The 87297-nt window shown below is 53.2% G+C and carries 70 protein-coding genes, 2 tRNA genes and 14 pseudogenes (1 of these 86 cut by a window edge); 40 read left to right on the forward strand and 46 right to left on the reverse strand.

Annotation, left to right across the window (positions count from 1 at the left end):
* From JCM25146_RS03485 to JCM25146_RS16905, 5 genes and pseudogenes are all read left to right on the forward strand, one after another.
* Positions 1 to 598 carry the 3' portion of a sll0787 family AIR synthase-like protein gene (locus JCM25146_RS03485; RefSeq protein WP_025825929.1) on the forward strand. It extends 377 nt beyond the left edge of the window, so the window shows 598 of its 975 coding nt (coding positions 378–975); the start codon falls outside the window, past its left edge; its stop codon occupies positions 596 to 598.
* Positions 595 to 1776: an MSMEG_0565 family glycosyltransferase gene (locus JCM25146_RS03490; RefSeq protein WP_025825931.1), complete on the forward strand. Its 1182-nt coding sequence runs from the start codon at positions 595 to 597 to the stop codon at positions 1774 to 1776. Before JCM25146_RS03485 ends, JCM25146_RS03490 begins: the two co-directional genes overlap by 4 nt.
* On the forward strand, positions 1764 to 2051 hold the full coding sequence (locus JCM25146_RS03495; protein ID WP_025825933.1) for an MSMEG_0570 family nitrogen starvation response protein: 288 nt from the start codon (positions 1764 to 1766) through the stop codon (positions 2049 to 2051). Before JCM25146_RS03490 ends, JCM25146_RS03495 begins: the two co-directional genes overlap by 13 nt.
* Positions 2052 to 2066: 15 nt before the next feature.
* Positions 2067 to 3312: pseudogene (locus tag JCM25146_RS16900) on the forward strand (MSMEG_0569 family flavin-dependent oxidoreductase).
* 15 nt (positions 3313 to 3327) lie between these two features.
* Positions 3328 to 5096 (forward strand): annotated as a pseudogene (locus tag JCM25146_RS16905) (AMP-binding protein).
* A gap of 15 nt (positions 5097 to 5111) precedes the next feature.
* On the opposite strand, the gene JCM25146_RS16910 reads toward JCM25146_RS16905, so the two are convergent.
* From JCM25146_RS16910 to JCM25146_RS16925, 10 genes are all read right to left on the reverse strand, one after another.
* Positions 5112 to 5639 (reverse strand): c-type cytochrome, encoded by a 528-nt coding sequence (locus tag JCM25146_RS16910; protein ID WP_081774746.1) that lies wholly within the window; start codon positions 5637 to 5639, stop codon positions 5112 to 5114.
* Positions 5640 to 5649: 10 nt separating this feature from the next.
* Positions 5650 to 6597, reverse strand: a complete 948-nt coding sequence (locus JCM25146_RS16915) for an FAD-dependent oxidoreductase (RefSeq protein WP_369347399.1) — start codon at positions 6595 to 6597, stop codon at positions 5650 to 5652.
* Positions 6525 to 6914 (reverse strand): hypothetical protein, encoded by a 390-nt coding sequence (locus tag JCM25146_RS23365; protein ID WP_242400892.1) that lies wholly within the window; start codon positions 6912 to 6914, stop codon positions 6525 to 6527. Before JCM25146_RS23365 ends, JCM25146_RS16915 begins: the two co-directional genes overlap by 73 nt.
* A 132-nt stretch (positions 6915 to 7046) precedes the next feature.
* Positions 7047 to 7784 carry a class II aldolase/adducin family protein gene (locus JCM25146_RS03520; protein WP_025825936.1) on the reverse strand — a complete coding sequence of 246 codons (738 nt, stop codon included), beginning with the start codon at positions 7782 to 7784 and terminating at the stop codon, positions 7047 to 7049.
* Between the two features lie 33 nt (positions 7785 to 7817).
* Positions 7818 to 8864, reverse strand: coding sequence for an isopenicillin N synthase family dioxygenase (locus JCM25146_RS03525; RefSeq protein ID WP_025825938.1), 1047 nt, complete (start codon positions 8862 to 8864; stop codon positions 7818 to 7820).
* 12 nt (positions 8865 to 8876) lie between these two features.
* Positions 8877 to 9731 (reverse strand): sugar phosphate isomerase/epimerase family protein, encoded by an 855-nt coding sequence (locus JCM25146_RS03530; RefSeq protein ID WP_025825940.1) that lies wholly within the window; start codon positions 9729 to 9731, stop codon positions 8877 to 8879.
* 28 nt (positions 9732 to 9759) lie between these two features.
* Entirely contained in the window at positions 9760 to 12045 is a 2286-nt protein-coding gene (locus JCM25146_RS03535; protein ID WP_025825942.1) for a TonB-dependent receptor, read from the reverse strand.
* Positions 12046 to 12200: 155 nt separating this feature from the next.
* The gene (locus JCM25146_RS03545) at positions 12201 to 12926 is read right to left on the reverse strand and encodes an amino acid ABC transporter ATP-binding protein (protein ID WP_148298964.1); all 726 of its coding nucleotides are present in this window, start codon (positions 12924 to 12926) and stop codon (positions 12201 to 12203) included.
* Between the two features lie 140 nt (positions 12927 to 13066).
* Positions 13067 to 14521: an ABC transporter substrate-binding protein/permease gene (locus JCM25146_RS16920; protein ID WP_369347397.1), complete on the reverse strand. Its 1455-nt coding sequence runs from the start codon at positions 14519 to 14521 to the stop codon at positions 13067 to 13069.
* Between the two features lie 88 nt (positions 14522 to 14609).
* Entirely contained in the window at positions 14610 to 15473 is an 864-nt protein-coding gene (locus tag JCM25146_RS16925; RefSeq protein WP_369347398.1) for a LysR family transcriptional regulator, read from the reverse strand.
* Between the two features lie 309 nt (positions 15474 to 15782).
* Between JCM25146_RS16925 and JCM25146_RS16930 the strand changes: the two are divergent.
* The 3 genes and pseudogenes from JCM25146_RS16930 to JCM25146_RS16940 all read left to right on the forward strand — a co-directional run bounded on the left by JCM25146_RS16930 (position 15783) and on the right by JCM25146_RS16940 (position 18903).
* Positions 15783 to 16654 (forward strand): annotated as a pseudogene (locus tag JCM25146_RS16930) (dimethylarginine dimethylaminohydrolase family protein).
* 383 nt (positions 16655 to 17037) lie between these two features.
* Positions 17038 to 17624, forward strand: a pseudogene (locus JCM25146_RS24800) (NAD(P)-dependent oxidoreductase).
* A 34-nt stretch (positions 17625 to 17658) separates the two neighbouring features.
* Positions 17659 to 18903, forward strand: coding sequence for a M20 family metallo-hydrolase (locus tag JCM25146_RS16940; RefSeq protein WP_035371931.1), 1245 nt, complete (start codon positions 17659 to 17661; stop codon positions 18901 to 18903).
* A gap of 79 nt (positions 18904 to 18982) precedes the next feature.
* Here JCM25146_RS16940 and JCM25146_RS03575 read toward each other — a convergent pair whose 3' ends face one another.
* The 5 genes and pseudogenes from JCM25146_RS03575 to JCM25146_RS03595 all read right to left on the reverse strand — a co-directional run bounded on the left by JCM25146_RS03575 (position 18983) and on the right by JCM25146_RS03595 (position 24687).
* Entirely contained in the window at positions 18983 to 20164 is a 1182-nt protein-coding gene (locus JCM25146_RS03575; RefSeq protein ID WP_025825946.1) for an aminotransferase class I/II-fold pyridoxal phosphate-dependent enzyme, read from the reverse strand.
* Between the two features lie 188 nt (positions 20165 to 20352).
* A complete protein-coding gene (locus tag JCM25146_RS03580; RefSeq protein ID WP_025825948.1) occupies positions 20353 to 20832 on the reverse strand; it encodes a YaiI/YqxD family protein in 480 nt (159 codons plus the stop codon).
* Positions 20833 to 21006: 174 nt separating this feature from the next.
* A pseudogene (locus JCM25146_RS16945) lies at positions 21007 to 22628 on the reverse strand (ABC-F family ATP-binding cassette domain-containing protein).
* A gap of 213 nt (positions 22629 to 22841) precedes the next feature.
* Positions 22842 to 23648, reverse strand: coding sequence for a family 1 encapsulin nanocompartment shell protein (locus JCM25146_RS03590; protein WP_025825951.1), 807 nt, complete (start codon positions 23646 to 23648; stop codon positions 22842 to 22844).
* A gap of 1 nt (position 23649) precedes the next feature.
* Positions 23650 to 24687 carry a Dyp-type peroxidase gene (locus JCM25146_RS03595; protein ID WP_035371949.1) on the reverse strand — a complete coding sequence of 346 codons (1038 nt, stop codon included), beginning with the start codon at positions 24685 to 24687 and terminating at the stop codon, positions 23650 to 23652.
* 335 nt (positions 24688 to 25022) lie between these two features.
* Here JCM25146_RS03595 and JCM25146_RS03600 point away from each other — a divergent pair, with 335 nt between their 5' ends.
* The gene (locus tag JCM25146_RS03600) at positions 25023 to 27434 is read left to right on the forward strand and encodes a recombinase (RefSeq protein WP_025825955.1); all 2412 of its coding nucleotides are present in this window, start codon (positions 25023 to 25025) and stop codon (positions 27432 to 27434) included.
* Positions 27435 to 27535: 101 nt separating this feature from the next.
* On the opposite strand, the gene JCM25146_RS23370 is transcribed toward JCM25146_RS03600, so the two are convergent.
* Both JCM25146_RS23370 and JCM25146_RS23375 read right to left on the reverse strand, forming a co-directional pair.
* Positions 27536 to 27835, reverse strand: coding sequence for a lipocalin-like domain-containing protein (locus JCM25146_RS23370; protein ID WP_242400894.1), 300 nt, complete (start codon positions 27833 to 27835; stop codon positions 27536 to 27538).
* Positions 27819 to 28034 (reverse strand): lipocalin-like domain-containing protein, encoded by a 216-nt coding sequence (locus JCM25146_RS23375; protein ID WP_242400895.1) that lies wholly within the window; start codon positions 28032 to 28034, stop codon positions 27819 to 27821. The genes JCM25146_RS23370 and JCM25146_RS23375 overlap by 17 nt, the downstream gene beginning before the upstream one ends.
* 196 nt (positions 28035 to 28230) lie before the next feature.
* Between JCM25146_RS23375 and JCM25146_RS03610 the strand changes: the two genes are divergently transcribed.
* Positions 28231 to 29142 carry a LysR family transcriptional regulator gene (locus tag JCM25146_RS03610; protein WP_025825957.1) on the forward strand — a complete coding sequence of 304 codons (912 nt, stop codon included), beginning with the start codon at positions 28231 to 28233 and terminating at the stop codon, positions 29140 to 29142.
* Between the two features lie 9 nt (positions 29143 to 29151).
* Here JCM25146_RS03610 and JCM25146_RS03615 read toward each other — a convergent pair whose 3' ends face one another.
* The gene (locus JCM25146_RS03615) at positions 29152 to 30075 is read right to left on the reverse strand and encodes a LysR family transcriptional regulator (protein ID WP_025825959.1); all 924 of its coding nucleotides are present in this window, start codon (positions 30073 to 30075) and stop codon (positions 29152 to 29154) included.
* Positions 30076 to 30194: 119 nt separating this feature from the next.
* Between JCM25146_RS03615 and JCM25146_RS03620 the strand changes: the two genes are divergently transcribed.
* The 4 genes from JCM25146_RS03620 to JCM25146_RS03635 are packed head-to-tail and all read left to right on the forward strand — an operon-like array spanning position 30195 to position 35196.
* On the forward strand, positions 30195 to 31832 hold the full coding sequence (locus tag JCM25146_RS03620) for an MFS transporter (RefSeq protein ID WP_025825960.1): 1638 nt from the start codon (positions 30195 to 30197) through the stop codon (positions 31830 to 31832).
* A gap of 17 nt (positions 31833 to 31849) precedes the next feature.
* Entirely contained in the window at positions 31850 to 32926 is a 1077-nt protein-coding gene (locus JCM25146_RS03625; protein WP_025825963.1) for an HlyD family secretion protein, read from the forward strand.
* A gap of 4 nt (positions 32927 to 32930) precedes the next feature.
* Positions 32931 to 34454, forward strand: coding sequence for an efflux transporter outer membrane subunit (locus JCM25146_RS03630; RefSeq protein ID WP_025825966.1), 1524 nt, complete (start codon positions 32931 to 32933; stop codon positions 34452 to 34454).
* Positions 34447 to 35196 carry a pirin family protein gene (locus JCM25146_RS03635; RefSeq protein WP_242400896.1) on the forward strand — a complete coding sequence of 250 codons (750 nt, stop codon included), beginning with the start codon at positions 34447 to 34449 and terminating at the stop codon, positions 35194 to 35196. The genes JCM25146_RS03630 and JCM25146_RS03635 overlap by 8 nt, the downstream gene beginning before the upstream one ends.
* A 10-nt stretch (positions 35197 to 35206) precedes the next feature.
* On the opposite strand, the gene JCM25146_RS20595 is transcribed toward JCM25146_RS03635, so the two are convergent.
* The 4 genes from JCM25146_RS20595 to JCM25146_RS22795 are packed head-to-tail and all read right to left on the reverse strand — an operon-like array spanning position 35207 to position 37215.
* The gene (locus JCM25146_RS20595; protein WP_051543986.1) at positions 35207 to 35800 is read right to left on the reverse strand and encodes a cation:proton antiporter; all 594 of its coding nucleotides are present in this window, start codon (positions 35798 to 35800) and stop codon (positions 35207 to 35209) included.
* A complete protein-coding gene (locus JCM25146_RS20600; RefSeq protein ID WP_369347400.1) occupies positions 35797 to 36531 on the reverse strand; it encodes a cation:proton antiporter domain-containing protein in 735 nt (244 codons plus the stop codon). The genes JCM25146_RS20595 and JCM25146_RS20600 overlap by 4 nt, the downstream gene beginning before the upstream one ends.
* Positions 36456 to 36887, reverse strand: coding sequence for a cation:proton antiporter domain-containing protein (locus JCM25146_RS24435; protein ID WP_277909545.1), 432 nt, complete (start codon positions 36885 to 36887; stop codon positions 36456 to 36458). The genes JCM25146_RS20600 and JCM25146_RS24435 overlap by 76 nt, the downstream gene beginning before the upstream one ends.
* Positions 36805 to 37215, reverse strand: a complete 411-nt coding sequence (locus JCM25146_RS22795; protein ID WP_199897699.1) for a hypothetical protein — start codon at positions 37213 to 37215, stop codon at positions 36805 to 36807. Before JCM25146_RS22795 ends, JCM25146_RS24435 begins: the two co-directional genes overlap by 83 nt.
* Positions 37216 to 37415: 200 nt before the next feature.
* On the opposite strand from JCM25146_RS22795, the pseudogene sodC reads away from it, so the two are divergent.
* The 6 genes and pseudogenes from sodC (at position 37416) to JCM25146_RS03675 (ending at position 43609) form a co-directional block, all read left to right on the forward strand.
* Positions 37416 to 37900: pseudogene (gene sodC / locus JCM25146_RS16960) on the forward strand (superoxide dismutase[Cu-Zn]).
* A 190-nt stretch (positions 37901 to 38090) separates the two neighbouring features.
* A complete protein-coding gene (locus tag JCM25146_RS03655; protein ID WP_025825969.1) occupies positions 38091 to 39116 on the forward strand; it encodes an MYG1 family protein in 1026 nt (341 codons plus the stop codon).
* Positions 39117 to 39215: 99 nt separating this feature from the next.
* Positions 39216 to 40196: an MBL fold metallo-hydrolase gene (locus JCM25146_RS03660; protein WP_025825971.1), complete on the forward strand. Its 981-nt coding sequence runs from the start codon at positions 39216 to 39218 to the stop codon at positions 40194 to 40196.
* 264 nt (positions 40197 to 40460) lie between these two features.
* Positions 40461 to 40670, forward strand: a complete 210-nt coding sequence (locus JCM25146_RS03665) for a hypothetical protein (RefSeq protein ID WP_025825973.1) — start codon at positions 40461 to 40463, stop codon at positions 40668 to 40670.
* Positions 40671 to 40866: 196 nt separating this feature from the next.
* Positions 40867 to 42546: an OprO/OprP family phosphate-selective porin gene (locus JCM25146_RS03670; RefSeq protein ID WP_025825975.1), complete on the forward strand. Its 1680-nt coding sequence runs from the start codon at positions 40867 to 40869 to the stop codon at positions 42544 to 42546.
* Between the two features lie 28 nt (positions 42547 to 42574).
* A complete protein-coding gene (locus JCM25146_RS03675) occupies positions 42575 to 43609 on the forward strand; it encodes a sulfate ABC transporter substrate-binding protein (RefSeq protein WP_025825977.1) in 1035 nt (344 codons plus the stop codon).
* A 48-nt stretch (positions 43610 to 43657) separates the two neighbouring features.
* Here the strand turns inward: JCM25146_RS03675 and JCM25146_RS16965 are convergent.
* The 4 genes and pseudogenes from JCM25146_RS16965 to JCM25146_RS16970 all read right to left on the reverse strand — a co-directional run bounded on the left by JCM25146_RS16965 (position 43658) and on the right by JCM25146_RS16970 (position 48181).
* A pseudogene (locus tag JCM25146_RS16965) lies at positions 43658 to 44943 on the reverse strand (lactonase family protein).
* Between the two features lie 116 nt (positions 44944 to 45059).
* A complete protein-coding gene (locus tag JCM25146_RS03685; protein WP_051543996.1) occupies positions 45060 to 45644 on the reverse strand; it encodes a peroxiredoxin in 585 nt (194 codons plus the stop codon).
* A gap of 53 nt (positions 45645 to 45697) precedes the next feature.
* The gene (locus tag JCM25146_RS03690; protein WP_081774743.1) at positions 45698 to 46729 is read right to left on the reverse strand and encodes an alpha-E domain-containing protein; all 1032 of its coding nucleotides are present in this window, start codon (positions 46727 to 46729) and stop codon (positions 45698 to 45700) included.
* Positions 46711 to 48181, reverse strand: a pseudogene (locus JCM25146_RS16970) (circularly permuted type 2 ATP-grasp protein). Before JCM25146_RS16970 ends, JCM25146_RS03690 begins: the two are co-directional and overlap by 19 nt.
* A 267-nt stretch (positions 48182 to 48448) precedes the next feature.
* Here JCM25146_RS16970 and JCM25146_RS03700 point away from each other — a divergent pair.
* Together JCM25146_RS03700 and JCM25146_RS03705 are read left to right on the forward strand one after the other, a co-directional pair.
* Complete coding sequence (locus JCM25146_RS03700; protein WP_025825982.1) at positions 48449 to 49288, forward strand: transglutaminase family protein; 840 nt, start codon at positions 48449 to 48451, stop codon at positions 49286 to 49288.
* 39 nt (positions 49289 to 49327) lie between these two features.
* On the forward strand, positions 49328 to 50404 hold the full coding sequence (locus tag JCM25146_RS03705; protein WP_025825984.1) for a zinc-binding metallopeptidase family protein: 1077 nt from the start codon (positions 49328 to 49330) through the stop codon (positions 50402 to 50404).
* 10 nt (positions 50405 to 50414) lie between these two features.
* Here JCM25146_RS03705 and JCM25146_RS24440 read toward each other — a convergent pair whose 3' ends face one another.
* Both JCM25146_RS24440 and JCM25146_RS24445 read right to left on the reverse strand, forming a co-directional pair.
* The gene (locus tag JCM25146_RS24440; RefSeq protein ID WP_277909541.1) at positions 50415 to 50963 is read right to left on the reverse strand and encodes an ABC transporter substrate-binding protein; all 549 of its coding nucleotides are present in this window, start codon (positions 50961 to 50963) and stop codon (positions 50415 to 50417) included.
* Positions 50909 to 52105 carry an ABC transporter substrate-binding protein gene (locus JCM25146_RS24445; RefSeq protein ID WP_277909542.1) on the reverse strand — a complete coding sequence of 399 codons (1197 nt, stop codon included), beginning with the start codon at positions 52103 to 52105 and terminating at the stop codon, positions 50909 to 50911. Before JCM25146_RS24445 ends, JCM25146_RS24440 begins: the two co-directional genes overlap by 55 nt.
* Positions 52106 to 52295: 190 nt before the next feature.
* On the opposite strand from JCM25146_RS24445, the gene JCM25146_RS03715 reads away from it, so the two are divergent.
* From JCM25146_RS03715 to JCM25146_RS03735, 4 genes and pseudogenes are all read left to right on the forward strand, one after another.
* Entirely contained in the window at positions 52296 to 52505 is a 210-nt protein-coding gene (locus JCM25146_RS03715) for a hypothetical protein (RefSeq protein WP_025825986.1), read from the forward strand.
* 199 nt (positions 52506 to 52704) lie between these two features.
* A pseudogene (guaB, locus tag JCM25146_RS16980) lies at positions 52705 to 54182 on the forward strand (IMP dehydrogenase).
* Positions 54183 to 54191: 9 nt separating this feature from the next.
* Positions 54192 to 55489 (forward strand): annotated as a pseudogene (locus JCM25146_RS16985) (RsmB/NOP family class I SAM-dependent RNA methyltransferase).
* Positions 55490 to 55621: 132 nt separating this feature from the next.
* The gene (locus JCM25146_RS03735; RefSeq protein ID WP_025825988.1) at positions 55622 to 57439 is read left to right on the forward strand and encodes a cation:proton antiporter; all 1818 of its coding nucleotides are present in this window, start codon (positions 55622 to 55624) and stop codon (positions 57437 to 57439) included.
* Here JCM25146_RS03735 and JCM25146_RS03740 read toward each other — a convergent pair.
* Positions 57436 to 57963 (reverse strand): L,D-transpeptidase family protein, encoded by a 528-nt coding sequence (locus tag JCM25146_RS03740; RefSeq protein WP_025825990.1) that lies wholly within the window; start codon positions 57961 to 57963, stop codon positions 57436 to 57438. The two genes, JCM25146_RS03735 and JCM25146_RS03740, sit on opposite strands and share 4 nt — an antisense overlap.
* A 147-nt stretch (positions 57964 to 58110) precedes the next feature.
* Here JCM25146_RS03740 and JCM25146_RS03745 point away from each other — a divergent pair, with 147 nt between their 5' ends.
* The 4 genes from JCM25146_RS03745 to JCM25146_RS03760 all read left to right on the forward strand — a co-directional run bounded on the left by JCM25146_RS03745 (position 58111) and on the right by JCM25146_RS03760 (position 60917).
* Positions 58111 to 58818 (forward strand): response regulator transcription factor, encoded by a 708-nt coding sequence (locus tag JCM25146_RS03745; protein ID WP_025825992.1) that lies wholly within the window; start codon positions 58111 to 58113, stop codon positions 58816 to 58818.
* 185 nt (positions 58819 to 59003) lie between these two features.
* Positions 59004 to 59078: transfer RNA gene (locus JCM25146_RS03750), tRNA-Val, on the forward strand.
* Positions 59079 to 59271: 193 nt separating this feature from the next.
* Complete coding sequence (locus JCM25146_RS03755; RefSeq protein WP_025825994.1) at positions 59272 to 59655, forward strand: LexA family protein; 384 nt, start codon at positions 59272 to 59274, stop codon at positions 59653 to 59655.
* Positions 59655 to 60917, forward strand: coding sequence for a Y-family DNA polymerase (locus JCM25146_RS03760; protein ID WP_035371932.1), 1263 nt, complete (start codon positions 59655 to 59657; stop codon positions 60915 to 60917). The genes JCM25146_RS03755 and JCM25146_RS03760 overlap by 1 nt, the downstream gene beginning before the upstream one ends.
* 19 nt (positions 60918 to 60936) lie before the next feature.
* On the opposite strand, the gene JCM25146_RS21205 is transcribed toward JCM25146_RS03760, so the two are convergent.
* The 6 genes from JCM25146_RS21205 to JCM25146_RS16990 form a co-directional block, all read right to left on the reverse strand.
* On the reverse strand, positions 60937 to 62139 hold the full coding sequence (locus tag JCM25146_RS21205) for an OprO/OprP family phosphate-selective porin (protein WP_081774744.1): 1203 nt from the start codon (positions 62137 to 62139) through the stop codon (positions 60937 to 60939).
* On the reverse strand, positions 62126 to 62425 hold the full coding sequence (locus JCM25146_RS21915; RefSeq protein ID WP_148298962.1) for a hypothetical protein: 300 nt from the start codon (positions 62423 to 62425) through the stop codon (positions 62126 to 62128). The genes JCM25146_RS21205 and JCM25146_RS21915 overlap by 14 nt, the downstream gene beginning before the upstream one ends.
* 160 nt (positions 62426 to 62585) lie before the next feature.
* Complete coding sequence (locus tag JCM25146_RS03765) at positions 62586 to 62984, reverse strand: hypothetical protein (protein ID WP_025825997.1); 399 nt, start codon at positions 62982 to 62984, stop codon at positions 62586 to 62588.
* Complete coding sequence (locus JCM25146_RS24450; protein WP_255375219.1) at positions 62981 to 63103, reverse strand: hypothetical protein; 123 nt, start codon at positions 63101 to 63103, stop codon at positions 62981 to 62983. Before JCM25146_RS24450 ends, JCM25146_RS03765 begins: the two co-directional genes overlap by 4 nt.
* Entirely contained in the window at positions 63100 to 63324 is a 225-nt protein-coding gene (locus JCM25146_RS03775) for a hypothetical protein (RefSeq protein WP_025825998.1), read from the reverse strand. The genes JCM25146_RS24450 and JCM25146_RS03775 overlap by 4 nt, the downstream gene beginning before the upstream one ends.
* Positions 63302 to 63697 carry a hypothetical protein gene (locus JCM25146_RS16990; RefSeq protein WP_242400899.1) on the reverse strand — a complete coding sequence of 132 codons (396 nt, stop codon included), beginning with the start codon at positions 63695 to 63697 and terminating at the stop codon, positions 63302 to 63304. The genes JCM25146_RS03775 and JCM25146_RS16990 overlap by 23 nt, the downstream gene beginning before the upstream one ends.
* A gap of 352 nt (positions 63698 to 64049) precedes the next feature.
* Here JCM25146_RS16990 and JCM25146_RS16995 point away from each other — a divergent pair, with 352 nt between their 5' ends.
* The 8 genes and pseudogenes from JCM25146_RS16995 to JCM25146_RS03820 all read left to right on the forward strand — a co-directional run bounded on the left by JCM25146_RS16995 (position 64050) and on the right by JCM25146_RS03820 (position 72434).
* The gene (locus tag JCM25146_RS16995) at positions 64050 to 64328 is read left to right on the forward strand and encodes a S24 family peptidase (RefSeq protein WP_051543992.1); all 279 of its coding nucleotides are present in this window, start codon (positions 64050 to 64052) and stop codon (positions 64326 to 64328) included.
* Between the two features lie 6 nt (positions 64329 to 64334).
* The gene (locus JCM25146_RS21920; RefSeq protein ID WP_242400900.1) at positions 64335 to 64592 is read left to right on the forward strand and encodes a hypothetical protein; all 258 of its coding nucleotides are present in this window, start codon (positions 64335 to 64337) and stop codon (positions 64590 to 64592) included.
* Between the two features lie 309 nt (positions 64593 to 64901).
* A complete protein-coding gene (locus JCM25146_RS03790; RefSeq protein WP_025826000.1) occupies positions 64902 to 65459 on the forward strand; it encodes a cytochrome b in 558 nt (185 codons plus the stop codon).
* A 271-nt stretch (positions 65460 to 65730) separates the two neighbouring features.
* The gene (locus JCM25146_RS17000) at positions 65731 to 66525 is read left to right on the forward strand and encodes a delta(1)-pyrroline-2-carboxylate reductase family protein (RefSeq protein WP_242400901.1); all 795 of its coding nucleotides are present in this window, start codon (positions 65731 to 65733) and stop codon (positions 66523 to 66525) included.
* 1053 nt (positions 66526 to 67578) lie between these two features.
* Positions 67579 to 67655, forward strand: a tRNA-Ile gene (locus tag JCM25146_RS03805).
* Between the two features lie 243 nt (positions 67656 to 67898).
* A complete protein-coding gene (locus JCM25146_RS03810) occupies positions 67899 to 70355 on the forward strand; it encodes a membrane-bound PQQ-dependent dehydrogenase, glucose/quinate/shikimate family (RefSeq protein ID WP_025826002.1) in 2457 nt (818 codons plus the stop codon).
* 68 nt (positions 70356 to 70423) lie between these two features.
* Positions 70424 to 71313 (forward strand): annotated as a pseudogene (locus JCM25146_RS17005) (transporter).
* A 128-nt stretch (positions 71314 to 71441) separates the two neighbouring features.
* A complete protein-coding gene (locus JCM25146_RS03820; RefSeq protein ID WP_242400902.1) occupies positions 71442 to 72434 on the forward strand; it encodes a helix-turn-helix domain-containing protein in 993 nt (330 codons plus the stop codon).
* A gap of 6 nt (positions 72435 to 72440) precedes the next feature.
* Here JCM25146_RS03820 and JCM25146_RS03825 read toward each other — a convergent pair whose 3' ends face one another.
* On the reverse strand, positions 72441 to 72980 hold the full coding sequence (locus JCM25146_RS03825) for a Dabb family protein (RefSeq protein WP_025826007.1): 540 nt from the start codon (positions 72978 to 72980) through the stop codon (positions 72441 to 72443).
* Positions 72981 to 73009: 29 nt separating this feature from the next.
* Positions 73010 to 74056 carry an aldo/keto reductase gene (locus JCM25146_RS03830; protein ID WP_025826008.1) on the reverse strand — a complete coding sequence of 349 codons (1047 nt, stop codon included), beginning with the start codon at positions 74054 to 74056 and terminating at the stop codon, positions 73010 to 73012.
* 208 nt (positions 74057 to 74264) lie between these two features.
* Here JCM25146_RS03830 and JCM25146_RS17010 point away from each other — a divergent pair.
* Both JCM25146_RS17010 and fumC read left to right on the forward strand, forming a co-directional pair.
* Positions 74265 to 75729 (forward strand): annotated as a pseudogene (locus tag JCM25146_RS17010) (mannitol dehydrogenase family protein).
* A 239-nt stretch (positions 75730 to 75968) separates the two neighbouring features.
* Positions 75969 to 77414: a class II fumarate hydratase gene (gene fumC / locus JCM25146_RS03840; RefSeq protein ID WP_025826010.1), complete on the forward strand. Its 1446-nt coding sequence runs from the start codon at positions 75969 to 75971 to the stop codon at positions 77412 to 77414.
* A gap of 176 nt (positions 77415 to 77590) precedes the next feature.
* On the opposite strand, the gene JCM25146_RS03845 is transcribed toward fumC, so the two are convergent.
* The 9 genes and pseudogenes from JCM25146_RS03845 to JCM25146_RS17025 form a co-directional block, all read right to left on the reverse strand.
* On the reverse strand, positions 77591 to 78934 hold the full coding sequence (locus JCM25146_RS03845) for an MFS transporter (RefSeq protein ID WP_025826012.1): 1344 nt from the start codon (positions 78932 to 78934) through the stop codon (positions 77591 to 77593).
* A 465-nt stretch (positions 78935 to 79399) separates the two neighbouring features.
* Positions 79400 to 80830, reverse strand: a complete 1431-nt coding sequence (locus JCM25146_RS03850) for a tetratricopeptide repeat protein (protein ID WP_025826014.1) — start codon at positions 80828 to 80830, stop codon at positions 79400 to 79402.
* 60 nt (positions 80831 to 80890) lie between these two features.
* Positions 80891 to 81892: a tryptophan--tRNA ligase gene (gene trpS, locus JCM25146_RS03855; protein WP_025826016.1), complete on the reverse strand. Its 1002-nt coding sequence runs from the start codon at positions 81890 to 81892 to the stop codon at positions 80891 to 80893.
* A gap of 335 nt (positions 81893 to 82227) precedes the next feature.
* A pseudogene (locus JCM25146_RS17015) lies at positions 82228 to 82727 on the reverse strand (FKBP-type peptidyl-prolyl cis-trans isomerase).
* A 42-nt stretch (positions 82728 to 82769) separates the two neighbouring features.
* Positions 82770 to 84011, reverse strand: a complete 1242-nt coding sequence (locus JCM25146_RS03865) for an argininosuccinate synthase (protein WP_025826018.1) — start codon at positions 84009 to 84011, stop codon at positions 82770 to 82772.
* Positions 84012 to 84130: 119 nt separating this feature from the next.
* Positions 84131 to 85344 (reverse strand): annotated as a pseudogene (gene rlmN, locus JCM25146_RS17020) (23S rRNA (adenine(2503)-C(2))-methyltransferase RlmN).
* Positions 85345 to 85467: 123 nt separating this feature from the next.
* Positions 85468 to 86049: a hypothetical protein gene (locus JCM25146_RS03875; RefSeq protein WP_025826021.1), complete on the reverse strand. Its 582-nt coding sequence runs from the start codon at positions 86047 to 86049 to the stop codon at positions 85468 to 85470.
* Between the two features lie 142 nt (positions 86050 to 86191).
* Positions 86192 to 86932, reverse strand: a complete 741-nt coding sequence (locus JCM25146_RS03880; RefSeq protein ID WP_025826023.1) for a TlyA family RNA methyltransferase — start codon at positions 86930 to 86932, stop codon at positions 86192 to 86194.
* Positions 86933 to 86936: 4 nt separating this feature from the next.
* Positions 86937 to 87297, reverse strand: a 361-nt coding sequence (locus JCM25146_RS17025) for a transketolase C-terminal domain-containing protein (RefSeq protein WP_277909543.1), incomplete at its 5' end; no start/stop codon positions are given.

Raw genomic sequence — 87297 nt, forward strand, 5'->3', positions numbered from 1 at the left:
AGTTGTGGGCGGGCATACCAACATGCGCAGTACCCACAACTCGCTTTCGGTAGCCATTCTCGGTCGTGCGCGGCGTCTGCTCACCAGCTTTGATGCCCGTCCGGGTGAAGTGCTGATTGCGGCAATCGACCTGCGTGGTCGCTGGCATGATCCGCACCCGTTCTGGGACGCCAGCTCCGCATTGTGCGGCCCCGAAGGGGGAACCAGACTGCAGGAGGATCTGGGGCTTCTGCCACGCATTGCTGAAGACGGTCTGAGCCGGGCGGCCAAAGACATCAGCATGGCCGGGGTGCTGGGAACAGCCCTTATGCTGGCAGAATGTTCTGGTGTGGGTATGACCATCACACTTGAGAACATTCCGCGCCCTGAGTGTGCCCCTATGGAGCGCTGGTTGTCTGCGTTCCCCAGCTATGGCTATCTGCTGACAACCCACCCAGAGGATGCAGCAGCCGTTATGGCCCGCTTTCACGGACGGGGCATTGCAGCGGCTGTTATCGGTCAGTGCAATGGCTCCCAGCGGCTTGATGTAACATGGAATGACAGGACGGAAACGTTCTGGGACCTTGCACAAACCCCGCTCATGGGGTTTGCGCGATGAGCCTTTCCATTGGCATTCTCACCCATTCGACCAACCCGCGGGGTGGGGTCGTGCATGGTATGGCACTGGCGGAAGCGTTGTGTGCTGCCGGGCATGACGCAACCCTGATTGCCCCGGATGTAACGGGGGCGGGGTTTTTCCGTAAGCCCCTCTGTGCAACTCACTGCATTCCGGCAGCACAGGTACCTGATCTGCCAGCATTGGTGGAATGTCGTATCGGTGAAATTGCAAATGCCCTGCGGCATAAGGCGTCCTTTGATGTGCTGCATGCTCAGGACCCGATTAGCGCCAACGCTCTTGCGCAACTGGTGCGCGAAGGCTGGCTTGGAGGCTTTGCGCGCACAGTTCATCATCTGGACAGCTTTGCACACCCCGGCGTTGCAGCGCGGCAGATACAGGGGCTGACAACTGCAACCGAGCTTTTTACGGTCAGCCAACTCTGGCAGAGCAGAATTCTGAACGACTATGGGCGGTCCGCACCTGTTGTGGGCAATGGCGTTGATCTGGCCAGATTTTCCCCAGAACTGGAGCCGCACGATCATACATTGCGTGCCCGTTACGGGATCGCGCAGAACGTACGCCTTGTTCTGGCAGTCGGCGGGATCGAGCGCCGCAAGAACACATGGGTTCTGCTTGAAGCGTTTGAAGCACTGCACCGGGAGCATCCGGACCTGCATCTTGTTATTGCCGGGGGTGCATCCTTGCTGGACCACTCCACTTATCGTCATCTGTGTGACGAGCGGATAAGGCACGGCGGTCTGGCGGAGGCCATAACCATAACGGGGACTGTTGCGGATGAGGACATGCCCGCACTCTATCGGCAGTCGTCCGTGCTGGCCTATCCGTCACAAACGGAAGGCTTTGGTCTGTGTCCGCTTGAGGCACTGGCCTGCGGGTTACCCGTAGTCGTTCCTTCCGTGCCGCCGTTTACGGAACATCTTCAGTCTTTTGAGGCACTCTGGTGTCAGCCAGACCGCCCCGAGACACTTGTTTGCGCGTTGCGTCATGCCCTGAGTGCTCAAAGCCAGACCTGTTTTGAGATCAGCGGCCCAGCAACGGCCCGCCGTTTCGACTGGCATAGCGTTGCCAGTCGGCACCTTCCCGCATACCGGCGTCTGGCGGCTCTGCCGCACGCTGGTGTCCCTGCTTCAGGAGCTTTGTCATCATGCCCGAAATGACCTTTCGCGTGCGTTGGCCCGATGGAAAGGAGAGTGAGTGCTACTCCCCATCGCTTGTTATTCAAGACCACTTCACGCCCGGTCAGGATTACCCGGTCCGGGACTTTTTGCAAAAGGCAGAAACAGCCCTGACACAGGCCAGTGACCGGGTTCTCGCGCGCTATGGCTTTGCGTGCAGCCGCGCGCTTGGGCAGCTTCAGGCTATCCGTCAGACCTGCACGCCCTTTCTTAATCAACCCAATGCGCAGGTGCGCGTCCTGTCATTCAACTCCTGAGACGAAAGAACGACCATGACACAGAACGAAAAAAGCATTCCCGTCATTATCGTAGGTGGCGGACAGGCTGGTTTGTCCATGAGTTGGTATCTTTGCCGCGAGAAGGTGGAACATATCGTCTTTGAGGCAAAAACAGCCTGCCACTCGTGGGATGATGAACGTTGGGATAATTTCTGCCTGGTAACCCCAAACTGGCAGTGCGAGCTCCCCGGCCACCCGTACAAGGGGAATGACCCGCACGGTTTTATGGTTAAACAGGAAATTATTGATTACGTAAAAGGATTTGTGGACTCTTTTACACCACCCTTGCGTGAGCACACCGCTGTTACTTCCATCACACGGCATCAATCTGGTGGCTACCGCGTGGTGGCTGGTCAGGAGGTATGGCACGCACAGCACGTCGTCATTGCATCAGGCGCGTATCAGGATGCAGTTATTCCCGGCTATGCCAGTGCAATCGACCCCGCCATCTATCAGGTTCATTCGCAGGATTATCGCAATGCAGCCGAACTGCCCGAAGGGGCTGTGCTGGTGGTAGGGAGTGGCCAGTCCGGTGCGCAGATCGTTGAAGATCTGTTCCTTGAAAAACGCAAGCTCCACCTGTGCGTTGGTTCTGCACCGCGTGTTTCGCGCTTCTATCGTGGACGCGATGTTGTGGACTGGCTCGCAGATATGCACTTTTATGACCTGACGGTGGATAACCACCCTTTGCGTGACGGCGCACGGGACAAGACGAACCATTATGTCACGGGCCGGAACGGCGGCCATGATCTTGATCTGCGTCTTTTCGCCCAAAAAGGTGTTGGTTTGCATGGCTCGTTGGAAAACATTCGTGATGAAGTGGCCCATTTTGCGCCAGACCTGAAAGATAATCTTGACGACGCAGACAAGACCAATGCCGACATCAAGAAATCCATCGACGCCTACATTGCCCGCGAAGATCAGTGCTCCGACCGAAGCACCTTACGTGCCGGTATGGGAACCCAATGACAAAAACATTCCGCTTGATCTCAAGGCCGCCGGTATTACCTCGATCATCTGGTGTATTGGTTTTCGTCCCGACTATCGCTGGATTGATGTGCCCGTTTTCAACGGAGCCAACAAACCGGTCTGGAACCGTGGGGTGACCAATGCGCCGGGCTTTTACTTCCTTGGTCTCCCATGGCTACACACATGGGGTTCGGGGCGTTTCTCCGGTATCTCGCGTGATGCGGCGTGGCTTGCCGGCCAGATTACCGGCAAAACTGTGCACGTAGCCTGAGCGGAGTTCAAAACCATGCTTCCATGGACTACGTATGAAGCCATGTATGACGCAGCCATAAACCAGCCAGAGCAATTCTGGCTGGATGCAGCCCGGCGCGTAACATGGGAGCAGCCACCCGTCACTACGTACCACACACGAACAGATGGATGGCATGACTGGTTTGCCGGTGCCACGCTCAACACATGCCATAACGCGGTGGACCGACATGTAGAGAGCGGACGGGGCATGCAGGCAGCCCTGATCTGGCACTCATGTGCAACAAACGAGCGCCAGATCATCACCTATCAGGAGTTGCTGGGCAGGGTCTCCGGGTTTGCCGGTGGCCTGCGGTCGCTCGGGGTAGGGCAGGGGGATCATGTTCTGATCGTTATGCCTACGATGGTCGAAACGGTCATTGCCATGCTGGCCTGTGCCCGGATTGGGGCAGTGCATGTGGTGGTTTTTGCAGGTTACGCGGGGGCAGAGCTTGCCCAACGGATTGATGATGTGGCACCAAAAGTCATCATTATCGCCAGTTGCAGCTTTCAGGGGCAAAAGGCTGTTCCATCCACACCTGTTCTGAATGAGGCCCTTGCAACAGCAAGGCACAGACCGCAGGCCTGTGTGGTTGCGCAGCGCACAGCCTGCCCGGCAGCCCTTATGCCCGCACGGGATCATGATTTCCATACTCTGGAGCACTCGGCAGCAGTCGATCCGGTCATGCTGCGTTCTGAAGACCCGTTATATATCCTGCATACATCCGGGACAACAGGCAAAGCAAAGGGGATTGTGCGCGACAATGGCGGCCATGCTGTAGCGATGGCCTTGTCCATGGACCTGATCTATGGCTGCAAACCCGGTGATACGTTTTTGACTACATCGGATCTGGGGTGGGTTGTTGGTCACTCGTATGGCGTTTATGCGCCGCTGATCAGCGGTTGCACGAGTGTGATCGTGGAAGGTGGTGCATCGGCTTCTGCCATTCGTGCTCTCTGTTCGGATTACAAGATCAGGTGCCTGTTTACGACGCCCACACAAATGCGACTTATGCGACAGGAAAGTCGACATCTGTCAGGGGTTATCCTGCCCGCACTTGCCCATATTTTTGTAGCCGGGGAATATGCGGACCCCACACTACTGGACTGGGCGCGTTCCTATTTCCGCAAACCTGTGGTCAATCACTGGTGGCAGACGGAAACCGGGTGGAGCATTACTGCGCATTTTTTGGTCTGGCTGAGCAGGAACCCGCCTCACTCAAAAACGACATAGGACGACCCGCACCCGGGTTTGACCCGGTTATTGTGCCATGTCACCCGGACGAACCCTGCGGCGAAATTGTCCTGTCCCTGCCGCTGCCCCCCGGCTGCCTGGCAGGGATATGGAAGGATGGAGACATCCATGCACCTGCCGTATATCTTGATGAAACCGGTAGGTACTATCGCACCTTTGATGAAGGAATGATCGATGCCACCCGCGCTGTTCATATGCTCGGGCGCTCTGATGATGTGATCAAAGTTGCCGGGCGCCGGATTTCGGGCGTACAGATTGAGAAGATCATTGCCTCCCATCCTGCAGTCCACTCCTGTGCTGTAGTTGCCGTTCCTGATGATCTGCGAGGGCAGCGACCTGTTGCTTATGTAGTCCCCCTTGACGCTGCCAGTCCTCCATCTTGCGAGGAAATTATTGGAGCGGTGAGCCTCGCACTTGGCAGATGGGTAGGGTTGCGGGAGGTACGCTTTGTGGAGCACCTGCCAACCACAGTATCGGGGAAAATCAAACGGCGGCATCTGAGTACCTGCTAAGCAGGCAAAGGCAGGTTACTGATCTGTTTTTGAATTTTTTCTGGCATGCAACTCCGGCCAAGAAGAAGTCGCAATGCCCATTGCCGGAAAATAAAGTTTGGCTAACTGCCGCTCATCCACCGGCATGGGAGTATTGCTGGAAGGACGAACACCATTCTGGCGCAACAGAAATGCAACAAGAGCCACTGTATCTTGTGAAGATAGAGTGCCGGGGGCCATGAGGGGCATGGCGCGGGATATGTATCCGGTCAGTTGGGCTAATGGCGCATTGGCCCAGCGAGCAGTAAAATAACTCCCCAGATCAGGCACATCATGGCCGCCCTCAAGGCTCGTACCATGGCACATGGCGCATGTTCCGGCGTAAACTTGGGCACCGTGCGATACCTGCTCGGCAGAAAAGGTAAGAGCCGCTCCATTGCTGCTTCGGTTGCTTGTGGCTGCTCGCTGTTGCGTATCGGCCCGTGCTGCTCCAGCAAAGTGCAGGCAGGCCACTGCCCATGCCATGAGGAGCGAACGCTGGAAGAAAAGAGGGCGGGAAAACATGGTACCGTCCTTATCCATTACGTGGCTGAAAACGGGTAAAAAGATCACCAATAATGGTAACGGCTTTTTCCGCCTCCGCACGGTCGGCATGTTCAAAACTGTTACCAACCCCATCCATGTCTCCAAGGCCATACATGTCGTATCCTTGGATCATCACCCCATCGGATTTGGAGATCATGGCGACCCCTTTGTATTCCAGAGCATAAGGGGCATCAGGCTGAGGGGGGAGCCAGCTTGTCTGGCCGCGAACGGGAATGAGGGATTTATCATTCCACCATTCCCGCGCAGCATAGCCGGGGCAGTTGATAACCACACGCTCGGGCAGGTCCGCCAGATCGGCCGGGCTATGGAACTCGCGGATAACAATCCGCCCCCCGGCCTGATGGAACTCCGAGAGCAGCAGATGGGAGTAAGCACCAAAATTATAGATCATGAGCGGTGTGCGCCGCGCATAGGCTACGGGAAAGGGGTTGTCCGCCCCGGCCAGCAGTTCGGGTGCGGGCGTTACGTCTGCAATCAGGCCCGCATATGAGGCAAACTCAGCACTGCTCTGGGGGGCACCTGTGGTGGCAAAGGTGCCTTTGCCCGCATCGGTCGGGGCAGGGGCGTGGTCGGCGGCATCGAGCGGCGTGTCAGACAGGGTAAAGTTATCACGAAAATCAATCGGGTTGCCGGGCAGGCCCAAATAGTCGCGATAGGTCTGCAGGGAGTAACGGGCCATCTGCTCCCATGTTCGGGCAAAATTTGGGCTGGCCTGCGCACTCAGGGCAATGCGGGAGTCCGGGGTCCAGCTCCCGTTGGCCCGCACAGAACGCGTATGGGGCAAAAGATCGCGGGTATAGATGGTCACATCCAGCCCCGCGCGCAGTGCGGTCAGGGCCGATGTCAGGCCGATAATACCACAGCCAATAACCGCAACTCTGCGCTCCAGTGTTGCCGCCGCATGCCCGACCGCCAGATATGCTGCCCCCCAGGAGAGTGACCAGCACTGCCGCCGTGGCCGTAATTATGCACAACGGTTTTGCCTGCCACATGTTCCACGTCCATGCGTGGCCCCGCCGGGCGGAAGGGGCGGAGGCAGACCTTGATGTCCATGATCTGGTCGGCATGGGCGCGAATAGGCACCAGCCGGGGGATGGTGCCATGCAAGGCCGTGCGGCCAAGGGCCGCGGCTGCCTGGGGGGCGGTTCCGTCTGGTGTGGCACTCCAGCCACGGCGTGCAACCCCCATCATCCCGGCAGCCAGAGAGGCCGCAAACAGGTCTCTACGTTTCAAGCTGTATGTTCCTGACGTGTGTTTCATCACGCGCGGTCCTGTCTGTCTGGGCGGCTGGGCACGCCAAATCTGGCGATAAACAAGGGGAAGAGCTGGTCTTCCCCTCAGGTAACATACTGGTAGATATGGTTTTTAGTTTTTGTAGTCGGGCTGCTCCCTGTCCAGTTTACGGCGCAGGGCTTTCCAGATCATCTGCCCCTGATCGGGGTCTGTTTCAAACTGATTTTTTGCACGCAGAAGTTTTTCTTCTGAGGGAACGTGCAATGGCACGCCGGTAGCTTGGGCCGCAATCTGAATTTTGCAGGCCTGCTCCATATAATATATGCGGTAAAAAGCCTGTGCCACGGTGCTGCCAACAGTCAGCAAACCATGGTTTTGCAAAATAATGGCGTTGTGGTTGCCAAGGTCACGTACAAGACGCTCACGCTCACTCAGGTTATCATCAGCCGCAATACCTTCATAGGCATGGAAGGCCACCGAACCATAAAATTCGATATTGATCTGATTCAAAGGGAGAATACCCTTATCCTGCGCTGCAACCACCATGCCGGGTACAGTGTGAGTGTGGATGACGCAGGCGGCATCTGGCCTGTTGGCGTGGATGGCCGAGTGAATAACAAAGCCGGCAGGGTTAATGGCCCAGCTTGTTTCTTGTTGCGGAATACCATCGGCATCTACAATGACCAGAGAACTGGCTGTAATTTCTTCAAACAGAAGGCCGTAAGGGTTCACCAGATAGCGGTGCCCACCACCGGGTAGGCGCAGGGAGAGATGGGTGTACACCATATCGGTCATCCCAAAATGGGCAATAAGCCGGTATGCTGCGGCAAGGTCTTCGCGCAGTTCCTGTTCGGACTGTTGGATGGTCATGGCTTTATGATCCTTGAATATAAAATAACTATCTCAGGCAGAGGCAACGCGCTTGAAATGGCCGAATGTGGCAGTTTTGCGTGCTCCTTCGGGGAGTTTGAGATCGCCTTTTTCAACCTTGCGCACAAGATACTGGTACGTTTGCAGGGCTTGCGACCACATATGCTCCCCAATTGTAATGGTTTCGTATGATGCCTCATCGCCTTTTGCAAAGGCGGGCAGGGGGCGGATCTGGGTATGGTAATCGCAGGCATAAAAAAGTGGGAAAGAGTAGCGTTCCTCCGCCACCTTGCGAACCCTGTGCGCTGTTGCCACAAATTCCCCCGCGGTCATGACTTCGAGCATATCGCCGATATTCACGACAAACGCACCGGGAATAGGGGGGGCGTCAATCCACTCCCCATGGCCGTTCATAACTTCCAGCCCCGGTTTATCAGCCAGAAGGATTGTAAAGCATTCGTAATCGGTATGGGCGCCAATTCCGGGTGCGTCCTGCACATCGGCATCATACGGATAGTGAATCATGCGGAGTTTGGACGGCGGGAAGTTGGCAACGGTATCAAAATATTTTTCGTCCAGCCCCAGAGCCAGGGCGAACCCACGAAAAAGGGTGCGCCCCAGATCAAACACTGCACGGTAGTAGGCTTCCGCCTTTGTCCGAAAACCGGGAATATCCGGCCAGTTGTTTGGTCCCAGCAAAGGCGTGCCTGCTTGCACCAGAGGATGATTGGCGGGCACCTCGTAGCCAATATCAAAGGCTTCCTTATGGTCCGGGCGACCGGCGGAATAGACTTCTTCTCCTTCGGGCACAAAGCCTTTGTGGGTGGCGGACGCGCCGATGTAGTACTCCATTTTTCTGTCAAAAGGCTGGGCAAAAAAATCCCGCGCAGCCTTGCGAACACCTTCAATCAACTCCGCACTAACCTGATGGCCGGAAATATAGAGGAAACCGACATTGCGTGCGGCCTCACCCAACTGTTCAGCAACAGCCTGACGCTGAGCAATGTCGTCGCTGTACAGGCCCTTGATGTCAATGACCGGGATGCGGGTAAAGGTGTCAGTGGTTTTGGAAACAGACATCAACCCAGTTCCTTATTTGCTGCCAGTATCTGACAGAACATGTTGAAAGTGCGCGCGCTCGGTCTGGCCTGTCCAGATATTGAGTGACCACAGGTCGGCTACGGGCATGTTGGTAAACGGCAGGGTGTGCAGATAACCATCCGGCCCACATTCGGGCGTCATGGTGGTAGTGGTGTATCCACGTGCACGCTGGCTCAGCCATATCTGCTGCCAGATACTCTGGTGAAAGCGCAGTGCCGCTGCATATTCCGGTGCGCCGGGATGGGGCGCCTGTGGCCCCTGATCATAGCCAACCCGTGCCTGAATATGGTGCACACGTTCCACAAAAGTGGACAGGTCATCTGCCGGGTCATTCAGCAGGCGCTCACAGCACACAACCCAGTGGCTTATGTCGGCCGTAAACAACACGTCTGGCAGTTGCGCAATAACGTCCAGTGTTACCCATGGTGTTGCCAGAATGCGGGAGCGATGTGTCTCAAAACAGCAGAGCAGGCCAGCCGAATGGCAGATCGTCTGTGCCTGAGCCATAAATTCCACCTGCTGACTGGCTGGCCAGCGGTCGTTCCCCCCAAGAATGGTTACAAACTGGGGTTCCATGAGCAGAACGCGATCCACCGCATCTCGCAGGTCATTCAAGTGGTCCTGCACTGTGGCACTCTGGGCGGGAATAACGCCGCCGCCCGTCATGGCGATGGCAATATAGGGCGCACTCGCGTCTTGCAAAATTGTGGCGCACGCACGGGCTTGATCAGCAGTGGCTGGAATACGGGCTTCCAGCCCTTTAAAGCCTGCCGCGCGGGCTTCCGCCAGTGGATAGTCCCACCGGCGGTTGTCTCCCCATAAAGTCCGGAAAAGTTCAAGCTGCATTTACGCGTTCCTGATACAGGCCAGTCGTTCAGAAGTTGTAGTGCAAGTCACAACCAATCCAGCGGGGTGTCTGGATGTACTGTACGCGGTTGCCGTCATTCCCGGTAAAGGAATAGTTGCTGCGGGCATTGTTCTGCAGGTTGTCTACATAAACTGCAGCGTTCCACTTGCCGGTTTTGGGGCCAAATTCCATACGCAGACCAAGGGAGCTGATTTTCCCGTTCTGTGCATTGGGGTCACCCAGAGCGGCCCACATGTTATCCTTCCATGTAAAGCTAGCTTGCAGGGTGGTGCGATAGCGGCTGATGTCTATGCCGTAACGCGCCACAGCACTCCATGAAAAACGCGGAGAGAACGGGAGAGAAGAGTTCTTGGTAACAAGAGCGTTGCCCCCATCATCAAGCACGGTGCTTTTGGATTGTGCATCCAAATATGCAAAGGATCCGTGCAGATCAAGATTGGGAATAACATCATGGAACGTGCCGGAAATTTCGCCCCCACGTGTGCGTGCACGCGGAATGGTACCCAATGTGAGTGAGTTCAGGCTATTCACCGGGTCAAAAACTTCAAAGAACAGTGTCTGCCGGTTATGGTATTCATAATCAAACAAAGAGCCTTCAAGCTGCACTTTATTATGCAGCAAGGAGGATTTAATACCAATTTCGTAGGCGATCAGGTTTTCAGGTTTAACGTAATCAAGTGCCTGCGGCAGCAGTACAGGGGCCACAAAATAGGATCCTGCTTTGTAGCCATTGGAGATTGTGCCATACGCATAGGTGTTCGGCACAATCTCGTAACGCAGCCCAACACGCCCGGTAAAGCGATGGTAACTATGGGTTGTGTTCAGGTAGCTAAGCTGGGAGCTACTGGCAGAACCAACAGGATAGCTTCTGGTGCCACCATTAAAGCCTCGTTCATCATAGGACAGGCGGCCACCAGCAAGGAAATCGAGCTTTTTGGTAATGTTGGTGACTGTATTGATGTACAGCCCGGTGGACACGTTCTGCTGGGAGAAATGGTTTGTAAAGTTTGCATGGGGGTCTCTGGTAGCCCCACGGTAGCTGGTGTATTCCCCATCGATCTTGTCGTAAGATTCGTAAACACCTACGGTCAGATGAAAGATTTTTGCCAGATTCATACGCAGGTGCATGTCATGCGACTGCGCGATCGCCGTGTCATTCCAGCGATAGTCGGCAACCTGCGTGTCAAGCCCGTCGTAGTTATCCAGATCATTGCGACGGTAAAAATCGATCCCTGTCGTGGAAGAAAAAGTGCCAAAGTCAAACGCCTTGGTGTAATTAACAGACACGCCACCGCCATTCTCGTTCCGGTGTGGAGGAGAGTTCCCCACATTAACGGAGTTGGCGTTGGGATGAAGACCAGCCCCGCCGTCGCTGGGGGATGAAATATCCTGCGGGGAGGTCGAACGGCCTTTGTCGCGCGTGTAGTGGATGTTAAGCAACACGGAAGATGTGTCATCCACCACAAATTTGGTCAGGTTGCGCAACGCCAGCAGGTCCTGCGAGCCGTAGCGATCTCCTGTATTGATGTCTTTTTGCCAGCCATCACCTTTGACGTAGTTGAAGGCAAAGCGGTTGAAGATTTTATTTGTAATGGGCGTATTAATAGCAAAGCGGCCATGGTTGGTATTATAGCTGCTGTAACCCCACTCTGCATAACCACCAAACTTGTCGGACGGCTTTACCGACTGGATGTTGATGCTGCCACCCGTCGTGCTGCGCCCCATGTCAAAGCCCTGAGGGCCTTTTTCTGTGGAGACACTCTCAATATCAAGCATTTGTCCGGTGTAGAAAACCGGGAACGGGGCCAGCAGCCCATCCAGATAAATGCCAATGCCCCCCATGTTGGTGCCCACGTAGTCATCCAGCCCAACGCCACGGATTGAAAAAATAGGAGCAGAGCCGGACACAGCATTAGAAGCAGTAACACCGGGAGTGAAGGAGGCAATATCCTTTGGGCTCTCAAGATGAAGAGCGCGCAGCTCCTGCCCGCTGATCACGTTAACTGTGGCAGGTTGAGACAGGTAGCGATGCGTGTGGGTCTGACTGACCTCGACTTCTTCAGTAGAACCATTGCGTGGTGCTGTGTTTTTACGTCTGGAAGGGGCAGAGGCATGTTTGCCGTTTGCGCTTACGTGGCTTTTTGCAACAGGCTGGCTACTGGCAACAGGTGTTGCGGCGGTTGCCAGTGTTGAGGTCGATGCCAGAAGCAGGCAGGGCAAAGCTGGCAGGCTTACATATCTTGGCACCGAAGCCAGAAGGCGGAAGGACCGACGTAAAAAATATGATTTCATGCCCGTTTTCCTGTTTCATTCCCGTTGGAACCGGCTCCTGGGGCGCAAAGATGACCGGTCTTTTCGTTTTTATTTCATAACGAAATATCCCCTACATTCGTTTGAAAATGACTAAATCATACTTTTGTTGATTGGCATGCGGGAGATGCAGGCGTTCAATACCGGAGCATCTGGTTAAGAAAATTCTGAGCACGGTCTGTTTTGGGGGTGGTGAAAAAAGTTTCAGGGGGAGTGATTTCAACTATTTTCCCTTGATCCATAAAAATAATACGATCTGCAATACGGCGGCTAAAAGCCATTTCATGCGTTACGCAAACAGTTGTAATGCCTTGTTCGGCCAGTTCATCCATAATACTGACTACGCCAACAATAGCCTCCGGGTCTAACGCTGCTGTAGGCTCATCAAACAGCATGACCTGTGGCTGCATGCACAGCGCGCGCGCAATAGCCACACGTTGCTGCTGCCCACCAGAAAGCTGGATGGGGTATTTGTCTGCCTGATCCGGGATACCCACCTGCTCAAGGTAACGGCGTGCAAGGGCCGTTGCTTCGATCCTGCTCATGTGTTTGACCCGCATGGGAGCAAGAATACAGTTTTCCAGAACACTCAGATGCGGGAACAGGTTATAGTTCTGGAAAACCATGCCCACCATGCAGCGGAGCTGAATAGGGTCTGTTTTCTCGTTGATCAGCTTGCCATTGATGGTCAACGTACCAATGTCGTGTGGTTCAATGCGGTTGAGGGTGCGGATCAGGGTTGATTTCCCTGACCCGGATGGTCCAAGGACCACAATTTTCTCACCACGACTGACATCAAAATCCACACGGTCGAGTGCGACAAATTCACCAAACAGTTTGCTCATACCCCTCACGGAAATCATGGGGAGGTCTGTGGTTTCATGCTGCATTGGAAACAACCTTTTTACGGTCTGACCAGGCAAAACGTCGTTCGACCCGTTTTTGCAGGAAAAGAAAGAAAAATACCATAACCAGATAATAAACAAGCGCCGCCGCATAATACTCAGTAAAAGCAAAAGTGCGTGCAACCTGTATCTGTGTCACAGCCAGAAGTTCCTGCAGTGAAATAACAGACGCAAGAGAGGTAATTTTTAGCAAATTGATAAATTCGTTTGATGGTGGGCGGGAGGGCAATGCGGAAAGCTTGAGGAAAAATAACACGCCAGTAAATATCGCGCCGGCTCAACCCCAGAGCACTGGCGCCAAGCTCCTGACCAGGGTCCACAGCACTGAGTGCGGCCCGGTTGATTTCCACCTGATAGGCTGATTCATTCACGGACAATGCAAGAATGGTGGCCAAAAACGGCGTAAACCACTGTTCCCGAAAAATGGGAAAGAACTGCGGTACGGCGTTCCATATAAAAAGAAGCTGAAGCAGGGTTGGTGCCGCACGAAAAAGGGAGACATAACCTTCCAGCACAATTTTAAGCACCGATTTCTGCGGGCTGTTCAGCACAATGGCAATCGGCACCGAGATGGTGATGGCGATGATGTGTGAAATCAGGGCCACGCTCAGCGTAATGAGTGCACCATGAAGAAAAGCGGTGGAGGTAAGGGCGGAAAAAAAGGCATTCCAGTCAAACATGGAACTGGCACTCACATTTGCCGCACCATTTTTTGTGGACTGGTCTGTAACAGACCATTTGGTACGAAGTGCTGACAGCGTGCCGTCTGTTTCCAGCGCACTGATCGCTGACTGAAGCTGCGTCTGATCCGCCGCATTCGGGCGCAGATAAATGGCAAAATGGTGATAATCAGGAATATCCGGGGTAATCAAAACATGGAGCTTGTCCCCCAGCTGGCGCATACGAAAGAAGAGCTCAACGTCCTGACTGACAAAGGCAAACACACGACCGATCAGGACCTGCTGCACCACCTGTTCTTCAGTCGGGTATTGCTGAATAATCATGGGGGGCTTGCCAGCCGCTACAAGAGTATCGTTGATAAGCCCCAGTCTGGTAATATAACTGGTGCCGGATTCAACGGCGATACTTTTGCCTGCAAGTTCATCCATGCTGGTAAGGGAAGGGGTGCCCTTACGGCCAACAACAACCAGTGCGGTATCCTGATAAGTGACCGCATCAAAGCTTTTTTCCCGCGCGGGTGTGCGGATAATACCACTCATGACCAACCCGCACCGCTGGGCGGAAAGACTGGGGAACAGGCCAGTAAAATCCATGGTAATGACGGACAGGCGAGCCTGCCAGCGGTTGGCCAGAGCCTGCGCTACGTCAATATCGAACCCTTCCGGATGGCTGACATCCTGCCCTTTAACAAAGGTCATCGGCGGGAGTGTCGGGTTTGTACAAATGGTCAGTACGCCATTTTGCACGAACGAAGGAACCGGTTCGGCCTGAGCCAGTCCGTGCAGCCCAGCAGTTGCTACAAGGATGCCAGCAAGTGCCGCAGCAAGGCGAAAGTGCCGCGTGAGCGGCAAGAAGGAGAAAAAGCTGATCATCAATAGGAAGCTTCCAGAAGGGAACGGAACGTTTCGACCATCAGACTGGTTTCGGGCGAGGTACGTGTCAGTAGGTGACAGCAGGTAATCAGGCGCAGGTTGTTGAACGCAATCCGGCGCAGGAGCCTTGGGCCACAAGGGGGGCCGCAAAAACTTCGGGCAGAAAACCAATATAACTGCCAGAAAGAATAAGCAGTGCGCGGGCATCCAGTTTGTCGGCTTTGGCGCGGTAGGTAAAATGATGGCGTATGCTTTCCCACATATCGGATGTGGCCACTTCTCCAACACTCACCATGCTTTGGCTGGCCAGAACGTCCAGAGTGATTTCTTCTTCCGGGACATCGAACAGGGGATGCCTCGCGCCGCAGAAAAGATAGGATGCCTCAGCGACAAGTGGACGACAGCCCTGAGGAGCACGCCCCTGCGCGTAAAGGGCAATACCCGCCGTAGCCTGACCGTTCATCACTGCCACTTCCACTTCCTTGGTGGAAGCGGAATGCAGGTGCATGAACACACCGGGGTGGCTTTGCGTAAAGGTGTGAATGGCTTTGACTAACGGCGTTTCACCATGGGTCTGTATATTGTCGGGCACGTACAGGGTAAATGTGCCGCTCAGCACGCCACTTGCCTGATTGATCTGCTGGCGGAAGTGCTCAAGATTTATAAAAAGCGAGCGCGTTGCCTCCAGCACTTCCCGTCCTTCATCAGTCAGCGCAAAGCCACTACGCCCACGCAGGCAGATTGTCAGGCCAAGGCGGGTTTCCAGTGCCGAGATGTCAAGGCTGATGGAGGATTTGCTTTTGCCTAGCGTAATTTCCGCAGCACTGAAGCCCCCCTGTTCGGCCACTGTGTGAAAGACGCGGAGCAGCCGCAGGTCAATCTCGGAAACATGCCCCTGAAAACCACGTGCTCTTTTTCTTGGGCGGGGTGTTTTGTGGCTGCTTCCCGTCATGGTCTGAATGCTCCTGTAGAGTGGGGCGTCAAGGAGGGCAGGTTGCCCCAACCTCCTGTTTTTACGGGCAAACCGTTATTGTTCTTTTATCAAAATAATTATGGCGTGGAAAATATATGATGTGAAGGGCGAACTGTCTGCCCCATATAAACATGAGAGAGCACAAGAGCCGTAGAATGACGGTTTTCTGCGTTATTTGCACATAATTGCGAAAAAACTAAAGTAAACTCATGTCTGTTCGTATTGGGGTCGTAACAAGCCTCGGATAGCTTGCAGGAGCAACTTAGATACCTTGAGGATTTTCAAGACATGGCAGCGAACAGATGGTTTATTGATAGTGAAACCGGTGTGCTGACAGATGTCCTTCTTTGCCCGCCAGATTATTACGAATGGATACCAAGCAATGACATCGCCATCCAGACAATGGCGAATGGTGGCAGCATAGACAGGACAATCCTGCACAGCCAGTTTGACGAGCTGGTATCAACCTTGAAGGGGGCTGATGTTTCCTGCCATTTTCTTGCACCGCACAAGGATATGCCTTACGAGGTTTATACCCGTGACAGTTCGCAAACAACGCCTTTTGGCACGGTTGTTACCAGTCTGTCACGCTCGGAGCGGGTGGGGGAAGAAAAGGAAATCCGCACTTTTTACGCTCCGGACGAAATCTGGCGCACCTGCACCGCAGGGCGTATAGAAGGGGGGGATATTCATATTATCCGCCCCGGTCTGTTGGCTGTGGGGGTAAGCGGAGGACGCACGGACACAAAAGGCGCGGCCGAGTTTATCAGCTGGTTTGAAGAGGCTGGGTGGACCTGCCGGATGATCCATTTTCCCGAGCATTTCCTGCATCTGGACGTTATTTTCTGCATGGTGGCAGAAATCTGGCTATCGCTGCGGTGGACGTGCTGGATGAGGCTGATCTGGAGTGGTTCCGGGCGCAGGGCATTCGCATTCTGCCCGTAACCTACCGCGAAGCCATGCGTGATATGGGCTGCAACGTGCTGGCTCTGGGGCGGGACCGTGTGGTAAGCCCGCGCCATTCAACGCGGATCAACGCAATGCTGCGGGCCGAAGGACTGAGTGTTCTGGACCCTGAGCTTAACCAGTTCTCCCGCGGCGGTGGTAGTATTCATTGCATGACCATGCCCCTGCGCCGTCAGTCTCTGCAGACCGCGTAAGACAGGTCTTATAAGGAGCAAGGTGGATGCCAGCACGTATTGTTATCAGCGCAGACGGTAAAAAAGCGTTTGAAAGTTGGCGTCTGGCTTTTGCTTCGGTCGCTCCACAGGTCAGTGTATGCTCATGGTATGATCCGGCCTATACCGCCGGAGAAGATGATTATGCACTGGTCTGGAGCCCCCGGCCAGACCATATGGAACGCCTTGCGTGCATGAAGGGAATTGTGTGCACGGGGGCAGGGGTTGATCATCTTCTGGCACATGCAGACTTCCCACGCCATGTGCCACTGGTACGGATGGGGGGAGAGCAGACCGCCCGCCTCATGGCCGATTATGTGCTGTGGGCCGTCATCGGTCTGCTGCGAGATGCGCGAACATGGGCAATGCAACAGCAGCAGGGCCTGTGGCGCAACAATGTATGCAGTCGCACGTCCAATACGACCCGAGTAGGCATTATGGGGCTTGGGCACCTTGGAGCATATGTGGCTCAGGCGCTGGCCCACGTCGGTTTTTGCGTATCTGGCTGGAAACGAACGCCCGCGGAACTGGATGGCGTAACTGTATGGAGCGGCGTGGAGGCACTGCCTGATTTTTTGGGCGAACTGGACGTTCTGATTAACCTGCTGCCCGCAACCCCCGCAACAGACGGACTGATCGACACGTTCTGCTCAGCCATCTGCCTAAAGGTGCAGGTTTTGTAAATGTCGGCCGGGGGCGCCACGTGGTGCAGAGTGATCTGCTCCGTGCATTGGATGATGGCACATTGTGTGGTGCGGTGCTGGATGTGGTAACCCCCGAGCCTTTGCCAGATGATAGTGCACTTTGGCACCACCCGCGTCTGACCATAACGCCACATGTGGCCTCCGAAGCGTCGCGCGAGGTGCAGGCCCGTTATGTGGCCGATGTCGTGGCCTCTCTGGAGCGGGGCGAAAAGCCTGCACTACTGTGTGACGTAACGCGTGGCTACTGAAGACAAAACAGCTTGAACGGGAAATGGACAGGATATGAGCCAGTACGCCAACCTGACAATCAATGGGCAGGACCTGTGGCAGGATCTTGTGACAACCGCAGCTTTTGGCGGCACAGAAAAAGGTGGTATATGCCGCCTTGCCCTGTCACAAGAAGACAGGCAGGTTCGTGCTTGGTTTGAGCAGACATGCAAGGCACTAGGCTGCACGGTAACCTATGATTCCATGGGCAACCAGTTTGCCCGCCGTGCTGGCACCCACAATGATCTCCCCCCTATTATGATGGGAAGCCATCTGGACACACAGGTAACTGGTGGCCGTTTTGATGGTATTCTGGGTGTTCTGGGTGGTATTGCCGTACTTCGGGCACTGCATGCAGCCAACATAAACACGGATCATCCACTTGAAGTCGTAAACTGGACAAACGAAGAAGGTGCCCGGTTTGCCCCTCCCATGCTGGCCTCTGGCGTTTTTGGTGGTGCTTTTACCGAAGAGTTTGCTGGCAGTCGGGCCGATACGGACGGCGTGACCTTGCGGCATGAGCTTGAACAAGGTGGTTTTGTTGGCCAAGAGCAATGTGGCCAGCACCCTGCGGCGGCGTATTTTGAACTGCACATCGAACAGGGGCCGGTTCTGGAGGCCGAAGAACGCACCATAGGCATTGTAACGGGCGTGCAGGGAATGCGCTGGTACGAGGTTATTGTGCGTGGTCGCTCAGCCCATGCCGGCACAACGCCTATGCCCATGCGCAAGGATGCACTCCTAGCTGCGGCCCGCATGATTGAACAGGTCAACGCTGTAGCACTTGCCCATGCGCCAGAAGGGTTAAGCACAATTGGTATTATTACCGCCCTTCCAGCCAGTAGCAACGTGGTGCCAAGGGAAGTGCGCTTTACTGTGGACCTGCGCAATCCGTCTGAATCGGTTTTGCAGGTTATGGAAGAAGATTTTTTACAGCGTATGCAGAGCTGTGCTGAAGCAAACGATGTACAGGTTGAAATTGTACCAACTTGGAATTCTCCCGCCGTACATTTTGACCCGAGATGTATTGATAGCGTTAAAGCAAGTGCAGGAGATTTTGGCTATACCATGCGCGAGATTGTTTCCGGTGCCGGGCATGACGCCGTATATGTCTCCCGGGTTGTCCCAACAGCTATGATCTTTGTGCCATGTCTGCATGGCATTAGCCATAATGAGGCAGAAAGTGCGACGCCAGAGGATGTGACAGCAGGCAGCAATGTGCTTTTACATGCAGTTCTAAAGGCTGATAAAATATTCTAGAAAAATTTTAAAACAGAAAATACTGTTTTTCGGGCCAATATTTTCCCGGACCCAAAAAGGGGGAGCGCACTCCCCCTTTTTATTTGAGCAATGGACCAACGCTCTCCATGGCTTTGCAGAAAAGCTGCACGTCATGGGCCGACCCAACGGTGATTCTGGAGCATGTTGGCCATATAGCCCAGCTACGCCCAATAATAACATTGTTTTGCGCAAGCTTTGCAACAATTGGCTCTGGTGCCTTACGCCAATCAGCCATAAGCATATTGGCATCACTGGGAATGGTGCTGACACCATAATGGCTTAAACATGCCTGCATAACCTTACGGTTCTGCCTTGTTTCAAAACGGCGTTTTTCAATCTCTGTCCTGTCTTTCAGGCTATCAGTGCCAATGGCAACTGCCGGAACAGACAGCATGGTTGTCTGGTAAATACCATCATACCGCATCATTCTGTCATGCAGACTGGGGTGCGCAATACTGAACCCCAGACGAAGCCCCGCCATGGCAAATAATTTGGAGAATGTGCGCAATACAATCAGATTACGGCATGAACCAAGAAGGGAAACCGCAGACGGAGCATTGCTGAAATGTAAATACGCCTCATCCGCCACCAAAACGGCATTTTGGGGAATATGGCGTGATAGCCATGCAATATCTTCCAGTGGGGTAAGAGTGCCCGTCGGGTTGTTAGGGCTGCATATATAATACATTCCTGCATGTGGGTTAGCCTTGAGCATGGCCCGCACATCTGCCTTATAACCGTTGTCTGCCCGCAAAGGAACTTTGGCTAAGGGAATTTGCAGCCATTCCGCAACGCCCCAAACCGTTTCGTAAGTAGGGTCACAGGTCACAAGCCCCTGTGTTGGCGAGCAAAAAGAAATGACCGTTCTACACAGTGGGTCGCTGGAGCCGGGCCACGGGGTTATCAACTCTGGTGAAATATGGTCGTAGGCCGCGGCTGTTTCAACCAAAGTCTGCCGCTCTTGACCTGTCAGGTAGCGATTGCCATTCAGCAATGCCTTTTGCCCGGCTGGCAGAGCAGACGGGAAGGGACCAGTCCAGAACTCGTTACTGTTGAGCAAAATGGAACCTGGTGGGTAAATGCCGCCAACAGGCAGGGTATCGGCCCGACTTTTGTGCCATGGCATGCCTGCCATAAGGGAACCAACACCCAGCATAAGAGAAATGCGGCCGATTTGCCGGCGGGAAAAACCGCGCTCGTAAAGCTCTTGCTGAGCCTGTGCTGGCAAGGGTGCAACCATGGCTATCTCCTTTGAAACATCGTTACAGTCAGGATGTGGCTATGACCAGAATAAGAGGATCACCAAGGAGGGAGAAATAGGGGAAAGGGAAGTTCACTTTTGTTATAGCATTAAGCGAGAATGATGTTTTGATTGCATGCAAAAATACAATTACTCCAACATAAGAAAAATTTTAAATATATTGGAAATCATGGAAGCGGCACAGTAAGCGGACGAGGCTTTGGTTTTTGCGCCTTGACTGCCAGAGTGTCGAGTTCCGAGAGAAAACGGGACCGATCCGCTTTTCCAAATCCGCTGCCTCCCGGCGTTATCATGCCAGCGGAACGCAGGTCGGTCATCAGGTTCCTCATGGCCAGTGCCATGCCTATTGTGCTTTCATCCAGCAACCTTCCTTTTGGTTCCAGAACATAGGCTCCTTTTTCAACACAACGGGCCGCAAGTGGTATGTCTGATGTAATAATGATGTCTCTTTCCAATGTATGTTCGGCAATCCAGTCATCGGCAACATCAGGCCCATGTTCTACAACAATACGCTCAACAAGAAAGGTATCGGGGACGGCAATCATACGGTTGGAGACGACAAAAACCTGTAGTTTATAACGTGCAGCAACACGGTATATTTCATCTTTTACGGGACATGCATCGGAATCAATAAATATACGGACCATATTCCCACTCTACCGTAAGGTACGCAGCAAGTGCGAGAAAAGACGTCAACATGGCATGGAGTAAACTCTTCACTCCATGCCCCATGGGATATGTGGCCTAATCACAGCTCTTGTGTGCGCCTGTGATTGCCACGCAACCTCCACTACACACCCACGAAGATGCAAAACATGCAGTTATTCATGCAACCCTGGCGCTTCACGCCCTGTGCGGGCAACGTATTCTGTATACCCCCCATCGTAGCGCAGTAATCCCTGTGGAGTGAGTTCTAAAACACGGTTGGACAAAGCTGCCAGAAAATGCCGGTCATGCGAGACAAACAGCATTGTGCCATCATAATCGGCCAGAGCAGCTATCAGCATTTCCTTTGTTGCGATGTCCAGATGGTTAGTCGGTTCATCCAGCACTAGAAAATTTGGTGGGTCAAAAAGCATCATGGCCATGACAAGTCGGGCTTTTCCCCACCGGACAGGACCCGGCAGCTTTTATCCACATCATCGCCCGAAAAGCCGAACCCACCTGCCAGTGTGCGCAATGCGCCTTGAGCAGCAAGGGGAAAAGTATCGCTCAATGTTTCAAAAACAGTACGCTCTCCATCCAGCAGGTCCATGGCATGTTGGGCGAAGTAACCCATTTTAACGCTGCCACCCAGTGTTACGGTTCCGGCATCTGGTTCTGTCGTGCCCGTAACCAGCTTGAGAAGGGTGGATTTACCGGCCCCGTTCACGCCAAGTACGCAACAGCGTTCCTGGCGTCGGATAAGCAGATCAAGGCCTTTGTAAATAACGCGGCTTCCGTAACTTTTGTCCACACCACGCAGATTAACCACGGAATCCCCAGAGCGTGGAGCCTGCGGGAAGGTAAAGGACAGGGCCTGCCTGCGCTTGGGTGGCTCCACCCGGTCAATTTTATCCAGCTTTTTAACCCGGCTCTGCACTTGTGCAGCATGAGATGCACGCGCCTTGAAGCGCTCAATAAATGCAACCTCCTTGGCAAGCATAGCCTGTTGGCGGTCAAACTGGGCTTGCTGGTGTTTTTCGTTCAGTGCCCGCTGCTGCTCATAAAATTCATAATCACCCGAGAAACTGGTGAGTGTTCCGCCATCAATTTCAATCACCTTGTTGATGATGCGGTTCATAAAAGCCCGGTCATGGGATGTCATGAGCAAGGCACCATCGTACCCGGCTAAAAACTGCTCAAGCCAGATCAGGCTTTCAAGGTCCAGATGGTTGCTTGGTTCGTCCAGCAGCATGACATCGGGCTTCATGAGCAGGATGCGCGCCAGTGCGACACGCATTTTCCAACCACCGGACAGGCGCCCCACATCCCCGTCCATCATTTCCTGGCTAAAGCCCAGCCCATGGAGGACCTCACGCGCACGACCATCAAGCGCATAGCCTCCCAGTTCTTCAAAACGGGCCTGAATTTCGCCAAACTGCTCCAGTATGGTGTCCAGTTCATCCATACGCTCAGGGTCGGCCATAGCGGCTTCAAGCCTGCTTAGTTCTGCCCCCACTTCCGCCACGGGGCCAGCGCCATCCATAACCTCGGCCACGGCGCTGCGACCCGTCATTTCCCCCACATCCTGATTGAAAAAACCCACAGTTATGCCGCGGTCAGTCAGAACATGGCCTTCATCTGGTTCTTCCTGCTTTGTAATCATCCGAAAAAGGGTGGTTTTGCCAGCACCATTGGGGCCAACCAATCCAATTTTTTCTCCCTTCTGCAAGGCTGCGGATGCCTCGATAAAGATCACGCGGTGACCATTATATTTGCTGATATTATCGAGACGGATCATAGGACCTCGGAAAATGCAGGGAAGGGGATGTGGGCGACAGACTGCCTTATCGCCTAACATCGTAGCTTCGTAAACCGCTGGTCGCATGGTGGTCCGGGGAATACGGGTCAGAACTTCTGACAAGGATGCCGGTCTGGGGCGGTATACCCCAGACCCGGCACCACCGTATCAAAACCTACCCTGAGCAGGAATGGGCTTGAATATGGTAGGAATTCAGGCCGAAGTGTAGTCGAGTGTTACCGTGGCTTCGCTGGTCAGCACCCGAAAAACAAAACTCTCCTGCAAATACAATTCAACGGTCTCGGCTGTATGGCTCAGATAACCGATTGAAAAGTCCTGACCAATATCAAGAGTAAAGTCTCCCCCGCGCATGGATACGACAAATGCGCCTTCCAGAGCGGGTGCCCAGATAATTTTGCCGTCAATCATGCTTTCAATGTGCTTTTTGACGGGGTACCCATCATCGTCCCCACTGCTGACGGCCAGATGAGCCTGCGCACCCAGCACGACTGAATAAGGACCATTAACCCCGGCCAGACGCAGAGCGTTCAGTGCTTCGGCAATGGCATGGGGGTAATCTTTCGCCATAGCAGGAAGTTTGAGGTGAGGGTTGGAGGTGCCTTTCCGCATACCGCAAATACCCGCTGCCTCAAAACCATTGAAAATGGCGTGGTCCTCGGCAAAGGCAATTTTCTGGGCAGCGTCTTTGACTGTTTGCCAGTCTGAATCAAGTGCCCCACGCTCCACCGCATCAATCTCATCGCGCGAGAGCGTGAAGGGGACGCGTAGCTCGACCAGAGGTAGCACTTCACGCTGTGTGGCCAATACCCCATTGTCGGACACATCTACTTTTTTGCCTCGCCCGGTTCCAACACCGGCAAACGCCGTACCCTTGGGCTCAGGTGTATCCACCACACGGCGGCCCGCAAGGTGGCGGCGAATGGTCCGGCTGGCCTCCTCCTCAATCTGAACCCATGCTTCGGCGGAAATGGGAGCAAGGTGTTTGTGCAGATTGTTCATATCAGGCGTCCTTATCTTTTAATGATCCAATGCCAAGGGAACCGTCGTGTGTATTGCGCGAGGGGTGGGCCTGCTCGCTCGCCAAGACGGCAGGCTGTGGCTCCTCGATTACCATGTCCGGTGCTGCGTCCAAAAACTCACTTGTCGGTGTAAAAAAGAGTGTTCCGGTCACTGCGGTGCTGACGTCAAGCAATCTGTCATAATTGCCGGGGGGCTTACCAATAAACATGTTCTGGAGCATCTGCTCCGTGCGGGCAGGGGAGCGGGCATAGCCAATAAAATATGTGCCGAATTCCCCCTTACCCACAGTCCCAAACGGCATGTTTTCACGCACGATCTGAAGCTGCTCACCATTCTCTTCAATATTGGTGAGCACATTATGAGCGTAGCTGGGTTTTTCTGCTTCTGGCAGTTCTATGTCCGAAACCTTTTTGCGACCGATGATATGCTCCTGCACCTCTGTTGGAATGGCATCCCATTTTTTAAGGTCATGCAGATATTTCTGGACGATCACATAGCTCCCGCCTGCAAAGGCAGGGTCTTCGTCCCCAACGATTGTCGCCTGTGTGGCAACTGCGCCAGAAGGGTTTTCCGTTCCATCGACAAATCCAAGGAGGTCTCGGGCATCAAAATATTTGAACCCATGTACCTCATCCACCACGCTGGCTACCCCCTCCAGCCGGGCAACAAGCGCTGTTGCAAGCTCAAAGCAAAGGTCCATTTGGGTCGCGCGGATATGGAAAAGCAGATCACCTGCGGTAGATGGCGCATGGTGCACACCCGTAATCTCACGGAAAGGGTGCAACTCCTTGGGGCGCGGATTACCAAAAAGCTGATCCCATGCCTGTGACCCAATGCCTGTGACACAGCTGAGCCTGCCATCCGGAATCCGAAAGCCGATGCCACGGAGAAGGGAGGAGATATCCCCCAGCAGGTCCAGAACCTGAGGCGAGGCCGGGGTCTCTGTATTGAGGGTCAGAACAAGGAAAACTGCGGCCTGTGTCAATCTTGGATCAACAAGTTGGGGTGTGGACGACAAACTGGAGCTCCTGACAAAATCACACGTGACAGCAACAGGAACTAACATAGGCTTCTGCTCAGGCATGGCAAGGGCAGGGTGCATGCTGTGCGTCCGCAGGCATCATGAGCTGTTTGAGAGCTGCGCTCACTCAAGACTCGCAATGCGGATCATTCTCAAAAAAATATTTCAAGAGTCGAGGTAGACAAACCCTGAACTCTGAAGGTTTGACGCATTAAGGCACTGCATTTTGTACGTGCGGAATACTATATGTGGTGGTATGAACTTTAAATAAGCACAATATGAATGATTTTTGGCGGCAAATCACAGTGCGTGCCAAAAGATGGAGCCAGGGCATGAACGGGCATTTTTCACTTGCGGAGTCTCTTGTGACACAAACTATCCAAGCCCGTTTTCCGTTTGAAGGGGCCTATGGTGCACAATCAGGCATTGCTCGCCAGCTTGATCCGGGCATGGGGGAAGCCGTGGGGCGGCGCACCGTTTTCCGCCCATCAGACAACGAAGATTTTGGCGCAGTGGCCGACCGGGTTGCCCAAGGCAACACCGGGCTGCTGGCGGGAGTGGATAAGCGGGAGGTTATGCAACTGCGTAACGCCATAGCCTCGGGCGCGCTACTGACTTCTGGCCGCCACCTCCAGCATGGAGATTCAGAGCAGTCCACACGGAACATGGAAGTGTTCACCAACTGTGCGACTGCCATCTGCTCCTTTGCCAAATTCTATTTGCTGCTGAACGGTTCGGGCGTTGGTCGGGCTTATGATGATGAACTGTGCATTGTAGACTGGGCGCAGGTGCCGGAGTTACATTTTGTGCTGGACGTGCAGCACCCCGATTACCCACGCGACCGCGCAGCCCTGCTGCGTTTTGGGCTGGAAATGCAGATACTGCCATGGGGAACAATGCCAGATGCCTTCGACGCCGGGATGGAGGCACAGGTCACACAGTTTCTGGAGCAGTCCCTTCTACCTCTAGTACCAGAGGTGCCGAACAAGATCGTGCATGTCATAGACGATAGCCGTGAAGGCTGGGCCAAAGCGGTGGAAGCTATCGAAGCCATGGCGTTTGCCCAAAATCGGGACTACCACCTTGTGTTGGACTTTAGCCGTATTCGCTGCGCGGGTAGCCCTATTACAGGCATGCAGGGGAGACCGGCAGCAGGCCCGGTTTCGCTTCTGCGTGGGTTGTTGAATGTCTATCGCAACGTTATTGAGCCAGCGCGCAGGAACGGTATGCCCCGCTGGGAGCAGGCACTGCGGGTGGATCACTATTTATCTGTTGAAGTGCAGGTTGGGGGTGCGCGCCGTGCGGCACGCATGGCCACCAAATCCTGGCGTGATGCAGACGTGCTGCATTTTATTCGTGCAAAGGAGGAAGGCGGGTTATGGACCGCCAACCATTCGGTCATGGTCGATCAGGAATTCTGGGGGTATGTCAACGCCACCACAGCTGCCAGTCCCTTGGCTGAGCATGCGCGGGCTGTTTTTGCAGAAGCGACCCGCTGCGCATGGATTAATGGTGAACCGGGCTTTATTAACGGTGACAGGCTGGAAGATAACCGCACAGGAAGTGCGCGTGACAAGCCTGTCTATACGGATGGTCGGGATTTTTGCTCCGCACGATACCGTGCAACACAGGCAGCAACCCTGCTGGCAGAACTGGCGGAGTGCGCTGCAAGGGCCCATTTTCCCGTAACGACTAACCCATGCGGCGAAATTACATTGCATGTTACAGGTGGGTACTGCGTAATTGGTGACTTCGCTCCTTTGCTGGCCTGCCCGATACCATTAGACGCGGTTACACCGGGGCGTCATGCGCCGGAGCTCGCAGAACAATGGGATGCACGTGTCCGGGATTCTGTGCGATTAGGCGTTCGTTTTTTGCTGCGAGCAAACCGGATGGATGCGTTGTACGGGCAGGAAGTCGCCCGTACAAACCGCATCGGCATTGGCCCGACAGGATTGCATGAATGGGCTTGGCTACGCTTTGGGCTGGACTTCCACGATATGCTGGATGAGGAGCACGCAGCACCGTTCTGGCAGGCCGTGTGTGAGCTTTCCACCATCGCCAAGGCAGAAGCCAATGCCTATGCGCAGGAAACAGGCACGGCCCGACCGGTAACGGTCACCACCGTTAAACCTGCGGGCACAACTTCCAAACTGTTTGGCCTGACAGAGGGCGCACATCTACCCGCCAGACGACAGTATTTGCGCTGGGTACAGTTTAAAGGTGTCCGGCGCGAAGATGGTGTGTGGGAGCACGGTGCTGACCCGTTACTCCGCACTTATGAGAGCAAGGGATACCCTGTTCGCTCATTGCGCAGCTTCCCCGGCATGAGTGTTGTCGGCTTTCCTACGGTGCCGTTGATCCAACGTCTTGGTATGGGGGAGCGTGTTCTTACGGCCCCGGAAGCGACCCCGGAAGAGCAATATCGCTGGCTGAGCCTACTGGAAAAATACTGGATTGGCGCAGAACAAGGCAATCAGGTTTCTTACACGCTTAAAATTTATACAGATCGCCATGATCTGGAGAGTTTTCGTGCCATGGTGGCGCAGAACCAGCCCAAAGTGCGGTGCTGTGCCGTGCTTCCAAGCCGTGCGGATTCTGATCTAGGATACGAATATCTACCGGAAGAAGAGGTCTCCCCCAGCAGATTTGCAGCCATTACGGCCAAAATCAAGGATGACAACGTGCGCGAAGTTGTAGATTGGGCGCATCTGCAATGCGCAAGTGGAGCCTGCCCATTATAATAATTGCAGAAAGCATAAAGCCCTTACGAATTGTTATAACCATCCCCCCGTGCGGCTCTCGGACACGCGCGGGGTGTGGTTTAGTGCGCATATGGTCGCTATCAGGCAGCCATCTGCGCACGACGAAAGCGAATAATGCTGCGTGAAAGCTTGCCTGCAGCCCAGTTAGGCATTTTGCGCCATGGGGTCACAACATCAGCATATTGACCATCAACCGTGACTGTTCTGCGCTGTTCCGTGCCAACCCATTCTGGTGCCCAAGCGGTCTGCACGGTGGTAATCCACTGGTCCCCTTCCACACGATAGCGGCCAATATACGCGACCAGTGTTTTCATTAACTGGGCACGATCGGTATCAGTGGTTGCTGCCAGACGATTACTACCCTCAAGATTGAAAGCCACCCAGCCATCGGGGGTAAAAACAACACGACCACGCGGGGCAGCCCATGGCGTTAATAAAATTGCCGGTCTCTTTTTCTTCCACCTTGTAGGAGACGAGTTCCCACGTGCCGATAAGGTTCTGCCTCAGAGCTTCTTCCTTCGTGCAGGGCAGCTCATTGTCATTATCCATAATCCGCTGGGCGGTCGCTTGCATTGGCATAGTCTCATTCCGTTGCTAGTTCGTATCGTCTATCGGGGTTTTGACAGATCCGCAAAGGAGATTTTGCGCTTAATGTTGTTCGTTGGAACAAACATGCCTTTCATTTCACTTCTTCGGTAGTGACAATTAAGGAAAAATAATATTACGCTAAACGCAAAGATAAGCATGCACCCGACACTCAGGGAGAACCTTACCCATGCCCTATGATGAAACAGGGGATTTGCGTTTTTTCATCAGTCTGGTGGACGCCGGTAGTCTTTCTGCAGGCGCGCGTAGCTTGGGCACATCGCCCGCTGCCGCGTCACGCCGTCTGGCCCGGTTGGAAACACGGCTGGGAAGCACGTTGGTCATCCGCAATACGCGGCATTTTGGGCTGAGTGAGACGGGCAGGCTATATTACGAGCGCGCCCTGACCATTGTTGCTGATATTGACCAGTTGGAGGAGGAAATATCTTCCAGCACCAATGCGCCACGTGGCACATTGAGCATTGGCGCACCGGTAGAACTGGGGCGTAGGCAGATTGCCCCTTTTATTGAGGAATTCAGTGCCAGACATCCTCGCCTGATGATCAACCTGGCTCTTGCGCCAGAAGGCAACTATGATTTTAACGATTATCTGGATGTGGTGCTCAGACTGGGCCTGCCAGAAACACCGGGAGCGGTTGTAACCCGCCTTGCCTCCACAATGCGTGTTTTATGCGCTTCTCCCGCTTATATCGCCCGCCGCTCCATGCCTACACATCCTCGGGACATTCCAAAACATGACTGTTTGTGCCTACGGAAAAACAAAACCATGGCACTACTCAACAAATGGGTTATTGGGAACGAGACAGAAACCGACGTGGTTATGGTAGAGCCGCGCCTGTCTACAACCAATGCTGAAATCATTCATGACTGGGCTCTCTCGGGGCAGGGCATCGCCTACAAACTACTATGCGACGTTTATCAGGATCTGGAAGAAGGCAAGCTGGTACGTATTCTACCTGATTTGCAGGGCGAAAAAATTGATCTGTACGCCGTTCTGCCAACACGGCAGCATACCCGTGCCAGTGTTAAAGCATTTCTGAGCGATTTGCGCCCCTATATCCGAACGGCCGGTTTTTTGTAAGCTCTCTTACTAGGCAGCCTTATTTCCCAAAACACGATGCGAAACACGAAAAAGAGTCTCCCGCAGCCATCGGTGCACCGGGTCCGTATCACGCCGGGGATGCCATGCCTGAAACGCATCTATACTGGGCAGTGGGAATGGAAACCGAAAAGTCGCCAACCCCAGCGCCTTGACCGATATATGGTCTATGACAATACCGGGGAGTGGCAGAATAAGGTCAGAATCCTTCAGGCTTTCCACCATGCAATGGTAATTGGGAACCACCATGGCTATGCGCCGGGCAAGGCCGTACTGGGCCCGCAGAACCCAGTCAATCGGCCCCTGCGCCCGCCCCCGACGGGATACGCTGATGTAATCGTACAACACCATGTTCTGCGGTGTCACAGGCGTTGACAGTATGGGGTGATCCTTGCGAACAACACCTTGCATATGATCGCGAAAAAGGGTTTGCCGCCTGATTTCAGGCTTCATCACATCTGTCGCACCAATATACAGGTCAACGCGCCCATGCCTTAGTGGGTCAGAAGCCGGGTCATCCACTTCTGGCGCCCAGATAACCTCACATCGTGGACATTCTTTTTTAAGGGCCTGCAAAAGAGGCAGAGCAAGAGCTGCCACAACCAGATCATTTGCGCGGATGGTAAAAGTCGGGGCCATGTTGGCCAGATTGGCGAGCGCGCGTGTTTCTATCAGGCTGTCAGCGTTACGGACCAGTTCCTGCACACGGTCAAGAATGCCCAAAGCAAAAACGGAAGCACTCATCCGCCTGCCTGACTGCACCAGAATAGGGTCCGCAAAAGCCACGCGTAGCTTGGCCAGATGGCGGCTCATGGCGGGTTCACTCACCTTCAGTCGTCTTGCGGCGAGCGAGACACTCTCCTCCTCAATAAGAACCTGAAGGTAGCGTAACAGATCTAGGTCGTAGCCTCTCATCCTTACAGAAATAGACTTTATCTGGCGCAGGCACCATCATTTATCATTCCAGAAAGTGGAATCGTTGCTTACGGTTAATGAGGGTTGTCTCTACATCCCGGATCGTCAACATGCCGGGTATGACAAATGCCGTTCCTGCACTAGCGGCGGGGGAGCCTGTTATCCATGCTTCACCGCCGCTGCCCTCTTATATTCCTCCGTTTGGTCTACGCACGGTTGTTGGCTGCCTTGGCATGCTTTTGGCTGTGCATGTCGCTGGGTTTAACGAGCACGTAACGGAAATCGGTCTTTCCGACATACGTGGCGCCATGCACATAGGGCATGATGAAGGCACGTGGGTCATCGCCATTTACGAAGCGTTCAATATTGCTGCCATGGCTTTTACGCCGTGGTTCTACATGACGTTCTCGATCTATCGTTTTTCCATTTTCATGACAGCAGTTCTGGCACTGCTCTCCATTCCAGCACCTTTTATGCCTGATGTTGTTTCGTTGTGTATTTTACGGGCATTTCAGGGACTTGCCGGGGGATGCCTGCCGCCAGTGCTCATGACCGTCATGCTCAAATATCTACCTCCGCAGATCCGTGTATTCGGTATTGGTGGTTATGCCATGAGCGCGACCTTTGGCCCTAATCTGGGCCTACCACTGGAAGCATTCTGGTTCGAACACATGGGCTGGCATTGGCTGTATTGGGAAATCATACCAACCGCGGCACTTGCAATTGGCATGATGGCATATGGCCTGCCTCGTGATCCCATGCATTTTGAACGGTTTGAAAAATTCAACTGGCTGGGCATTCTTGTGGGCCTGCCTGCCATCTGCTCGCTTGTTATTGTGCTGTATCAGGGGGACCGGCTGGACTGGTTCCGATCATCCATCATTACCAATCTGACATTCTGGGGTATTGCCGCCTTTATTGTGTTTGTTATTAACGAGGCGTTCCATCCCAGCCCGTATTTTAGAATTCAGTACTGGCGTTCACGCAACATTCAGGCCGCGCTGCTGTCTCTGGTAGGTATTCTGGCCATCTGCTCCATTATGGGGGAAATTCCAGCGACCTATCTGGAGGCCATACGTGGCTACAGACCCATACAGGCTGCCCCCGTATCGCTGGTAGTCGCCTTGCCACAACTGCTTATGCTGCCCCTGATCGCGTGGATATGTAACAACCGCAAGGTGGACTGCCGTCTTGTGCTGGCAGGCGGCATGGTATGCCTTGCCGTATCCTCGTGGCTAGGCACATGGCTTACGGTCGACTGGGTCCGCGACAATTTTTACCTGCTGCAGATATTGCAGGTTTTTGGCCAGCCCATGACGGTTATTCCAACCCTCATGCTCGCAACCATGGCCATGGGCCCGGCGGATGGTCCCTTTATTTCCGGCATGGTCAACATGCTTAAGGGGCTGGCCAATGCTGTGGCGTTTGCTCTGTTTTCCGCCGCCACCCGCAGGCGAGAACAATACCACTCCACCATGCTGCTGGACCAGCATGGTACACATCAACTGGCGTTGGGGGGGATGGACAACCCCATTACACAGCAGCTTGGCGGCACCTCCCCCGATGGTGCGCATGTCGCATGGAACGGGTTGCAGGTTTTTCATACCTTTGTGCATGAGCAATCGCTCGTTCTGGCATTGGCCGACATCTACTACGCGCTGATCTGGGTCTGCCTTGGGTATGCAGTCATGAATCTTGTGCTGCCACACCGTGTGTATCCGCCCCGTGCGCCATCCCCCAACATTTCTGCCCGCTAAACCGGAACAACAAGACCATGATTTACAAAAAACCGCTGCTTTATGCAGGATGCGCTGCAGGCGCGCTTGCCCTTGTCGCATGGGGCGGGGCGCGTCTGGTTAATGGAGATGGTGTGCACCAGTACACCAATGATGCCTATATTACGGCCGATTTTACCACCGTAGCTCCCAAGGTGGCTGGCCGTATAGACCGCGTGACTGCGCAGGATAACGAACGCGTACACGCAGGTGAGGAACTCGCACATATTGAAGATGATGATTACAAGGCTGCTCTGGACGTTGCCAAAGGGAACATGCTGGCCGCTCAGGGCGATGTTGCCAACCTAAGTGCGGAACTTGCGCGCCAGGATGCCCTTATTGCACAGGCGCGCGCGGCGGTAATGGCGGATCAGGCCGAACTCCTGTTCGCGCGCCAGAACACCACCCGCTATCGTAATCTTTCCTCCGGTGGTGCGGGCACTATTGAGCAGAAGCAGTCGTCCGAAGCGCATGAAAAAGAGGCGCAGGCCGCTATCGCCCGCGACCAGGCCGGTGTGGAGGCTGCCACCAGACAGGTTGCGGTTATTCAGGCCCGGCTGGAGCGGGCTCGTGGCGCTCTGCTGCATGCTCAGGGGGATGCCAGACAGGCGGAACTCAACCTTTCCTACTGCTCCATTCCGGCACCAGTAGATGGTGTTGTCGGGGAGCGCGGCGTGCGCGTTGGGGCATATGTCCACCCAGGCACGGGTATTCTTGCCGTCGTTCCCACACAGGCCGCTTACGTGCTGGCCAATTTTCAGGAAACACAGCTAACTCACGTACAGGCTGGCCAGCGTGCAACCGTATGGGTAGATACATTCCCCGGTCACCCGCTGGCCGCGCACGTGGACTCACTGGCCCCAGCGACAGGGGTCGCCTTCGCTCCTATTCAGCCCGATAACGCTACTGGCAATTTTACCAAGGTGGTGCAGCGCATCCCGGTCAAGCTGATATTTGATCCGGGCCAACCTCTGGCTGACAAGGTGAGGGTTGGCATGTCCGTAGAAGCGAAAATTGACACAGCCTCCCAACCGGAAGGAGCGCATGCTCATGATGCACGCTATCTCTGGCAGTAATGGCATGAGGCAATTTTTTCTTGCGGGCCTTGGACTTTCTATTCTGGCTGGCTGCACAGTAGGGCCGGATTATCATCCGCCACAGGTCAAGGCTCCCGCAACATGGCGCGTCACCCAACCGCCCGCACAAAGCCGTGTCAGTACCGCCTCAACTGATCCTGCATGGTGGACCCTGTTCCATGATCCCCTCCTGACCCATCTGGAGCAGGAGGTTGCAAGCTCCAATCTGGACCTGCGAGCAGCCAGCCTGCGGCTGATGCAAAGCCGGGCTGAGCGACGTATTGCCAGCGCGGCGCAACTCCCGCACATGGAGGCCAATGCGTCTTATGCACGCGAACGTGCCAGCAGCAACGGTATTCTGGGGCTTATGGGTAGCATGGAGCAAGCTGGAGCGGGGAGTATTGCCAATGGCACGCAGGGGTTTGGTCCTGCGGCCCTGCCGGGAAATGTGGGGAACCCCTCCTTCAACCTGCCGCAATACGGCATGAACGCATCGTGGGAAGTGGACCTGTGGGGACATGTCAGACGACAGGTGGAGGCGGCAACAGCCGCTGTAAGAGCCACGGAAGACATGCAACGTGATATTCTTGTCTCCCTCATGGCCGAAACGGCGCAGACCTATATAGACCTGCGCGCAACACAGGCACAGATTGGCATTCTGGACCACAACATAGCCATTGCCCGCCACAGTGTGCAGTTGACGGCCATGCGTCTGGAGCAGGGTGCGGCGACCCGTTTGGATGTTGCAGAAGCAACGGGGCAGTTACACCTGTTTGAATCCCGCTCGGCTCCCTTACATGCACAGGCCACACATCTGCTGAACAGCCTGAGTTTTCTGGTCGCGCGTGAACCCGGCGCGCTGGACGCTGAACTGGGACAACCACAAGCTTTGCCGCCCATACCTGAATTTGTACCCATGGGCCTGCCGTCAGAACTGGCGCAGCGACGGCCTGATATTCGTATGGCTGCGGACAGGTTACATGCCGCCACAGCCAGCATAGGGGTTGCTGTGGCTGACTTTTTCCCACGTGTCACATTATCTGGAAGTTTGGATGTACAGGCGCTTCAGTTCAGTGGTCTTGGGTCATGGGCATCCCGCCAGTATGGTTTTGGCCCGACAGCGACCTTGCCAATTTTTGAAGGCGGCCGACTGACAGGGCAGCTTCACTTACGCAAGGCCCAGCAGCAGGAAGCATCCGTCCTGTTCCAGCGTACAGTACTTAAGGCCTGGCAGGAAATTGATGACGCAATGGCCGACTTCACGGCTGCACAAAATAGGCGAGATGCTCTAGCTCTGGCCGTGAAGGAGAACGAGACAGCACTCACTGTCGCCAAAGCACAGTATGTGCAAGGGGCATCAGATTTTTTGAATGTGCTGACTGTGCAGAATGCCCTGCTTGCCTCACAAAGCGCCTTGGTGGAGGCGACGGCCAATGTGGCTGGGTCCATTACACATCTGTACCGTGCCATTGGTGGAGGGTGGGAAACGCTTTACCCTGAAACCGAAGGAAGAAAAACGCATGCCTGAGAACAACCACGCAATGACTGTCCGGCGAGCGGACGGTCTGGGGCAAGCGCATTCGGATACATTGATACTGCGCTGCCATTTTGCCTTCGCAGATTATAAAACCCCAGAATATGGGCACGAAGGACGGCTGAGAGCGATCAATCTGGGCTCTCTCCCCCCCAATGGGTCTTATGCGCTAGGAGCTCAGGCCAATGTGGATATTATCACATGGCTACAGGCAGGGAGCGTGCAGGCCGAAGCTGAAGGTTTTGTACCCGAGACCATACACGCAGGCGGCCTGCACCTGTTATGTGCGGGGACAGGGGTAAACGCCACGACGTGGCAGGCTGGGCAGAACGGTGCCTCCTTTATCCAGTTCTGGCTGCTGGCCGACACAGAAGGAGACAGCCCTAAACAGGAAAGCCGTGAGGAATTTCCACAAATGGAGGATGGTGGCTTTCGTATTATTGCCTCAGGATTCCCCGAGGATGACCCCGAGGCAATGGAGAGTATTGCAGATGGAGCACCCGTTGCCTTGAGTGGCCGCAACCGCCTGTTACATGCACAGATTCCCAAAGGGCAGGGAGCGGCCTACCAGACAACGCAGGGGCGGGACCTGCATATTCTGGTTGTATCGGGGGAGGTTGCGCTGTCCGGCACGGTTCTGTCGTGCGGTGATGGTGCCATGCTTGAACAGGCCAGCAATGTAGTGGTGCTGGCTACACAGGATTCCATAGTTCTGCTGACAGACATAGCCGCATAACGTCAGGTGTTCAGCCAGTATAGTGCAATGGACTGCTCAGTCTGGGTTCGTCTTTATAGTCCAGATGACGCGGCAATGCTCTGGCACTCCCTGAAAGCACGGTTTCCTCCATATCCAGATCATGGGTCAGCAAGCGCTCGGTTTCGTCGCTCACCAGTCCTTCATGCCGCATGCGGGTCAGGGCTTTGCGTTCGGTTCGGAGCAGGTGGAGGCGCAGGGCCGCTTCAAACCGCCGTCTGGCCAGAGCCGTCTCCCGGTGTGCTGCATCATGCGTGGTGGATGTATCCTCATCATGTCGTTTTTCGTCCTGCGTATCTTCCAGTAACCTGAGCCGGAAGCGATACTCAGCAATCAGGGCCGCAGTGACTTCCGCACGCTGCTGTGCTGCCGTTTCATCCAGCTGTTTTGTAACAAGGGCGGACTGGCGCTCCATTTCAGCAATGGCCTCAAGAGCCAGTAGGCGGCGCACCTCATCTGCCTCCCTGTTTACCGGATCGCCCCCATCATGCCGGAGCGAGCGGCTCAGGGCAGGCAAAAGCACGGCGGCCAGCAAAAGGGAGGTAATAATGACCCCCGCAGCAAACGTAACTAACAGGTCCCTCATGGGGAATTCCGGCATGCGTCCTGCGCAATGGGGAGGGAGAGAATACCCGCCAGTGTTACTGCGCCACGTACGCCGCCTATGGTCATGGCCGCTGTCTCCATAAACGGAACCGGGACAGGTTTGTGGCCACGGGCTTTTGCAATCAGTTCGCGCCCGCCACCAAGAAGAAATATCCATACCAGCCGCAGCAGAAGCAAAACGCAGGTCAGCAGCACAATAGTGCTGATCAGGGACCATGTGCTGTCCCCTGCCTTGTTGGCCATGTAAATGCCCTGCTTGGCAATATCGGGCAGTTGCAAGCCCAGAAGCAAAAAAACCAGACCATTAAAAACAAAGGTAATCATTTCCCACACTGCACTACCACGCAGGCGTGTCGCGGTTTGTGCTGCCCCAAAAACGCGGCTCTGGTTCAGGCTCAACCCGGCACTGACCGCAGCGAGAATGCCCGACAGCTCCATGTGTTCTGCCAGCAGGTAGGCGGCAAACGGCAACAGGGTCATCAGAGTGATCTGTGTTGTCGGCTCATCAAAACCATGGCGGGAAAGAATACGATTGACGAAATTAAAGCCAAAGGTGAGCACGATGCCCACAACAATGCCCCCCACAGAAACCAGCACAAACCCCACAGACGCATTAAGAACAGAAAACGTGCCGGTTATGGCTGCGGCAACTGCAAATTTAAAACAGACAAGCCCCGATGCATCATTAAGCAGAGCCTCGCCATGCAGGATATGTAAAAAACGTCGCGGAACATTGTCGCGTCTATCATGCCCCCTACTGCTACAGGATCGGTGGGAGAAAGAATGGCGGCCAGTGCAAATGCCGCAGCAAGAGGCACAACAGGCAAAAGCCAGTGAATAAAATAACCACCGACGAGCGTACTAAAAATAACCAGCCCAACAGCCAGTAATAGAATAGGCCAGCGCAACTCCCGAAAATCACGCAGGGGCATCAGATAAGCATCTGAAAAAAGGAGTGGCGGAATAAACAGTAAAAGAAAAGTTTCAGGCTCGAACTCTATGTGCAACCCAAGGAGTGATGCCACAACACCGCAGGTAATAAGCAGAAGTGGTAGGGGAACTCGCAACAGCCGTGCGACTGGCCCAGATACGGCAGTAACAAGTAGCAGCAGAAGAACGACTGAAGTTATATGCATTATTGGGCTCGGCCTGCTTGATCTTGTTTTGTTGATGATCTTCTTTCCAAAAAATATGTTTGTCCATATAATTCGACCCATCAAAACCAGTTTTCATGAGAAAAATATCAATTTTTTGTTGGTATTTTACGAACTGAACTGGTTTCAGACCTGCCAAGAATTTGATCATTTTGTGACAAAAGCTGTAAGCCAGAATACTGGCTGATAAAGACAGCGGGAACTCATGCTCAACACGCTGCGTTCGTGCCTTATCAGTCACGACAAGAAGGTGCGCCTGACTTGGCGTATGGTGAACAGGTGCGCTATGGTTTAGGGTCTCAAACTAATGCGCAATCAGAGCCTGCGGATCAGTTTTTTCCATTCTTCCGTGGCGCATGAATGATTATGAGTGTTTATTTTATAAGGACATGCACAGTGGTTATAGCTCGCAGCAAGCGTTTTGTTCTCCTCTCATGCGCAATGGCTTTGCTTCCGTCTCTGGCACATGCGGCCGACACGGCTTCTAGCACCCTTGTCGGTACAGATGGAGCAACCCATGGCACAGTCACGATTACCGATGCCCCTAAAGGCGTTATCCTAAGGGTGGAGGCAAAAGGCCTGACACCGGCTGGCATGGCATGCATTTCCACGAGAAAGCAGCATGTGATGCCCCCAAATTTACAAGTGCAGGGCCACATGTCCATGCCAGCACACCGGTCGTTCACGGTCTGCTCAACGCAAATGCGAACGATGCAGGCGATTTGACCAATGTGTTCGTCGGGCCAGACGGCACCGCTACGGTCGAACTGTTCTCACCCCTCGTGTCCCTCAAGGCAGGGAAGGGGAAACCTGCATTGCTTGATGCGGATGGCTCTTCGCTTGTCATCCACGCCCACCCTGACGATTATCAAAGCCAGCCTATTGGTGGGGCAGGGGACCGTGTGGCCTGCGCGGTCATCAAATAATAACTGCACATACCTAGCAAGCATGAGCCTCAGTGGGTCTGCCGCCTTACATGGCGGTGGTCAGGCCCACTGAGGTCAAGAAAAATACACGCTCCCCTCATATATCCGAAGGAAGTCGGTTGTCTCATGTCAGGCTGTGCGGCATGAGAAGGCTTACAAACGCGTATCTTCAGTTTTGCAGGTAGTCATAATGTCAGAATACACCCCTATCGGCCTTGGTCATGAGGCCACAACCACAACGGCCTTGACCCACTCGGGCAACTTCCATGTTGACGAGACACTGGGTTACGTTGTGTTGCATTATGCGCTTGCCCCGATGGGAGATTTGCGTGCCCGTATTCTTGATGGCACATCAGATGACTGCCTGAAATTCTATCGCTCCCGCAACCCTGAGCAAATTCAGGCCGCAGATATCGTTTTTGACGTCGGTGGCATTTATGACCCCACCAAGGGGCGTTACGACCATCATATGAAAAACAAGCCCCTGCGCGATGATGGCACCCCATACAGTGCAGCAGGACTGCTGTGGAAAGACTATGGGAAGGCTGCCGTGCGCAACCTTGTTAGAACACAGGTTGATGACGCTACGATTGCAGCAATCTGGCAGAGCATTGACAAATCATTGGTCGTGCCAATCGATCAGGATGACAACGGCGTCGCCAAAATGGGCAAATTGTCTTTAGCTGATATTGTCTCCGCTTGCAGTCCGCCGTGGGATACGGCAGAGCTCCACGGACCAGAAGAAGCCAAACGGCGTGAAACATTGGGTTTCGCCAATGCAGCCACTGCGGTTGCTTCCCATCTGGTCAACACCATTGACCGTGTCCGTGCCAGCTTAAAGGCCATGGATCGCGTTCTCTCTTCTTACGCTGCGGCAGAAGATAAACGTATTCTGCTTATGGACACGGGCATGCCCACCGAAAAAGTTATTTTCGAGCATGACCTGCCTGTAATTTATGTTGTCTCTCCTACGGGGGGAGGGCAATGGAATGTCAAAGCTGTGCCACCAGAACGTGGAGCTTTTGGTCAACGCATCTCCCTGCCAGAAGCGTGGGCTGGGCTGGATGGGGCAAAACTGGCCGAAGCGTGTGGTGTCAGTGATGCAGTATTCGCCCATCCTGCGCGTTTTATTTGTGGGGCAGCCAGCCGGGAAGGCGCTTTGACCATGGCAAAACGCGCGCTGGAAATTGATGCGGCCCTAAAGCAACAAGGCTAAGCTATTACGCGCTCCTCCTGCCTCAGGCTTTAAATGCTATGGAATGCCGTTGTTGTTCTCCTCCCGGCATTTAGCGCCTGAGCAATAGTAAAGCTGAGCATGACCCGTAACCGCTACTACACCGGACCTGTTACCGACCATTTTAACGGGTCTCGGTTTTTTAACCCCGATCAGGTGTCCACCGATCGCTCTTTACGCGACATCTGGCAATGGCGGAGGACTTCCCAGCCCGCACAATGGCCAACATCCGTGGCTATTAACTCTGTTGTACCAGAAAAAAATGTAGCTGGGCTGCGTGTCACCATGGTTGGTCATGCAACTGTGCTTATTCAACTGGCAGGGGTGAACGTTCTGACCGACCCTGTCTGGTCAGAGCGGGCTAGTCCCGTGGCATGGGCAGGCCCAAGGCGGGTTACTGCTCCGGGCGTGGATTTTGAGCACCTTCCCCCCATTGATGTTATTCTCATCAGTCATAACCATTATGATCACCTTGATCGCACAACGCTCCAGCGCCTTCATGCGAGCCATGATCCGCTGATAATTGTACCGTTGGGGAACGATCATATTATCAGAAAAATTCTGCCTCACGCACGGATCATAACAGGAGACTGGCACGATCAGGTGGAGGTCAATACGACACTCAAAGTTACGTTGACACCAGCATACCATTGGTCTGCCAGAGGCATTTTTGATAGGCGCATGGCCCTGTGGGCTGGCTTTTGGCTGGATACACCAGAACAAAAACTCTGGTTTGCGGGAGATACAGCCTATGGGGATGGAGCGATCTTCCGCGATCTCCACACCCGGTATGGCGCGCCGGACGTCGCCCTGATTCCCATAGGTGCATACGAACCGCGCTGGTTTATGTCCGGGCAGCACGTTAATCCACACGAAGCCGTGCGAATATATAAGGACATACATGCCACGCAGGCGCTGGGTGTTCATTGGGGCACATTTCAGCTGACAGACGAGGCCATACAAGCCCCCAAAGAAGCCCTTATGGCTGCACTTCTGGCAGAAAAATGCAGTTTGGATCAGTTCAAGGCGGCTGAACCGGGAGGGGTTTATCCATTTGCCTGATCAGGATATCCGGGCATAAATAACAACATTTATCGTGATATAAAAAAACAACGATTTTCAGAATTATATAATTGACTAGCGTGGAAATATGGGTGATACAAAACCACACGTTAACAGCGTGGCAAGCAAGGAACTTAGCAAGATGTCAAACCCGTTTGGTCGAATGTGTCGGCTTGGCCGATGTAGTGATGTTGCCAATACCAACACCTGACCAGTGGGTTTAATTGCCTTCTGGGTCAGATATTGCCCAGAAGGATTAAAATGATGTTTGAATCACGTATTATTGAAATCAATGGCACGTTTGTTGGTGCGATTATTCTTGAAGAAGACCGCCGTACCCGTCGCTTTTATGCTGCCCATGAAAGCGTTCAAAGCCTGCATAACAAGCGCTATCCCAGCGGGCAGGACCTGCGGACTTCTGTTATCCGTAAATTCAAAACCACTCTTGAACAGTATAACCAGAACATAGCCTGAGCAGGTGGTGCGTTCCGCAAGCTCTGTGCCTGCGGTATACGCCGTGCTTTTCCCATAACCATTTCATGTGCTCTTTAGGTAAATTTGGATAATGGTGTGTTTCTCATGTTTTGAATGATGCGATTCCAAAACAAGGTATTCTGTTTTGTCGAATTAAAGTATGTCCAAATGAAAATTTTAAGTTCTGGGGGAACTTATGGCTGTGTCTGTCCGGGCGAGTATTCTGTTAACAACAACGGTTTCTAGCCTTTTTTTGCCTTCCGTCGCCATGGCTGCATCATCAGACGCTGAAAATGCAGCCCTAAGGCGCGAAATTGCCGCAATGCATCGTGAGATGATGGGAGAAATCCATCGTCTGCAGGCGCGTGTCGACAAATATGAACATGCCTCAGCACAGCAAAGCCATAGGGTTACCCGTAAGCCCCATACGCTGATAGCCGGGAATGAGGATGATGCTCAGCCCCGGTTCAGGGAAGACCCGGTGGTGCCTGCGCGCACTGGGCCGCGTAGCCCCAACGAAAGCCGCATAGCCCTGCCGGAAAGCCCCGTACAGTCATGGGGTGCATTCAAGGCCGCTTCTGCTCGGGACGAAAGTGTGGATGTGGGCGGAATCAAGATCGGGTTCCCCAAAGGTCGCCCAACCATTGCGTCTGACGATAAAGCCTATGCTTTTTCCATTGGTCTTCTGGCGCAGGAAGATTTTGGTGGCTTTATGGGCGTTGGCCAGCGTGGACATGAAACAGCAGGGAATTTTAACAAATTTACCGAAAATGCCCGTCGTCTTCGCCTTTATCTATCCTGGCGCTATAAAGACTGGGTTGTTAACGTAACGCCAGACTTTGGTGCTAATAACAGTGATGGTAACGTAAGCCTTTTCGAGGCCAACCTGAACTACACGGGATTGCATAACACCACCCTGACTGTCGGGTATTTTCAGCCACGTATGGAAGAAGACAGCGCAGAGCGCTCCGGTGCGTTTGAGTTTTTGGAACGCCCGACTATTGTTGATCTGGTGCGCAACATTGCCGGTGGTGTTGGGCGGTTTAGTGTTGGTGGTGAACATTACGAAAAACGCTGGCTGGTTGCGGGATATTTTACCGGACAGAAGTATGGTGATCGCACCAACACAACCTCAATCACAGACAGCCAGACAGGCGGTGTGTTCCGAGCCACAGGTCGGCCTTATGTGTCCAAGAATATTGATGTGCATGTTGGTGTTGGTGCAACAGCAGCCTTTAAGGTCAACCAGACAAGCAGTGGCAGAAATTATACGGGACTGAAGGACAACCCCGAGGTGCCGCTGGGCGAAACCCAGTTGCTGACATCTGGTGCCTTAACCAATATTTCCCAGGTCTGGGCAGCGGGGCCACAGTTTGGCTTCCGGTATAAAAAATTCCTGCTCAAGGGTGAATATTATCACATTGGTGTGCAGCATGATAACGTCGCAGGGAATGCGACCCTGCCATCCCTCAACTTCGATGGCTGGTACGTGGCTGCCAACTATACACTCCTCGGCCATGGACGAGGATATAATGAAAAAATCGGTGCCTTTACGACCCCTGGCGTCGAATATGACTTTGACCCGGCAAAAGGACACTGGGGAGCGCTGGAAATCAGCGGGCGTTGGAGCGTAACAGACCTGCGCACATCAGGTGCCACGATTAACAGCGCTGGCACCCTTGTGGCAGCTGACGGCAAAACGGCTGGGAATAAACAGACTGTCTGGCAAGGTGGGCTGAACTGGTACCCCAACCAGCACATTAAAATCATGCTTGATTACACGCATTTCAGTGTTTCAAGCGCAGCAGGTGTCAGCACGGACCTGCTGGGACGGAGTGGCAATGCGGTTGTCGGTCGTGTGCAGGCCGCTTTCTAATTTGATGGTATTATCAAGGAACAGGCTTATGAAACAGAATAGCTTTTCTCAGATCCGCCGCGCCGTTCTTAAAACAACGGCTGTTTTGGGTGCTTCTCTTCTTGTCGGGCTTCAGGCTTCGGCCAGCTACGCAGAATCTTATCATCTGCTGAATGTGTCCTATGATCCAACGCGTGAACTTTATGCCGATGTAAACAAGGCATTTGGCGCCCAATGGCACAAGGAACACCCTGCGGATACCGTGAGCGTCAAGTCCGCGCATGGTGGTTCGGGTGCGCAGGCACGCTCCGTGCTTGAAGGGGCTCCGGCAGATGTCGTAACCCTTGGACTGGCTTATGATATTGATCTGCTGGCCCAGCATGGCCTGATCGCGGCAGATTGGCAGAGCCGACTGCCTCACAATGCAACACCATACACCAGCACCATTGTGTTTTTGGTCCGCAAGGGTAATCCCAAGAACATTCATGACTGGCCCGATCTGATCCGTGATGGGGTGCAGGTCATTACTCCCAACCCCAAAACCTCGGGCGGGGCACGTTGGAACTATCTTGCTGCATGGGGTTGGGCGCTGCATCAGAAAGATGGTACGCCAGAAACAGCCAAAGCTTACCTTAAAAACCTGTTCAAGCACGTGCCTGTGCTGGATACGGGTGCCAGAGGTGCGACAAACAGCTTTGTACAGCGTAATCTGGGCGACGTGCTACTGGCATGGGAGGACGAAGCCCTGCTCGCTGCGCGGGATATAGGGCCAGACAAATTTGAAATTGTTGTTCCCTCCCAGACCATTCTGGCAGAGCCCCCGGCTTCGGTGGTGGACAAAAACGTTAAAGCTCATGGCACAGAAGAAGTCGCCAAAGCATATCTGGATTTTCTGTTCACCCCCGAAGGCCAGAGAATTGGTGTAAAGCATTACTTCCGCCCGGTTGACCCTGCCATTCTGGAAGAAAGCAAAGCATTGTTCCCCAAAGTGGACACATTTGATGTTAAAAGCCTTGGCGGCTGGACCACGTTGCAAAAAGAGCATTTTTCCGACGGCGGCGTTTTTGACAGCCTCTACAAGTAAAACAGGCTCATGCGCCGCACCTAATGGTGCGGCGTTTTTTATTTGTGTTTATTCAGAATCAAGAACGGTAAATACAAAGGATGTTGGCGTGCCTATGGGCACAAAATGCCATGTAAATTCGAGTGACCCTGTGTCCGCATTAACATGAAAAGACGTAATGCAATCACTGCGCTGATTGGCCACAAATACGAACTGACCAGACGGGTCAAAGCTTAACGCGCGTCCATAATCTGCATGTGCCCAGACCTCATCAAACAAGGTAATGGAACCATCTTCATGCACCTTAAAGCAGGCTATGGCATTACCCAGCCTGTTGGTCACATATAAAAATTTGCCATTTGGATGCAAAATAATTTCAGCCGCAAGTGTGCTGCCGCGGAACTGGGCTGTCACTGTTGATGCTGTCTGTTTAACCTGCATGCCCCCTGTCTGGACGTCATAATCAGCCACAACAACACGAGAGTCCTGCTCACCCAGAATGTAAATAACTTTTCCATCATGGCTAAAGCAGAAATGACGGGGAGCAGAGCCAGGCTCCATGGCCAACCATGGTTTTGCTGCAGGTTTTAAGGTGCCGCTCTGCATATCAAACGACCACACATAAACCCTGTCCAGCCCAGCATCACAGGCCAGAACAAATTTTCCGCTTACATCTGACTGAACCATATGCACATGAGAGGCTGAATGATCGCTGACCGCATAATTACCGGGAGGATTATCTGCTGCCCGCTCAGGCATTTTAGGCCCGGTGTTATGCACAAGATCAGTCAGTAGGCCCAGACTGCCATCTGGCTGGATGCGCATAACAGCAGCACTGCCACCAGTATAATTGGCAATAAACAGATATCGCCCGGATGGATGGACACTTAGATGTGCCGGGTCCGCTCCACCGCTACTCATGACATTTAGTTTTGTAAGAACACCTGTGTGGCGGTCAACCCTGAAGCTGTAACGGAGCCCGTATGGCCGCCTTCAAAATCACTCATTTCGTTTACTGTGTACAAAGTGTTCTGGTCAGGCGACAAGGCCAGAAAAGACGGGTTATCTGCAGGAGTTACATGCCCCAACTGCGTTAGAATGCCATTTTGGGCATTCATTTCAAACAGCGTAATACCTGTGGCATTACTTTCAGCCGGACCGGAACGGGTATAACCACCAACATAGCATAGAATGCGTGGTCCCGATTTTTTTGCCGCCTTATCCGGGTTAGCCCGAGGCAAAGCGGCCTTGGGAATGGGCGCAGGCGGTGGCGCGCTGTCGGCCAGCACTTTGTCAAAGGAAGACGACAGACCAATACCCACAAGCGAAAAGCCAAAAATCCGGCGGCTAATCATGTTCTGTTTATGCTTCATGGGGCTTATAGTAAGAGGTCACGCGCATTTTTCCAATATCTATTGGAGCTGAGCATTGAGCGACCCATATGCAGCATGACCTTTTGGGCAGAAAAGTGTTATTTCTGCGTTGTATTGTTATGCCACTTTTTTAAAGCATCCAGAGTTTCTGTTACGTGCTGCTCTGGATTATTGCTGGTAAAGCTCAGCAAAATAGTGCCATCAGGCGCGATAACATAAGACGTGCGCTGCGAAAGCAAAGTCTGATGCGCGGTATTGACCGAGTGATACAACACAGCCGTAAGAGCCCCAGGGTCAGCCAGCACAGCAAAACGGTCCCGACATTCAACTTTTGAAAACTCGGCAACCCTGTCGGTGTTACCAGCCGTTATACCCACCAATGTTGCGCCCTGAGCTTTGAACTGATCTGCTGCCGCAGCAAAATCATGTGCCTCCTGTGTGCAACCTGCCGTGAAGGCGGCTGGAAAAAAATAAAGAACGACTGGGCCTTTAGACAAAGCGGCCCTTAGGGAAAAGGTCATGCTTTTCCCCGCTAGCGCTCCTTCAAGTGTAAAATTTGGTGCTTTTGCCCCCTCAGCCAAAGCCGCACAAGCCGGTCGGCTCAGAGAGGGCAGGCTGGTTATGCAAAAACCGGCGGCCAAAACAGGTATGAAAACTTTTGGATAAAAGAGTTTTCCAATCATGATGTCTGTGCTCCGCCCATGCATTCCAACGGCAGTTCTCAGCCTGCCCTGATTTAACTCTGCTCCTGATCTGCCATAGCTGTTGAGGCAACATCGGGATAAACAGGTGCAGGCCAGAATGTTGCTGCTATGGCGTTTTGTAAATGGCTGATCTGGTTTTGTATCCAACTCATATAATCATGCAGACCACGGATAATAATCTCTTCCGCAGTCTGGTCCTGTAAGCTTGCGCGGAGTTCTGCCACACATTCCCGCAAGGGCGAACAAATCTGACGCAGGTTATCATGAACTGCCAGTAAGGCCAGCGTCTCATCTATCTGTCGTAAATTTGTACTGAGCGAACGTGGGAAACCATCATTTTTAAGCAAAAAACCAACAATATTGGCCGGAGTCAGTGTTACAGGGCGCAAGCGCCGGAAAGCATGGTACGCAGCGGCCGAACGCAGGACAGATGTCCACTGCGTCAGATCAATATCTGACCCCGGCGCTTCGGAGCGGGGGAGAAGCATATGGTAGCGAATATCAATCAGTCGCGTAATCTGGTCACTCCGTTCCAGTGCTTTGCCAAGCCGGTAAAACAGCCATGCCTGATCGCGGTAGAGTGTGCCTTCGGCAATACCAAAATGAGTTTGGCAGTCCTGCCGAACACGTGTGCACAACTCAGCAAGGTTATGCTCTGTCATGTCTCCGTTTTTGAGATTGAGCAAATTGCGTGAAAAAACATTAAGCTGCGTCCACAATTCAATGGACACAAGAGGACGTAAGGCCCGCGCATTTTCGCGCACAGCCTGAGCGAGCGAAACCAGCGAGGACGGGTTGCGGCTTTCTGTTACGTAAAACGGTACAATTTCAGCATGCTGCGCAGAGGTATGAAGCTGCTCGAATAAGCACTCGTCCGAGTTGATCGCCAGAATGGAATCCCAAGCGGTCTGCCCTTCCGCATTACGGACAAATGTTTCCGTAACTTCCAGAAGTCGGGCCAGATTTTCCATGCGCTCCATATAGCGCGCCAACCACATCATACATTCCGCATAACGGGACAGGAGAGGAGTGGGGGAAACGATCATCATGATGCCATGACCCATGTATCTTTGGAGCCGCCCCCTTGGGACGAATTGACCACCAGAGAACCCTTGCGCAGGGCAACACGCGACAAACCACCAGGCAGAACCCATACGGACCGCCCGGTTACAGCAAAAGGTCTGAGGTCAACGTGGCGCGCTTCCACCGAGTTACCGCACAGTGTTGGCGTTACAGACAGGCCAATTGTGGGTTGGCTGATATAGTTGGCAGGATTGTCCTGTAATTTCCGGGCAAAGTCATCCAGCTCGGCCCGAGTTGCCTGTGGGCCTATAAGCAGCCCATATCCGCCCGACTCACCCACGGGTTTAACAACCAGCTTATCGAGGTTTTCCAAAGTATAGGCCAGCCCTTCCGGTTCAGCACATATATGGGTTTCCACGCTGTCCAGTATGGGGTCTTCATTAAGGTAATAACGGATAATGCGCGGCATATAGGCATAAACGGCCTTGTCATCCGCAACGCCCGTACCCAGTGCGTTGGCCAGCGTGACATTGCCGCGGCGATACGCTTCTACAAGTCCGGGTACACCAAGCAGGCTATCCGCATTGAATGCAAGAGGGTCCAGAAATTCGTCATTAAGACGTCGGTAGATGGCGTGAACTGGTTTTGGCCCCATGACCGTACGCATGAACACCTTATGGTCATGCACAAACAGATCTTTACCTTCCACCAGAGGAACACCCATCTCCCGCGATAAAAAAACATGTTCAAAATATGCGGAATTGTAAATTCCGGGGGAAAGGAGAACAACCTGCGGGTCATCAACCCTTCCGGCGCAACCTCACACAGTGCATTGTGCAGCCGTGGTCCGTATTCCTCAACAGATCGGATTGGTAGCCCTGATGCCAGATCAGGCATGAGCCTGAGCATCATATGCCTGTTTTCTATAACGTAGGATACACCGGAGGGTGTGCGGGCATTATCCTCCAGCACCAAAAAACGGCCTTGCTGGTCACGAATAAGGTCGGTGCCATTAATATGAACGTACACTCCGCCGGGAACATCCAGCCCGACCATAGCCGGGCAGTAATTGGCATTTTGCAGCACCAGTTCGGCTGGGACCACACCATCATTCAGGATATGCCGGTCATGGTAAATATCATGCAAAAAAAGATTGATGGCCCGAATACGTTGCTGAACACCACGCTCGATATGCTGCCATTCATCCCCGGTAATAATACGGGGAATGGCATCAAACGGCAAAATACGATCAATAGCCTCGCGGTCAGTATAAACGGTAAAGGTAATACCCATTCTATAAAGCTGAGCTTCAGCAGATGCTGTACGGTTCTGGAGTTCCTGTATCTGTAGTGTTGAAAGCCGTTTTTTGATGCAGTCAATAATGGGAGGGGCGGGCGTTTGCGGTTCATCAGTTCGCAAAAAAATCGGGAAGTAATGTAGTCGTCCAGCAATCCATGCGTTGGGGGAGGGGCAAGGTGTAAAGCATTCGTCATAAAGGCCTCCCATCTGGCGTGGTGGACTGAATCTGGAGACAGGTTCCGCGCGCCAAAACGTTTCGATTATGCATTAACGGAGCAGGATTCAGAGCGTTTGCCAAGCACAAAATACGTGCTCGCATTTTGTTTGGACAAACCTGCATGGGTCCCTTGCACGCGGTGCAGAGAGTGCTATGGTTTTGCACTAAATTATTGTTCTGATACCACAACAGATATCAGCCGTGCAGTGCGTTAGGTCACAAAAAGGGCAGGACCGTATTTCTGATGAGTTCACACGTCACGCTTCTGCATCGGACCTGCTACCGTTATGACCGCCCTGTGAGCATGGGGCCACAGACCATCCGCCTACGTCCCATGCAAGCCAGCCGCACGCCCATTGAATCCTACGGGCTACACATCAGCCCCAAGGGGAGTCAGCTCCGCTGGGAGCGTGATTCCTGCGGTAATGATGTAGCTTGTGTCGGCTTTTCCAACCGTCTGACGCATTTTGATATCGAAGTCTCTCTGGTCGCGGATATGACGGTCTACGACCCATTACTCCAAACCTCTTCAGATGATGCATGTGAGGACTTACCTTTGGCGCATTACCTGAACCAAGCGGATTGTGCACCGGAAGTTATGGATTTTCTGGCCGACTGCCCCAAAAGCGCGGGGGAAGACGCGCTGGAGGACATGATGGCCCTTAATGAGGCCATTGCCAGCCGGGTTGCGTATCAGCGACGTCTGGAACCGGGCATTTGGTCTCCAGAGCAAACATTACGCAACGGTACCGGCTCCTGCCGCGACAGCGCTTGGCTCTTTGTCAATATGGCGCGGTGCAGGGGATATGCTGCCAGATTTGTATCTGGTTATCTTATTCAAAGTGCTCCAACGGCCGAAGGAGCAGAGCTTCTTACTGGGGATCTGCATGCATGGACCCAGATTTTTATACCCCAGCGGGGCTGGATGGGGTTTGACACGACCTCTGGACTACTGGCGTGTGAAGGACATATTCCTCTGGCTGTTGCTGCCATGCCGGAAAATGCAGCACCTGTGTCTGGCCTACTGGACCGCTGCGAGGCAACATTTGATGTATCCATGCAGGTTGAACGCCTGTTTACATAAGACCCGTAAGAACCGCTGAACAGACAAGGAGAGGGCGGGATGAAGCGCTTTACCTGCCAGTCTTGCGGACAACTACTTTTTTTTGAAAATACCCGCTGTGACCAGTGTAACTCTCCACTGGGCTATATGCCCGAAACGGCAAATCTTGCGGCACTCGTGCCAGTAGGGCAGGGAGCCTGGCGCGCGGTGGGGTGTAATAATAGCGCGGAAAACCACGTCTTCTGTGCCAACCATGCTTATGACGTATGTAACTGGATGAGCCCCAGCGCACAGGATACAGGCGCGTTTTGTTTTGCTTGTCAGTTCAATCGGGTAATACCCAACCTGAACATACCGGGGAACATGGAACGCTGGCGCAAGCTGGAAAATGCCAAACACCGCCTTTTTTATACCATTTTACGACTGAAACTGCCTGTTAAAACCCGTCAGCAGGACCCGCAAGAGGGGCTTGTCTTTGACTTTCTGGATGATTCAGCCGATGGCTGCCTCCCAATCATGACAGGGCATAGCCATGGCGTGATTACCATAGCTGCCAAGGAGGCAGATGACGCATACCGCGAACGCATGCGCGTGAAAATGGGCGAGTACTACCGCACGCTCCTTGGGCATTTCCGGCACGAAATAGGGCATTATTACTGGAACATGCTCATCCGCGATGGCGGCCGACTGGAGCGGTGTCGTGCGGTATTTGGTGATGAGCGACTGGATTATCAGGCCGCTTTACAAAACCATTATGCGCGTCTGCCACCAGATAACTGGCGTGAAAATTATGTCAGCCATTATGCCATGTCCCACCCATGGGAGGATTTTGCAGAAACCTGGGCGCATTACTTTCATATTGTCTCCACATTCGAAACAGCCTTGTCCTACGACATGACCATTGGCGCCCCCCCTAATAATGCACAAGCCATTCCTGCCTCTGGGCGTGATCCCTACCTACATATGCCGTTTGATGAGATCATTCGGGCATGGCTACCCCTGACCTACGCAGTGAACAGCCTCAACCGCTCCATGGGGTTAGCCGACTTTTATCCTTTTGTCCTGACCACGGGGGTCCGCGCAAAGCTGCGATTTGTTCATGACATTGTGCGCGAGGTGCAGCGAACTGGGGATTAATCTAGCAGTTTTAGTGGAGCTGGATTTGAGAATAGAGGATTTCATCGTTCAAGGTGACGACAATGTTTTTTGCCCGGCGGGAGAACATGACAACGCGTTGTGTCTGGGTCAGGGGTACAAAAGGGGCCTGCTGCATGATCTGCCGGTCAACATCAGCCCAAACGTGATTGCTGGCAGATCTGTCCGTCAGCGCCAGCGTGGCGGCCTTGTGCATCAACTGGTCAATTTGTGGGTCACAGAACCCTGAGTAATTGGGGGAATTGTCAGAGTTGGGGTGGAACGTCTCGCACGAGAACAGAGTTTGCAGGAAGCTGGAGGCCGAGGGATAATCCGCATTCCACCCGGCAAGGGCAATCTGATAATGGTTCCGAGTGTTCTGGATGTAAGTAAAGGCTATGGCCGGGCTAATACTGCGTACTGTTGCCTTGAATCCAAGTGTGTCCAGAGTATAACGTATGTCTTCCGCAGTGGCGCTTCCGTGTTGTTCGGATGGTACAATAATAGTCACTTTTTGCCCTGCCATCCCGCTTTCTTTAACCAAGCGCCGGGCGGCATCCATGTCGGGCTTGACCCATTTTTCCGCAGGGTGCGTAGGCGATGCCCCCAGAGTGTAAAAACAGAATGGTTGATACTCGGGCATACCGCTGGGCAAAATCTGGCATAGAGGAGAAGCAACAGCAGGCCCCCACGATAAATAATCATGGCATGCCGGTTTACCGCATAATTCAACGCCTGACGCACTTTAAGAGAGGTAAAAGGGGGTTCATGCACGTTCAGCATGGCAAAGTAGGACAGAAGTGGCGTGAATATCCGCACCTGTCCAGCATAGCGCCCACCGACTTCTCCCAGACGGTCGAGGGGAATATTGTCATACATCCAGTCGGCCTGCCCATTTTCCACGGCGGTTACGGCTGATTCGGCATCCATACCAAACAAAATACGCACTTCGTCAGAATACGCGGCGGGCTGCGCATCATGCGACCATTCATGGAAAAAAGGGTTTCGCTCCAGGCGCAACATTGTCGTCGGGTCATATTCCGCAATACGATAAGGCCCAGTACCAGCTATGGACGTATTGCCCATATCGGTCGCAGGTGTGTCTGCTGGCAAAATGGCTGCATGCATCCATGCTAGACGGTCCAGAAACTCGGGATCGGGAGTGCTGAGGTGGAATGTAACCTGCCGTGTCTGCGCATTGGTTTCCACCCCACCGGCCAATGTGCACGCTGCTGGCTTTTCCAGGCAGGCCTGTGCGCCAATAATGGCCCCGTAATATGGCCCGGCAGTTGGACTGCCAACCTTGAACAGACGCCGGAAGGATGCCGCCACATCCTCAACTGTTACAGGCTTGCCGTTGGAGAAAAACAACCCGTCGCGCAGGGTCAGCCGGTAAGTACGCCCCCCGTCTTCTGGCGCGGGAACAGCCTCGGCCAGATTGGCAATCACGGGATGCGCAGTTGCCCCAGCGAATTTTGGGTATGCCAGCAGGGTATCATAAACAGGTGTTTCAATCATTTTAGTCAGGGCGGTATAGGATATCTGCGGGTCAAGTGTGCCTGAATCACTTTGCGCCAGAATGCGCAACGTACCCCCTGCATGCCCATCGGCCGGAGCCTCTCCGGCCTGCGCTGCGATCGCAAAATTCAGCATCAAGCCAAGCATAGCAGAACAGGACAGAATAAATGGCAGGCGATGGATCATGCACCCAGTATGCCGCGCTTTCTCTCCACGTTCAAAGTGGAAATATTCCCACACCTAAGTTGGCGGTTTTCCAGTCCGGGCATGACGGGTGATGATAGCAGCGGGAAAAGCAAAGACAGATCATAAAACGGTCACACCCGAGCCGTGCGCTTTACGTATAGGGTGGGTAGCACAGCAAGAGGAGGCGAACATGTCTGTTCATCAGGTGGTGCCAACTGCACAGGCGCAAACCCCCGACCGTTGGCGCGAAGCTATTCGGGAAAGGTGGCGCATGACATTGCTGAGTGCATGGGAGCGGGAAGAAAATGCTGAGGGTACCGTGCTGGTGGCCTGCGCAAGGAAGGTCGCTTTTGTGCGACAGAAGCCACGCAGGCTCAGGAACAATGCCGGGTGTGAATGATTTGCTTAAGGCGTTTATCCCGCTATAATTCTATATTGAAAAAACACTTTCATAAAAAACATGGGCAATAATGCGCTTGAGTGCTTGCGTTTACCCGACCAAAGTCATAAGAGGAAGCGCCAAAGGTCGGGTGACCTGAGGCAAGGCTTTGCTACTGGGTTAACCCGCCACGTTGTAATTCAGCAAGGGTGCCCGCTGCATGACTTCCTCCCCCTACAGCCGTGTTACTGAAGCGCTGGCGTTTGACGATGTTCTGGTCGTCCCGGCCGCTTCCGATGTCGTGCCAGGCCAGACGATGGTGCGTACACACCTCACGCGCTCCATTGAGCTTAACATCCCCCTGATTTCCTCCGCCATGGACACGGTCACCGAAGAACGCATGGCTATTGCCATGGCGCAGCAGGGTGGCCTTGGCGTTATTCACAAAAACCTCAACCCCGAAGAGCAGGCCGAGCACGTACGCCGGGTCAAGCGATTTGAGTCAGGCATGGTGGTCAACCCCGTTACCGTCGGTCCGGACCAGACACTGGCTGAGGTGCGTGAGATCATGCACCGTCACGGCATCAGTGGCCTGCCTGTTGTCCAGCCCGGCACCCAGAAGCTGGTCGGCATCCTGACCAACCGCGATGCCCGCTTTGCGGTGGACCCCACACAGCGTGTTTCCGAGCTTATGACCAAGGACCGTCTGGTCACGGTTAAAAACGGCGTTGATCCGGATACGGCCCGCCAACTGCTGCACAAACACCGCATTGAAAAACTGCTGGTTGTGGACGATGCAGACCGCTGCGTTGGTATTATTACCGTAAAGGATATGGACAAGGCGGTTGCACACCCTCTGGCCATCAAAGACAGCATGGGCCGCCTGCGGTGCGCTGCCGCAACCGGCGTGGGGGATGACGGGTTTAACCGTGCCAAATTGCTGATTGATGCCGGAGTGGACGTGCTGGTGGTGGATACCGCGCATGGTCACTCTGCTGGTGTGCTGGCCGCTGTGGAACGGCTGAAGGCGCTGGATGAGGATATTCAGGTCATTGCCGGTAACGTTGCAACGCCAGAAGCCGCGCGGGCTCTTGTGTCCGCCGGGGCTGATTGCGTTAAAATCGGCATTGGTCCGGGGTCAATCTGCACCACGCGCATTGTTGCCGGTGTGGGCGTCCCGCAGTTTTCTGCTATTCTGGAAACATCTCTGGCCTGTAAAGAGATGGACGTGCCCTGCATTGCAGATGGTGGTATCCGCACCTCGGGGGATATTGTCAAGGCCATTGGGGCCGGGGCAGACGTGGTGATGATCGGCTCCTTGCTGGCTGGCACGGAAGAAGCACCGGGCGAAGTGTTCCTGTATCAGGGTCGTTCCTACAAATCCTATCGGGGAATGGGCAGCCTTGGCGCATGGCGCGTGGCTCAGCTGACCGCTACTTCCAGCAGGAAGTCAAGGATACCCTCAAGCTCGTGCCCGAAGGGATCGAAGGGCGCGTGCCGTACAAAGGCGGTATGGCCGCTGTGATTCATCAGCTTGTCGGTGGGTTAAAAGCCGGGATGGGTTATACCGGCTCGCGTGAGATCAGTGATCTTCAGGTGCGCGCCAAGTTCCGCCGTATTACCGGCGCTGGCCTACGTGAAAGCCATGTGCACGACGTCTCCATTACGCGTGAAGCTCCCAATTACCGTCAGGACTGATCAGCTTTTATGACACCTACTGCCAGACTTGCCGCCAGCATTGACCTGCTGGTGGCTATGGAGGCGGCACCACGCAAACCTGCGGATGCCGTTGCCAACAGCTTTTTCAGGGAAAGACGCTATATTGGCGGCGGCGACCGGCGTGCTATTTCCGGCCTTGTGTGGGACATCATGCGCAACTGGCGCAGACTGGGGTGGTGGCTGGAGCAGAACGGAAGTGCCGCCAGCCCCCGCATGCTCGCCGGTGCCCAATTGGTGTTTGACCGCACCCCCATGGAAAAGCTGGTCTCTATCTACGGCGGAGGACGTTTTGCCGCAGGTGCACTCAGTGACGCCGAACGGGGTGTGCTGGAAGCACTGGTCGATAAAAATCTTGCGTGTGATGACATGCCGCGCGCAGTCCGGCTGGAGGTGCCAGACTGGCTGCTCCCACGGTTGGAAGAAACATTCGGCGATAACCTCGAAGCCGAAATACAGGCCATGGCGGACCCTGCATCGCTGGACCTGCGGATCAACATGCTTCGCACCACCCGCTCTGAGGCCATGCATGCGCTTGCGCGTGAGGGGCTGCATGCGGAAGAGACAAAACTCTCCCCATGGGGCCTCAGGCTTGAAGGGCGTCAGCCCGTAACAGCCAGCAAGCCTTTTCGGGATGGGCTGGTCGAAATTCAGGATGAAGGCAGCCAGCTCGTCGCGGCCATGGCAGGGGTCGATCCCAGCATGCGCGTGCTGGATTACTGCGCTGGCGCAGGGGGCAAAACACTTGCCTTGGCCATGATGATGGAAAACAAAGGCCATATTGTTGCCTGCGATGTTTCTGTCGTTCGGCTGGAAGGGGCAGTGAAAAGACTGCGCAGGGCCGGTGTGCACAATGTGGAGCGCCACCTGCTGACCGAAGGTGATAAATGGGCCAAACGACGCGCGGCTTCTTTTGACCGTGTGCTGGTGGATGCACCATGCAGCGGTACTGGCACGTGGCGCCGTAACCCGGATGCGCGTTTTCGTACCACGCAGGTCGATCTGGAGGAGTTGCTGGTCAAGCAGGCAGCCATCATGGACCGTGCCGCCAATCTGGTTAAGCCGGGTGGGCGCATGATCTACGCAACCTGTTCTCTGCTCCGGGCTGAAAATGCAGGCAGGTAGAGCAGTTCCTGACCCGCCACCCCGATTTTTCTCTTGTGCCATCCGGGTCGGCATCATTACCCGACAGCCTGCGCGATCAGTCCATGATCAGCCTGACACCGGCACGGGATGAAACAGATGGTTTTTTTGCCGCGGTTCTGGAACGCAACCTGCCACAAAGCTAATCATTTTCCGTAAACAAAGCGTTTTTCAGGTTTCCATGCGGTCTATCCTCATGGTTTGATGTATAACTGCCATGCCTTTCTGCCTTGCGCACAAAAGAACATGGATCACATCTGACCACGAGATAGACCCGCATGACCGATAGTGTAATTCTTTTCGTCTTCTTTGTGCTGGGTGGCAGTATGCTCGCGCAATGGACGGCATGGCGCTTTCGGTTACCCGCGATTGTTCTGCTCTTTTCGCTGGGCCTGCTTTATGGGCCGGTGTTGCAGATTATGCACCCGTCAGAAATGATCGGCTCGGCCTTTCATCCTCTTGTCTCCCTTGCAGTGGCCCTCATCGTCTTTGAAGGGGGGCTGGCGCTTGATTTCCGCCAACTCAAAGAGGCGGGGGAAGGGGTCCTGCGTCTGACGCTGGTTGCTCTTCCCATCAACTTTCTACTCGGTGGTCTGGCAGCCCATTATATTGGCGGTATGGGCTGGGGGCCTGCTTTCCTGTTTGGCTCCATCGTGGTTGTCACTGGCCCAACAGTGGTGCTGCCACTTTTGCGGCACGCCAAACTCAAACCCCGCATTGCCGCTTTTTTACGCTGGGAAGCCATTTTAAACGACCCGGTTGGTGCCATTCTGGCCACTTTGGTGCTTGAGGTCCTACTGATGCACCCGGGAGAAGGATCGGGTACGTTCTTTACCGCGATCATTCCCCATATGCTCATTAGTGCCATTCTGATGATTGGTCTTGGCGTGGGAACAGCGTGGTGTGTCCGCTGGGTCTGTGTACGTGATCTACTGCCCGAAATCATGAAGATGCCACTCTTCATTACGCTTGCCCTCATGCTGTATGTGGTGGGCACACTGAGCATGGACGGTGCAGGGCTGATTGCATCCACCGTCTTTGGCATGGGGCTGGCCAACCTGCGCATTCCCGGCATGGGTGAACTCCAGCGTATGAAGGAAGCGCTGGTTGTGCTGATTGTTTCTGTTCTGTTTGTGCTTTTGGCAGCAGACCTGCAACGCCATGAGCTCGCCAGCATTTCCTGGTCAATTGGTGGGCTTACTCTGGCGGTCCTGTTTCTGGTGCGTCCTTTGGGCATCGGCTTGGCCACCATGGGGTCCAGCCTGAGTTGGCGGGAGCGGTTCTTTGTCGGCTGGATTGCCCCCCGCGGCATTGTTGCCGCAGCCGTTGCTGGTATTGCAGGCGTAAGGCTGGAAGACGCAGGCTACCCCGGAGCAGGTCTGGTCATGCCAGCAGTTTTTGCCGTGATTGCCTCAACCATGATTCTCCATGGTTTTTCTCTTATTCCGCTGGGTCGCAAACTGCATTTAACTCTCTCCAACCAGCCTGCACTCGCTATTGTCGGTGCCAGTGACTGGTCCAGCCAACTGGCACAGATCGTGCACGATGTGGGCGCGCCCGTACTGCTGGTAGACAGTTCCGCGAAAGACCTGAAAAACGCACAAAACGCAGGAGTGCCCGTTTTGTGCGCAGAAGTTCTCTCCGAAGAAGGAGCTGAAAGTCTGGAGGAGCGTCCGGCGGATTACCTGATCGCCGCCACACCAGACGCCATTTACAACGGGCTGGTCTGTGCACATCTGGCCCCTCATTTCGGGCACCAGCGTGTTTATCAGGTTAGCCCCGGCATTGCCCGGCTGGATCAGTACCGAGGGCTCAGCCGCGATGCACGGGGGAAGGTGCTTGGTCAGCCCGGGTGGAATTTTACTCTACTGGAAACACTCATCAAACAGGGCTGGCGCTTTGTTGCCAAGGACGTTACCGAAGAAAACAAGGAACGTCTGCTTATGGAAAACAGTGACTTCCTGATTTTTCTGGTCATCCAGAAAGGTGCTGCCATTACCGTAGTCTCTTTGGAAGATGATGCGGCTCCTCCCTTCTGGCCTGGCCTGGTCGCTATTGGCCTCATGCCTCCTCCCGCAACCGGGCAGGCATCCTAACCCGGAGTATCTGCTGCGGCATGGATGGTTATGGCTGTGGCACCAGACGCCAGAACCTCCAGCAGGTCGTGCTCGCTCAGGGCCACACATCCTTCTGTAGGAGTCAGGTCTGGACGTTGCAGATGCATGAAAATGGCAGAACCTTTACCCGGCACTGCGGGTGAATCGTTATAACCTATGACCACCACAATGTTGTAAACTGCGTCCTCTCTCCACAGCATCTCGTGCCGGGCAGGGTGGGGGTGTATCAGAAAATGATTATAAAGCTCGGAGCCGGGGTCATCGCACCACCCATCCTGTGACGTGATGGGCGCAAGCGGCAGACAGGTCTGTGGGGGCTCGACCCGATCGGCACGATAATACACTTTTCTGAGAGTGAAATGGCCGACCGGCGTGCACATGTCGCCTTCGCGCTTGCGGCTGGTCACGCCATTTTTGCCAATGACGGCTGACATTATTGTTTGCCCGCAATGCAGTTTTGCATCGCTATGGCTGTCAGATGCAGGCCACACGTGTATTATCATTTAACAATCCTGCCTCTGTTCATGGCCTGCCATGCGGCTCACGTATCATGTCGGTTCTTACGTTGCGTGATGTTTCGTGGCACGGTAGCAAAAGAATAGGTCAGGCAGCCACATACTTATACGGCTGACACAAGGAGATGGAACCACATGACGGGTGCACGCCCCATTTTGGTTGTTGACGACGATCAGGTCATCCGCAGCGCTTTGACGGAACAGTTGCAGGTGGATGGCGAGTTTCTGGTTCTGGAAGCCGCAACTCTTGCCGAAGCACGCGAAAAAATGAAGGGCCCGGATGCCCGGTGTGATGCCATCTTGCTTGATGTCTCATTACCGGACGGTGATGGTCGGGATTTTTGCGTTGAATTACGCAAGGAAGGCCTGCGTATGCCGGTTATCATGCTGACCGGCTCGGATGACGAAGCAGACATTGTACGCGGGCTGGATGCAGGCGCGAACGACTACGTCGCAAAGCCATTCCGTATTGCGGAGCTTCTTGCTCGGCTGCGTGCGCAGTTACGCCTGTTTGAAAACAGCGAGGACGCGGTCTTTTCGATCGGGCCGTATACCTTCCGCCCCTCTGCCAAGCTGTTGCTAGAACCCGTTAAAAACCGCCGTATCCGGTTGACGGAAAAAGAAACAGCCATTCTGAAGTTTCTGTACCGCGCGGGAACACGCCCCGTGCCACGTCAGGTTCTGCTGAATGAGGTCTGGGGCTACAATGCCGCAGTCACAACCCATACGCTGGAAACTCACATTTACCGCTTGCGGCAGAAAATCGAGCCCGATCCGGCCCATGCATCTTTGCTGGTGACCGAAGGCGGTGGCTATCGGCTTAACCCCGAAGTGCTTGCCTGAAAACGCCCCGCATCGGCCTGAACAGACATACTGCATAGTAGTTGCTGGTCAGGCCGATGGGGCCGGAACCTGACTTCATTCCGACAATGAAGTCTCATATACAAAATATTTGATTTTTTTGATTTTAATGATGGTTTGCCTCTTGCCAAACCATCCAAAATAGATGTATTTAGCCATCACAAACCGGGTGCGTAGCTCAGCGGTAGAGCATCGCCTTCACACGGCGGGGGTCACAGGTTCAATCCCTGTCGCACCCACCACGGTTTGCCCTAGTTTTCTGCGGGTTACAGAAAACAATCCACAAAATAATAAGCGCGCTATCGGTTTATATCGGTCCATATTGGACCATATCGACCCATATTAAACCACATCAATCCGTGCCAAATCCGTGCCACTTTTTCATTGACTTTGAGTGTCGCGTTCTCATTATGTTCTCTCGCCGGAGGGAAGCAGATGAATGCACGCTATGCGGGGGATCGCACGACCGGATTTGCTAGTCCGGCATCCGATTCTGTTGAGGGACCGATTGACCTTTCCCAGACTCTGGATCTGGCGAATCCCAGCCGTTACCCGGTGCGTGTGCGCGGAGCGACCTTCGCCGCGCGGGGCATTCTGGACGGGGATATTCTCATAGCGGATACAGCCGGCTCCCCCCAGGCAGGCCAACTGGTCATTGCCTGGGCTTCAGGGCGTGTACTGCTGGCAGAATTGCAGAAGCGGGGCAACGCCTGGTGGCTTGTGTCAGGCGATAACACGCATCCACCCCTTGAGGTTGATCCTGCGCGGGATGTGGAAATCTGGGCCAATGTTGCCAGTGTGGTGCGCGAGAAAGCCTGATGCTGTACGGCCTGATCGACTGCAACAGCTTCTACTGCTCCTGTCAGCGGGCCTTTGACCCAGACCTGAAGCACCGACCTGTTGTCGTCCTGTCCAACAATGATGGCTGCGCCATTGCCCGCACGGCAGAAGCCAAGCAGCTCGGCATCAAAATGGGGGAGGCGTGGCATCTGGTCCGTAATGAGCGGAAGCTGTCGGACGTGCGCTGGTTCTCCAGTAACTACCCGCTTTATGCGGATATGAGCCGCAGGGTCTATCAGGTTCTTCTGGATTACAGCCCAAGAGTGGAGCCGTATTCCATTGATGAGATGTTCCTCGACCTGTCCGGTTTTTCAGACAGCCTACATGCCCATTGTGGAGCCATGCGTCAGGCTGTCCAGCAGATCACCAAGGTACCAACCTGCGTTGGCTGGGGGCCAACCAAAACCATTGCCAAGCTGGCCAACGGGCTGGCCAAGGACAGGCCGGAACTGGAAGGGCTATGCGACCTGACAGACCCACAAATGCGCCAGAGATTTTACCGCAACGTCTCCGTGGGGGAGGTTTGGGGCGTGGGTCGAAGGCTACTCCCAAAACTGCACGATGCGGGTATCCGCACGATAGAGCAGTTTGTAGAGGCCAAACCTGCGCAGATCCGCAAGATCATGGCCATTACGGGGTTACGGCTTCAGGCTGAATTACAAGGGGAAAGCTGCCTACAGATAGCGGAAATGGCAGAGGCTCGGAAAGGCATGGCCTGTACCCGGTCTTTTGGGCGTCCCATTACGACCTATGATGAGATGCATGAGGCCATAACCGGCTTTGCAACCAGAGCGGCCGAGAAGCTCAGGGCCGAGGACTTGGATGCAGCCCATATCGCTGTGTTCATCCAGACCAACCGGCACAAGCGGGATGATGGCTGGTACGCCAACCAGTTCAGCATCAGTTGCGAGCCGACCAACGATACCTTTACCATCTGCAGGCATGCGTCCCGCCTGCTGAAACAGATATGGCTCAAAGGGTACCGCTACGCCAAAGCTGGCGTCATGCTGAATGATCTGGCACCCCACGGGCAGCAAAGCACCCTGTTCAGCATGGCCAGCACGAAACCAGCTCATGAGAACCTTCTGGCCGCCATGGATGGGATCAACCAGAAATTTGGAAGCGGCACACTCTTTCCGCTCTCAGCAGGTATCAAACGGGACTGGAAACCACGGCAGGCCATGCTTTCAGCGCGTTACACGACAAGGCTGAAAGAAATTATGGAAGTAAATTGCTATTAATTATAAATATAGTTTTCAATTAAAAATATACTTGGAACATTGATAAAATACTATCAAAATCTTTATAATTCCCTTTCTCGTAATATTTTGTGTGAGAGTAATCCAAAGAAACTCGTATAATATCTAATGGATACCAGTTTATATTTGCACTCCATATATTTTGTCTTCCTCCAGATACGTCACTGCTTTCTAAATCCATTTGAGAAAACCTTGTAGCCAGTTCAATGACTCCCGTGCCATGACAAAAGGTTGAGATTTTCTGATCACATGATGGAGAAGCGAAACTTGCAGATGTGGATTTCCATGCCCGCGGTTTTCCAACCAATGTGTATGCCGCAGTAATATACCATCCATAAAAATTTTGACGGTTTATTCTAGAGTTTGTCTTCGTATTAAAAATTAAGTTGTAGTATTCACTGGTTAGCAATAGTTTCTTCCATGCAACAGCCCCTTCTAAACCGAAGGCACCAGCATTTTTTGCTGGAATATTACCTGTCTTTATATATTTATCGTTTAATCCATCACCATTTTCAGGTGTATCTGAAAATGATACACCACCTGCCATAGAACTTTTATGAGACGGCTGAAAAACCCACTCGCCTGATATGCCTATATGCATAAGAAATGATTGGGTATGTATCGGTAGAATGACAGATCTGAAAACAATTGCTCTTTGATTCCCGTCTTTTCCCGGGCCAGCTGTCCCCGCCGTTCCAGAAATAGCTAAATGATAGTAATTTCCATAAAATAACGCTTGCACCGCCTGACGATTTGCGCCGGCGGCAAGCCCACGGGTAATTGTTGCAACGCTTGCCCGTTCAGGAAAAATGCTATCACCTCTGGGCTGCATTGATGACAGTCCAAAACTTGGATTAAACACCCCGACAGAAAATTGAAAATGTTTTAAACCAGTATAGCTTGCAGCACCTTCAAATAGACGCATTTGTCCACCAGGAGCCGGCCCAAAGTCCCAAATGGCACCAATCTTGACCTGGTTAGCTATATTAATTCGCACCCCGTTACGGATGTGAGGGCCACTGGCAGATGGAGAAGAGTGTTGACTGCCACGTATATTACTACCCACCTCGAGCTGATCTTGAGCAAAAGGATGAATAATAACTTTCCCCACAACAATGTCTTTAACAGTTTTAGCAAAAGACTCGGAAGAAGAAAAATTCGAAACAAACAGAATATAGAAAATAAATTTCTTATTTTTCCACATAATTTTTCATATATTTCATATCATTTTCTTGCGGAACTGAGTTTATCAACATATCTTTTTCTGTAAGATCAAGGTATTTTTTAGTTCCAGAACGAACAATAGATAACCCAATATTAACAAAATCCTTTTGTTTCCAAGGCTTTTCTTTTCCTAAAGACAAACATACAGCATAAGCTGCGCCAGCTAAGTACGAATCTAATTCTTGTACAGTACGGTTTTCTTCAAAACATAATTGTCCGATTTGTTCTCCAACATACTCAGGATCAAATCTGACTCGTAATGACATGACGTAAGACCCTCACTTGCTTCCATATGCTCACACTATCTAACGTGTTTTTTTTGTTACAAAAAGCCATTTTAAATTACAAATATTTTTTATGTTATTATAATACATGAAATATGACAAAATATACTGTAGATATAAAATTATACAATTGATTTTAGTGTTATTTATTATTATGCAAGCATGCATTTATTAACGAAGTGCACGCGGCATATTTCCCCAGAAAAGTATTGCTCGGGCCGGTATATTCGACCTGAATAACAAGCCCATGTCTGATCCGTGCTACAAAATGACAGGTGCCGTGCCCAGATAGGTCCAGTTCCAGACTAAACGGCCCCTTGAGGGTTAGTGGCCCTTGCACCTGCTGGTCCTGCCGCCATTGCAGCACCTCACCATCGGGCAGGGTAGCTACGTTGTCCGGCACCCCAGCACAGGCAATGAGGTCCGAGCGGTCCACGCCGATCAGGTCATGCTTGGCCCGCATGGGCAGGCTGGAGCAGGCGGATATCAGCAGCAGCAACCCAAAACTTGCGAATTTGCGCAAGTTCGCAAACCGGGTCATAGATCATCTTCCTTATCCGCACGGGTTCTGAGCCAGCGCACGGTTGCGGCAAACAGGACAAAGGCGAGGCCAACGGCCCCGCCTCCCAAGATCAGAAAGAACTCGTTATCGGGCGTCATGCGCTTTGGATCGCGGCGTTATCGGCCACGCACCTGGCAATGATCGCCTGAATATCCGCATCGGTCGGGCCGGTGCCGGATTTGCTCTGCTCGATTGCGGCAATGATGGTGGCGTAGATCTCCGGCCCGTATTTTTCGGCCAACGCCACCACTTCCCCCACAACGCCAAGGATCGCGCCAGAGGCGGCGGCAATGCCCTCAATGGTTTCGGCTGTACTCATTTGCTGGTGTCTCCTGTCTTGCAGGCATCCGGATGGTGCCCGCCTTCACACCTGCCCAGCAGGTCTGGAACGAAAGCAGCGCCGACTGGAGGCCGGACACGCTGGTCTGGGTCAGGGTGTTGTTGTTCTGGATGACCGTCTCCAGCACCGTCAGCTCGTTCACCACGGTCTGGCTGGATTTTTTGACCAGGGTTTTCTGCTCATCGCTGAGATGCACCCCCGGCACCTTGCCCGCCATCACATCAGGCATGGGGGTGGCGGCCACATGATAAACACTGGCCGCGTCAAACACGGTCTGTCGGAGTTTGGCCTGTGGCGTATCCCCGCAGGCTGTCAGGCCAAAGCCCAGAACACCCACCAGCAGGACCGGCACAACACTGGAGCCGATGCTTTTACCCGTATCTGGCCTCTGATTTGGTGCAAAATCCGTGCAATTCTGATGTGAAATAAGAATAAACAATTAGAAATCAATACGTTAGGATATTATCATTTCGGCCTTCACACGGCGGGGGTCACAGGTTCAATCCCTGTCGCACCCACCACGGTTTGCCCTAGTTTTCTGCGGGTTACAGAAAACAATCCACAAAATAATGAGCGTGCTATAGGTTTATATCGGTCCATATTGGACCATCTAAACCCACATCAATCCGTGCAAAATCCGTGCACCTTTTTAATTGACTTTGAGTATCGTGTTCTCATTGTGTTCCCATACCGGAGGGAAGCAGATGACTACACGCTATGCGAGGGATCGCACGACCGGCTTTGCTAGCCCGGCATCCAATCCTGTTGAAGGGCCGATTGACCTTTCACAGACTCTGGATCTGACGAATCCCAGCCGTTACCCGGTGCGTGTGCGCGGAGCGACCTTCGTCGCACGGGGCATTCTGGATGGAGATATTCTGATAGCCGACACAGCAGGCCCTCCACAGGCAGGCCAACTGGTCATTGCATGGGCCGCAGGGCGTGCTCTGCTGACGGAATTGCAGAATCGGGGCAAGACATGATGGCTTGTGTCAGGCGACAATACGCATCCAGCACTTGAGGTTAATCCCGCACGGGATGTGGACATCTGGGCTAATGTCGCCAGTATGTGCCTCAGAAAACCTGATTTTATTGCAGTCATAAGTGTGGTCCCCGATGGCCTCTTTTGTTTCATCTGGCAAATCCACCAGCAGCATATCAGCGCCCTGGAAGTCACTGACCTGTCCTGCGGTCAGGTGAAGACGGACAGGACGACCTTTACCATCACACGCAGTGCGCAACTTTGAGTTCAGACCTTCTTTTGTCCGTCCGATATAGCGGGGAAAAGCTCCCTTTTAAGCCGCGAAGCTGCCGCTCTATGTGCTTTGAAATGTGCTGCATCAATCATTAGGCGCTTTGGAACGACCGGCCTGATCAGTCAAGGCTGTGAATATCCGGTCGAAGATGCTCAGGCGGCTCCAGCGGATAAGCCGATTGTATAAGGTCTTATGCGACCCTAATTATTAAAATAAATTAGAACAAAGCACGACTTTTTTGACTTCAAAAACGTTGCGATAACGCATAGAAATATAAGTCTTATCTAAGCATGCAGGAACATGATGCAGCAATATCACTCACCTTCGACATACCCTGTCATAATGCGTATTTCCCATTGGATAAGAGCAGGCCTTATTATTGGTTTAATTGCGCTGGGATGGTGGATGACATCCCTACCTGATGGAAACAGTATAAAGTTTGAAAGATTATTCCCACTACATAAATCATTTGGAATGTTAGTTTTATTTTTTTCTATTTTTCAACTATTTGTTCGATATTATTCAACACTCCCAGAAAGCCCTGAAAATTTAGCGTTATGGGAAAAACGGCTATCAAACCTTGTACAACGTGCTATGATTGCTCTTACTCTAATTGTACCCATCATGGGTTATGTCATGTCGAGCACCTATTTACAAAGCGATGGAGTTCCCTTTTTTATTTTTGATATTCCAGAAATTTTACCAAAAAATGAGAATGCTTTTGTATTGTTTAATTTATTACATAAAATTTCCGCATATACTCTAATGGTTCTCGTTATATTGCATATTTGCGGTGTTATAAAACATCGTCTTTTCGACAGAACAAAAGAGAACGATGTGCTGTCACGTATGCTCTAATCCATTTTATTCACGGGTCTTTTAGGCATTTGGTGGCGGGTATCGCGTAAGATTCTAAAAGTGTTTGCAAATTGGGTATCCACCTGAGTTACGCGCGCTGACCGATGCTAATGCTACAGCTATTGCCGACCGCCAGATGCGGTGACACTAGATATCGACGATAACGTTCTGTGATCTCAAACGGTCTACCGCGCAGCAGCCGTCATGTCTTGGCTATGCGAATTGAACCCCTAACAGTATTCTGATCTCCTGACGTCCTTCTGGAGTTTTTATGCGCTTTCTTTCCGCAAACGAGACACGACAGGTTCTCCCTTTCCAGCCGCTGATTGCAACACTCAGGACGGCCATTGAGGAATACCGGGACAAGATCATCATTTGTCCGGAACGTCTTGTGGTGCCATCTACCGACCACACCGGGACAGTGCTGTCGATGGTAGCCTGCGGGCCGGACATTATCACCCACAAGCTGTTGAGCATTTTCCCCGGGAATACAGCTTTACCGACGCTTCAGGGACAGGTGACGTGCCTCGATGCTAGTGACGGACGTTTTCTATTCGCTATGGACGGCATTACCGCAACCGAACGACGTGCTGCCGCGATTTCAATGCTCGGCCTGTCCTGTTTTTGTCCAACGCACCTTGAGCATGTTCTACTTATTGGGACTGGCGCACAGGCACGTGTCCATCTTGAAGCGCTGAATGAGCTTTATCCGGGCCTTTCCGTTACGATACGAGGCAGGAACGCAGAGCGTGTCCAGTCACTCATTGACAACCGTTATCACGCCCTCTGCCTCAGAGCCGAGAGTAATAATTCGGCAGACCACTATGACGCTGTCATTTCTGTCACCAGCAGCCGAGGAATCTTGTTTAATCAAGAGGCTTCGCCGAACACACTGGTCATCGGTGTCGGTGCATACCGCCCGGATATGATCGAGATAGGCCCCAAGATTGTCCTGAATAGTCTCTGCGTCGTCGATGATCCCATTGGCGCTCCCCATGAGGCGGGGGATATTCTGCAGGCCGGAAAAAAATGGTCAGACGTCTGCGCTCTTGCCGATTTTTTCTGAAAAGACCCGCTCAAAACCAGCCAGTCTTTTTCAAAAGTGTTGGCTGTGCCGCATGGGATCTGGCCGCCTGCCGGCTTGCTATGCAATCACTGCCATAATCCGCGTAGCAGGCCTTTGATACTACCTTGGTTGCAAAACTAAGATCCTAGCCCAGCACTCAAAACCAGAACATGACGGTTGCTGCAGGCAGACAGCCGAGAAGGGGACGGTTCTGACCATTTGAAAGAAAGCCCGCTGCAAAAGAGGTAATGGTAGCTTTGTCATATTTTTCAGCAGATAGTCGCCAGTCTGCCCCCCCCATTTCAGACAATGGCAAAGAGCGGCAGTTCATTGTCTGATTTATAAGCGGGTTTGCCCCTCACTCGCCTGTACCAAAGGCACACAAGCTGCATATCGCCCCAATAGAGTATCGCTGGGATCGGTATATGCCACTTGATCGACTCGCCCATTCCTTACCCATGCTACAAAATGGCAGGTGCCATGGGCCGGATAGGTCTACCTCCAGACTAAAACGATCCCTTAAGTATGAGCGGCCTCTACACCTGCTTGTCCTACCGCCATTGCAGCACCTCTCCACCGGGCGTCACCATACACACCCCAACCGACAAGAACGCCTACTAATCAGAATTTTTTCTCACCCCATCAACGGAAGCAGTTTGATCTCAAGAATCATGAAGCGCCCTCGCATACTCTTAAAGCGGGGGGCATGTGCTACAAAAACAATCCGAGGGCCGAATATGACGCATATATTTGGGCGCGTCAGTTGGGCTGTGCTCGCTATAAACCCCGCCGTTGCCCCTGAGGAACCGCCGAATTAGGGCAGCTTTTCAAACCTGTGGGCACTCTGGTCAGCCGTTCTGCATGCCTTTGAAAACGGCCCCGAGGTGTTATCGGGAAGGGAGACTAACCCGATTGCCACGTAAGAGCGCGACAACTGATAAAGCGACGCAGAACACTTTATAAGGTCTTTCCCTGTTTTTTTATTAGATAAGATGATATGGGTGTCTAACAGACTGGTGCTCCATCATTTTTCCGGATCGCCAGACAAAATGTGCGCTGGTAGCTCAGTTGGTTAGAGCGGGCCGCTCATAACGGCTTGGTCGCGGGTTCAAGTCCTGCCCGGCGCACCACTTTCTCCATGACATTTTACGGTTCATGTAGCGAAGGTATGGCGCCATATCTGACCAGATATGTCTCAAATCTGAAACAGGTTAGGTTTTTTGCTACAAACATATGTGATCATGGTTGTGTCAACAGTGGCAATTTCTGGGCGGTTCCTGTTCATCAGACCAAATTGGTCATGTATCAGGGCGTACTGTTAACGCTTTACGCAATGTTCTGGCTGACTGAACACATTCAGAAAGAAACACAACATGCGAGAGAGCAATAAGAGGTTATTTTCAATTATAACCTCAGCCTTACTGGCTCTTATCGGACTTTTCCTGTTTTTGGGCGGAGCAGAACTGCTCGTCCTTGGTGGGTCCTGGTTTTACATCCTTGCCGGTGGTGTTCTGCTGGCTTCGGCGTTTAGCGGCTTCAAAAACCCCAAACTGGCAACCCGCCTGTATGCAGGCCTGTTGCTGCTGGCAACGCTCTGGTCGTTGCTTGAAGTCGGGTTTAACATCTGGGGGCTGGAAGTCCGGCTATTCACCCTCATCGGGCTTGGCGCATGGCTGCTACTGCCATGGGTCTGGCGGACAGGTGCAGACTGGCTGACTGACAAGCGCGAGGTACTGGGCGCTGTTGGTGTTTCCCTGCTTGTGGTTATCGCCAGTTGCTTTGCCTCCTATTCCATCAATGGCACTGTTCCGGCTGACCGTATGGCAGCACAAGGCCAGAATGATGTCGCCTCCAACGGAGTGCCAGATGCCGACTGGGCAGCTTATGGCCGCACGGTTGGTGGTGACCGTTACTCCCCGGTCGGGCAGATTACTCCAGCCAATATCAGCCACCTCAAGCGCGCATGGATGACCCGTACAGGTGACGTGCAGCAAGATGGAGAGGGAACCGTGGCTGGCCCGGATCAGGGTCATGAGTTCAACCTGGAACTCACCCCGATCAAGGTAGGGGACACGCTATACATGTGCACGCCCCATAGCTGGGTCATGGCGGTGGATGCGCTAACAGGCAAGGTTAAATGGAAGTTTGACCCCAAACCAGCAGCGGCTGATCTGGATAAAAACGTGTATCTGGCCTGCCGTGGGGTTTCCTATTACCACATCCCTGATGAAATTCAGACGACCTGCCGCAACCGTATTTACTCACCGGTGGCAGACGTGCGCATGGTGGCCGTCAATGCAGAAACTGGCCAGCCATGTGATGACTTTGGCGATCATGGCTTTATTTCCCTGCGTGATTATCTGGGCCATGTGCCGCACGGCTTCCACTTTGTGACATCTCCGCCCATGGTGGCAAAAAACCGGCTGATTACCGGCGGCTGGATCTTTGATAATCAGGCCAATTTTGAACCCTCCGGTGCCATCCGTGCGTTCAATGCCACCACAGGTGCCATCGAATGGGCATGGGATGTTGGTCACAACCCAGAAACATGGAAGCCCGGCCCGAATGATGAGCTGACGCGCGACACCCCCAACGCATGGGGGGTTTATACGGCAGACCTTGATCTGGGACTGGTTTACATCCCTACCGGCAACTCTCCTCCAGATAACTGGGGTGGGTCACGTCGACCGTTTGATGATGCATCGTCCAGCGCCACAGTGGCTTTGGACATTGAAACAGGCCAGCGCCGCTGGATTTACCAGACCGTGCACCACGATTTGTGGGATATGGACATTCCATCCGGCCCGTCCATGGTCGATCTGCCCGGCCCGAACGGGGAGAGCATTCCGGCTCTGGTGCAAAGCACCAAACGTGGCGAGTTCTTTGTGCTTGATCGCCGCACAGGTGAACCTGTTCCGGGCTACCCGGTGGCAGAAAAACCTGTCCCCACCGCAGGCCATCTGGCGGATGACCGCGTGTCTCCCACGCAGCCCTATCCCACAGCAATGCCTTCGCTTACCCCGCCGGATCTGAAAGAGTCGGATATGTGGGGCGCGACCCTGCTCGACCAGATGATCTGCCGTATAGAATATCGTCAATCGGCTTATGATGGGCAATTCACTCCACCGCATCTGGGCAAAACCACCATTGTCTATCCCGCGTTCTACGGCGTTGTAGACTGGCAGGGCATAACCATTGACCCACAGCGTAAACTGCTGCTGGCCAATGCAAGCTACCTGCCATTCCGCATCCGTCTGGAAAAGCGCCACACACTGGAAGGACCCGGAATCCTGCCCAAATGGGATGGCAAAGGGGAAGAACCCGCCGCCAAAGGCGATGCACTGTCCGTCTCGCCTGACTATGGCACGCCGTACATTGCCTACACCAATCCATGGCTGAACCCATTGCAGATCCCCTGCAAAGGGCCGGTATGGGGCACGTTGACCGCGATTGACCTTGTTAGCAAAAAAATCGTCTGGCAACATCCTGTTGGCACCACGCGCGACACAGGGCCTTTCCGCACCCACAACAACCTGCCACTCCCGACGGGTATGTATAATATTGGCGGGAATATTGTGACCAAGGGCGGCGTGGTGTTCATGGGCGCTACCGCAGATGACTATCTGCGCGGGTTTGACCTTGCCACAGGGCAGGTTATCTGGAGCGATCGTCTTCCCGCAGGTGGTCAGGCCACTCCCATGTCTTACGAGGCCGGAGGCAAGCAGTACGTAGTGATTGCAGCTGGCGGCCACGGGGGGCTTGGTACCCGGAGCGGTGATTACATCATTGCTTACACAATCGATGGCGCTCAGGGCTCCAAAGCTCAGTAACGCGCCTTCATGCGGGGCTTCAGAATTTTTCTGAAGCCCCGTTTCCCTAATATACGGAAATCCTTCTGATGCGTCTGACAGAAAAGCCAGAGCGCATGCGCTCTCTGCTTCGCCTTGTCATACCCGGTGTGGTTCTGGTTTATGCGTCTTCTGCCCACGCGGCGGATGTAACGCTCGGCATTATTGGCCACATGAGTATGATTTGCCGGTTGATTTTAAACCCTTTAACGTTCTGGTACAGTACGGAGACGGGAATGCCGCAGGCAGCACTTACAACAGTCTGGGCCAACGCCAGGCGCATGGTGGTAGCCACACCTGGTCAGGCATGACCAAATATGTGCATTTCCGCAGTTTTGAAGCCATTCCACATGTTGGATTTGCCTTCGAACTCATTCAGTCAGAAAGCTACACACTGGCTAATGGAACAAATTATGGTGGTCTGGGCCCAACCATTGTAGGCCCGGCCGCATGGTTTAAGCCTAATGCCCACAGTACTCTGGGCATACAGACTTTTATGCAGACACCTCAAGGCACGCGCGATGCCACGTCCCCCCAATACTGGTCCAATATTTCCAGCTTGATATTTGACTATGAATGGAAGCATTTCAGCTTTGATGGAGATGCAGGGACAGTTGTCGGCTCCACCAAGCATGTCAAAAATGCACATAGCTATTCACCCGGCGTAGTATTTTACACCAATCTACGTTTCAGCTGGAAAGCAACCCAAAAACTGGAACCTTTTGTCGCGCTTGACTGGCAGAATGTAAAAGGCACGTATGACAATACTGCCAAACAGTACCTTGATGATTCCAATAGTAGGGAAACCACTTTGGGCCTTGGGCTGATGTACAATGTCTCCAAGCACTTCTCTATCACCGGACGGTATTCGCATTCGCTTGAAGCACGTAACACGCCCGAGACAAATGCCTATTACCTCAAGCTGGTCTATCTTTGGTAAAGATCATGCATAAAGCGTGCATTACTCTTTCAGAAGATGGTAAAATTCTCTTTAACCCTGAAGAGCATATGCGGTAATATACATAACAACTGTAACACCTGTCCTTGTCGCAAGCGAAGAGGAACTGCGTGAGTCAACTGGTGGAAGACTGCATGAATGGCAAACTGAGCAGGAAAAACATGGCAGATGATGATATTCTGCCGCCCCCGGTTCATCACCAAGCCCCACCCACAAGCGACGCCTGCATCCAGCAATCATGGGAGCGTTGCGCCTCTTCCTATAATCTGGACCCTTCACAGGGCTGGATAGCCGATGTGTTATCCGGGGCCGAATTCCGGCAGGCGAGTGGCCGCTCATCGCTGTTACTCAAATCAGCCATGGAAGAAATGCGGCGGTTGTTTGATCTTGTGCAGGGCATGGGTCTTATGGTGTTGCTGGCTGACCCGGACGCGACCATTCTGGCACGCTGCGCGGATGAAACACACTTGTCGGTCTGCCGTCGGCTCCACTTGCGCAAAGGAGCCGTGTGGCATGAATCTGCCGCAGGCACCAATGGCGTTGGTACATGCGTAAAAGAAAAATGTCCGATATTTCTGGGGCAGGGGGAGCATTGGCGCTTTTGCTTTTCCCTCCTTGCGAGCTATGCCGTACCTGTTTTTGATGCTCAGGGGCATGTGGCAGGCGCTCTCAATCTGGCAGCATTTAATGGGAACTCGACCAAGCCTTACGCAGCGCTGCTCATGGATACGCTGTTACAGTCCGGGCGCCGTATAGAAGAACAGCTTTTTCGCACCCATTACGTGGATAAAAAAATATTGACCCTTGGCCCCGCCAATGGCTGCTCAGCCCCGCTGGTCGCCCTGAATGGCGACGGAGAAGTCATTGGAGCCACCCACGCCAGCAGAGTAATGATGGGGTGGACGGAAAACATGATCAAGGATCACCCCAACCTGTTGAGCGAACTGGAAACAGGCTGTGAAATCAGCTTGCAAAAAGCAGAAGAAAGCGTTGTCCGTTCTGCATTGGCTGCCAGTCATGGCAATGTGGCCGCAACGGCCCGCAGTCTGGGAATTAGTCGCGCCACATTATACCGTAAGATGAAGGGACTGAATATTCAGTAAGCTGCATTATGGCTGAAAATGAACCTCTACCGGAAAATCAAACACGGCGACACGTTCAAGATATGGGCCAGCAAAGCTTTTAAAGGCGTCATGGGCAGGATCAAAATAACGGCTATCAGTCACAATCGGCCGTCCGACATAAAAGTTGCGATCCCCTTGTGAGTGAAAGGTCACCAGATAGCCTTGCTCAAGCCCAAAATCTACATTTTCACCACTGATCTGCGGACCGGCCTCAATCGATGCAACAACAGCACGTCCGTCCGGACGGCGCGAGAGTTGGGCAAGAGCAACAAAGCGTTTTGTAACGTCATCGCGTTCAGCCTGAGTAACCTGCGGTTTAAAGCGGAACATCACCAAGTGCCGTACAATCCCCGGCTTGTAGTCAGTGGCTGTAAAGCGGGCGTCGCCCACACTCCGTGCGTCAGCTCTTACAAGCTGCGCAGTCTGGCTGACCGGCAGGTTCTGCGCAAACCCATTCTCGGGGTGGATGAAGGCGGTCCCGCTGACCGCCCCCGAACACAATATGACCACGCTGCATTTGAGCATCAGACACCTGCCAAACTACACGATAGGCATCAGGGAGCCGGATTGGAATGAACCTGATGGATCGCATTTATTTTTGCTTCCAGTTCAGGTGTTACAGCCAGCTCTTGCGAGCCGAGAATAACCTCCAGTTGTTCAAGGCTTGTAGCGCCAATAATATTTGACGTGACAAAAGGCCTGCTTGTTACAAATGCAATTGCAAGCTGTGTCGGGTCCAGCCCTTCGCTCCGAGCCAGTGCATGGTACGCGCAAATGGCCTCATCCACACCGGGTTTTTCATACCGTTGAGCACGATTGAAGAGCGTTGTGCGCGCTCCAGCAGGTCGCGCACCATTAAGGTATTTTCCGGTCAGGTAGCCTTGCGCCAAAGGAGAATAGGCAAGAAGCCCAACATGCTCTCGCAGGGCCATTTCCGCCAGACCAATTTCAAACGTCCGGTTGAGAAGGTTATATGCATTCTGGATGGATGCCACACGTGGCAACCCGGTTTTTGAAGCCGCCAGAAAACTGGAAACACCCCATGCTGTTTCGTTGGAAAGACCAACATGGCGGATTTTTCCCTCATTAACCAGATCACCCAGCACACCGAGTGTTTCCTCTATGGGTATGGCATCCTCTTGGGGCAGAGTTGTAAACGTAGTGCCACCTTCTCCAAACAGGCCTATGACTCGGTCGGGCCAATGGAGTTGATAGAGGTCAATATAATCCGTCCCCAGACGGCGCAGGGAGCCTTCAAGCGCATAGCGTATCTGCCGGGGAGCAAGGCGGGCCTGCTCTCCACCCGGGCGATACCATGGGGAGGACGAACGCCCGACAACCTTGCTGGCAATCACCAGTCGATCCCGACCGCCTCGGGCTTTAAGCCAGTGACCTATAATAGTTTCGGTAGCGCCATAGGTCTCCGCACGCGGGGGAATAGCATAAAGCTCCGCCGTATCAATAAAGTTAGTGCCCCGATCCAGCGCCAGATCAAGCTGGGCATGTCCTTCTGCCTGCGTATTCTGCTGTCCAAATGTCATTGTGCCCAGGCAGAGTTCACTCACCATAATGCCTGTGCGGCCCAGTTCGCGTTTATGCATGTCAAAACCTGCCCCGAAAGATGCAAACAATATTTATAATATGCGAGGAAAACAAAAATAATACAAGAGCACCGTCAATAAGATAAAAAACAAATTAAAAATAACATTTAATATTATTTGAAATAAAAATGATATTTTTTAACCATTGAAATTTTTAAAATGCGCGATTATCATGGAAAATAATTCTGATATTATTTTGGAGGAATGCATGCTTAACCTTGATAACATTAACAAGGCGGTCTCTTCCGTTCATTTACCAGATTACAATCCTCTGGATATTAAACCCGGCATTGTTCATTTTGGCGTTGGTAATTTTTTTCGGGCGCATGAGGCACTTTATATCGACAAAATTCTCCACGCGGAGCCAAACTGGGGCATTGTTGGCGTTGGCCTGACCGACGGCGAGCATTCGCGCAAAAAAGCCGCCATGTTCAAGGTGCAGGACTGCCTTTACTCCCTCACTGAATGTGCGCCCGACGGCGGGCGTACCGTACGCGTTATTGCCGCACTCCGTGATTATCTGCTGGCAGCACAGGATCCACAAAAGGTTTTGGAGCAGCTAAGTAGCCCCAGTACCCGCATTGTCTCCATGACCATAACGGAAGGAGGCTACAATATTAACGAAACAACCGGAGCATTTGACCTTGAAAATCCGGCCGTGCAGCATGACCTGCATAATCTGGACAATCCAACAACGATTTTTGGCTACGTCGTGTCGGCCCTGCGCCGCAGACGCAATGCAGGCCTAAAGGCCTTTACCATTATGTCGTGCGATAATCTGCGCCATAATGGGGACGTTGCACACAAGGCTTTTGTGGGGTTTGCGCAGGCGCATGACCCCGAACTGGCAGAATGGATTGCACAGAACGCCACATTCCCCAACGCTATGGTGGACCGTATTACGCCAACAGTTACGGCAGATGATGCACGCCAGTTGAATGACTACAGCGGGCTGGAAGATGACCTGCCCGTTGTTGCCGAAGATTTTCACCAATGGGTGCTGGAAGATAATTTTGCCGACGGTAGGCCCGATCTGGCACGCGCTGGCGTGCAGTTCGTATCTGACGTAACGGATTATGAGCATGTCAAAATCCGCATGCTCAACGCCTCTCATATCATGCTCAGCTTCCCGGCCATTCTGCTGGGATATGCCCATGTCGATCAGGCGGTTAAAGACCCCGCGCTCAAACAGAATGTGGAAAATTTTCTTGTTCGGGATGTCATCCCAACGCTTAAGGCCTCCGGGGATTGATCTGCACGAATATATGCAAAGCGTGCTCAGCCGTTTTTCCAACCCCGCCATGGCAGACCAGACATTACGCATTGCCAGTGATGGCTGCGCCAAAATTCAGGTATTCTGGACAGAAACAGTGCGTGACCTCCTGCTTGGGAATAAAGACTGTTCACGCATGGCCTTTGGTATAGCCGCTTATCTGGAAATGTTACGTGGCATCTCCACGTCGGGTCAGCATTATCCCATCTCCGAGCCAGCTTATGCGCAGGGCCAGCAAACCCTTATCCACTCAGATGATTATGCAGCCGGCTTAAAACTACCTGCATTTGACGCATGGCGCGACCTGGACAGTCACATACTGGATCATCAGGTTGTGGAACTGCGCAAAATTATCCGCAATCAGGGCGTGCTGGCGGCCTTGGCAACGTTACCTGCCTGACAAATGACCACCAAAAAGGGGAGGTTTTGAACGACCTCCCTTTTTATCATGCTCAGCCACCGGGATTGCAGCATGCCTTGGTGGTTAGAGGTAACCACGAGCCCCCACATTCTTGTGACCAAACGGAACCGTGCTGCGGGCCTATCGTTAAAAATCAGGACTTTGCCTGTCAGGTTCGGGACATATCTCTGGGAATGTCTGTGCCCCTGAGGAGGCACTTGCAAACGGAGAGAACGGTCATGACCGCAACGTATCATCTACGCGATGTAAGTATCGGCATAGATGCCACAGGCACGCGGCCCGAGAGTGATTCCATGGGCACCATCGATGTACCAGCAGGTCATTACTGGGGAGCACAGACACAACGTAGTCTGGTACATTTTTCCATTGGCCGTGATTTGATGCCTATTGAACTTTGCCGCGCTTACGGGATTGTTAAAAAAGCGGCAGCACAGGTTAATCTGGCTGATAACCGCCTACCAAACTGGAAAGCTGCCGCCATTATTCAGGCCGCTGACGAAGTCAGCTCCGGCCTGCTGGATTCCGAATTCCCGCTATTTGTCTGGCAGACTGGCTCCGGCACCCAGACCAATATGAACGTCAACGAGGTGATAGCCAACCGTGCCATCCAACTATTGGGCGGGCAGATTGGCTCCAAAACACCCGTCTATCCCAATGACGACGTCAACATGGGTCAATCAAGCAATGACTCTTTTCCCACAGTCATGCATGTGGCGACATTGCTGGAAATTGAAAAAACCCTTTTCCCCTCAATTGAGGCATTGATCGCCTGCATTCGCACCAAAGCGGAAGGGTGGAATGATGTTATCAAAATGGGACGGACACACCTGCAAGACGCTGTGCCCCTCACTGTCGGGCAGGAATGGTCGGGGTGGGCTCAACAACTGGATAATGCCTTGGATGCGCTCCGTTCCGCCAGAGCAGGCCTTGCAGAGCTTGCAGCGGGTGGCACAGCCGTGGGCACAGGGTTGAACGCCCCCAAAGGGTTTGGCAAGGCCATTGCAGAACATATTGCGGTACTCACGGGTCTGCCCTTTGTGACCGCCCCTAATAAATTTGCGGCTCTTGGAGGGTTGGACGCCATGGTCCGCGCGTCCGCTGGACTGCGTGGACTTGCGGTTGCTTTGATGAAAATTGCCAATGATATGCGCTGGCTTGGCTCTGGCCCACGCTGCGGTCTGGCGGAACTGAACCTACCCGAAAACGAACCAGGCTCATCCATTATGCCTGGCAAGGTCAACCCGACGCAGTGCGAGGCATTGATCATGATTGCAACGCAGGTGTTGGGGAATGATGCCACGGTTGCCTTTGCAGGTGCTCAGGGCAACTTTGAACTCAACGTCATGCGTCCCGTTATCGCAGCCAATGTTTTGCATTCCATTCGTATTCTAGCCGATGGCTGTCGCAGCTTTTTGCAATTCTCGGTCGAAGGAACCACTTTAAACGAACAAAAAATAAAACATTATGTGGACGTGTCAGTCATGCTGGTAACCGCTCTAAGCCCGGTTATTGGCTATGACAAAGCCTCGGCCATTGCGCACCGTGCCATGGAAAAGAACGAAACGCTCAGGGAGGCCGCTCTTGCATCTGGGGTGAGCGCTGACGTTTTTGACCAGAATGTGGACCCACGACACATGGTTGGAGAGGGGCTGGCAGGAGCCTGAAGCTAAAGCACGCCGGCAATGAGAGGGATATTTATCCAAATTCCAAGAACTTGATGCACATCATTGCTCCCTTTGCTGATGCAGGAGCAACGTCAACACACTTCTTGGCGGAAGGGGAAAAGGGAGGCGTGCTCGCCTCCCTTTTTTTATCTACCTGATGCAGGATTAACGCATGATCACGCAGTTTGCTGCGCACCATGAAAATCAGCGGACAAAGACTGTTTTTTCTTTTTTTCCAACATCTGGGTATGACGGCGCGCTTCAGGGGAAATACGCAGGCAAAGCGTGAGAATACCTGCCACCAGATACAATCCTGAAAAACTCCAGATTACGCCTTCCAGCCCCATACCCAGCCAGGACTCACAAATACTCACCACGGCTGGACCAACCCATGTGCTAGCCCCGGCACCCAACCCCAGAATGGACAGTGCTGCGGCTTTTTCCTTGGGGCAGATCAGGGGCATCAAACCCGACATCGGCACAAAAGCAGCAACGGTCCCCCCGTAAACAAAACCTGCAATGGCAGCTAACATAAAGTTACCCGGATACCATAATGGCACGTAGTAGAAGAGGGGAATGGTGACACAACAACCAACACAGCCACCAATCGCAATAACAAAACGATGGCCGAGCTTGTCCGCCAACATACCTGCAGCAAGATTGAACAGAATATTGCCCAGAAAAATCAGGGACAGCAGATCAAGCCATTGCGATTGAGAAAAATGCAGTTGGTCCACAAAAAAAGCGGGCATGATCGCCAGAAATGCATATTCGGAAGATGTATTGACTGTACGAATAATACCGGCAACCAATGTTTTGGGTTCGCGCCACATAATGCTGATCGACCCAAAAAAGACCTGTTTTTTATCCGCGTTCTCGTTCACCAGCGGTTTGGCTCCAATAGGCTCACGAACAAACAGGAGAGCCGTAAGACCACCCAGAACAACCAGCCCCAGGGAGCACCAGAACGTCGCCAACTCACCAATATAGGGAATGGTATAGCGCGCAAACTGCGACCCCAGAGTAGGCAGCCCAGCAGAAAAAGAAAACCAGAACCAGCCCGCAGCAGAACCCAGCATCCGCGCAGGTGTGGCGGCTGCAATCCAGACCAGAAAGCCGTATGCGAACAATGGGTAAGCAAAGCCACGCAGAGTATAGAACAGAAGCGTCATGGACAGATTGTCCGGCCCCAGCCCCAATGACAAAAACCCCACCTCCAGCACGGCCCACAGGAGCAGCCCCGCCCACATGGTACGCTTTGGCCCATACAGGTCGGACAATGGCCCTGCCAGCCATGCAGAGAGCATGACCGTCACGCCATATGTCGTGAACATGAGGTTTACATCACCCTGACTATGCCCATGGTGCAGCATATATGTGTCAAGGTAACCAGCCTCCACGCCATCGCCGACCATAAACAGCAGCAGGCCAACAAAACCAAAAAAGAGGGGTTGAGGTATGCCCAAAAAGGCGGCGAGACCACGTGATTGCGTGGATGACTGAGGGCTTGTCTCTGGCAAGACGCTCTCTCCTTATGTATTTTTTGCAGTCTGCTGGTGTAAACAGGCCCTAAGGAGCAAGGGCGCAGACGTGCGTGATGCAAGTCCGAAATATACATCACGGACTATCAAGAAACGGGCACGAAAATAGGATCGCGCATCACGGGATAAAAAGCACAAGACTATGCGCTCTCAGTAATTCATAATCATCATGACGAATCAATTCAAGGAATTTTTTATAAATAAATCCAATGTAGTATAATTTATTCTTAAATAATTATTTTTACCATTTAATTTTATTTAAATAATTGTAGATTTTGTTTCTTCAATTCACAGATTATTTTCTCAAAATCTTTCAAAAATTTACTTGCCTATTTTTTTTGGCTTTCCAAAAAATCTTTTCATCACACACAAAGCGGAACATATAATCCGGCACACGATGACGTATTTTTTTATAATGCGTAAAAATATATTTATAACTGTTGATTATTGTTTTTCCGCATAGTTTTTCTCAAGATCAAGAAGGTCTGAAACCATTTTTTGTAGCGGCGTATTCCAATCGCCCGGTTGAGGCTGCTGATAAATACGAAGATTATCATACCACGGCGTATCTGTGCGGCCAGACAGCCAGCGCCAGCATTGGTCAAACCGCGACAACATCCAGACAGGTTTACCGAGCCCTGCCGCAAGATGAACTACAGACGTATCAACAGATATCACCATATCCAGATTACTGATCAACGCCGCCGTATCATCAAAATCATGCAGTAATTTGGTATGGTTGATCAATTTCATCCCTGCTGGGGGCGCTTTGGCCTGAATACCTTTTTCCCCAACCTGTAAACTATAAAACAAAACGTTCGGCACCTGCGCTAATGGAGCAAGACTTTGCAGGCTGACAGACCTGCGCTGGTCCACAAACTCCACATATCTGACCTCACGGTGTGGAGAACCCGCCCAAACAAGCCCTACGCTTAATGTGGGCTTTGCTGCGTTGAAAAACACATCCTTATTCAGGCGATCCTTCCATAACGCCACGCGCACCGGGTCGGCTGTCAGGTACCCGTTAGCCAGAGGAATAGTTTCCAGCGTTGTACCCAGTAAATAAGGCAAACTTCCTACCGAACATTCCAGCTCATGAGGAGGAGGAACATCATCAACCGTAATAAACAACTGTTCGGGAAAAGAGCGTTGCAGCAATGTCAGCAACTCTTTGCGCACTTTTACAATAATTTTGCCGCCACGCTCTGCTGCGAACGGAATAAAGCGTACAAAGTGCAGCATGTCGCCAAAGCCGCCTTCTGTATGAACCAGCAGGGTTTTACCTACAAAGGTCTCCCCCTTCCACAACGTGCCCTGCAGGTTGTGCTTACCAATAATATTGCTGTTCCAGCGCCATTCATACGCCTCAAACCCTTCTGCGTAACGCCCTTGCGCCAAAAGGGAGAGTGCATAGTTGGTGCGTGACTGCCCATTATCGGGTTCAAGCTGTATGGCTGCGGCATGAAAATTCTGTGCAAGCGCGTGCCGTCCCTGACAATCCAGAACAACCCCCAGATTGCTCAGCGCCAAACCATGCTGTGGTTGCAATGTCAGGCATTGCTTAAAGGCGTCGATCGCTCCCGCATAATCCTGCTGTTCATAGAGAACATTACCATAATTGGACCACGCATCAGCCATATCCGGCTTCAGCCTGACCGCACGGTCAAGCAACTCCTGCGCGGCACGAAACTCCCCTAACGAGCACAGGAGACCACCGTAATTGCTCAGGGCACAGGCATCGTCAGGATTGCGCCGTAATACGGCCTGATACGCCACAACGGCATCCTGCAAGCGATTGGCTTGCTGCAACGCTACAGCATCCATTGTCTGCAAATCCGACACCAAAGGCAGATCAGAAGAAGAATGCTGTGCCATAAGTTTAAAACCCGGAACTCAGTTGCAATAAAAAGCGATCATACTCCGCGCGCAAGCGTTTTAAACCTGCTTAACAAAACCGACCAGTTTTTCGGCTTCCGAGACAATCGGCTCTGCAATCGCCTGAGCGCGTTGTGCGCCATTGTGCAGCATTTGCACCAGATAGGCCTCATCTTGCAAAAGCTGGCTGGTTTTTACGGCAATTGGTGCAATTTCATTCACCACAACTTCAGTTAACGCCGCCTTGAAAGGACCAAAGCCTTGTCCCTCATGCTGATCAAGCACCTGCTGCACGCTCATGCCAGACAGAGCAGCGTAAATTGATACAAGGTTTTTTGCTTCAGGCCGCCCCGTCAGCTCTGCCGGAGTGGAAGGGATAACACCAGTATCCGTTTTGGCACGCTTGATTTTTAGTGCAATCGCATCAGAATCATCAGTCAGCTCAATGCGGCTTTGGGCTGATGGATCTGATTTAGACATTTTTTTGCTGCCATCCCGAAGGCTCATCACACGAGCGGCTTCGGGGGGAATAAGTGCTTCAACCTGCGGAAAAAACTCTACGCCGTAATCATGGTTGAACTTCTGGGCAATATCGTTGGTCAATTCCAGATGCTGCTTCTGGTCTTCACCCACGGGCACACGTGTGGCCTTGTAGGCCAGTATGTCTGCTGCCATCAGATTGGGGTATACATAAAGACCCGCAGAGTGGTTTTCACGATCCTTACCAGCTTTGTCTTTAAACTGGGTCATGCGGTTCAGCCAGCCAAGACGGGCCACACAGTTAAAAATCCATGCCAAACGCGCATGGGCAGAAACTGCAGATTGATTGAATAGGATATGCCGTTCCGCATCAATCCCCGATGCAAGCAGAATGGCCGCCTGAGTAAGGGTGTGCTCCCGCAGCTTGGCAGGTTCCTGCCAGACCGTAATGGCATGCATGTCCACCAGACAGAATACACATTCGTGGTCCGCCTGTAGACTAACCCAGTTGCGGATCGCCCCCAGATAATTACCAAGCTGAGGAACGCCGGAAGGCTGAATACCAGAAAAAATACGTTGCATACGGGTCTATCGCTATTGTCTGTAAGAATGAAAAATACTCAGCAAAAAGCAATCTGTCAGGTTCTGCCAGATTGCTTGAGCGCCGCGTACCACAAGACGGTATAAAACGGTCCGCCAAATCCCCTATGTTTTTGACCGACATCATGTTTCTCCTGCTTTTATCGTCTTGTGAGCGGCAAAAGGGGAGGGGAAGGGCATGACGGTTAACAGGTCAACATAACAGAGACATATCTGCAGAAGATCTTTCAGCCCAGATTGAACAGTCAGATCAATACATAAAACCACACGGTTGCGTGGGCATGGCCTACCGAAGGTACCACCATGCCCACCGTAACTCAGGGTGCACTGTGCGTATGTTCAACACCTAAGAGTTGAATGCGGAACACCAGAGGGCTATCGGACGGAATAACCCCCATGGACCTGTGACCATAACCTAACTCAGGTGGCACATAGAGCATCCACGTATCCCCAACATGCATCAGGGGAAGCGCTTCCATCCAACCCTGCACCAGCCCATCAAGCGGCATCTGCATGTATGCCCCGTTGCCATGCTGGTCAGACCCGTCAAAAATAGATCCGTCTGGCAGACGTCCTTCATAGATCAGCATCATAACATCCCCCTTGCGGGGCTGCTCACCATCTTTGGGGCCGGATTCCAGAACTTTGTAAGCCAGACCATCTTCAGCACCGTCACGCCCGGTTGCGCGCGCAATTTGGCCATCTGCTGCGCGGGGGTCAGTTCAACATCTTCAGCCTTGTGCCCACCACAGGCACTCAACGACAAGGCCAGAGTGGCCGCAAGCATACACGGAACAAAAGAAAATCGACGGGACATGGTGTTTATGTGCTCCCTTGCAAAGTTCAGCAGAAGTGGCGCTTAAAGCGCGCCACCCTTACGGCCGATCTGCGCGCCAAGACGAAGCCGCAGGGCATTCAGCTTGATAAAGCCCTGAGCGTCCTCCTGATTATAAGCACCTTCGTCATCTTCAAAGGTTACAACGCGGGTGTCATACAGGCTATTGGGGCTTTCTCGGCCAACGCAAATAACGTTACCCTTGTACAGCTTGAGCCGCACACGACCGGTTACGGACTGCTGCGACGCGTCAATCAGGGCCTGCAGCATACGGCGTTCAGGGGAAAACCACAGACCATTGTACAGAATAGAGGCATAACGCGGCATCAGGCTGTCTTTAAGATGCATGGCTTCACGGTCCAGAGTAATGGACTCAATGCTGCGATGCGCCGTCAGCAGGATTGTGCCACCCGGTGTTTCGTACACGCCGCGGGACTTCATACCCACAAAGCGGTTCTCCACCAGATCAAGGCGACCAATCCCATTGGCCCGGCCAAGCTCATTCAGGCGGGTGAGCAGCGTTGCAGGGGACAGGGCCTCACCGTTAATGGCGACGGGATCACCACTGACAAAATCAATGGTAATTTCTGTTGCACGGTCGGGAGCTGCTTCGGGCGCAATTGTGCGCTGGAAAACAATTTCCTCCGGGGCTATGGCCGGGTCTTCCAGCATTTTCCCTTCGGAAGAGGAGTGCAGCAGGTTGGCATCAACCGAGAACGGAGCTTCTCCACGCTTGTCCTTGGCAATAGGAATCTGGTTTTCTTCAGCAAACGACAACAGACGGGTGCGAGAGGTCAGATCCCATTCACGCCAGGGCGCAATAACCGTGATGTCGGGCTTGAGGGCATAGTAAGCCAGTTCAAACCGGACCTGATCGTTCCCTTTGCCTGTCGCACCATGGGCAACAGCATCGGCCCCTACGGCTTCTGCAATTTCAATCTGACGCTGCGCGATCAGGGGGCGGGCAATAGAAGTGCCCAGCAGGTACTGACCTTCGTAAAGCGTGTTGGCACGGAACATCGGGAAGACAAAATCCTTCACGAATGTCTCGCGCAGGTCTTCCACAAAAATTTCCTTAACGCCGAACATCTCGGCTTTCTTGCGTGCGGGCTCCAGTTCTTCGCCCTGCCCAAGATCAGCCGTAAAGGTTACGACTTCACAGCCATAGGTCTTTTGCAGCCAACGCAGGATAACGGACGTATCCAGCCCACCCGAGTATGCCAGAACAACCTTTTTTACGTCTTTTTTGGCGGAAGTCGCGCCCATGCACCAATCTCCTGATCTCTTTGAATAACAGGTTTGCCCTTCTCCTATCACCGAGAAAGGCCCGGAGCCAGAGCGCTTTCCTGCTCCAGCCATGCTCGGGTAAGAAAAATATGTGTTTTTCAGGATAAAGGGGTGTTCCGTGACCGCTCACTTGCGGTTTTCAACTGCCCGCAGGCGGCCAGAATATCCCGACCACGGGGCGTGCGGATAGGGGAGGCAAATCCCGCGTTCATGATAATTTCCGCAAATCGGTTCTGCTGCTCGCGCGTGGAAGGACGATAATCACTCCCCGGCCACGGGTTGAAGGGAATCAGGTTAACCTTTGCCGGAATGTCCGCAATCAGCCTGACCAGTTCCCGTGCATCGGCCTCACTATCATTCACACCACGCAGCATGATGTATTCAAAGGTAATCCGTCGCGCATTACTCGCCGCAGGATAGCGGCGGCAGGCAGCGAGCACTTCTTCAATCGGATATTTACGGTTGAGGGGAACAATTTCATCACGCAGGTCATTACGCACAGCGTGCAAGGAGACAGCAAGGTTAATACCCAACTCGTCCCCACAGCGGTCCATAAGTGGCACCACCCCGGAGGTTGAAAGCGTAATCCTGCGCCGCGAGAGGCCAATACCTTCTCCATCCATGATAATTCGCATGGCCTTGGCAATATTTTCATAATTGTACAGCGGCTCCCCCATTCCCATCAGCACAATGGTGGAGAGCAGGCGAGGGGTATCGCCTTTGGGGCTTGGCCATTCGCCATAGGAATCCCGTGCAGCCATGAACTGCCCCACGATTTCCGCAGCCCCCAGATTACGGACCAGCTTTTGGGTGCCGGTATGGCAGAATGTGCAGGATAACGTGCAGCAACCTGCGACGAGATGCACACAGCACCACGGTCCTCGCGGCGGTCTGGAATATAGACGGTTTCTGCTTCCTGCCCATCGCGGAAACGGAACAGGAATTTCCGCGTTTCATCCTGAGACGTCTGCACTGTGGAAGCCTCGGGCCGCGCGATAATGAATTTTTCTGCCAGTTTTTGCTGGAGCGGCTTGGCAATACTGCTCATGAGCGAAAAGTCAGTAACACCCTGATGATAGATCCAGTGCCACAACTGCTTGGTTCGGAAAGGTTTTTCACCAATTTCGAGCAGAATTTCGGTCAGTTCCTCGCGGGAAAGGCCAACAATGTCCCGCCGCCCATCCGCCGTTACCGGGGAAGGGGGGCTGAACAGAGCTGCTTTTGCCAGAATACGGGCGCGTTCCTCGGCGTTAAGCGCGGTAATGGCGTCAGCATCAGCAGGGGTAGAGGCGGAGGAAACGGGAGACGGCATGGGGATGGCACTGCTTCGCAAAATGTGGAGAAGTGACTTTATAACAAAAAAACTGGCTGACAGATACCAGCCTCTTTACTCTCACATCTTCGCATCATTTTGCGTGGTGCAGCGCCGTACCCATCACTGCGCTGCAGGTTGGCTCTTCAAAGCGCTTTGCAACCATGCCGCCATTGTCATCTTTGTGGTGTCCACATTATCCAGAATCATGCCAATAGTTTGCGCGGAATATGCGTCTGGCTTTGTATCGGCTGAAATGGGGAAGGATGGACGGGCAATTTCAATCGTCAGTGCCGGGCCCGCTGGTTTATCATCCCCAACATTCATACTGGCCGGGCCGGCGGCATCTTCCTGTATGTCGGCCACAACAGAGAGTTTTGTTGCTTCCGGATTTTGGCCAAAATAAAGATATGCATAGGTTGCGGCGGCCGAGAGTACGTCTTTTACCGTCTGGCGATACAGATCCGCCTGCCCGGATACACCGCTGACATGCACTGTAGCGGGGTCTGCCTTAATAGTCAGTACGCCAGCCTGCATGTCATCTTGCAGGACAAGTCCATCATGCTCATAGCCACGCAGCAGAGCACTCCCTGTTTCAGTCGTGGACTGTGCGGAAGTAGAGGGATGATGTACAGGGACCGCCCAAGCCAGAGAGCTGGATGTCAACAGGAAGGCGGCACCAAACAGGGTTGCTATCGTACGCATGGTGCAGTTTTCCTTCCCTTGGTGATGACTTGATTTTTGTATTCTCTCGGAGAATTGTGGCAAAAAATCTGTTCATCTGCCATGCAAAAAACGGGAAGCAACCTGAAAATTTAATTTAACCTTTACGCACGCATCAGACTTTTTATGCCTTACGCTGCGCTGCGATCAGGAACTCCCTGTTCCCTTCCGGCCCCGTAATCGGGCTGGGTTCAATGCCCAACACCTGCCAGTCAGGCAGGTTGGACCACCACTCCTGTATGGTCGCACACACAGCATCATGGACAGTCGGGTCCCGCACCACACCTTTTGCACCGATCTGCTCCCGCCCAGCCTCAAACTGCGGCTTAATCAAAGCCACAGCCCAGGCATTATCTGCGGCCAGGCCAAGGGCTGCGGGCAATACCGTACGAAGCCCTATAAAACTCGCATCGCAGACAATCACTTCGGGTGCTACAGGTATGAGCGTTTTGTCCAGATAACGGGCATTGCACTTTTCAAGCACACTCACCCGCGCGTCAGAACGCAGCTTCCAGGCTAACTGCCCATGCCCGACATCAACAGCATAGACATGCTCTGCCCCGTGGGTCAGGAGCACATCCGTAAAGCCCCCGGTGGACGCTCCCACATCCAGACATTGCCGCCCGTTGGGAGAAAGACCGAAATGCTCCAGAGCATGCGCAAGCTTGCACCCACCGCGAGAAACCCATGGATGGTCCTGGCCACGCAATTCCAGCGCCGCATCTTCGGCCAACTGATCCCCTGCCTTGGCTACGCGCTTGGTGCCGCTAAAAACGAGCCCAGCCATGATCATGGCCTGCGCTTTTGTGCGACTTTCCACCAAGCCACGATCAACAAGAAGCTGGTCCGCCCGCCGCCGAGCCATGTAATCAGGCCGTCCGTTCTTCCGTGACACTCACGCCGAGTGCGTTGAGTGCGGTTGCGACGATGTGGGGGGCGGAGAGCCCGGCCTCGTCATACTGTGCGTCCTGCGTGTTATGGTCGATAAAGCGGTCGGGCAGGGTCATGGGGCGGAAGCGTACCCGGTCCAGCAGGCCTGTGCGGGCCAGATGGTGGCAGACCTGTGTGGCAAACCCGCCTTCGGAGCCTTCTTCAATGGTAATCAGCACCGCGTGGTTGCGGGCGAGGTTTTCCACCAGTGCCGTATCAATCGGCTTGGCAAAGCGTGCATCGGCAACCGTGGGCGGCAGGCCACGGGCGGCCAGCATGTCGGCCGCCTGAAGGCACGCC

It is taken from the genome of Acetobacter okinawensis JCM 25146, from assembly GCF_000613865.1.
GTDB classification, from domain to species: Bacteria; Pseudomonadota; Alphaproteobacteria; order Acetobacterales; family Acetobacteraceae; genus Acetobacter; species Acetobacter okinawensis.

Bases quoted from the DNA above. Each gene is read 5' to 3' on its own strand.
- JCM25146_RS03490 (WP_025825931.1), top strand. From the start codon at position 595: ATGAGCCTTTCCATTGGCATTCTCACCCATTCGACCAACCCGCGGGGT.
- JCM25146_RS03495 (WP_025825933.1), top strand. From the start codon at position 1,764: ATGCCCGAAATGACCTTTCGCGTGCGTTGGCCCGATGGAAAGGAGAGT.
- JCM25146_RS16910 (WP_081774746.1), bottom strand. From the start codon at position 5,639: ATGTTTTCCCGCCCTCTTTTCTTCCAGCGTTCGCTCCTCATGGCATGG.
- JCM25146_RS03520 (WP_025825936.1), bottom strand. From the start codon at position 7,784: ATGACCATCCAACAGTCCGAACAGGAACTGCGCGAAGACCTTGCCGCA.
- JCM25146_RS03525 (WP_025825938.1), bottom strand. From the start codon at position 8,864: ATGTCTGTTTCCAAAACCACTGACACCTTTACCCGCATCCCGGTCATT.
- JCM25146_RS03530 (WP_025825940.1), bottom strand. From the start codon at position 9,731: ATGCAGCTTGAACTTTTCCGGACTTTATGGGGAGACAACCGCCGGTGG.
- JCM25146_RS03535 (WP_025825942.1), bottom strand. From the start codon at position 12,045: ATGAAATCATATTTTTTACGTCGGTCCTTCCGCCTTCTGGCTTCGGTG.
- JCM25146_RS03545 (WP_148298964.1), bottom strand. From the start codon at position 12,926: ATGATTTCCGTGAGGGGTATGAGCAAACTGTTTGGTGAATTTGTCGCA.
- JCM25146_RS16920 (WP_369347397.1), bottom strand. From the start codon at position 14,521: ATGATCAGCTTTTTCTCCTTCTTGCCGCTCACGCGGCACTTTCGCCTT.
- JCM25146_RS16925 (WP_369347398.1), bottom strand. From the start codon at position 15,473: ATGACGGGAAGCAGCCACAAAACACCCCGCCCAAGAAAAAGAGCACGT.
- JCM25146_RS16940 (WP_035371931.1), top strand. From the start codon at position 17,659: ATGAGCCAGTACGCCAACCTGACAATCAATGGGCAGGACCTGTGGCAG.
- JCM25146_RS03575 (WP_025825946.1), bottom strand. From the start codon at position 20,164: ATGGTTGCACCCTTGCCAGCACAGGCTCAGCAAGAGCTTTACGAGCGC.
- JCM25146_RS03580 (WP_025825948.1), bottom strand. From the start codon at position 20,832: ATGGTCCGTATATTTATTGATTCCGATGCATGTCCCGTAAAAGATGAA.
- JCM25146_RS03590 (WP_025825951.1), bottom strand. From the start codon at position 23,648: ATGAACAATCTGCACAAACACCTTGCTCCCATTTCCGCCGAAGCATGG.
- JCM25146_RS03600 (WP_025825955.1), top strand. From the start codon at position 25,023: ATGAACGGGCATTTTTCACTTGCGGAGTCTCTTGTGACACAAACTATC.
- JCM25146_RS23375 (WP_242400895.1), bottom strand. From the start codon at position 28,034: ATGCCAATGCAAGCGACCGCCCAGCGGATTATGGATAATGACAATGAG.
- JCM25146_RS03610 (WP_025825957.1), top strand. From the start codon at position 28,231: ATGCCCTATGATGAAACAGGGGATTTGCGTTTTTTCATCAGTCTGGTG.
- JCM25146_RS03615 (WP_025825959.1), bottom strand. From the start codon at position 30,075: ATGAGAGGCTACGACCTAGATCTGTTACGCTACCTTCAGGTTCTTATT.
- JCM25146_RS03620 (WP_025825960.1), top strand. From the start codon at position 30,195: ATGACAAATGCCGTTCCTGCACTAGCGGCGGGGGAGCCTGTTATCCAT.
- JCM25146_RS03625 (WP_025825963.1), top strand. From the start codon at position 31,850: ATGATTTACAAAAAACCGCTGCTTTATGCAGGATGCGCTGCAGGCGCG.
- JCM25146_RS03630 (WP_025825966.1), top strand. From the start codon at position 32,931: ATGAGGCAATTTTTTCTTGCGGGCCTTGGACTTTCTATTCTGGCTGGC.
- JCM25146_RS03635 (WP_242400896.1), top strand. From the start codon at position 34,447: ATGCCTGAGAACAACCACGCAATGACTGTCCGGCGAGCGGACGGTCTG.
- JCM25146_RS20595 (WP_051543986.1), bottom strand. From the start codon at position 35,800: ATGAGGGACCTGTTAGTTACGTTTGCTGCGGGGGTCATTATTACCTCC.
- JCM25146_RS03655 (WP_025825969.1), top strand. From the start codon at position 38,091: ATGTCAGAATACACCCCTATCGGCCTTGGTCATGAGGCCACAACCACA.
- JCM25146_RS03660 (WP_025825971.1), top strand. From the start codon at position 39,216: ATGACCCGTAACCGCTACTACACCGGACCTGTTACCGACCATTTTAAC.
- JCM25146_RS03665 (WP_025825973.1), top strand. From the start codon at position 40,461: ATGTTTGAATCACGTATTATTGAAATCAATGGCACGTTTGTTGGTGCG.
- JCM25146_RS03670 (WP_025825975.1), top strand. From the start codon at position 40,867: ATGGCTGTGTCTGTCCGGGCGAGTATTCTGTTAACAACAACGGTTTCT.
- JCM25146_RS03675 (WP_025825977.1), top strand. From the start codon at position 42,575: ATGAAACAGAATAGCTTTTCTCAGATCCGCCGCGCCGTTCTTAAAACA.
- JCM25146_RS03685 (WP_051543996.1), bottom strand. From the start codon at position 45,644: ATGATTGGAAAACTCTTTTATCCAAAAGTTTTCATACCTGTTTTGGCC.
- JCM25146_RS03690 (WP_081774743.1), bottom strand. From the start codon at position 46,729: ATGGGTCATGGCATCATGATGATCGTTTCCCCCACTCCTCTCCTGTCC.
- JCM25146_RS03700 (WP_025825982.1), top strand. From the start codon at position 48,449: ATGAGTTCACACGTCACGCTTCTGCATCGGACCTGCTACCGTTATGAC.
- JCM25146_RS03705 (WP_025825984.1), top strand. From the start codon at position 49,328: ATGAAGCGCTTTACCTGCCAGTCTTGCGGACAACTACTTTTTTTTGAA.
- JCM25146_RS24440 (WP_277909541.1), bottom strand. From the start codon at position 50,963: ATGGATGCCGCCCGGCGCTTGGTTAAAGAAAGCGGGATGGCAGGGCAA.
- JCM25146_RS24445 (WP_277909542.1), bottom strand. From the start codon at position 52,105: ATGATCCATCGCCTGCCATTTATTCTGTCCTGTTCTGCTATGCTTGGC.
- JCM25146_RS03715 (WP_025825986.1), top strand. From the start codon at position 52,296: ATGTCTGTTCATCAGGTGGTGCCAACTGCACAGGCGCAAACCCCCGAC.
- JCM25146_RS03735 (WP_025825988.1), top strand. From the start codon at position 55,622: ATGACCGATAGTGTAATTCTTTTCGTCTTCTTTGTGCTGGGTGGCAGT.
- JCM25146_RS03740 (WP_025825990.1), bottom strand. From the start codon at position 57,963: ATGATAATACACGTGTGGCCTGCATCTGACAGCCATAGCGATGCAAAA.
- JCM25146_RS03745 (WP_025825992.1), top strand. From the start codon at position 58,111: ATGACGGGTGCACGCCCCATTTTGGTTGTTGACGACGATCAGGTCATC.
- JCM25146_RS03755 (WP_025825994.1), top strand. From the start codon at position 59,272: ATGAATGCACGCTATGCGGGGGATCGCACGACCGGATTTGCTAGTCCG.
- JCM25146_RS03760 (WP_035371932.1), top strand. From the start codon at position 59,655: ATGCTGTACGGCCTGATCGACTGCAACAGCTTCTACTGCTCCTGTCAG.
- JCM25146_RS21205 (WP_081774744.1), bottom strand. From the start codon at position 62,139: ATGTGGAAAAATAAGAAATTTATTTTCTATATTCTGTTTGTTTCGAAT.
- JCM25146_RS21915 (WP_148298962.1), bottom strand. From the start codon at position 62,425: ATGTCATTACGAGTCAGATTTGATCCTGAGTATGTTGGAGAACAAATC.
- JCM25146_RS03765 (WP_025825997.1), bottom strand. From the start codon at position 62,984: ATGACCCGGTTTGCGAACTTGCGCAAATTCGCAAGTTTTGGGTTGCTG.
- JCM25146_RS24450 (WP_255375219.1), bottom strand. From the start codon at position 63,103: ATGACGCCCGATAACGAGTTCTTTCTGATCTTGGGAGGCGGGGCCGTT.
- JCM25146_RS03775 (WP_025825998.1), bottom strand. From the start codon at position 63,324: ATGAGTACAGCCGAAACCATTGAGGGCATTGCCGCCGCCTCTGGCGCG.
- JCM25146_RS16995 (WP_051543992.1), top strand. From the start codon at position 64,050: ATGACTACACGCTATGCGAGGGATCGCACGACCGGCTTTGCTAGCCCG.
- JCM25146_RS03790 (WP_025826000.1), top strand. From the start codon at position 64,902: ATGATGCAGCAATATCACTCACCTTCGACATACCCTGTCATAATGCGT.
- JCM25146_RS17000 (WP_242400901.1), top strand. From the start codon at position 65,731: ATGCGCTTTCTTTCCGCAAACGAGACACGACAGGTTCTCCCTTTCCAG.
- JCM25146_RS03810 (WP_025826002.1), top strand. From the start codon at position 67,899: ATGCGAGAGAGCAATAAGAGGTTATTTTCAATTATAACCTCAGCCTTA.
- JCM25146_RS03825 (WP_025826007.1), bottom strand. From the start codon at position 72,980: ATGCTCAAATGCAGCGTGGTCATATTGTGTTCGGGGGCGGTCAGCGGG.
- JCM25146_RS03830 (WP_025826008.1), bottom strand. From the start codon at position 74,056: ATGCATAAACGCGAACTGGGCCGCACAGGCATTATGGTGAGTGAACTC.
- fumC (WP_025826010.1), top strand. From the start codon at position 75,969: ATGACCGCAACGTATCATCTACGCGATGTAAGTATCGGCATAGATGCC.
- JCM25146_RS03850 (WP_025826014.1), bottom strand. From the start codon at position 80,830: ATGGCACAGCATTCTTCTTCTGATCTGCCTTTGGTGTCGGATTTGCAG.
- trpS (WP_025826016.1), bottom strand. From the start codon at position 81,892: ATGCAACGTATTTTTTCTGGTATTCAGCCTTCCGGCGTTCCTCAGCTT.
- JCM25146_RS03865 (WP_025826018.1), bottom strand. From the start codon at position 84,011: ATGGGCGCGACTTCCGCCAAAAAAGACGTAAAAAAGGTTGTTCTGGCA.
- JCM25146_RS03875 (WP_025826021.1), bottom strand. From the start codon at position 86,049: ATGCGTACGATAGCAACCCTGTTTGGTGCCGCCTTCCTGTTGACATCC.
- JCM25146_RS03880 (WP_025826023.1), bottom strand. From the start codon at position 86,932: ATGGCTCGGCGGCGGGCGGACCAGCTTCTTGTTGATCGTGGCTTGGTG.